Annotated in this window: 70 protein-coding genes, 1 tRNA gene and 2 pseudogenes; 36 read left to right on the forward strand and 37 right to left on the reverse strand. The window is 41.9% G+C overall.

Annotated elements, in window-relative coordinates:
* The 6 genes from V7K61_RS02855 to V7K61_RS02880 form a co-directional block, all read left to right on the forward strand.
* The coding region (locus V7K61_RS02855) for a hypothetical protein (RefSeq protein WP_335050779.1) at nt 1–233 on the forward strand (233 nt) is incomplete at its 5' end.
* A gap of 55 nt (nt 234–288) precedes the next feature.
* Complete coding sequence (locus V7K61_RS02860) at nt 289–1,125, forward strand: S1C family serine protease (RefSeq protein WP_335050781.1); 837 nt, start codon at nt 289–291, stop codon at nt 1,123–1,125.
* Nucleotides 1,122–1,754, forward strand: coding sequence for a response regulator transcription factor (locus V7K61_RS02865; RefSeq protein ID WP_335050783.1), 633 nt, complete (start codon nt 1,122–1,124; stop codon nt 1,752–1,754). Before V7K61_RS02860 ends, V7K61_RS02865 begins: the two co-directional genes overlap by 4 nt.
* A gap of 351 nt (nt 1,755–2,105) precedes the next feature.
* Nucleotides 2,106–8,072: a hybrid sensor histidine kinase/response regulator gene (locus V7K61_RS02870; RefSeq protein WP_335050785.1), complete on the forward strand. Its 5,967-nt coding sequence runs from the start codon at nt 2,106–2,108 to the stop codon at nt 8,070–8,072.
* Nucleotides 8,072–9,628, forward strand: coding sequence for a hybrid sensor histidine kinase/response regulator (locus V7K61_RS02875; protein WP_335050787.1), 1,557 nt, complete (start codon nt 8,072–8,074; stop codon nt 9,626–9,628). The genes V7K61_RS02870 and V7K61_RS02875 overlap by 1 nt, the downstream gene beginning before the upstream one ends.
* A 25-nt stretch (nt 9,629–9,653) precedes the next feature.
* Entirely contained in the window at nt 9,654–10,871 is a 1,218-nt protein-coding gene (locus V7K61_RS02880; RefSeq protein WP_335050789.1) for a glycosyltransferase family 4 protein, read from the forward strand.
* 296 nt (nt 10,872–11,167) lie between these two features.
* Here V7K61_RS02880 and V7K61_RS02885 read toward each other — a convergent pair whose 3' ends face one another.
* The 6 genes and pseudogenes from V7K61_RS02885 to V7K61_RS02910 all read right to left on the reverse strand — a co-directional run bounded on the left by V7K61_RS02885 (nt 11,168) and on the right by V7K61_RS02910 (nt 15,921).
* Complete coding sequence (locus tag V7K61_RS02885; RefSeq protein ID WP_335050791.1) at nt 11,168–11,449, reverse strand: hypothetical protein; 282 nt, start codon at nt 11,447–11,449, stop codon at nt 11,168–11,170.
* Nucleotides 11,442–11,675, reverse strand: a complete 234-nt coding sequence (locus V7K61_RS02890) for a hypothetical protein (protein WP_335050793.1) — start codon at nt 11,673–11,675, stop codon at nt 11,442–11,444. Before V7K61_RS02890 ends, V7K61_RS02885 begins: the two co-directional genes overlap by 8 nt.
* Nucleotides 11,676–12,035: 360 nt before the next feature.
* Nucleotides 12,036–12,488: pseudogene (locus tag V7K61_RS02895) on the reverse strand (ChaB family protein); the annotation flags it as partial.
* A 188-nt stretch (nt 12,489–12,676) separates the two neighbouring features.
* Nucleotides 12,677–13,216: a Dps family protein gene (locus V7K61_RS02900; RefSeq protein WP_335050795.1), complete on the reverse strand. Its 540-nt coding sequence runs from the start codon at nt 13,214–13,216 to the stop codon at nt 12,677–12,679.
* Between the two features lie 692 nt (nt 13,217–13,908).
* Nucleotides 13,909–14,265: a hypothetical protein gene (locus tag V7K61_RS02905; RefSeq protein WP_335050797.1), complete on the reverse strand. Its 357-nt coding sequence runs from the start codon at nt 14,263–14,265 to the stop codon at nt 13,909–13,911.
* 555 nt (nt 14,266–14,820) lie between these two features.
* Nucleotides 14,821–15,921 carry a glutamate-cysteine ligase family protein gene (locus V7K61_RS02910; protein ID WP_335050799.1) on the reverse strand — a complete coding sequence of 367 codons (1,101 nt, stop codon included), beginning with the start codon at nt 15,919–15,921 and terminating at the stop codon, nt 14,821–14,823.
* Nucleotides 15,922–16,473: 552 nt separating this feature from the next.
* Here V7K61_RS02910 and V7K61_RS02915 point away from each other — a divergent pair.
* The 10 genes from V7K61_RS02915 to V7K61_RS02960 all read left to right on the forward strand — a co-directional run bounded on the left by V7K61_RS02915 (nt 16,474) and on the right by V7K61_RS02960 (nt 29,789).
* Nucleotides 16,474–17,151 carry a Mo-dependent nitrogenase C-terminal domain-containing protein gene (locus V7K61_RS02915; protein ID WP_335050801.1) on the forward strand — a complete coding sequence of 226 codons (678 nt, stop codon included), beginning with the start codon at nt 16,474–16,476 and terminating at the stop codon, nt 17,149–17,151.
* 258 nt (nt 17,152–17,409) lie between these two features.
* Nucleotides 17,410–18,159, forward strand: a complete 750-nt coding sequence (locus V7K61_RS02920; RefSeq protein ID WP_335050804.1) for a DUF928 domain-containing protein — start codon at nt 17,410–17,412, stop codon at nt 18,157–18,159.
* Nucleotides 18,160–18,359: 200 nt separating this feature from the next.
* The gene (locus V7K61_RS02925; protein WP_335050805.1) at nt 18,360–20,579 is read left to right on the forward strand and encodes a CHASE2 domain-containing protein; all 2,220 of its coding nucleotides are present in this window, start codon (nt 18,360–18,362) and stop codon (nt 20,577–20,579) included.
* A 286-nt stretch (nt 20,580–20,865) separates the two neighbouring features.
* On the forward strand, nt 20,866–21,171 hold the full coding sequence (locus tag V7K61_RS02930; protein ID WP_094352832.1) for a hypothetical protein: 306 nt from the start codon (nt 20,866–20,868) through the stop codon (nt 21,169–21,171).
* Between the two features lie 436 nt (nt 21,172–21,607).
* Nucleotides 21,608–22,189 (forward strand): tetratricopeptide repeat protein, encoded by a 582-nt coding sequence (locus tag V7K61_RS02935; RefSeq protein WP_335050806.1) that lies wholly within the window; start codon nt 21,608–21,610, stop codon nt 22,187–22,189.
* A 390-nt stretch (nt 22,190–22,579) separates the two neighbouring features.
* Nucleotides 22,580–24,862, forward strand: coding sequence for an EAL domain-containing protein (locus tag V7K61_RS02940; RefSeq protein WP_335050807.1), 2,283 nt, complete (start codon nt 22,580–22,582; stop codon nt 24,860–24,862).
* A 1,272-nt stretch (nt 24,863–26,134) separates the two neighbouring features.
* Nucleotides 26,135–28,360 (forward strand): FdhF/YdeP family oxidoreductase, encoded by a 2,226-nt coding sequence (locus V7K61_RS02945; RefSeq protein ID WP_335050808.1) that lies wholly within the window; start codon nt 26,135–26,137, stop codon nt 28,358–28,360.
* Between the two features lie 56 nt (nt 28,361–28,416).
* Nucleotides 28,417–29,136: a Uma2 family endonuclease gene (locus tag V7K61_RS02950; RefSeq protein WP_335050810.1), complete on the forward strand. Its 720-nt coding sequence runs from the start codon at nt 28,417–28,419 to the stop codon at nt 29,134–29,136.
* Nucleotides 29,137–29,161: 25 nt separating this feature from the next.
* Nucleotides 29,162–29,500 (forward strand): type II toxin-antitoxin system RelE/ParE family toxin, encoded by a 339-nt coding sequence (locus V7K61_RS02955; protein WP_335050812.1) that lies wholly within the window; start codon nt 29,162–29,164, stop codon nt 29,498–29,500.
* Entirely contained in the window at nt 29,493–29,789 is a 297-nt protein-coding gene (locus V7K61_RS02960; RefSeq protein WP_335050902.1) for a helix-turn-helix domain-containing transcriptional regulator, read from the forward strand. The genes V7K61_RS02955 and V7K61_RS02960 overlap by 8 nt, the downstream gene beginning before the upstream one ends.
* A gap of 181 nt (nt 29,790–29,970) precedes the next feature.
* On the opposite strand, the gene V7K61_RS02965 is transcribed toward V7K61_RS02960, so the two are convergent.
* Nucleotides 29,971–31,152, reverse strand: coding sequence for a serine hydrolase domain-containing protein (locus V7K61_RS02965; protein ID WP_335050814.1), 1,182 nt, complete (start codon nt 31,150–31,152; stop codon nt 29,971–29,973).
* Between the two features lie 143 nt (nt 31,153–31,295).
* On the opposite strand from V7K61_RS02965, the gene fdhD reads away from it, so the two are divergent.
* Together fdhD and V7K61_RS02975 are read left to right on the forward strand one after the other, a co-directional pair.
* A complete protein-coding gene (gene fdhD, locus V7K61_RS02970; protein WP_335050816.1) occupies nt 31,296–32,135 on the forward strand; it encodes a formate dehydrogenase accessory sulfurtransferase FdhD in 840 nt (279 codons plus the stop codon).
* A 310-nt stretch (nt 32,136–32,445) separates the two neighbouring features.
* Nucleotides 32,446–33,069, forward strand: a complete 624-nt coding sequence (locus tag V7K61_RS02975) for a hypothetical protein (protein ID WP_335050818.1) — start codon at nt 32,446–32,448, stop codon at nt 33,067–33,069.
* Nucleotides 33,070–33,141: 72 nt separating this feature from the next.
* Here V7K61_RS02975 and pnuC read toward each other — a convergent pair whose 3' ends face one another.
* The 3 genes from pnuC to glmM all read right to left on the reverse strand — a co-directional run bounded on the left by pnuC (nt 33,142) and on the right by glmM (nt 36,505).
* Nucleotides 33,142–33,735 carry a nicotinamide riboside transporter PnuC gene (gene pnuC / locus V7K61_RS02980; RefSeq protein WP_094352942.1) on the reverse strand — a complete coding sequence of 198 codons (594 nt, stop codon included), beginning with the start codon at nt 33,733–33,735 and terminating at the stop codon, nt 33,142–33,144.
* Nucleotides 33,736–33,800: 65 nt separating this feature from the next.
* Nucleotides 33,801–34,829, reverse strand: coding sequence for an AAA family ATPase (locus V7K61_RS02985; protein ID WP_335050820.1), 1,029 nt, complete (start codon nt 34,827–34,829; stop codon nt 33,801–33,803).
* 203 nt (nt 34,830–35,032) lie between these two features.
* Nucleotides 35,033–36,505, reverse strand: a complete 1,473-nt coding sequence (gene glmM / locus V7K61_RS02990) for a phosphoglucosamine mutase (RefSeq protein ID WP_335050822.1) — start codon at nt 36,503–36,505, stop codon at nt 35,033–35,035.
* Nucleotides 36,506–37,077: 572 nt separating this feature from the next.
* Between glmM and V7K61_RS02995 the strand changes: the two genes are divergently transcribed.
* Entirely contained in the window at nt 37,078–37,794 is a 717-nt protein-coding gene (locus tag V7K61_RS02995; RefSeq protein WP_335050824.1) for a biliverdin-producing heme oxygenase, read from the forward strand.
* Between the two features lie 779 nt (nt 37,795–38,573).
* Here the strand turns inward: V7K61_RS02995 and V7K61_RS03000 are convergent.
* Nucleotides 38,574–40,592, reverse strand: a complete 2,019-nt coding sequence (locus V7K61_RS03000) for a LysR family transcriptional regulator (protein ID WP_335050826.1) — start codon at nt 40,590–40,592, stop codon at nt 38,574–38,576.
* A 23-nt stretch (nt 40,593–40,615) separates the two neighbouring features.
* Nucleotides 40,616–41,665 (reverse strand): LLM class flavin-dependent oxidoreductase, encoded by a 1,050-nt coding sequence (locus tag V7K61_RS03005; RefSeq protein WP_335050828.1) that lies wholly within the window; start codon nt 41,663–41,665, stop codon nt 40,616–40,618.
* Between the two features lie 570 nt (nt 41,666–42,235).
* Between V7K61_RS03005 and sfnG the strand changes: the two genes are divergently transcribed.
* Together sfnG and V7K61_RS03015 are read left to right on the forward strand one after the other, a co-directional pair.
* Nucleotides 42,236–43,333, forward strand: coding sequence for a dimethylsulfone monooxygenase SfnG (sfnG, locus tag V7K61_RS03010; protein WP_335050830.1), 1,098 nt, complete (start codon nt 42,236–42,238; stop codon nt 43,331–43,333).
* Nucleotides 43,334–43,487: 154 nt separating this feature from the next.
* Nucleotides 43,488–44,696: an SfnB family sulfur acquisition oxidoreductase gene (locus V7K61_RS03015; protein ID WP_335050832.1), complete on the forward strand. Its 1,209-nt coding sequence runs from the start codon at nt 43,488–43,490 to the stop codon at nt 44,694–44,696.
* 251 nt (nt 44,697–44,947) lie between these two features.
* On the opposite strand, the gene V7K61_RS34050 is transcribed toward V7K61_RS03015, so the two are convergent.
* Together V7K61_RS34050 and V7K61_RS34055 are read right to left on the reverse strand one after the other, a co-directional pair.
* A complete protein-coding gene (locus tag V7K61_RS34050; RefSeq protein WP_442936288.1) occupies nt 44,948–45,433 on the reverse strand; it encodes an iron uptake porin in 486 nt (161 codons plus the stop codon).
* An 11-nt stretch (nt 45,434–45,444) separates the two neighbouring features.
* A pseudogene (locus V7K61_RS34055) lies at nt 45,445–45,968 on the reverse strand (iron uptake porin); the annotation flags it as partial.
* A gap of 652 nt (nt 45,969–46,620) precedes the next feature.
* Here V7K61_RS34055 and V7K61_RS03025 point away from each other — a divergent pair.
* From V7K61_RS03025 to V7K61_RS03035, 3 genes are all read left to right on the forward strand, one after another.
* Nucleotides 46,621–47,805, forward strand: coding sequence for an acyl-CoA dehydrogenase family protein (locus tag V7K61_RS03025; RefSeq protein WP_335050834.1), 1,185 nt, complete (start codon nt 46,621–46,623; stop codon nt 47,803–47,805).
* 176 nt (nt 47,806–47,981) lie between these two features.
* Nucleotides 47,982–49,022, forward strand: a complete 1,041-nt coding sequence (gene cobW, locus V7K61_RS03030; protein ID WP_335050836.1) for a cobalamin biosynthesis protein CobW — start codon at nt 47,982–47,984, stop codon at nt 49,020–49,022.
* Nucleotides 49,023–49,356: 334 nt separating this feature from the next.
* Nucleotides 49,357–49,827 (forward strand): ABA4-like family protein, encoded by a 471-nt coding sequence (locus V7K61_RS03035; protein ID WP_335050838.1) that lies wholly within the window; start codon nt 49,357–49,359, stop codon nt 49,825–49,827.
* 67 nt (nt 49,828–49,894) lie between these two features.
* On the opposite strand, the gene V7K61_RS03040 is transcribed toward V7K61_RS03035, so the two are convergent.
* From V7K61_RS03040 to V7K61_RS03050, 3 genes are all read right to left on the reverse strand, one after another.
* On the reverse strand, nt 49,895–50,110 hold the full coding sequence (locus V7K61_RS03040) for an acetyltransferase (RefSeq protein ID WP_289799594.1): 216 nt from the start codon (nt 50,108–50,110) through the stop codon (nt 49,895–49,897).
* Between the two features lie 280 nt (nt 50,111–50,390).
* Nucleotides 50,391–50,699 (reverse strand): DUF3181 family protein, encoded by a 309-nt coding sequence (locus V7K61_RS03045; protein ID WP_334898708.1) that lies wholly within the window; start codon nt 50,697–50,699, stop codon nt 50,391–50,393.
* A gap of 119 nt (nt 50,700–50,818) precedes the next feature.
* Nucleotides 50,819–51,076: a hypothetical protein gene (locus V7K61_RS03050; protein WP_289799596.1), complete on the reverse strand. Its 258-nt coding sequence runs from the start codon at nt 51,074–51,076 to the stop codon at nt 50,819–50,821.
* A 124-nt stretch (nt 51,077–51,200) separates the two neighbouring features.
* Between V7K61_RS03050 and V7K61_RS03055 the strand changes: the two genes are divergently transcribed.
* Entirely contained in the window at nt 51,201–51,914 is a 714-nt protein-coding gene (locus tag V7K61_RS03055; RefSeq protein WP_335050842.1) for a Uma2 family endonuclease, read from the forward strand.
* Nucleotides 51,915–52,092: 178 nt separating this feature from the next.
* Here the strand turns inward: V7K61_RS03055 and moaC are convergent, their stop codons facing one another.
* Nucleotides 52,093–52,599, reverse strand: coding sequence for a cyclic pyranopterin monophosphate synthase MoaC (gene moaC / locus V7K61_RS03060; protein WP_335050845.1), 507 nt, complete (start codon nt 52,597–52,599; stop codon nt 52,093–52,095).
* A 34-nt stretch (nt 52,600–52,633) separates the two neighbouring features.
* On the opposite strand from moaC, the gene V7K61_RS03065 reads away from it, so the two are divergent.
* Nucleotides 52,634–52,707: transfer RNA gene (locus V7K61_RS03065), tRNA-Arg, on the forward strand.
* Nucleotides 52,708–52,745: 38 nt separating this feature from the next.
* Here V7K61_RS03065 and V7K61_RS03070 read toward each other — a convergent pair.
* The 3 genes from V7K61_RS03070 to V7K61_RS03080 form a co-directional block, all read right to left on the reverse strand.
* Nucleotides 52,746–54,020 carry an MFS transporter gene (locus V7K61_RS03070; protein WP_335050847.1) on the reverse strand — a complete coding sequence of 425 codons (1,275 nt, stop codon included), beginning with the start codon at nt 54,018–54,020 and terminating at the stop codon, nt 52,746–52,748.
* Between the two features lie 185 nt (nt 54,021–54,205).
* A complete protein-coding gene (locus V7K61_RS03075) occupies nt 54,206–55,219 on the reverse strand; it encodes a glycosyltransferase family 2 protein (RefSeq protein ID WP_335050849.1) in 1,014 nt (337 codons plus the stop codon).
* Nucleotides 55,220–55,233: 14 nt separating this feature from the next.
* The gene (locus V7K61_RS03080) at nt 55,234–55,938 is read right to left on the reverse strand and encodes a C40 family peptidase (RefSeq protein WP_335050851.1); all 705 of its coding nucleotides are present in this window, start codon (nt 55,936–55,938) and stop codon (nt 55,234–55,236) included.
* A gap of 9 nt (nt 55,939–55,947) precedes the next feature.
* On the opposite strand from V7K61_RS03080, the gene V7K61_RS03085 reads away from it, so the two are divergent.
* A complete protein-coding gene (locus tag V7K61_RS03085) occupies nt 55,948–56,880 on the forward strand; it encodes a serine hydrolase (protein WP_335050853.1) in 933 nt (310 codons plus the stop codon).
* Between the two features lie 553 nt (nt 56,881–57,433).
* Here V7K61_RS03085 and V7K61_RS03090 read toward each other — a convergent pair.
* Nucleotides 57,434–59,074, reverse strand: coding sequence for a metallophosphoesterase family protein (locus tag V7K61_RS03090; RefSeq protein ID WP_335050855.1), 1,641 nt, complete (start codon nt 59,072–59,074; stop codon nt 57,434–57,436).
* 938 nt (nt 59,075–60,012) lie between these two features.
* Here V7K61_RS03090 and V7K61_RS03095 point away from each other — a divergent pair.
* From V7K61_RS03095 to V7K61_RS03110, 4 genes are all read left to right on the forward strand, one after another.
* Entirely contained in the window at nt 60,013–61,776 is a 1,764-nt protein-coding gene (locus V7K61_RS03095; RefSeq protein ID WP_335050857.1) for a Rieske (2Fe-2S) protein, read from the forward strand.
* A gap of 948 nt (nt 61,777–62,724) precedes the next feature.
* A complete protein-coding gene (locus tag V7K61_RS03100) occupies nt 62,725–62,982 on the forward strand; it encodes a DUF433 domain-containing protein (RefSeq protein ID WP_442936289.1) in 258 nt (85 codons plus the stop codon).
* Nucleotides 62,983–62,991: 9 nt separating this feature from the next.
* The gene (locus V7K61_RS03105) at nt 62,992–63,354 is read left to right on the forward strand and encodes a DUF5615 family PIN-like protein (RefSeq protein ID WP_335050859.1); all 363 of its coding nucleotides are present in this window, start codon (nt 62,992–62,994) and stop codon (nt 63,352–63,354) included.
* Between the two features lie 277 nt (nt 63,355–63,631).
* Nucleotides 63,632–63,931 carry a type II toxin-antitoxin system HicB family antitoxin gene (locus V7K61_RS03110; protein WP_335050861.1) on the forward strand — a complete coding sequence of 100 codons (300 nt, stop codon included), beginning with the start codon at nt 63,632–63,634 and terminating at the stop codon, nt 63,929–63,931.
* Between the two features lie 163 nt (nt 63,932–64,094).
* Here V7K61_RS03110 and V7K61_RS03115 read toward each other — a convergent pair whose 3' ends face one another.
* Both V7K61_RS03115 and V7K61_RS03120 read right to left on the reverse strand, forming a co-directional pair.
* Nucleotides 64,095–66,161 carry a tetratricopeptide repeat protein gene (locus V7K61_RS03115; protein ID WP_335050863.1) on the reverse strand — a complete coding sequence of 689 codons (2,067 nt, stop codon included), beginning with the start codon at nt 66,159–66,161 and terminating at the stop codon, nt 64,095–64,097.
* A gap of 78 nt (nt 66,162–66,239) precedes the next feature.
* Nucleotides 66,240–66,686, reverse strand: coding sequence for a hypothetical protein (locus V7K61_RS03120; protein ID WP_335050866.1), 447 nt, complete (start codon nt 66,684–66,686; stop codon nt 66,240–66,242).
* A gap of 412 nt (nt 66,687–67,098) precedes the next feature.
* On the opposite strand from V7K61_RS03120, the gene V7K61_RS03125 reads away from it, so the two are divergent.
* Entirely contained in the window at nt 67,099–67,791 is a 693-nt protein-coding gene (locus V7K61_RS03125) for a PD-(D/E)XK nuclease family protein (RefSeq protein ID WP_335050868.1), read from the forward strand.
* A gap of 79 nt (nt 67,792–67,870) precedes the next feature.
* On the opposite strand, the gene V7K61_RS03130 is transcribed toward V7K61_RS03125, so the two are convergent.
* From V7K61_RS03130 to V7K61_RS03145, 4 genes are read right to left on the reverse strand one after another with little or no spacing between them, the layout of a single operon-like run.
* Nucleotides 67,871–68,323 carry a type II toxin-antitoxin system VapC family toxin gene (locus V7K61_RS03130; RefSeq protein ID WP_335050871.1) on the reverse strand — a complete coding sequence of 151 codons (453 nt, stop codon included), beginning with the start codon at nt 68,321–68,323 and terminating at the stop codon, nt 67,871–67,873.
* Nucleotides 68,304–68,546 (reverse strand): hypothetical protein, encoded by a 243-nt coding sequence (locus tag V7K61_RS03135; protein ID WP_335050873.1) that lies wholly within the window; start codon nt 68,544–68,546, stop codon nt 68,304–68,306. The genes V7K61_RS03130 and V7K61_RS03135 overlap by 20 nt, the downstream gene beginning before the upstream one ends.
* Nucleotides 68,547–68,562: 16 nt before the next feature.
* A complete protein-coding gene (locus tag V7K61_RS03140) occupies nt 68,563–69,777 on the reverse strand; it encodes a DUF790 family protein (RefSeq protein WP_335050875.1) in 1,215 nt (404 codons plus the stop codon).
* Nucleotides 69,707–71,338: a DEAD/DEAH box helicase gene (locus V7K61_RS03145; protein ID WP_335050877.1), complete on the reverse strand. Its 1,632-nt coding sequence runs from the start codon at nt 71,336–71,338 to the stop codon at nt 69,707–69,709. The genes V7K61_RS03140 and V7K61_RS03145 overlap by 71 nt, the downstream gene beginning before the upstream one ends.
* 197 nt (nt 71,339–71,535) lie before the next feature.
* Here V7K61_RS03145 and V7K61_RS03150 point away from each other — a divergent pair, with 197 nt between their 5' ends.
* Entirely contained in the window at nt 71,536–72,837 is a 1,302-nt protein-coding gene (locus tag V7K61_RS03150; RefSeq protein ID WP_335050879.1) for an adenylate/guanylate cyclase domain-containing protein, read from the forward strand.
* 198 nt (nt 72,838–73,035) lie between these two features.
* On the forward strand, nt 73,036–75,720 hold the full coding sequence (locus V7K61_RS03155) for a PAS domain S-box protein (protein WP_335050881.1): 2,685 nt from the start codon (nt 73,036–73,038) through the stop codon (nt 75,718–75,720).
* 101 nt (nt 75,721–75,821) lie between these two features.
* Here the strand turns inward: V7K61_RS03155 and V7K61_RS03160 are convergent, their stop codons facing one another.
* From V7K61_RS03160 to trxA, 6 genes are all read right to left on the reverse strand, one after another.
* Nucleotides 75,822–76,709, reverse strand: coding sequence for an NAD(P)-dependent oxidoreductase (locus V7K61_RS03160; protein WP_335050883.1), 888 nt, complete (start codon nt 76,707–76,709; stop codon nt 75,822–75,824).
* A 144-nt stretch (nt 76,710–76,853) separates the two neighbouring features.
* Nucleotides 76,854–78,143 (reverse strand): MFS transporter, encoded by a 1,290-nt coding sequence (locus tag V7K61_RS03165; protein ID WP_335050885.1) that lies wholly within the window; start codon nt 78,141–78,143, stop codon nt 76,854–76,856.
* 143 nt (nt 78,144–78,286) lie between these two features.
* Nucleotides 78,287–78,952 carry a nitroreductase family protein gene (locus V7K61_RS03170; protein ID WP_335050887.1) on the reverse strand — a complete coding sequence of 222 codons (666 nt, stop codon included), beginning with the start codon at nt 78,950–78,952 and terminating at the stop codon, nt 78,287–78,289.
* Nucleotides 78,953–79,077: 125 nt separating this feature from the next.
* Nucleotides 79,078–80,190, reverse strand: a complete 1,113-nt coding sequence (locus V7K61_RS03175) for an alkene reductase (protein WP_335050889.1) — start codon at nt 80,188–80,190, stop codon at nt 79,078–79,080.
* Between the two features lie 201 nt (nt 80,191–80,391).
* Nucleotides 80,392–81,186, reverse strand: a complete 795-nt coding sequence (locus V7K61_RS03180) for an SDR family NAD(P)-dependent oxidoreductase (RefSeq protein WP_335050892.1) — start codon at nt 81,184–81,186, stop codon at nt 80,392–80,394.
* A 182-nt stretch (nt 81,187–81,368) separates the two neighbouring features.
* The gene (gene trxA, locus V7K61_RS03185; protein WP_012412473.1) at nt 81,369–81,692 is read right to left on the reverse strand and encodes a thioredoxin; all 324 of its coding nucleotides are present in this window, start codon (nt 81,690–81,692) and stop codon (nt 81,369–81,371) included.
* 80 nt (nt 81,693–81,772) lie between these two features.
* Between trxA and V7K61_RS03190 the strand changes: the two genes are divergently transcribed.
* A complete protein-coding gene (locus tag V7K61_RS03190) occupies nt 81,773–82,123 on the forward strand; it encodes an ArsR/SmtB family transcription factor (RefSeq protein ID WP_335050895.1) in 351 nt (116 codons plus the stop codon).
* A gap of 245 nt (nt 82,124–82,368) precedes the next feature.
* Here V7K61_RS03190 and V7K61_RS03195 read toward each other — a convergent pair whose 3' ends face one another.
* The 3 genes from V7K61_RS03195 to V7K61_RS03205 all read right to left on the reverse strand — a co-directional run bounded on the left by V7K61_RS03195 (nt 82,369) and on the right by V7K61_RS03205 (nt 84,130).
* Entirely contained in the window at nt 82,369–82,620 is a 252-nt protein-coding gene (locus V7K61_RS03195; RefSeq protein WP_335050905.1) for a nucleotidyl transferase AbiEii/AbiGii toxin family protein, read from the reverse strand.
* The gene (locus V7K61_RS03200; protein ID WP_335050897.1) at nt 82,593–82,787 is read right to left on the reverse strand and encodes a hypothetical protein; all 195 of its coding nucleotides are present in this window, start codon (nt 82,785–82,787) and stop codon (nt 82,593–82,595) included. Before V7K61_RS03200 ends, V7K61_RS03195 begins: the two co-directional genes overlap by 28 nt.
* Nucleotides 82,788–82,906: 119 nt before the next feature.
* Nucleotides 82,907–84,130, reverse strand: coding sequence for a glycosyltransferase (locus tag V7K61_RS03205; RefSeq protein ID WP_335050899.1), 1,224 nt, complete (start codon nt 84,128–84,130; stop codon nt 82,907–82,909).
* Between the two features lie 160 nt (nt 84,131–84,290).
* On the opposite strand from V7K61_RS03205, the gene shc reads away from it, so the two are divergent.
* The gene (gene shc / locus V7K61_RS03210; protein ID WP_335050900.1) at nt 84,291–86,207 is read left to right on the forward strand and encodes a squalene--hopene cyclase; all 1,917 of its coding nucleotides are present in this window, start codon (nt 84,291–84,293) and stop codon (nt 86,205–86,207) included.
* Nucleotides 86,208–86,397 lie beyond the last annotated feature (190 nt).

Here is an 86,397-nt window from a genome sequence, read left to right on the forward strand (position 1 = left end):
CTTTTTGCTCGGACGTTGAGCCTTTGAACTCGGAAGTTGCACCTTTTTGCTCGGACGTTGAGCCTTTGAACTCGGAAGTTGCACCTTTTTGCTCGAACGTTGAGCCTTTGAACTCGGAAGTTGCACCTTTTTGCTCGGACGTTGAGCTACTTGATTACTTATTAAACCCGAAGAACCCCACCCCGCCAAAGCTGCGCTTTGTCTCCCCTCCCCGCAGGCGGGGAGGGGATTAAGGGGTGGGGTGCAATGACTATGGAATCATAACTAATTACCCAAACATGACATAACATGGCAAACACAACATTAACTAACGTCGCTGCGGAACTGACAGAAGTCGCTGCTAAACTACGCGATCGCACTGTCAAAGTAAAAAGCGGCTCTTTGGGAGTCGGTTCTGGTGTAATTTGGCAACCTGACGGACTAATTATCACTAATGCCCATGTGGCAACTAGCAATCGCGCAACTGTGGAATTGGCAGACGGAAGAGTATTTGATGCGGTGCGTACCCAATTCGATCCACAGCAGGATTTAGCAGCCCTGAAAATTGTTGCCACTGATTTAACTGCTGCAACTATCGGCAATTCTGAAGCGCTACGTGTGGGTGAATTAGTCTTAGCGGTGGGTAATCCCTTTGCTGACAGTGGCGCTGTGACAACTGGAATTATCTATGCAAATAATCCACGAGCAGTTATGGCTGATTTGCAGCTGTATCCTGGAAACTCTGGGGGGCCACTTGCCGATTGTCTCGGTAGAGTTGTGGGAATTAACACCATGATTGTTAATGGTTTGGCTGTGGCAGTTCCCAGCAACACCGTTGAGCGTTTTTTACAGGGAAATAGTCGTCCGCAGCTGGGAGTTACACTGCAACCTGTGCTTTTAAGTAGGCGTAGCTTGGGTTTATTGGTGTTGTCAATTCTACCTAACAGTGCGGCAGAAAATGCTGGTGTGCAAATCGGCGATGTTTTAATTGGAGTTTCGGGGCGATTATTCACTAGCATGAATGACTTAACTAAATATCTCCATGAAAGTAAAGGATCTGTGCCGCTACAACTCCTACGGGGTGGGAAGCAATTCGTGATTTATGTTGCTGTGCAGTCCGATAAAACTGCTGTGGAGGCGACATGATCCGGGTGATGGTGGTTGCTACTTCCCCTGTGGTGCGGGCAGGGTTATCAGCTGTGGTGACAACCAATCCTCGGTTGACGGTTGTGGGGAGTGCATCTGATTTGGATGTATTGGCGAGTGAAGTTGGGCAATTACAGCCGGATGTGGTGCTGGTAGATTTGAGCGGTAATTTTCAACAAGCGGTGTGGGAAAAATTGTTGGTTATTCAAGAACAGCAATATCCATTAGGAATAATCGTCATTGTTGAAGAACTCGACAGCATCGACTTAGAGACAGCGTTACGTTCTGGTATCCGGGGAATATTGCCCAGTACTAGTACAGAGTCAGAAATTGTTGCGGCTGTGGAAGCGATCGCTTTTGGTTTACTGGTGCTGCACCCGGATGCTGTAGAATTACTCTCTATCCGCGAAAAAGTAGTAACGAATCCTGTACAAAGCTTGACACCACGGGAGATAGAGGTTTTAGGAATGCTTGGGTCAGGATTGGGAAATAAAGCGATCGCTAAACGCCTGCATATTTCTGAGCATACCGTCAAATTTCATCTCTCATCCATTTTTCAAAAGCTCAGTGTCTCTAGCCGCACCGAGGCTGTTGCTGTGGGTGTGCGACTGGGTTTGATTATGCTTTGATCTTTAAACTTTTTGGCATTGTGGGGAAAAGGGTAAGGGGTAAAGGGGAATGGCACTAAGAAAAGATACAGCCCTTGCTCTGACTGGTTCCCTATTCTGACCGAAAAGCAGAGAGCGCAGTGTCTATACAGTTCAGAATGGGCGACAAAACCCTCATGTAGAGACGCGATTTATCGCGTCTTGAAAGACCAATAACTATATTTCCAAATGTTGAGCTTTATTTAGCCTTAGAGAAATATTGGGCTGGCTGGGAATGCTAAAGAAAGCACCTGATTGTCCTTTTATTTGACAGTTGTGGATAACGTTCATTAGCATCATGCCCAGTTCATCGTACTACTCAGCCCTAGAAAAATGATACCTATCCTTCCCGGTTACAACTTTATTGAAGCTCTGCATGAAGGTGTGAATACCGTTATTTATCGCGCTTCTAAGCAGTCAGATCAAAGCCTTGCGATCGTTAAAGCCCTGAAAGCTGAGTATCCCAGCCTCGAAGAACTAACCCGACTCAGACATGAATATAAAATCTCACAGACGCTAGTAGATATAGAAGGAATTGTCAAGTCTCTAGCGTTAGAAAATCATCATAACGGTTTAGCCCTAATTTTGGCAGACTTTGGTGCAGAATCTCTAAAAAAGTATATTAGCGATCGCCAATTATCACTAACCGAATTTCTCACAATCGCCATTCAGCTAGCATCCACTCTCACTCAACTGCATCAAGCCAAGATTATTCATAAAGATATTAAACCTGACAATATCGTTATTAACCCAAAAACCGGGCAAGTTAAAATTATCGACTTCAGTATTGCATCGCGGTTAGAAAAAGAAAATCAAAGCATTAGCAATCCTAATTTATTAGAAGGCACTCTCGCCTATATGTCACCGGAGCAAACCGGACGAATGAATCGGTCAATTGATTACCGTACCGACTTCTATTCTTTAGGCGTTACCTTTTATGAAATGCTGACAGGTTCGCTGCCTTTTAATGCCGCTGACTCTCTGGAATTTGTTCATTGCCATATTGCCAAAACACCAATAACGCCTCAAGAGTTCAATCCCAAAATTCCTTCAGCGGTTTCTGATATTGTCATGAAATTGTTAGCTAAAACCGCTGAAGATAGATATCAAAGTTCTCTCGGACTAAAAGCCGATTTAGAAACCTGTCTGACTCAGTTGCAGACGGATGGCGAGATTTCCCACTTTATTGTCGGTCAACTAGATTCATACAGCCAATTTTCCATCCCGCAAAAACTCTACGGACGGGAAACAGAAGTTGCTACTTTGTTAGAAGCATTCGATCGCGTCAGTTCTGGTACTACAGAAATGATGTTAGTTTCTGGTTACTCAGGCATCGGTAAATCATGCTTAGTTGCCGAAGTTCACAAACCGATTGTGCGCCAGCGGGGTTATTTTATCTCCGGTAAATTTGACCAGTTCAAGCGGAATATTCCTTTTGCTTCTCTAATTCAAGCATTCCAAGATTTGATGCGGCAATTACTAACAGAAACCGATGACCAAATAGCCGTTTGGAAATCAAAACTAATAAATGCTATTGGCGACAATGCTCAAGTGATTATAGACGTTATTCCCGAATTAGAACGGATTATTGGCCCGCAGCTAGTAGTTCCTCAATTAGGATCGTCAGAATCACAAAACCGATTTAATCGGGTGTTTCAACAATTCATTCATGTATTTAGTCAACCCGAACACCCGTTAGTTTTGTTTCTGGATGATTTACAGTGGGCAGATTCAGCTTCCCTCAAGCTTATCCAGTTAATTATAACCGACCCAGATAGCCAGTATCTATTGCTAATTGGTGCATATCGAGATAACGAAGTAAGTCCCACTCATCCCTTGATTCAGACCTTGGAGGAGATTCAAAAGACTGGTGCGATCGTCAATAACATTATCCTCCAGCTTTTGGATATCCCTCACATCAACCAGTTAGTAGCCGATACTCTTCGTAGTGAGATTTTAAAAGTAAAGCCGCTAGCTGAGTTAGTTTTTACAAAAACCCAAGGCAACCCCTTTTTCTTAACTCAGTTACTCAAATCTCTTTATCAGGATAACTTGTTATCATTTGACTTTGAGCGCGGTTTTTGGCAATGGAATATTGAGTTTCTTCAAGGAGTTAATATAACTGATAATGTCGTTGAATTGATGGTCAGCCAAATTCAAAAGCTATCTGAGAAAACACAGAATGTATTAAAGTTTGCCGCCTGTATTGGAGACAAATTTACTTTAGATATGTTAGCGATTATTAATAAAACATCTCAGTCAGAAACAGCAGCCGATTTGTGGGAAGCTCTGCAATCAGGTTTAGTTTTACCTCTCAACAATTCCTACAAAACACCGCTCGTTTTTGACTCAGAACAAATGGAGACTGAGAATAGGCGATCGCCCATTAACCAGCCCCTATCACCCATTACCTATAAGTTCTTACACGACCGGGTACAGCAAGCGTCTTATTCTCTCATTCCAGATGACCAGAAAAAACAGACTCACCTAAAAATCGGTGAGTTGCTACTAATACATACCTCGGAAACGGACATTGAAGAAAACATTTTTGAAATTGTCAACCAACTGAATGTTGGTGCTGAATTCATTACCCAACAACCTCAAAAAGATAGACTGGCTCAACTCAACCTTATAGCTGGACAGAAAGCAAAAGCAGCAACAGCGTATGAATCATCTGTTAAATATTTAAATGTCGGTTTGGAACTTCTTGCAGCAGATAGTTGGCAGTGTCAGTATGACATGACACTCAATCTCTATGTAGAAACAGCAGCAGTAGAATTTCTCAACACTAACTTCGAGCGAGCAGAAATACTTTCTGATGTAGTTTTGTCACAAGCAAAAAACCTGCTCGATCGAGTCCAGGTATATGAGACAAAAATGCAGTTTTATATTGCTAAAAACCAAATGCAAGCTGCGTTAAATACCGGACTGCAAGTACTAAAAATGCTAGGGTTGCCTTTATCAGAAAAACCTCCAATGAGATTGACTAGATTGAATTTAGGAGGGAAACGAATTGAGGATTTAACAGAATTGCCAGAAATGACTGATGTTTATAAATTAGCTGCACTGCGAGTCTTGAGCAATCTGATTCCTCCGGTTTATATTGCAGCTCCCGAACTTTATCCCCAGGTCGTTTTTAAAATGACCAATCTCTGTCTCAAATATGGGAACTCTCCACTGTCAGCTTATACCTATGCACTTTATGGAATGCTACTATGTGGCGCTTTTGAAGACATGGATTCTGGTTATCAATTCGGTCAGCTAGGCTTAAAGCTGTTAAATCAATTCAATGCTAAGGAAATGACGGCGAAAATCTATGAAACATTTAATTATTTTATCAGGCATTGGAAAGAACCAGCTATTAATACTATAGAACCGTTAATTGAGGGTGTCCAAAGAGGGCTAGAAACAGGAGATTTAGAATATGCTTCTTATTCGGCTTGTTTTTATTGTACGCATCTGTTTTTTATCGGTGAAAATCTAGAAATAGTTCTCCAAAAACAGGCGCATTATATTGCTTTAATGCAAAGAACCAAACAAGAATTTCAAATTATCTATGCTCAGATAGTCCGACAAACTGGTTTGAATTTAATTAAAAAGACGGCGGAGCCATATCGATTAATTGGCGAAAGTTTTGATGAAAATAAAATGTTGCCAATTCTGATAAATAGTAGTAATTATATGGCTATTTATCCGATCTATGTTTCTAAACTGATTCTGGGTTATTTATTTAAAAATTACGATCGCGCTGCTGAGGATGCCTTGCTGGCAGAAAAATACGAACAAGGTGGACGAGGGTTGATGTACAGAGCCGAACATAAGTTCTACTCCTCTCTGACTCTCCTAGCTTTGTATCCCAGTGCATCCAAAAGCAATCGCCAACAATATTTCAGCCAAGTGATAGCGCAGCAGAAAAAAATGAAGCAATGGGCGTTGCATTCTCCTGCCAACTATCAGCATAAATACGATCTCGTGGAAGCAGAAAAAGCACGAGTATTGCAACAAGATGCCAAAGCGATCGCGTTTTACGATCGAGCAATAACTGGAGCCAGAGAACATGGATATATTCAAGAAGAAGCCCTAGCCTCGGAACTAGCAGCAGAGTTCTATTTTGCTTGTGGCAGAGAGAAAGTTGCTAATACTTATCTCAACGATGCCTACTATGGATATAGTTGCTGGGGAGCGAATGCAAAAGTCAAAGACTTGGAAAAAAGATATCCTCAGCTATTTCGGATATCAAAGCGAGAAACAGTTAGTACGGACGTAACTCGGATAATTAGCTCTACGGATGAAAATGCTTCAGACTCGCTGGATTTAGCCACAGTTATGAAAGCATCTCAAGCCCTTTCTGGTGAAATAGTTTTGGGCAAGTTGTTAACTAAATTAATGACAATTGTACTAGAGAATGCTGGCGCTCAAACAGGCTACCTAATTTTAGAAAAATCAGGAGACTTGCTAATAGAAGCATCAGGAGCAGTAGACAAAAACGATGTAACTGTGCTACAAGGAATTGCAGTATCAACCAGTCAGCAGCTACCAATTTCACTGATTAACTATGTAGCCCGAACTAAAGAAAATGTTGTCCTTAGCAATGCAACTCGTGAAGGAACATTTACCACAGATACATACATCGCCACCCATCAACCCAAATCGGTTTTATGTACACCGCTTATCCATCAAGGAAAACTTAGTGGCATCCTTTATTTAGAAAATAATCTCACCATTGGTGCATTTACATCAGATCGCTTAAAAGTATTACAACTGTTATCCTCTCAAGCGGCGATTTCCATTGAAAATGCTCGTCTTTATAAAGACTTAAAATTAGCCAACACTGGTTTAGAAGCTAAAGTACAAGAGCGAACTTTAGAGTTACAAGAAAAAAATGTGCATCTGCAAAAAGCAGAAGAAATCGCCCAATCAGCCAACCGTGCTAAAAGCGATTTTCTTGCCAACATGAGCCATGAACTGAGAACACCACTTAATGGCATTTTGGGTTACGCCCAAATCCTTAAACGAGACAAAAGTTTAACTAACTCACAAAAAGATAGTATAGGCATTATTCATCAGTGTGGCGACCATCTCTTAAACCTGATCAATGACATTTTAGACCTCTCTAAAATTGAAGCGAGAAAAATGGAACTCCACCTAACAGATTTTCATTTTCCAGAATTTCTCGAAGGCATTGCCGAAATCTGCCGTATCCGTGCCGAACAAAAAGGTATTTGCTTAATTTTTGAACAGATTACTCAACTTCCTATAGGTGTCAAAGCTGATGAAAAACGGTTGCGGCAAGCTTTGATTAACTTACTTGGTAATGCCGTTAAGTTTACTGAAACTGGAGGTGTGGCTTTCAAAGTCGGCTATCAGGAAGGTAAAATTCGGTTTCAAGTGGAAGATACAGGAATTGGCATGGCACCAGAACAATTAGAAGAGATATTTTTGCCGTTCCAGCAGGTAGGAGATCACAATCACAAAGCAGAAGGAACGGGATTGGGACTGGCAATTACTCGCCAATTAGTTCAGATGATGGGTGGCGAAATCCAGGTAAAGAGTAACTTAGGAAAAGGGAGCGTTTTCTTCTTTGATTTAGATTTGCCCGAAGTTTCTAAATACGCTGATGTTATCAAAAAAGAGCAACGAAATATCCAAAGTTTTAAAGGCGAGAAGCGGAAAATTATCGTGGCAGATGACAGACCAGAAAATCGGGCAATTTTGGTTAAGATGCTATCGCCTTTAGAATTTGAAATGATCGAAGCAGTAGATGGTCAAGATTGTCTCAATAAGGCATTTGAATTAAATCCAGATTGTATTTTAATGGACTTGATGATGCCTCAAATGAATGGCTTTGAAACTACACGTCGCATTAGGCGATCGCCTGAACTAAAGAATGTAATAATAATTGGCACTTCTGCCAGCGTTTTTGATTTCGATCTCAACAAAAGTAGAGAGGCAGGTTGCAATGATTTTCTACCTAAGCCCATCCGCATCACAGAACTTTTAGAAAAGTTACGGTATCACTTAGAACTGGAATGGATTTATGATGATGGGGAAACTCAAGTATCTAAAGGTAATCAAGCAGAAAATTCTCAGCAATCATTAGTAGCTCCCTCAGCAGACGAAATAGCCACTTTATTGAATTTAGCAATGAAAGGCGATCTCAAAGGGATTGTGGAGCGAGTTACTGACTTAGAGGAATTGGATGTTAAATATGCACCTTTTTCTTTAGAGTTGCGTCAATTAGCTAAAGGTTTTCAAGTTAAAAAAATTCGTGAAGTTTTAAAAAATGTAGGGGTAAATTAATGAGTATTTTAAACATCGAAAATGGCATTATCTTAATCGTTGATGACAACCCGACAAATTTAGGAGTATTATTCGATTTCTTGGCTGATTCTGGCTTCCAAGTGTTGGTGGCGCAGGATGGCGAAGATGCAATTGAACAGGTCGAATATGCTCTCCCCGATCTAATTTTGTTAGATGTACTCATGCCTGGTATGGATGGGTTTGAAACTTGCCAGCATTTGAAAGCTCAAGAATCGACTAAAGAGATCCCCGTAATCTTTATGACGGCGCTTTCTGAGACGGTGGATAAGGTCAGAGGGTTGAGTCTTGGGGCGGTGGATTACATCACTAAGCCGCTTCAGCATGAAGAGGTTTTAGCCCGTGTAAAAATCCATTTAAGCATCCGAAATCTGACTAAAAGACTGCAAGAGCAAAATGTGCATCTAGAGCAGGAGATTCAAGAGCGAGCTAAGGCAGAGAACGCCCTGTTAAAACTCACGTCTGAGTTAGAAGAACGGGTGGAAGAAAGAACGGCTGCACTTGGAGAATCTAATCAGCTGCTGCAACAGGAAATCCAAGAGCGTATTTGTACAGAACAAGCATTGCAAGAATCAGAAGCACGCTATCGAGAACAAGCCAATCGGCTAGAACTTGCCTTTCGCCAACTTCAAGAAACTCAAAGCCAACTGGTTCATAGTGAAAAAATGTCCAGTCTGGGACAATTGGTGGCGGGTGTCGCCCATGAGATTAACAATCCTGTCAACTTTATCTATGGGAATTTGATTCACGCCTATGAATATACCCAAGGCTTGCTCGACCTCTTGAACCTCTATGCTAAGTACACTCCCTCACCGCTACCTGAAATTCAACAACTGGCTGAGGCGATAGATTTAGAATTTCTCAGTGAAGACCTACCTAAATTGCTGAGTTCGATGAAGGTTGGGGCTGACCGCATCCGCGAAATCATTCAGTCGTTACGGATTTTTTCACACGTGGATGAAGCCCAAATGAAGCCGGTGGATATTCACGCTGGGCTAGATAGCACGCTGCTGATTTTGCACAATCGGTTTAAAGCCAGTTCTAACCAACTAGGTATTCAACTCGTTAAAGACTATGGCGACCTACCGCTTGTGGAGTGTTATGCAGGACAACTCAACCAAGTGTTTATGAATCTACTGGCGAATGCAATTGATGCTTTAGAGGAGTACGATAAAGAGCGATCGCCCCAAGAAATTTACTTTTGCCGCAGCACAATTTGGATTTGTACTGAAGTAACTGACAATGAGTTTGTGACTATTAGGATTAGGGATACTGGCCCCGGTATAACAGAGGAAGTACGCGATCGCCTATTTGACCCCTTCTTTACGACAAAACCCTTAGGTAGAGGTACGGGTTTAGGCTTGTCGATTAGCCAGGAAATTATTGTCTCCAAACATGGTGGTCAAATAACGTGTATCTCAGCACCCGCACAGGGAACAGAGTTTATGATTAAAATTCCGATGCGATGGCGTAACCGCCCGCCGGAGGCATCGCACCCTTTAGAATTGACTGTGGCTGCACCGTCCTATTTTGCCTAAACCAAAAACTTTTGAAAACGCTTATATGAACATTTTAATGCTATCTTCTACCTTTCCCTACCCACCAACGCGCGGAGGCACCCAAGTTAGAACATTTAATTTACTTAAGTACTTAAGTCAACGTCATACTGTCACCCTCGCGACTCAACGCGAGAGTGATGTTACAGACGCAGAAGTAGCAGGATTACGCGATTGTGTAGATCGTCTAGTTATTTTTGAACGCCCGCCAGATTCTCGAACCACCGGAATATTCAAGAAAATACAGCGATTTGGCAGATTTTTGCAGCAGGGAACACCGCCAAGTGTACTTAACCGCTACTCAGTTGAGATGCAAACATGGGTTAATAACTGGGTGGAAGCGGGAAAATGTGATGTTATTACCTGCGAACATAGCGTCAATGAAATTTATGTGCAGCCACATTTTCAGAAACAGCTAAAAACCATCGTTAATGTTCATAGTTCTGTTTACGCTAGCTGTCAGAACCAATTAGCAACAGGCATTTCCGAAAATTCACTCCGAGACAAAATTAATCTGCCACTTTTGCGGCGTTATGAGCAAAACTACTGCGCTAAATTTTCGGCAATTGTGGCGACAACAGAAGAAGATAAAATTCAACTACAACAATTTAACCCCAATAGTGAAATTACAGTTATTCCCAATGGCGTAGATTTAGTTTCTTTCCCTAACCGTACCACCGATCCCGGAGGACATCGCCTAATTTTTATTGGTGCAATGGATAATTTAGCAAATATTGATTCTGTCTGTTTTTTCAGCAACGAAGTCTTGCCAGAAATTCAAAAATTCTATCCCGATACAACTTTCGATATTGTCGGTTCTCACCCAGTGGCAGAAGTTTTAGCACTTGATAAAAAACCAGGAATTAATGTGCTGGGGCGTGTACCTTCGATGGCAGAATATTTACATCAAGCCACCATCTGCGTTGTACCGATGCGGACTGGGTTTGGTATTAAAAATAAAACTTTAGAGGCAATGGCAGCTGGTATACCTGTAGTAGCCAGCGATCGCGGCTTAGAGGGATTAGCTGTAGATGTTGCTAGTCATCCATTACGGGCATTACGAGCCAATAAACCATCAGAGTACGTCACCGCTATTAGTCAACTATTCGATCGTCCACATCTGCGTTCAGAATTGTCTCACAATGGCAGAGAACTGGTAGAAAAAGAATTCACTTGGGATATTGCCGGTAAAAGCTATGAACAAGTTTGTTTTGGGAAAGAGTAATACTAATTCGTAATTCGTAATTCGTAATGGGCTTCTCTACGTTCGCGCAGCGTGTCGCAGACAGACGCTAAAAGCGAACGCCCCGCTACGCTAACGTAATTCGTAATTAGCACATATTAAAAATGCTTGTCTTCAAAAATATCTCATTACTAACTCTAGATAATTTATAATTGTTCTTTCTTGTCTCTGTGGGATAAATATGTGTAGAGACGTTGCAATACAACGTCTCTACATCGGTCGTACAAATGATCTTATCTAAATCGTATTGGTTTTTAGTTAGTTCATGAATCAGCACATCAATTATTGTCAAATCTAGTCGAACAACCTAACACAAGTAATTTCTTCTGCTTACGCTTATTCTTAATCTTGAGAGTAATCAAATAATTATCAACGTAGCGAAAAGCAGCTGCACCGTCGTAATCAGCAATGGCTATAGCTTGTAAGAAAACCTTTGAGGGAATTTCAAACCCTAAAAATTTTTCTGTTAAGATTAATAAATCTTCATCTGTAGCAGGAAAAGTAGTTTCTTCTGTATCTTCTGAATCAGAAAATATATCATCGATTAATGCTTTATACACTTTGTACCTCCCCAAAAGCATAAGATGCAAAGCCTGTAATGAAGTTTAGCTGCTGCTCGCGAGTTTGTAAGTTAACAGGGAGTTCAGTACCAGCACATCCGATTTCCCGTAAAATTTCCAAACAATAAGCACCGAGTTGAGTGTATGGAGCTTGCTCCAATTCTTGAGCTACTTCTAGAGCCATCTCCAGATTGACTTGGATAACCGTCTTTACAGGGTTGGTCATAAATCCGCCCTAATAAACTGGATGCTCTAAGTTTTGATCGCAAACACAAATAGCGTAACGGTGTTTTTGCGGAATTTATGAAGAGGGGAAATTAAAGTATCAGCGCATTTGCGGTAATGTACCCAAAGTTATGCAAACTAGTCCCAGAGTAGGCAATTTCTATCTAAGTGCGATCGCCTGTCATAATACGTATAAAATGTACAAATATTTCAATATTATTGCCAATATACTTACTTTTGTGGGGTAAGCCGAAAAGCCTACCCCACAATATTGAATAATTTATTTGTTATAAATCCCTGATATAGCAATCCGATAGCGAAGCGGTAGCGAGTCAGACGCTCCTGCGTCGCTAACGCTGCGCTATCGAGCGTCTTTGATTTCTGAATCACTCGTAGAGGTAAGGGACTGGGGACTGGGGACTGGGGACTGGGGACTGGGGACTGGGGACTGGGAAGAAGGAATAAAGGTGAACTCGTCACTTGTTTCATTGAGTACAGCATTATAGCGCTCAATAAATGTACTCTGAGCTTGATCGGAAAGATGAGCGCGAACTTCAGGCGACAAGTCTGCTGGACTGTTGCACTGTCCAGAACAAGAACGAGCCAGAGTTTTCTCAATCGTGTGAATTTCTTCGCCACCAGCACTTTCGAGCAGTAATTGAAACTCGCCAGTGCGATCGCTCGACACTTCTGCCATCACGAAAAATTCGCCAGCTTGTAAGCGAGTTTGGTAGATAGCCGCTTTATCTTCTGGCATCCCCAAAGTAGTCAGAACTGATACTAGATCGGCACTTGCACTACCTGCGATGAACCCCACCCCGCCAAAGCTACGCTTTGTCTCCCCTCCCCGGCTTGCGGGGAGGGGTTGGGGGTGGGGTGTAATGACTGTGGTTAGCATAACTAATTATGCGGACATGATGATATCACACCACTTAAAAGCAGGGTTGATTCCTGCTTTTAACTAGTTTCAGAGATAGTCATCCTCAATTCAGAGGTTATCAGCTATACACCTACGGGAGTCTTAGCCCCTGCTGCTGGCTTTCTACCATCTGAGTCTATTGCCTCGCCTTCAATAAATGAACGCAGCATCCAAGCTATCTCTTCATGCTGTTCGAGTAGTCCAGTTAAAAAGTCAGCAGTTCCCTGATCGTGGAACTTTTCACCAGACTGATCCACATGGTCTCTCAAATTACGAATAACCTGCTCGTGATCGTCCACTAAATTAGCTACCATTCCTGTTGCAGTGGGAACATTACCAGCGTGTTCCTTGAGGGTAGCAAGCTTGAGAAATCCCTCCAATGTGCCAACTGGATAACCACCCAAAGCACGAGTCCGCTCTGCCAAAGCATCAATATTTAGAGTCAGCGTTTGGTAGTGTTCTTCCCAAAGCTGGTGCAAAGAGCGGAACTGAGGGCCAACGACATCCCAGTGGTACTTTTTGGTTTTCACCAACAGTAAATAGGCATCTGCCAAATCTTGATTCAACAGATTAATTACACCTTCACGCTGTTCTTCGGTCAAACCAATGTTTATCGCACGCATTATTTTCCATCCCTAAGCAAACTTATCTATTAATTTGCCAAATTTTCCACATAATTCACATCAACCAAAGGAAATATTATGAGTTTAGATTAATTCTTACATTACATAGTTATACCTATGCCTTAATAGGTAGTACTATTCTGTCGATAGATAATTTATCAATATCAATTAGCTATATATAGGAATCATTTTTGATTTCTGAAAAAATCTCGGTAGTCAAGTAATGGACTGTCATGGCTAAAATGATTGCAAAAAAATTGTAGCTTGGGTGGAGCGGAGCGCAACCCAACATATATCAGGATGTTGGATTACGCAAAGCCTCCACCCAACCTACTAGTACAGCTTGGCGGAATTCGTAATTCGTAATACTTCGGCTACGCTCAGTACAAGTTCGTAATTCGTAATTACCATTACGTAAGTGTTTTAGACATTTCAAATGGGTGGCTTATTTCCGCCGTGCTGTACTATAGGATTACTATTTGATTTTTGAACAACACGTAGGGTGTGTTATCGCGAAGCGTAACGCACCATTTTCAAGGGTTTGCTGCGTTATGACTTTAGTCTAACGCACCCTACAAATACTTAATTTTTTTCAGAAATCAAACCGGATTCCTATAGAATAAATAATAATGGGCGATCGCGTAAAAGCAATCGCCCATTATTAATGAAAAATTACTAAGGTATTAACTCTGTTACTTACCTGTAATTTTTTCCAACAAATTCTTTGCTTTTTCTTCCACTGAGGTTGCACCCTGAGAATTTTCAGGACTCTTTTGCTTGTCAATATCAGCCGCTCCTTGAACCTCATTGAGTCCTTTATTGGACTCCTTTTGAACCTTTTTCAATCCCGCTGGTGGTTCTTTAGCGGCTTCGTCAGTTTTGCGCTGAATGTCAAGCAGTTGTGTAGTACCTTCGGTGGGGTTACTTTGGTAACTATCAATTGCAAAAGCAGGAAAAGCATTAGAGAATAATACTAGGGCGCAAGTAAAAGCCACTACTAGAAAACGTACTGGACGGAAAATAGATAAAACAGAAGCAATTGTCTTCATTTGAAATCCTCGATAACAGCTTTAACAACGCAGAACTTTACACTAAAAGAGCGAAGCATATACCTTTACTTAACAATTTTAAGCAAAAATAAAACTGGCAAGCTCCGCTTCAATTTAGAAGTTCTTGAAAAACGAACCTGACGAAGAAATTTCTTTTGTCTTTCTGCATTGGATTAGTAAGGGATAATAAGCAAATACCACCTTAATTCTTTAGCAAAATCATTAGATTTCACAAAATCATTAGATTTCATAATTGAAATTCTTCGTTTCAGGTTCCCTATTTACACTTTTACTTTGAAAAAGCTAACGTCTGCATCAATCTCTAGAATGAAGTTTACTGCATCTTTAGTTGCAATAAAATCAGCCTCTAGGTATATCGACTTAATCTAGTTTTGGCTGAGTAATGGCTCTACTATTTATGTTCAGTTAGCTCGACTTTATCCAATTCCAAGGATTTTCAGTAATATGCACCTGAGAGGACATTTGTAAAGTAGCAATTTACATACAGATTCTCCTCGATCCCCTTTCATAAAAGGAGAAAAATAAATCTTTTCTTTAAACTTGATAAGTCTGCCTTATTACCTCTTCTATTGAACTTACCCGATGGAACATTTCTATTAATTCATGGGATCTTGTTTTTCGCTTTGCCAGTAGCACTTTTAATGGTGTCAAATAATGAACATCTGGATCGTTTCCCAAAGCAACTTCGGCTGCTTGCAAGACTTTTGTGGCATTCTCAAAAATATCTTCGTTGTCAAATGCTTCTTTTGCGGAAAGTTGGTGTAAGGCTGCATCGGGTACAGTTGCTCTACCTGGCAAGGTTTTATCTAATACCAAACCTTTCAATAATGTCAGCAAAGCTGCGTAGATGAAAAAATCATCACAGCTATCACAAGCCTTAAATTCGATGCGTCCCACTTCCGCCGGAATGCGGGCGATTTTTGTTAAGGCAGGTATGCTATTAATCAGTTGTTCTTCTTTTTGAACAAAAACCAGAGTAGCTGGTCTTTTTCCAGTTCTGATAAATGTTCGTACCGATAGTCCATCCCATAAACCTCCATTATAAAAGGGAGAGCTATAACTAAAAGGAACGATATAGGGACTGTAATAAGTTAACTTTCTGCCAATATCAATCACATCTTCATTTGACAAATCTGCCACTGAAATATTTAAATCTGGCCCATAAGATACCATGTGAATATTAGCAGTTTGTTCGTCAGGATAAGCTTCTAACTGTTTGATTTCATAATTGTTTAATGGGGGTTGAGGCTCAAAAGCTGGATTGTAGGGATTGAAACTAACCAAAACTGGTGATAAGCCAAAGTCAGCGGCAACCTTACGTAGCAAGTCAAAACTTTCTGATAATTCAGTAATAGCGCCTTGAATATTAGAATGGATAGTTGTTCTAATTTCAATACCTTTAACATGACAATCTATCACTTCATCAGAATCCGCAAATCTTTCAAATCCCTCAATGTACCATCTCTTCATCTTAATACCCGCATCGCCGACGCGGAGTTGAGGATAGTCACTGGGGTATGTAGGTAGCCTTGCAATAATTTGATTGAAATCAGCAAATTTTGTGTGTGAAAAATCAGCAAACTTTCCCTCATTGTTCAAGAAAGCAACTTCATGTTCAATGCCAAAGAAAAACATTATATATACCTTAATTTTTTAGAGTTAACCTAATTTAACTGTAAGAATTCAGCACCCAGGTGGTCGCCGAGCGTAGTCGAGGTGAGTCAGGAGTCAGAATTTATCAGGAATCTAGAATGATTGGTATATTTATTCATCAAATGCTCTGCTGATTCTTTAACTATTCTGAATCCTGAGTTCTGACTCCTGAATTCTTACATTTAACTAATGCCAAGCGATCGCAATCCCATAGAGAAGGAAGTAACATCAGTAAACGATTCATTAGAGAAAAGCGACAAGTCTATTTAGCTGGCAGGTTCGCATACTTAGAAAACTCCATCACTCTGTAGCACGAATCACAGTCTTGAACCTTATAAATATTTGAGATAGTCCAATCGAATTCACTTTAAGTATAAAAATTCTCAATAACGGTACAAATGGATTTTACCTTAAGACCGACTGTTGCGATTTGAAAACTTCTCTGATTTATTTTTCTGTGTTGCTTCTACTATCTTCATAGTCACTGGTTAGGGTAGCGTAGTAGTGACTGAGGAAAGCTTGAGACGTGAGTTTATGACAAGTACCGTTCAATCCCCCTACAGCAGCGAACAGATTGCCGCTTGGTTGCGTGGACTGCTTACTATTGCTTGGGCTGATGGTAATTTTGATGACCAAGAACAGGAATTAATTGCCAGCATCACCGAAAAGGAATTAGCTCCTAAGATTAAATTCGATTCACTAGAGGTAATTACCCCAGAGGAATTAGCCGCAGCGTTGGGTAAAGGTACACCAGCCGCAGAAAATTTCTTAAGGACAGCGATAATGGTAGCGATCGCAGATGGTACTTATTCTCCTAGCGAAGATGAGGTTCTGCAACATTTCTGTCAAACTTTGGAACAGCCAGAGAAGTTACTCGAAGCCCTTCGCCATACTCTGGAACACCCACAGCAAATTACCCCCACTATTGCCAGCACTGGGTTGACAAAGCGTCAAATTAATGCCCTACACCCTCTGCAAGACTGGCTCGATGGGCTAGATATCCAAGACCCAAGAGTAGCCCGCTTTTTGTGTAAAATGATTCCCGCCCAGTGTCCCTTTGAGCGGGATGTCACCCTATTTGGACGCAAGATTGTGCATATACCACCGATGTGTAAAATCAACCCGTTATATGAGCAACTGGTAGGCTTACGTTTCCGCGCCCTCTCCTATTTAGCAGATAAATGCGGTGAAGATGTTTCACCATATATTTGAGTAGGGAATGGGGAGTGGGGAGCAGGGGAGCAGGGGAGCAGGGGAGCAGGGGAGAAGTTACAGTAAATTTTCCCCTCTGCGCCTCTGCGCCTCTGCCCCTCCGCCCCTCTGCCCCTCCGCCCCTCCGCCCCTCTGCCCCTCTGCCTCTTATCCTCAATGCCCAATAAATAGTTCTGTAGTTGAGTGAAAAATCTGACTCTGCTTTTGGGAATACTTGATTTATTCACCTGACTAATCTAGAACTCAGGCATTATCAATATGAAAGGGATTAAACCATCTCTATATTTTGTACCCTTTTCCTTACCTTTGTATTTGCTTTCTGCTTTAACAGCACAGGTACAGGCTCAGTCGTACCATGCCAATAAAACTTGGCAAATTAGTCAAACATTTAAGCCACCACAGCGGGGAAAACCTCCTGCAAGTGCTGGTGGTTCTACCCGTGGTAGCTCTTGCCTAAAAGGCAAACAACTAATAACTCCCTTAATACCCTCAGATAAATTAGGGCTGACATTTGCTCAACATCCAACATTTTTCTGGTATATACCTCCATCTCAACTCAAAACAGCCAAGTTTTTGCTCTTGACTGAAGACCAGAATATATTTTATGAAACCTCTTTTACACTTCCAAATAAACCGGGAATTATTAGCTTTAAACTTCCTGACAATGCCCCTGCACTCGCTGTAGGTAAAACTTATCATTGGTATCTAACAATTGCTTGTAATACTCAAGACTCTAGTGAAAATCCGACTGTAGATGGTTGGGTGGAACGCACTCAGCCAGCAGCAACCTTGTCGCAAGCGTTAGCAAAGGCAAATTTGTACAAGTTGCCTACTATCTATGCAGAAGCTGGGATTTGGCATGAAGCGCTGACTAGTTTGGTGCAGCTACGCCAGACTGAGCCAAATAATTTCAAAGCAAGGCTGGATTGGAGACAATTTTTCAAGTCTGTAGGTTTGAATGCGATCGCTTCCGAACCATTGATTGATTGTTGCACATCTAAGAATTAACCACAAAATTAAAAAAGGGTATTTGGCATTGGGAAAACTCCAAACTCCAAACTCCAAACTCCAAACTCCAAACTCCTAACTCCAAACTCCAAACTCCAAACTCCTAACTCCAAACTCCAAACTCCAAACTCCTAACTCCAAACTCCAAACTCCTAACTCCTAACTCAGCACTCAGCACTCAGCACTCAGCACTAAATATTATGTGGGCAAAGCTGAAACCGCACATCTGGCAATGGCGGGGTGTTTTACTTGCTGTTCCCAATATTACAGCCCTGGTGATTGCAATACGCTTGACTGGATTACTGCAATTGTTGGAATTGGCAGCACTAGATCAATTTTTTCTCCTCCGTCCACAAGAGCCGGCTGATACCCGCATTGTCATAGTTGAGATTAATGAGGCAGATGTCCGCAAGCAGGGACAATGGCCTATGCCTGATGGAAAACTTGCTAGTTTGTTAGAGAAAATCAAACAGCAAAAACCTAGAGCGATTGGTTTAGATATTTATCGTGATTTACCCGTCAATCCCGGTTATCAAGATTTACTTAAGGTTTTCAAATCTACTCCTAATTTGATTGGAGTCCAAAAAGTCTCTGACACGATTGATAGTTCGGCGGTTGATTCATCTCCAGAACTGAAGAAACTTAATCAAATTGGGTCGAATGATTTACCCATAGATGGAGATGGCAAAATTCGGCGAGCATTATTGTACGTAAATTTAAATAATGACGGGATTCTGGAAAGCTTTGGCTTAAAACTGGCATTGTTGTACTTGAAACCTGAAGGTATTACTGCCAAGCCATCAGCAACTAACTCTAATTACTTGCAGTTAAATCGGGGTGTTTTCCCAATTTTTGAAGCTAATGATGGGGGTTATGTCCGAGCCGATGCTGGGAGTTATCAAGTGCTGTTGAATTACCGAGGACGGATACAGCAGTTTACTAAAGTCTCTCTTACCGAAGTGCAAGAAAACCGCATCCCACGAGATTTAATGCGAGATAAGGTGGTATTGATTGGTGCTACCGCTGAGAGTTTGAAAGATTTATTTTATACGCCTTATAGCAGTAATGTCTTGACTGACCCGGAACGAATGGCGGGTGTAACAATTCATGCTAATTTGATTAGTCAAATTTTAAGTGCGGCAATGGAAGGTCGTCCGCAGATCAAATGTTTACCTGACCCAGTAGAATGGCTCTTAATTTTGATCTGGTCAATTATTGGTGCTAGCTTGTGTTGGCTGCAACGCCACAGTAGCCACCAGAAAACCCTCATGGCTGTTAGTGTTTTGTTGGCAGGTGGCGGTTTAATTGGTGGTAGTTTTCTGGCGTTTTTGGCTGGTTGGTGGATTCCCGTTATCCCTTCAATGCTGGCTTTTGTCGGTTCTGCGATCGCACTTACTCAGTATATTGCCCAAAGTGCTACCGAGATGCGAAAAACCCTCGGTCGCTATTTAACTGATGAAATCGTCGCCAATATCCTCGAAACTCCTTCTGGGTTAAAGCTAGGAGGAGAACGCCGAAAAGTTACGGTTCTCGTGTCTGATTTAAGAGGATTCTCGGCTATTTCCGAACAATTGCCCCCAGAAGAAGTAGTAAAGATTTTGAATCTTTATTTGGGAACAATGACAGATGTGATTAACCAGTATAAAGGCACGATTAATGAGTTTATGGGTGATGGGATTTTTGTGATTTTTGGTGCGCCAATTAGTCGCAAAGATGATTCTGAACGAGCGATCGCTTGTGCTATTGCCATGCAATTGGCAATGGAGCAAGTGAACAAACAAAATCAGCAAATGAATTTCCCAATCCTGGAAATGGGAATTGGGATTAATACAGGCGAGGCTGTGGCGGGAAATGTTGGTTCTCAAAAGCGCGCTCAATATACAGTTATTGGCAGTCATGTTAATTTGGCTGCTCGAATTGAATCTTATACAGTGGGAGGACAAATTTTAATTTCCGAAAATACCTGTAAGGATGCCAATATTGACCTACAAATTGCTGGGCAATTACAAATAGAACCCAAGGGTATAAAATACCCTGTGACAATTTGTGAAATTCGTGGCATTGGCGGTAAATATAATTTATTCTTGCCTAAATATGATGAAGAAACGATCGTTCTCACTCAAAAAGTGCCTATAGAATACTCCATTTTGCAGGGGAAACATACAGTAGGAACAGTATTTATGGGGGAATTGATTAGCCTCTCAGAAAAAGGAGCGCAGCTGCGATCGCCACATTCTTTAGAACTCTTGAGTAATCTCAAACTCAAGTTATTGATTGAAGCAGAAATGGCTACAGAAGAAGATATCTATGCCAAGGTGATCGAACAGTCTAATGTTGATGAGCATCTTTTTCTGCTTCGGTTTACAGCAGTTCCCCCAAAAGCGATCGCAATTCTCAATGCACTGCGTCATCTGGGGTGAGATTAAGGCATAAATCTTGAAATGTTAACAAAGGGAGGTGTATGTAAATAGAGTAAACCGAAAAATTAGGTAGTCTAGCTTTTTCTAAAACAGTAACAATTGTTGCTGATAGAACCAGGCGATCGCGGTAAGATTTTGAACTTAAGCCCGATCCAACTCCAATAACTCATAATTTTCAACGAATAATTAATAATTCGTAATTTCTGCTATGAAGCAACTCACTTGAGTTCTGGAGTTAAAAATATGATTTCTTCTAAAACTGAGATTCAATTACATCCAAGGACAAATGACAAACGGAAACAAATTTCAAAGATTAGTAGAACTTGCAAATGATTATGGAATTATTTGCGAACCAACACCAGAAGAATGTTTGATTGCATCCTTGCCTGGAGACGATGATTTCTTATTAGCTTTTACTTGGTCTGGTACTGTTGAGGGAGAGCCGCCAGAGCATGAGTTAATTGCAATTAGTGTACAAGATATAGTCAAAGAAGTTACCGTTGCAGCTTGGCAGATTCCTTTTTATTTATTCGGAAACGTTTTAAGGCAGGCTCAGATGCTTGTAGCTGCTCATAAAGATTTTGTTAGCTAAGAGACAAGCAATATCTCAAAACTGCTATCCCTGTCAACTATCTGTGGCAGGGATTTTTATTTCAACTACTGCTTTAAAGATTTATAAAATATTATCTGTTGAAAGAAAAAGAAGAAACAATTAATCTCTTCTTTTATTACTTATATAGAACGATACATAGCAGTTAGCCCACCGTAAACAAAGTTAAAGTATTATAAGATTTTTAACTATTTGTAATTAACTCAAACTTTATATACTCAAAATTATACATCTCAATGATAGGCCTTAAGGGCAAGTAGATAACTGTATGCTATGTCAATTAAGCGCTGATCGTAACAGTTTGGGATAAGCAAAATTTATCAACGCTGCAAATCCCTTTCAGAGAAGAATATCCTTCTCTTGCCTCCAGCCTGAAGAAGCTAGCAGTCTACTTACTATTATTAGGGAAGCTATGACCATGACCGAGCATAATCGAGGAGTGCTTTTTCTGCAAGCTTTAGGACAGAGAAAACGGCTTCTGGAAGTAAAACATCCTTTTGTCACCACCAGCCTAAAGGAGCTAGCAAGACTCTACTATTATCAAGGACGCCATGACCAAGCCGAAGAATTGTTAGTGGAAGCTTTAGAACAGAAAAAACGGCTGCTGAAAAAAAAACATCGTTTTGTCACCACCAGCCTGAAAAAGCTAGCAGTCTATTATTCTCAAGGACGCTATGACCAGGAAGAAGAGTTGTTAGTGGAAGCTTTAGGACAGAGAAAACGGCTGCTGGGACAAGAACATCTTTCTATCGTCGCCAGCCTGAACAACCTAGCAGTCTACTATTCTCAAGGACGCTATGACCAGGAGGAAGAGTTATTAGTGGAAGCTTTAGGAGAGAAAAAACGGCTGCTGGGAGAAGAACATCCTTCTATCGTCACCAGCCTGAACAACCTAGCTTCACTTTATGATTTTCAAGGACGCTACGACGAAGCCGAGCTGCTGTATCTGCAAGCTTTAGCAGTGTTTAAACACCTCCTGGAGACTTATCCAGAATGTTAATTTAGTCTGAAGTTCCCGAAATGGAAAGATAGAGAAAACTTCTAATCCATGCAGGGGACTAGTACCGCAAGGCGGAATTAAAAGTTAAAAGTTAAAAGTTAAAAATGAATACAGCATAAGGGTTTCGTTGATTTGGAATGATTGGTTTATTTCCACCGTGTTGTACTAGTCAAGCGGTATAGTCAGGTTCAGCCCCAATACTTCTCGGTTAAGCATTTTTAATTCGGAATCGGGTTTTGGGAAAAGGTTACTGGGTTTGGGGTAAAGGTTTTTTATTGCCCCTCGCCCCTTATCCCCAGAGGGGGCCCCACTTTCCCCTTCACCTTTTTCCCTTAACCGAGCAGTATTAGGTTCAGCCCTCTCTCTTCATACTTTTTTTGGGCAAAGATATTGGCTTATAAACATTGGCTAAGTAGTTGGCTCAAAGCCATTACTGCTTTAAGAACACTGTACACAGATATTGCGTTGAGAGAGCTGATACTAAAGGCACTTACTCTCTTCAGTTCTGCACGACTGGCGGCAGCCAACCGAAAACTGGAGCGGGAAATCAGCGATGTCTACGACGAGCAACTCTTGAAGACGCTATGCGATCGCTTACTCAAGCAGGAAGAAATTGCGAGCAAACAAAGCGAGATTTGCTACCGTGCCATTGTAGAAGATCAGACTGAAATGATTGCCCGATATTTACCAGACGGCAGACTCACGTTTTTCAACAAAGCTTTTGCGCTTTATTTTGGGCGATCGCCAGAGGAACTGCTCGGCAGCGGCGATCAACCGATTATCTTGGAGGCAGATCGGGAGCGAGTTGCTGAATTTGTAGCTTTAATTAGTGCTGATAATCCTGTTGTGATTATTGAGAATCGCGTGGTTGTGGCAGGTGAGGTGCGTTGGACTAAGTGGCATAACCGAATGATATTTGACGAGCAAGGATGCTTTCTGGAATTTCAATCGGTGGGATACAATATCACAGAATTCAAGCAAATTGAAGAAACACTTTTTCAAGAAAAAGAATTAGCCGAGGTGACGTTGCAATCGATCGGAGATGCAGTTCTGACCACAGATGCGTTTGGCAGGATTAAATACCTCAATCCGGTTGCAAAATCTCTGCTTGGATGTAGTGAAATATCCGCAGAAGGGTTGCTGTTAGAAGAAGTCTTTGGAATTGTGCATGAAGCGACACGGGAGACAGTTGAGAACCCAATTCAGCAAGCGTTAAAGGAAAATCAAACTGTGAGTTTAGCAAACCATACCGTCTTAATTAATCGGAATAATCAAGAAATTGCGATTCAAGATTCAGCCGCGCCCATTCGCGATCGTGAGGGACAAATTATTGGCGCGGTTATGGTGTTTCGTGACGTGACTCAGAACCGCAAGCTTTCGCGTCAGCTATCCTGGCAGGCAAGTCATGATTCCTTAACCGGATTGGTGAATCGCCACGAGTTTGAGCAGCAGATTGAACAAGCATTGTGCTTTGCCAAATTAGACTGCCAGGTTCATGCGTTGTGCTATTTGGATCTCGATCACTTCAAAATTGTAAATGATACCTGTGGTCATCTGGCTGGAGACGAATTACTGCGTCAAATTACTGTCCTATTGCAGGAGAAGATTCGGAAAACTGACACACTGGCACGGTTAGGCGGCGATGAATTTGGCGTATTGCTCAGTCAGTGTCTGCCGGAGCAAGCTTTACGAGTTGCCAACGATCTACTTGAATGTGTTCAAGAGTTTCGGTTTATTTGGCAAGAGCAGGCATTCTCAATTGGAACAAGTATCGGCTTGGTGGGTATTGACATGAATAGCGAGAGCCTTGCAGAGATTATCAGCATGGCTGACGCAGCTTGCTATACCGCCAAAAACCGGGGGCGCAATCGTGTGTACGTTGCTCAGACTGACGACCAGGAGCGACTGCAACAGCGCGGGGAGATGCAGTGGGCCAGCCGCATTTCTCATGCCTTGAAAAGTGATTGGTTTTGTCTCTATGTTCAACGCATCGCCTCTATCACTTCGGTAGCTCAAAACGGCGACTATTATGAAGTGCTGCTGCGGCTCCATGATGAGCAGGGAAATTTAGTGCTGCCGATGACGTTTATTCCAGCAGCAGAACGTTACGACTTGATGCACCTGATCGATCGATGGGTAATTCAGACTCTGTTCAGGAATTGGATAAGGGTTGTTGGCGATAAACAAAGCATTTATGCAATTAACCTTTCTGGCTCTAGCATCAACGATGATGAGTTTATTGATTTTCTGTATAAGCAGTTTACCCTACACTCCATCTCACCCCAGTGCATTTGCTTTGAAATTACCGAGACTGTGGCGATCGCCAACTTGAGCAAAGCCAGAAAGTTCATTCAGTCACTTCAACAGATGGGCTGTCGCTTTGCGTTAGACGATTTTGGCGTGGGGATGTCGTCGTTTGCTTATCTCAAGTCTCTGCCTGTAGATTACCTCAAAATTGACGGGAGCTTTATTCGTAACATTATCGAGAATCCTGTGGATAATGCGATCGTGACAGCAATCACACACATTAGCAGTGTGATGGGTATTAAGACGATTGCTGAATTTGTAGAGAATGACGCAATTTTAGAGCGAATCACGGCACTAGGAATTGATTACGCACAGGGATATGGCATTGGAATGCCTCGCCCATTGGGGTCAATACTTGTCGGTTAAGGGGAAAAGGGGAAGGTGGGGCCCCCGCTGGGGATAAGGGGCGAGGGGAAAGAAAAAACCTTTAATACCAATTCATATCATGTCCGCTAGATTACTTATTAAACCTGAAGAACCCCACCCCGCCAAAGCTATGCTTTGTCTCCCTGCCCCTAATCCCCAGAGGGGGCCCCGAGTTCCCCGCAGGCGGGGAGGGGTGCAATGACTGTGGAAATCATAACTAATTATACGGACATGATATAGGACTCATATTTGATTTTTGAAAAAAATTCGGTACACCAAAATCTTCTGAAATCCTCTTGCCTATTGCCTATTGCCTACTAAGCCAAGTGATTTCAGGAATCAAACCGGATTCCTATAGGATTCATATTTGATTTTTGAACGAATACGTAGGGTGTGTTGTCGCCAAGCGCCGCACCAAAGCCCAGAATACGGTGCGTTACACTTCGTGGTAACACACCCTACATATACTTAGATTTTTTCAGAAATCAAATCGGATTCCTATATATCAATTAATGATTACAACACATCCTTGGGTAAAGACGCGATGAATCGCGTCTCTACAAGTAGTAACTACAACTCTTTCTGTGTTAACTACAAAAGAAGCTGTAGTTAATAACGTTTCTAGTTTTATAAGTAATGCTTAAGTTGTTGTAACTACAGCTTAAACAGTATTTATCAATGCTCAAGGTGTTATAACTAATCCTTAAGTCGTTGTTATTACAGTTTAAGCTGTTGTTATGAATGTTTAAGTTGTAATTAATAACTTTCCTCGTTTGATAAGTAACGCTTAATACCAATTTAATGTGAAGTTGCAGATATCTTGATCCCCCTAAATCCCCCTTAAAAAGGGGGACTTTGATAGACGTTTTTCCGGTTCCCCCCTTTTTAAGGGCTACGGTGTATACACAAGTTATCGAATCACAACCAGTTAGTCGAATTACCCCACCCTAACCCTCCCCTTGGAAAGGGGAGGGAACTAGATTTCTTGTTTCCCCCCTTTCCAAGGGGGGATTAAGGGGGGTAATTTAACTTGTGTGTACACCGGAGCCTTTTTAAGGGGGGCTAGGGGGGATCGAATTCTATGCAGCTTCATAAAGAATTGGTATAAGTTGTTGTTATTACGCCTGAAGTTGTGCTTAGAAACATTCAAGTTATCGTTAATTCACAAAAACACGATCGTAAATTAATTTTCCCAGTTTTTAACTGGCTGCTACTCAATTGCTATTCAAAACGGTAGCCTAAGAGAATCCAGCAACTCACACACATTTCATCATGTTACCTAAACCCAAAAAGCACTGGACTCCTTCAAATTGGGCAAGTTGGAAGCCTTTTGGCATTGGCGAACAGTACCCCAACAACTACTGGGAGGTATTTCGCGCGATTTGGCTGTCTCGTGACAAACTACCTTATGCGTGGAATATTCTCGATAAAGGTGTCTGTGATGGTTGCGCTCTCGGAACAACCGGGATGAAGGATTGGACTTTAGATGGTATTCATCTCTGCAATGTGCGGTTGCGGCTGTTGCGGATGAATACGATGCCAGCTTTTGACCCTGTGCTATTGGAGGATGTCTCGCAGTTGCAAAAGCAAAAAAGTGCCCAATTACGGGACTTAGGACGACTTCCTTATCCGATGATTCGTCAACGTGGGGAAAAAGGCTTTCGCCGTGTGAGTTGGGATGAAGCTTTAGAGGTAATTAGCGATCGCATCCGCACTACTACACCAGATCGTCTCAGTTTTTATGTTACCAGTCGCGGGACTGTCAACGAAACTTATTATGCTACCCAAAAAGCTGTGCGGTCAATGGGAAGCAATAATATTGATAACGCTGCCCGCATTTGCCATTCTCCCAGCACGGCGGGTTTAAAAGCTGCTCTTGGTGCTGGGGCTACGACTTGTTCTTATAAAGACTGGATTGGAACTGATTTATTAGTCTTTATTGGCTCCAATGTTGCTAACAATCAGCCTGTCACCGTCAAATATCTCCATTATGCTAAAAAAGCTGGCACTAGAATTGTAGTTATTAATACTTACCGCGAACCAGGAATGGAGCGCTATTGGGTTCCCTCAATTGTCGAAAGTGCTGTTTTCGGTACAAAGTTTGCCGAAGACTTCTTCTTAATCAACATGGGCGGGGATATAGCATTTTTGAATGGCACTATTAAACATATAATTGCTAACAACTGGGTAGACCAGTCATTTATAGATTTATACACAGATGGCTTTGCTGAACTCAAAGCATCTTTAGAAAGCCAATCTTGGGAAGAATTAGAGCGGCTTTCTGGAACATCCCGCGAGTCAATGTCCGCTTTTGCCAAAATGGTCAAAGAAGCGAATAAAGCCGTATTTGTTTGGAGTATGGGTATTACTCAGCATGAATGCGGTGAAGATAACGTGCGAAGTATCATTAATCTAGCTCTCACCAAAGGTTTTGTCGGTCGGGAAGGCTGCGGTTTAATGCCAATTCGCGGTCACTCTGGGGTACAGGGTGGTGCAGAGATGGGATGTTACGCGACAGTTTTTCCTGGTGGTAAACCTATCACTCCAGAAAATGCTACCCAATTGAGTCAACATTGGGGCTTTGAAGTGCCAGCAAGTAAAGGTTTAATTGCTCCAGAAATGATTAGCGCCGCCCATCAGGGAGATTTGGATGTGTTGGTTTCCGTGGGTGGAAATTTTTTAGAAGTGCTGCCAGAACCAGATTATGTGGAAGCAGCGCTGAAGAAAATACCGTTGCGGGTACATATAGATATTGTTCTCTCCAGCCAAATGTTGGTGGAACCTGCTGATACTGTGGTGCTGTTACCTGCGACGACTCGCTACGAAATACCAGGAGGAGTCACAGAAACGAACACCGAACGCCGGGTAATTTTCAGTCCAGAAATTCCGGGGCCGCGCATTGGGGAAGCGCGTCCAGAGTGGGAAGTGTTTTTAGAATTGGCAAGGCGGGTAAAACCAGATTTGGCAGATAAGCTGGCTTTTGCTGACACAGCTGCTATCCGTCAAGAAATTGCTCAAGTTGTCCCGCAATATGCCGGTATTCAACACTTACAGCAAGCTGGCGATCAATTTCAATATGGTGGCTCACATTTGTGCTTTGGTTGGAATTTTCCCACAGCCGATGGGAAAGCACACTTTGGCGTATTATTACCACGCCAAAGAGAATTACCAGAGGGTTATTTTTTATTAGCAACGCGCCGAGGCAAACAATTTAATAGTATGGTGCAGGAACGCAAGGATGCAATTACTGGGGCGATGCGAGAGGCGGTGCTAATGAATGCTAGTGATGCAGCACAGTTGGGTTTAAAAGATCGCGATCGCGTTATTCTTAAGAATGATTTAGGCGAGTTGTTCTGTCAAGTTTACATTGCGCCAATTCAGTCAGGTAACTTGCAAGTACATTGGCCAGAAGGGAATGTGTTACTAGATAAAGGTAAGCGATCGCTTGAAGGTGTACCTGATTATAATGCAGTAGTACGCTTAGAAAAGCAAACCTAATATTAACGCTTGACCACTGCTACCCTCAACTTAACATCACTCCAAAACTTGCAGCCATGTCTGTCGCCAAAGATTTTGAAACCCCAGAAGATGTTATATTTCCACCAGGGGATTTAGAAAGTAACGAACCACCATTGGAAACATATCTACATTTGCAGCAAATGCTGCTATTGAAAAAATGTCTTGATTGGTGGTGGCGAGACTTCAATCGTATTAATGACTACTTTGCTGCGGGGAATATTAGCATTCATTACAGTCCACGCCAGCATAAATCCGAAGACTTTCGGGGGCCAGATTTCTTTGTAGTTTTAAATACTGAACGTAAACTCCGTGATAGTTGGGTTGTTTGGGAAGAGGACGGCAAATATCCGAATTTGATTATAGAACTGCTTTCAAAGTCAACCGCAGCGATTGACAAGGGCTTAAAAAAACAAATTTACCAAGATATCTTTCGCACTCCTGAATATTTCTGGTTTGACCCCAAGAATCTAGAATTTGCTGGGTTTATTTTGGTGGGTGGTACGTATCAACCTATAGAACCCAACCCACAAGGATTGTTGTGGAGTCAGCAGCTAAGTTTGTACTTGGGCGTTCATGAAAATCAATTACGCTATTTCAATGCGGAAGGACAGGTAATACCTACACCTGAAGAAATTGCCCAGTGGGAAGCGGAACACGCCCAACAAGAAAGACAACGTGCTGAACAAGAAAGACAACGTGCTGAACGGCTAGCAGCAAAACTGCGAGAATTGGGTGTTGACCCAGATACGATTTAAAGTATGTAAACTTGCTCTAAAAATCATGGAACCTCAACCAAAGGAGATCAGAAATTACCTAACACATAACGGGATAAATCCTTTTTTTGAGTGGTTTGACTCTTTGCGAGATAGAAAAGCAAAAGCTAAAATCAGAGCAAGGCTTGACCGAGTAGAAGCAGGTAATTTTGGTGATTGTAAATCAGTGGGAGATGGAGTTTTTGAACTAAGAATAGATTACAGTTCTGGCTATCGTGTTTACTTTGGGCAAGAAGGGTCAGCAATTATTATTCTTTTGTGCGGTGGTGATAAAAGTACTCAAGAAAAAGATATTAATAAAGCAAAAGAATATTGGGAAGATTATCGGAGTAGAGATGATGTCTAAAAGTGCAAGCTATCATGAAAAACTGATTGAAGACCTCAAAGATCCATTAGAAGCAGCAGCTTATATCGAAGTTGTTTTAGAAGAAGGCGACCCGAAAATGTTAAGTAAGGCGCTAAAAAATGTGATTGAGGCACAAGGTGGAATTGATAAACTTTCTGTACAAGTTAAGGAAGTTTATGACAAACTCGAACAGATATTAGCCGAGAAAGAAGAAATAGAATTTTATTGTCTGAGTGCTTTGCTGGATGCATTAGGGTTGCATTTGGCGGTAACAGTTAAGTTAAGCTGAAACCTACAAACATAATTACAAATAATTACTATAGGATTACTATTTGATTTTTGAACAACACGTAGGGTGTGTTATCGCGAAGCGTAACGCACCATTTTCAAGGGTTTGGTGCGTTAGACTAAAGTCATAACGCACCCTACAAATACTTAATTTTTTTCAGAAATCAAACCGGATTCCTATCTCATTTATTCTCAACAACTTCCAGACCTGTCCTAGCTACTGATTTAAGATCAACATTCTGATTGTTTAGCAGCACTACTATAGTGGTATTTTCATTGGGTAAATATGCAAGCAATGTTGCGAAGCCATAAGCTATACCACTATGCCCAATTGCTTTTGCTAAAGGAGATGAAAACCGTTCTACACCCAAGCCATAGCTATAGTCTGCACCATTATCTTTAAATTTCAGCATTTCTTTCATCATCTTTGACGAAAGTAAAGTTTTTTTGACAAATAACGCTTTGGCGAACTTGGCTAAATCCTCTGCTGTTGAAACCAATCCCCCATCTCCCAAACCATTGCCATCATTGACTTGGGCGTAACTATCTAGCTTACCATCCTGATTGCGATCGCCATAACCTGTAGCTACTTCGCCAATTGTCGGTTCGCGCAATTCTGTGAAGGTATGTTTTAATCCCAATGGTTTTAAAATCTGACTGCGGATTGCTTGGGCGAGAGTTTCCCTAGTCATATTTTCAACAATCAGTTCCAAAAGAATATAGTTGCAATCAGTATAAATAAATTTTTCTCCGGGATTTGCCTTTGGTTCTTCTTGATACATATACTGAATAGCTTCTCTGGCTGTCCAAGGCTGTGAGCGACTTCTTTTCGCTGTAGCTTGAATAAACTCTTTTGTATCTAGGTATTCAGCAACACCACTGGTGTGGTTGAGGAGTTGACGAACTGTAATTTTTTCGCTGTTGACAATATGAGGACTAATATCTCTTGGTAAGTAGGTTGCGATCGCCCGATCTAATTGTACTTTCCCTTGTTCCACTAATTTCAGCACAACCACGGCCATAAAAGTTTTACTCATGCTGGCAATAGAAAAGCCATCTGTGGGTTTCATCCTGGTTTTAGTTGACAAATTATTGACACCAGATGCTCCCAGCCAAGAACCTTTAGGTGTAGTAATATACATTACCGCACCAGGGATTTTCTGTTCTACAACTATCTCGTTTAAAAGTTTCTGTAGTTGAGAACTTTTTCCTACGGTGGAAGTAGATATCACTTGTTTAGCAAGAGATTTTTCAATTACTCTCTGACTAATGTTATTAGCTACTAAATATCCTGTAAAACCAAGGGAAATTACAAAGATTATTGCAAATAAAATTTTGCTGAAAGCCAAAAGTTTTAGGTTCATTTTACTTACTAAACAGAAACCGAGGCAATCTAGCTCAACTGCACAAAGTAGTTGGTGAGCATCAACCTGACATCTAATATACAAATAGCATTACTTTGTTCCCAGATTAGGATCAAAATTTAAAGTCAGCAACTCTCATAAATATGAAAATGCCAACTCAAAGCAAAACCAAAGCCACTGTCTGGGTTGTGGAAAATGGTAAAATGCGATCGCGTTTAGACCAACTCACCACCGAAGAACCTTTAGAAATTCGCCTCGTCCCTCTCCAGAAGACGGTGGCTGTAACAATGCGAACACCAGGAGCAGATTTTGAACTAGCTGCTGGTTTCCTCTACAGTGAAGGAGTCGTTAGCCGCAGAGAAGATATTCGACGTATTAGTTACTGCGTAGATGAATTAGTAGATGGTGAGCAGCGCCATAATATTGTAAATGTAGAACTGCGGGATGGGTTGATTCCAGACTTACAGCCTTTGGAGCGCCATTTCTACACTAGTAGCGCCTGTGGGGTGTGTGGTAAAGCTAGCCTTGAAGCTTTACGTCTGCGGGGATGTCCAGTGATTCCTTCTGGGCCAACGGTAACACCTGCGATCGTATACAGCCTACCAGATAAACTCCGGGCTGCTCAAGGTATTTTCACCGCTACAGGGGGTTTGCACGCTGCGGCTATCTTCGATGCTCAAGGACAACTGTTAAACCTGTGGGAGGATGTTGGACGACACAATGCTTTGGATAAATTGATTGGTACAGCTTTGCTCAGTGACGAATTGCCTTTAAATAATTGTATTATTCTGGTTAGCGGGCGCTCTAGTTTTGAGATTTTGCAAAAGTCTACAACTGCTGGGGTTCCTATCGTCTGTTCTGTTTCTGCTCCTAGTAGTTTGGCGGTGTCTGTTGCCGAAGAATTTGGGATTACCTTAATTGGATTCCTGCGCGGTGAACGGTTCAATATTTACACTGGTTTGCAAAGAATAAATGCTGTTTAAGAACACTTTCGTAGTGGCGTGGCGAGGCTAAATTGTTGCAAAAAAATTTGTAGGTTGGGTTGAGTAACGAAACCCAACACTCCGTCCGATCAATGTCGGGTTTTGTGTTGCTCAACCTAAGCTACATCTAATGCACTATTTTAGCTGTGCCACGCCAGTAGGGTGTGTTACCGCGAAGCGTAACGCACTGAAAGTATTGGGATTGCGCGTTAGCCAAAGACATAACGCACCCTACAAAACTGAAGTTTTACAACGATCTATTTAGTGTTGCTGTATATTGGTGATAGTTTGGTAGCTCTATCATAAATGTATGAATCCTGAAATAAAAACAAACGAACAAAGGGAAAATGAAACTAACGAGATTTATAGTGCGATAGGAGAATTTATTGTCGAATTTGAACATATATGTTTTGCGATTCAAACAAGTTCTATATTTATACTTCAAAAACTTGGTTTAAAAAATCAAGATGTAGCACGATTATTTGTCAACAAACTAACAGCAGGACAACTTAAAGATAAATTTAAAGATTTAGTATTTTTATCAAAAATATTTGATACTGAAGAATTAGAAATGATTAAAAATATTTTAGATAGATTTCAAAATTTAATAGAAAGACGAAATGAAATTATACATAGTACGTGGTTTATTGGTTATCCTAATTCTGAAACAAATGATTATACAACTGCTGATAATATAAAACTTTACAAAGAAAAAGATGGATTTGTAGCTAAAGCTTTTACAAATAAAGTTTCTGATTTTAGAAAATTAACACAAGAAGCAAGAACACTCAGCCCAATTTTCTCTGTAATTAGTTTACCTTGTATTGTTGAAGTGGAATCATTTAGCATAAAGAATTTACTTATTGTGAAGGACGGATTGATATCCTTAAAAGAAGGTATTCGTTTTGAAAGACCTTACACCGACAATCCCTAAATCACAGTATTATTAATAAAATATTATTAGTATTAGTTAATCTTGGGCTTCCTTAAAGATATATAGGAGTTGTCAATCCTGTATTTTAGCTGTCTTGAGCCAAGATATTGAGCCGTTAATTGCGATGAACAAAAAAATTACATAAAGAAAAGCAACAAATTTAACTTCTTTAACGTAATACAACCAAATACCAATAACATCAACAATAATCCAGTAATACCAACTTTCAATCCTTTTTTGTACCATGAGCCACATAGCAGTAAAACTCATGATTGTTGTAAGTGCATCTAAATAAGGAAAAGAAGCTTTCTCTAGAAATATTGCAGGGAGTAACAGATGAATTTTACTCATCAAAGCTCCCGTTGCGAATGAAACTGCTATTGTAATTGCTGCAATCAAAACAATTTTACGCGGTGGACTATATCGAACCTGTAAAACTTTACCAGTATCAGGTTCAGGTGTAATCCATCTCCACCAACCATACACACTAATAACTAAGTAATAGACTTGTTCTAACATATCCGCATACAAACGGATTTGATAAAAAAGTACCATGTATAGCAAGACGCTGACTATTCCAACAGGCCAAGTCAGAATCTTTCTCTGAGAAATTAGCCACACCGACCATAGAGAAAAAATCGTTCCCAAGAATTCTACATAACTCATGGGATATCCCATAAGATTGAAGGCGATAGTATTTATACTCCAAAATTCAATCATTTTAATACACTTTATAAAATAATTTTTTTGAAAAATAAATCACCTAAATTGCTATACTTTTGGTAGGATAAAACTACCTTTTTAACCAGACTAATACGCGCATTTATATCGCCATAAATGCGAAAAAATGGAACTTTTCTAATAATTAAGTCGCTCTGAATCTGTTTTTGAAATATACTACGATTTGCCTCTCCAGAACGATCCCAGGTATCATCGTAAGGGATATCTGAATCACAAAGAAATACTAAATCATAGCGCGACATGGCTTGATGGGCAAGTTCTGCTAACTCTGGAGCAACAGTTTTGTGGTAATACAAGGAGAATTGATAGGTTGTCAATGCATTAGTATCTGTAAATAAATACTGGTTTGCTTGCAATAATAAGGCTTCTTCACGTTCTAAATGCCCTTTGGCAATCTCCACAAGTTGCGAGAGCGAAAGTTGCCTATTAATTTGATATTTTTCCCAATACTCGCGCCCATACTCTGGCATCCATACAGTGTTAAACTCTTTAGCTAATTGTGATGCAATGGTGGTTTTACCAGTCGAAGGAGCGCCCAGAAAAACAATATTGGCGATCAGATCGCGGTACACATCAGGATGTAAATACTCTCGAAATGCGTAAGCGTCTCTTCTTACTTGCGTTCCAGAAATTGGAAAAGTTTGGCGATCGCAATCTACGAGCCGATTAACTGCCCCCAACGCCTGACTTACGTGTTCACCGTAAAATTCACTACAGTAAAAGTGGGTAATTTTTTTGGATTTTAATTGTTTCAGGATGTAATCTTCGTGCTTTTGCTTAATCTCAGGAGTATCACCAACCTCAGTTGGGCCATCCCACGCTTCAATCACCTGAATTTGTGGATAAATTTGACGCAGCCAATTCGCTCGAACTGTTAAAGGAATAGCAGTCACTTCTGGACACTCATAAATCATCACAAGTACCTCATCCATCTCTGCTAAGGCTGTTTCAATCACCAATTGATGCCCTTTATGGAGAGGCGCGTATTTACCTAGTGTGAGTCCGCATTTACTAGTCATAATTTTGACTTTTTATAGATACCTATTACTCTAAAAAAGAAGTCGCCGTGTTGTACTAGCTAAATCTTAGTTAAGGCAAGAGACGCGATAAAAACGCCGTCCCTACAATAATTGGTCTTTTGTAGAGACGGCGATTTATCGCGTCTTTGTGATGATTTATCGCATCTTTAGCGATCTAGAATTCAGATGAGATATTAGCTAACTTAGTCCATTAGATGCTGCTGTACTTGTGAAACTAGTTCATTTGTCCAGTAGTTGGTGAGTTCGGCATTGGCTGCCTCCACCATTACTCTAATGACTGGTTCTGTGCCAGAGGCGCGAACCAAAATTCTACCGGAATCGCCCATTGCAGCTTCAGCAAGAGCGATCGCTTTTTGTACTGGTTGGCAATCTTGCCATCCCAAACGGCGATCGCGATCGACAACGCGCACGTTGCGCAATAATTGCGGATAGGTTTGGAAGCTTCGATCTACTAATTCGCTCAAGGGAACACCCGCCTCTCTCACCAAAGATGCTATGTGTAATGCAGTTAACAAACCATCTCCAGTTACGGCATAATGACGGCAAAGAATATGACCTGATTGTTCGCCACCTAACATTGCTCCAGTGCGCTGCATTTCGGCTTGCACGTATTGGTCGCCAACTGCGGTACGAATTAAGTTACCACCAATTTGCTGCCAAGCTTTCTCAAAGCCTAAGTTGGCCATGACTGTAGATACAATCAGGTTGTCTGGCAATTGTTGGTTTTGTTGTAAGTGCCGTCCCCACAGATAGAGAATGTAATCGCCGTTAACTTGCCTGCCGGTATTGTCGACTGCTAAGACGCGATCGGCATCGCCATCGAAGCCAAAGCCGATATCGGCGTTGTGTTCTTGTACCGTTGCTGCCAGAATGTCTAGGTGGGTGGAACCGCAGTTAACATTGATGCGATCGCCATCAGCTTCGTTATGCAAGCAGATTACCTCCGCCCCCATTTCTGTAAATACTGATGGTGCTAACCCAACTGCGGCTCCCCATGCCAAGTCTAAAACAATCTTCATTCCCTGAAGATTTAGGGCACCATTCAAGGGTTTTTTCAACGCCGAACTATAATCTTCCACTAACTCGAAACGTGAGTAATGCCGTCCGCAATTACTGACTCTAGCGATCGGTGATATCTTGCCACGCAGTCCCGCTTCAATTTCTGTCTGCAATATTTGCGGTAACTTCCCACCATTGCCACCAAAAACCTTAATCCCATTGTCTTCAGGGGGATTGTGGCTGGCAGAAATCATCACTCCGCCGATAGCATCACTGATACTGGTGAGATAGGCAACGCAAGGAGTGGGACATAATCCCAAATACCAAACTTCTAACCCCGCTGCTGTTAACCCTGCACTCAAAGCCATTGCCAGCATATCGCTGGAGTTTCTAGAATCCTGTCCCAGAATCACTGGCCCTACTTGAGTAGCATGGTTACGTAAAACAATCCCCGTCCAAAAACCAACTTGCAATGCTAGAGGCGCACTCAGTAATTCTCCCACTCGCCCGCGAATCCCATCTGTGCCAAATAAGGGATTTGCTGGTAGTGGGATTAAATTCAGTCCAAAACTGCTCTCAATCCCTTTACCCAATCCCTCAACTTCAGAAGTAGAACCCCCAGAAATGCCCGATGTCCGAGTTATAGATGAAACCATATTTTTAAACACTCCACACAATCACACTGAAAAATAAATAGCACTTAAGGCTTTATTCAGCAATTTTGACATGCTTTTTCTCTTTATAAATTCATTCTAGATCGAGCTATCTTTACGTAATAATACTGAATTTTTCTTTCTAAGATTGTAAATCTTTGATAAAGTCAGTATTGGTTTTTACGTTATTAGTAAAGTCTCCACATCTTAGCTAATTATTCCTTTTATGCCGACAATTTTCGTTTTGATTTTTATCTGTATTAGTTCACACTTTACAATGCTATTATTAAGTAAGCGTGTAACAAATATTACTTTTTATCCATCACAAAGATTTTCACCCAATCTGAGAATGAAAGCAAGATTCAGCTAATAACAACAAAAAATCAAAATACTGAAATCTAAAATTCTGTTCTCTTAGCCTTGTTGCTGTGTAAAAAATAACAGAATAATTGCAGCTTAAAAAATTTTAATATAAATTCTCATCAAATAGTTTTAAGGTAACGTTTTAATGGCTTTTTTAGCCGTTAGTGAATCAAAACTCCGGCAGTTAACTTTTTAAAGTTGAGAAATTTAGCATGAGCAGCAATTTAGCAACCAAATTACGTGTAGGCACTAAGAAAGCCCACACGATGGCAGAGAATGTAGGTTTTGTCAAGTGCTTTTTAAAAGGAGTAGTGGAAAAAAACTCTTACCGGAAACTTGTTGCTAACTTCTACTTCGTCTACTCAGCGATGGAAGAGGAAATAGAAAAGCACCGCCAGCACCCAATAGTTTCTAAAATTAACTTTCCTCAGCTAAACCGCAAGCATAGCTTAGAAGAAGACCTGAGTTATTACTTTGGTGCAAACTGGAGAGAGCAAATCAAACTATCTCCCGCAGGTGACGCTTATGTACAACGCATCCGAGAAATATCTGCTACAGAACCGGAATTGTTAATCGCCCATTCATACACTCGTTACATAGGTGACTTATCCGGGGGACAAATTCTCAAAAATATTGCTGTTACAGCGATGAATTTGTCTGAAGGACAAGGAACAGCCTTTTATGAGTTTCCAGAAATTCCTGATGAGAAGGCATTCAAAGCCAAATATCGGCAAACTTTGGATGAATTACCCCTTGACGAGGCGGCAACCGATCGCATCGTTGATGAAGCTAACGCCGCCTTTGGCACGAACATGAAGCTGTTCCAGGAATTGGAAGGTAATTTGATCAAGGCGATCGGTGTGATGCTATACAACAGCCTCACACGGCGTCGTACACGTGGTAGTACTGAACTCGTCACAGCTGAGTAATCGGGTTGAGATTGCGGAGTATGGTGTGTGGAGTCATAAGTCCAGATAGCCTGATGAAGGATAATTCATAGGTGTTTCTGGCGAAAGAGCGAAAAACGCTCAAAATATTTAGGGGCAATAGCCTTGTGACTGCTTTTGATATGTGAAAGCAAGCATGGGGAGATTGCCCCTCAATTATGATTGAAGGAGTTAAGGGACTTCCAAATAAAAAAATATACTATCGTTTTGAGGGCAGGGAGCAGGGGAACCTACGGTGTACACACAAGTCGAAATTACCCCCCTTAATCCCCCCTTATAAAGTGGGGAAACCGGAAAATCTAGTTCCCTCCCCTTTATAAGGGGAGGGTTAGGGTGGGGTAAAAGCGTGATTTCTGAGCTATTTCAGACTTGTGTGTACACTGTAGGCAGGGAGACAGGGAACAGGGAGCAGAGGGACAGAGGGAAAGAAACTCGTTTTGATTTGGTTAAATTGGATAATTTATTTCTTGGAAGTCCCTAATACCAATTTCAAAAAAGAATGTGACAGATACAAGCCTAGAAATCTAGATAAAATTTAGCTTTCTGAATTTTTAATTTTTAATTGGTATAACTACTCCAAGCTAAATCATTAGAATACTCCAAGTAAAAAAATGCCCAATTGTCATTGCGAGTGAAGCGAAGCAATCGCAATGACTGGGCTTGCTTCGCTTCGTACCCAACTCTTGGAGAGGCTGCGCCAACGGGAACGCCAAGGGCGAACGCAATGACGGGTTTTGGATCATTTATTTTTTGGAACACTCTTAGAGAACTTTTATGTGTCGGCTAAACTGTTCCTCAACAAAATAGCTACTAGAAAATTCACTTGCAAAAGAAACTTGATGAAAGTGATAATCTAGATTCAGCAAATTATAGACAAGTCTTAAAAAATAATCATCTATCCAGAAATCTACATCAAATAGTGAAATACCATATTTCCCTTCCAACCTGCGATTTAAAGTTTTCAGTAACCAAGACCATTGAGGTTTGAGAGTCGGATCGATGCGATTCCCAAATACAGGATTAAAAAACTGATTGACTTGAGTTGTTCTCACATCAATCACTTTAGTTAATAAATCTGCTGCCTTGATTGGAGATGAATTAAACCAATAGTTAGCGACTACTAAATCATGTAAATAAGCAACTACGATTTTAGGGTTTTCTTTAATGAACTGCGAACGACAAACAATTCCTCTGATTGATGGAATTCTTAAACTAATTGTTTGAGATAAAGGTAGTTTTCTGACAAAAGCATAAGCTTCTAAAATTGAGGCAAAAGTGTGACAACATACGTAAGCATCTATAGTTTTATTTGCTAAACTCTTACTTGCTCTACGAGGATCTTCATTGACTAATCTGCAATCTTTACTGACATCCATATCATAGAGGTCAAAAAGAGTAATGATGAACCTATGGGCATTTGAACCAAATAAAGTAGAAATTCGTTTACCTTTTAGATCCTGGATAGTGTTTATAGAAGAATCTTTATGCAAAACAATATTTATATCTTGACCCAAAAGATTATATGAAGCCATCCCAATTAATTTAGAACCAAAACTTAAATCATCAAAGAATTGGCTACCATTATTCAAGAGAGAAATATCATCTAAAATACAAATATCTAGTTCTCCCCGCTTCATCTGTCGGTTCATTTGTTCCCCAGAAGCAAAGGGCAGAATTTGTAACTCAAAATCTCGATTAATTTCAATATTTTTGAAAATAGCCTGTTCAAGTGATGATGCTCTCTGTAAATCAGAAATATACTTAGTTCCATATCCAGCAATAAACTGTCCTATGGAATCTCTCTGAATACCTATCCTCAGAATATTTTCTTCTTTGGGAGAACAGCTACCTAAAAATAGATTTACGTTGGGCAAACTTTCTAAGTTATCCGCATCTAGCCTAAAACTTCTTACCAAACTCTCTGCGGATATTAACAATTCACTAAAGCGAGGAACATGAAGATAAATTCCATATTCATTAACATCTTGAATCGGAAAAGTTAAAACTTGGTATTGAGATATGATATCAGCTTGGCAAAAGTCAGGTAAAATCGTTAGCTTTTGATTTTTTTCGGCGTAGTTTAGTACATCTTGATAACTTTGTAGCACTTGTACGCCACTTAATTTGTTCATCAAAAATTCATTTTTAGATAGTTCCTGATGAACCTCATCTAAAAGCACAACATCAGCCAGATCGATATCATTTATTTTAACTAAGCTATGCTCATTGAGATATTTACTTGCCCTAAAGGAAACCAACAGCATTTTATGAGTTTTTAATCTAGTGCAGTGGTGTTCTTCTTTATATCCAGGGCAACTGTTGAGCAAGAGATCCATTTCTATGAGTTGAGAATTTGAAAAAAAGCTGCTATCTTTAACTGCAATTTCTTTAATATTTCTACCTGGGAAACAAAGCTGGAATCGCTGCAAATATTGTTTGAGCCAGACTTCTAAAATTAAACTAGTAGCCCCCAATATCAAATCTTCGCCTTCAGCGCTAAATGTTGCCTGAAATTCTTCTTGCAGATTTTCTACAGTTTCTACGACATTAAGTGTCTGGGAAATCAATTTCCTGCCTTTATTAGTCAAGCATATAGAGCCAGGTGAGCGATTTAGGAGAATTACTCCGAAACAATCCTCTATTTGTTTGACTTTTTTACTAATTAGTGCCTGACTATATCCTAGCTTTTGGGCGGCTTTTGAGAAGCTACCACAGTCATCTACTGCTTTTAATATTTTGAGGTGATTTAGGGTGATATCTTCGAGTTTAATCTTATTCATGCTAGGTAAGGCAAGATTTTTAATTACCTTGTAATTAAGCTACTCTGCTGTCTATATTCGGAAATAACTAGTTTGTGGAAGCGAATAGTATCTTCCAACATAGATTCAAATTTCAGTACTATTAAGTCAACGCCAACAGCTTCGTATTCTTTCAGACGTTGAATAACAGTATAGCGATCGCCAACTAGTTGAGCAGATAAACCGAGATTGGCTTCAATGGTTTGACTGATATCTAGTTTGTTGTGGGCAACTACATTCGGATCGATTTGCTCTTGAAAGTACTTAATCTGCTCCTGATCGGCAGAACGATAAATCGCTTCTAGTCTGGCTTCCGCCTGGGCAGTATGTTCGCCAACGATCGCAAAGGCACTCATTGCTACTTTAATCTGACGACCGTAGCGATCGCTAGCCAATGTTTTCACTTTCTGCACCAATGCTGCCGTTTTTTCAGGTTCATCAGCATTGATAAATAGATAATCTCCCAGACGAGCCGCTAGGTTAATTGCCCGATCTGATTCCCCAGCAATGAAAATGGGTGGTGTTGGTGTCGGCCGATCTGCGAGAATACCACCCTTAATGGTGTAGTATTTGCCAACATAATTAAAGTCTTCGACTGTCCACAGCCCCTTAATTACCTCAATATACTCTTCTAATCGGGCGTAGCGATCGCTGTGAGGTAGCCAGATATCTCCATAGCTTTCTACTTCTAATTTCCACCAACCTGCAATCCCACTGAGAGCAAATCTGCCTTTACTCAGTTGATTTTGAATGTTTGCACTCAAATTGGCAACTACCGCAGGCAATTTAAAACCAGGTTGTACAGCCGCAACAATCTTGATATTCTTGGTGTTCAAACTTGCTAAAGCTGCTGTAATCCAAGCGTCAGCGACATTATATTTAGGCCCATGAACTGCATTTAAGTAATGTTCAGGAATGTAATAGAAGTCATAACCTAACTCGTCTGCCTGAACTGCCAGTTTTACCAAATCTTCTGTGGATAAATTAGCTTCATGGTTGACAACGCGCAACCATCCACCACAGACCGGCGACCAAATTCCAAACTGAAGTGGCATAAATGTTTTTCCTGTGCTTTTTTTTACGAGGCATTAAGTAAACTACGGTAGCTACATATTTTTACCGTAATTTAGTAGTTCACACTACCATATTTATTTCTGCTATGTATAGTTGCAGATGATAGATGAGAAGCATTTATTTATCACGATATGGAATAGTATCGATACTTTGTCGAGTCTGATTCCTGATTGCTCTGACTGAATCAGGATAATAGCCAGCAAGTATAAAAAATAATTAAATACTCAGGAAAATTGGGCAGTATTCCAAAATGGAATATGGAAATGGAATTTAAGTATATCGAGTCACGACATTAGAAAAATCGTTGTGATAAAGTCTGATTCATTAAAAACTACGGTAGCACAGTCGAGTTATGGTATATTATTGCCATCAAAGAATTGTCTACTTGTAAACTCAAAGCAGTTTGCAACCAATCTCAAGCTTTCGATTTTGACTAAAATTTTGCCTTATCAAGTTTTAGCTTATTTGTTAGTGATGAAAAATTCGGCTTTGTTGCATCACTTGCAAACTTAGACAAATAAACAAGCAATTTCAATTACAAACGCACAATTATGGTAGATATTAAGTTCGCATACTGGATTCCCAACGTCAGCGGTGGGTTAGTTGTTAGTAAAATTCCCCAACGCACAGATTGGACTTACGAATATAATGCTCAACTAGCTCAGACGGCTGAAGAAGTTGGATTTGAATATGCTCTAGCACAAGCCAGATTTATCGCTAGTTATGGTGCTGAGTACCAGCTAGAGGCACTTACAACTGTGTCAGCGCTGGCTCCTGTCACCAAGAAATTGAAATTGATTGCAGCAGTTCACCCTGGATTGTGGCATCCCGGAGTAGTTGCCAAAATGGGTGCCAGCATTGATTTTCTCTCTAACGGACGGTTCGCTCTGAATGTAGTTAGCGGTTGGTTCAAAGATGAATTCACTATATATGGTGAACATTGGTTAGATCATGACGAACGCTATCGTCGTTCAGAAGAATTTATCCGCGTTCTCAAGGGTTTGTGGACTGAGGATGAGTTTCACTTTAAGGGTGACTTTTACCGTATTAACGGCGGTTGGGTGAAGCCTAAACCAGTTAATCAGAATCCCCACCCGGAGATATTCCAAGGTGGTAACTCCAAGGCTGCACGGCGCATGGCTGGCCGCGTCTCTGATTGGTATTTCATGAATGGCAACACCATAGAAGGCGTGAAAGAGCAGATTGCAGAGGTGTCTGAATTAGCTCGTCAAGAAGGACGCACAATTAAGTTTGGTCTGAATTCCTTTATCATCGTGCGAGATACGGAAGCAGAAGCCCATGAAGTATTGCGCGATATTATTGCCCAAGCTGATGTGGAAGCTGTCAAAGGATTTGGCGAAGCGGTGAAACAGGCGGGAGCTTCTACTCGCGAACGTCAGGGAATGTGGGCGAATTCCAATTTTGAAGACTTAGTGCAGTATAACGATGGCTTCCGATCGGGCTTAATTGGTACGGCTGAACAAGTAGCTGAAAAGATTCGCCAGTTCCATGAAGCGGGAGTTGATTTAATTCTTGGTGGCTTCTTACACTACACAGATGATTTGCCAGCATTTGGTAAAACAGTAATACCAATTGTGCGCGAACTTAAAGCTAATCGTCGGACAGCTGATGAGTTGGTTGGAGTGTAGAAGATTAACAACAACATACTCTGTAAGAGCGGGTTTTGTGGATTGAAACTGTTGTAGATAACAGCTATATCCGAATGGCACTAAGAAAAATTCAAAGGCTGTCTCATAGTAGTGACGATTATCAGTCACTCAATCACAATCAAGGAGTTTCACCATGACATCAGTAATTAATACTGACCAGAAGGCGCATATTATTCGGGATGACAAAGAAGCGATCGCGATCGCTCACGAATTAGCAGCAGAGTTTGCCAAGGGAGACTCAGAACGCGACCAAAATCGGCGTTTACCTGCCCAAGAGGTAGAAAAGTTCTCCCAAAGTGGATTGTGGGGAATTACAGTCCCGAAAGAGTATGGCGGTGCTTTTGTATCAAGTGCCACCCTCGCGGAAGTAATTAAAATCATCTCTGAAGCTGACTCTAGCCTCGGTCAAATTCCTCAAAACCATCTCTACATGGTGGAAGCAGTCCGGTTGGATGGTACAGATGAGCAGAAGAAGTTCTTCTTTGATTTGGTTCTACAAGGTAAGCGCTTTGGTAACGCCTTCTCGGAAATTGGCACTAAGTCTGTGAACGATGTGCAGACAAAATTAACACCAGATGGATCTGACTTCGTACTCAACGGACGCAAATACTACTCTGCTGGCGCACTATTGGCACATTGGGTTCCCGTCATTGCCAGTAATCCAGATGGTAAAACAGTAGTGGCATTTGTCGAAAGAGATGCCGAAGGATTAACCCTACTCGATGATTGGACAAGCTTCGGACAGCGTACCACTGCTAGCGGTACTACCATTATTGAAAATGTGAAAGTCAAGGCAGAACACGTGATTCCGCACTACTTGGCTTTTGAGAGGGCTACTCCAATGGGTGCGATCGCGCAAATCATCCAAGCCGCCGTAGACGTAGGAATTGCCAAAGCCGCAGTTCGTGACACCATCCACTTTGTCCGCAACTATACCCGTCCTTGGGTTGACAGTAATTTAGAAAAAGGCTACGAAGACCCTCTGACACTGTACAACTTAGGTAATGTCCAAATTCAGGTTCACGCTTCTGAAGCATTGCTGCGTCGTGCAGGCGAATTTCTTGACGTTGCCAACGAGTCAGGTTTAGAAGAACCCAAAGTAGTTGAAGCATCAATTGCAGTTGCCGAAGCCAAAGCCTTAGCCACGGAAGCAGCATTACTAGCTACCAACAAATTGTTTGAACTAGCAGGTACTAAGTCCACATTGGAGGAATTCAACTACAATCGCCACTGGCGAAATGCCCGCGCTCACACACTCCACGATCCCGTGCGTTGGAAATACTACGCTGTTGGTAACTACTTCCTCAATGGTGTCTATCCCCCGCGCCATCCTTGGTTGTAATTGCAGCATTCTCTACTGGGGTGACTCAATTTTGGATTTTAGATTTTGGATTGGGAAATTTTTCAATCTAAAAGACGCTCATAGATTCGTTCGGCTTAACTAAGCGATCGCCAATCTAAAATTGAAAAATCTTTTGAAGTTTTGGGTTTTGAATTATTCAATTCCATTATCCAAAATTTAAAATCTAACCCAACCTACATTTATTTTTCTCCTCCCACAATGACATCAGAGGGATAAGTTGCTGAGATGATTCAAAAGGTGAAGGTTGTCCTGACAGTGCCAATTACTGCATCCTGATTATCATTGTTTTGAGCAGGAGCCGTAATCCAAATTACGCCAGGGGTGATGGCAATGTTATCTGTAAGCTGATACTTGTAAAAGCCTTCAATATGTAAGGATAAATCGTTTGCAGGTGCAGGATTACCACCCCGATAAGGTTCTGCACCTACAAGAACGCCACCAAGGTTGCCTTGTTTCCCTAAATCTGGGAATGCCAATCCTAAAGCATAGTACCAAATATCTGCACTACCACTACCTGCCAGATTCTTGGCGTTAGTGTAGCCAAAGAACCCATTGACTGCAAATCGAGGACTAAATTTATAGAAAGCTTCGACTCCATAGGAGTTGGTAATCATCCGCTCAAATGGAGTATTGGCTTGTTCTGTTCCGACCAGTGTAAAACTACTACCCAGGTCAAATATTGCTCCTCGATTTTGGTAGGCATTTATGTATGTCAAACCAATGCCATAGCTTCTAAATTATCAACGCGACCCCGTAAAGTTGCTAGTTCAACAGCAAATTCTTCTTGCAATCTTTGTACGGTAGTTAAGTCTTGTTTGGTAACTAAGTCAGATGTAGCTGTTGCAATTAACTCGTTGATCCGAGATAAACAAGCATTTAAGCCTGCTGCAAATTCATAGCGAGTGATGGCGCGGCTTCCCTGATAAGTACTATTTGGATAGCCTGCAATACATCCATAGCGCTCAACTAAAGACTGGAGTGCGCCAAATGCCCAATCAGTTGGCTGCACATCTGAAAACTGAGATACAGATGTTACCTGAGACATACTGTTTATCTGTTGGACATTTGCATTAGTATTAATTGCAGGAATTTTAGGGGTTTGGGCGATGGTTGTTACCGAGGAATTTTCCCAAAATTGCCAGTCCTAGCCAATAAATTCCTGTCTTCAGCATGGGCTGATGTGCTGGCTAGCAAAGTAGCCCCCAAAACCATCGATTCTATGAACAAATTATGAAATGAACGATTGAACATTTCCACCACACCTCATATTTTTGGTTTTAAAAATTTAGTGAAAGCCATCAGGCATTTCAGTGACTTGTCAAGCTAAAAAAATCATGACTAGCCCTGATAATGTTGAATCAATTTAACACTCTAAATTTTTCACTAATATTGCTACACTTCGAGATATAACCAGATATATAAGTTAATTTCTGGTATTTTTATCTGCATATTTCAGTGTAGAAAAGACTTGCTTTCAAACAAATAGAGTCTTGGCAACAGCTAATCTATTTGCCAAGAGAATATCTATCTGTAAAAACATTGCAGTTTTACAGATGATTATATAGGCAATTAGCTACAAGCTACTATATAGCTATCAGGTTTAAGTAGATTCTCGTCTTTGAATTAATAATATTGCATATATATTCTAGAAATACAAGTAGACTATAAAATTTTTCGTCAAACTTTTATTCGACTTTCTTCTCAATTGAATGTTTTTTATGTCGCACTAGCAAATTATATAATTTAGCAAAATTTATTTTATTTTAGCTTGCCTTTTCAGTTGGTATATGCAATACTATTTTTATGTAGAGAATAGTTTTATAAAGCTATTTAAAATCTAAAATTATTCCAACCAAATTTATAGTTACTTCTCACAATAAGGTGACAGGAGAAGTGGTAAATTATGCAACTAATCGAAACGAAAGAGTCTCAAAATTATCTCGATCTAGCTAAGTTTTTAGTACAGGAATTTGCCCAGACTGCTGTCGAGCGGGATGCTAAAGGGGGAACGCCAAAGCATGAGCGCGATCGCTTGCGCCAAAGTAACTTGCTGAAACTAATCGTACCCACAGAGTACGGCGGTTTAGGGCAAAGCTGGATTACCGTTCTGCAAATTACCCGCGAGTTTGCCAAGGTTGATAGTTCTATTGCTCACGTCTTTTCTTACCACCATCTAGGTGTAGTAATTCCTCACATCTTTGGTTCGGCAGAGCAAAAACAGCGATATTACTCAGAAACTATTCAGAATAATTGGTTTTGGTGCAATGCCCTCAACCCTTTAGATAAAAGAGCTACTCTGACACCAGAAAATGATTATTTCCGTCTGAATGGGATTAAAAGCTTTTGCTCTGGCTCTCAAGACTCAGATATATTGCCAATCGGTGCTATTCATCAAGAAACTGGTGAATTGAATATTTTGATAATTCCTACTCAACGGCAAGGCGTTACTGTTCGTGATGATTGGGATAATATCGGGCAACGCCAAACAGATAGTGGTAGTGTTACTTTTGAGAATGTGTTGGTGTACCCTGACGAAATTCTTGGTAATAGAGACAAACTCAGTCAACCCTTCAACACTATTCGCGCCTGCTTAACTCAATTGAATCTTGCTAATATCTACCTGGGAATTGCCCAAGGAGCATTTGAAGCTGCTAAAACATATACTGCCACTAATACAAAACCTTGGCTGACATCGGGTGTAGAAAGTGCAACCCAAGATCCTCACATCCTCCAGCACTATGGCAAAATCTGGGTTGAACTCCAAGCAGCTAAGAGCTTGACTGAGCAAGCTGGAGAATTACTACAAGCGGCTTGGGAAAAAGAATGGTTACTCACCGCCGAACAACGTGGGGAATGTGCGCTTTGCGTCGCTACTGCCAAAGTTGCAGCGACTAAAGTCGGTTTAGACATTACTAACCGCATTTTTGAAGTTATGGGCGCACGCGCTACTACGGCAAAGTATGGCTTTGATCGCTATTGGCGTAATCTCCGCACGTTCACTCTCCACGATCCGGTAGATTACAAAATTCAAGAGATCGGAAATTGGGCGTTAAATGATGAACTGCCAAAACCTAACTTTTATTCATAGATAATCGGTCTTTCAAGACGCGATCAATCGCGTCTCTAGCAATAACGGCAATATTTTCAGGTTTACCATAGACTTTCAGCTTAAAATAACTAAGTCAATCTTCAAACCAAGCTTAATCTCAGTATTTAAGTTTGTAACCCGTAAAACTTACCATACTGGGTAAATCAGGCAAAAATATGGCTACGAAAATTCCTGTCACAGTGATTACAGGCTTCTTAGGTAGTGGAAAAACCAGCCTAATTCGCCACCTGCTACAAAACAACCAAGGACGCCGCATTGCCGTTGTAGTCAATGAATTTGGCGAACTCGGTATTGATGGCGAATTATTAAAATCTTGTCAAATTTGCCCGGAAGATGGTGAGGGTGACACTAATATCTTTGAATTGACCAACGGTTGCTTATGCTGCACTGTGCAGGAAGAGTTTTACCCGATGATGCAAGAGTTAATCAAGCGGCGAGATAGCATCGACTGCATTTTGATTGAAACCTCTGGTTTAGCCTTGCCAAAACCACTGGTGAAGGCTTTTCGCTGGCAAGAAATTCGCAATGCCGCCACTGTGGATGCTGTAATTACCGTGGTGGATTGTGCAGCGGTAGCAGCCGGGACATTTGCTAGCGATCCAGATGCGATCGCAGCCCAGCGCCAAGCAGATGATAATCTAGAACACGAAACACCCTTGCAAGAACTGTTTGAAGACCAACTTGCTTGTGCAGACTTGGTGGTGTTAAATAAAATTGACTTGGTAGATGCCGAGACAAAAGCCAGAGTTGAGGAATTGATTAAGCAAGAATTGCCCAGAGTGGTGAAAATTGTCGAGAGCGACCGTTCTCAACTAGACGCATCTATATTATTAGGATTCCAAGCCGCAGTTGAAGACAATTTAGATTCTCGTCCTAGTCATCATGATACTGAAGAAGACCACAATCACGACGAAGAAATTACTTCAGCTAATTTAATTTTGGATCGTACCTTTGATCCAGAAAAGCTGCAACAGCAGTTGCAAACATTGGTACAACAACAAGAAATTTACCGGATAAAAGGCTTTGTCGCAGTGCCAAATAAATCCATGCGCTTAGTGATGCAAGGTGTGGGAAACCGATTTGATAAATTTTACGATCGCCCCTGGAAACCAGAAGAGGCTAGGCAAACACGCTTAGTTTTCATCGGTCGTGATTTGAATTCTTCTGAAATCGAATCACAACTTGTAGCTTTATAAGTATATCCAGATCCCTGACTTCTTTAAGAAGTCGGGGATCTTTCTCCTGAGAGTTACTAGTTATGAATAATATGATATCCGCTTGATTGCTTATTAAACCCGAAGAACCCCACCCCCGCCAAAGCTACGCTTTGTCTCCCCTCCCCGCTTGCGGGGAGGGGATTAAGGGGAGCCAGCGCGGTCTTGGGGGTTTGCCCCATGAGCGACTGGCGTGTGGGGTGCAATGACTGTGGGAATCATAACTAATTATGCGAACATGATATTATGAATAACTAGTTAATTCAAAACAAAAAACAATAATATAATAACTGAAAATTCTTCACTTTGCAAAAATATGACAATATCTCAACTATTTAACATTGCCAACCTTTTCGTATTACCATTTTGGGCGTTGATGATTTTATTGCCGAACTGGAAAGTTACACGTCAGATAATGTCATCATATCTACCCTTTGTGCTTTTAGCAGGAACATATTTATATTTGTTTATTAACAGCATTACGCCAGAAAATGCTCAAGCTTTATCGAATCCTCAATTAGCTGATATTGCGAGATTTTTTACAGATGAAACAGCTGCGGCAACAGGTTGGATTCATTTTTTAGTGATGGATTTATTCGTCGGCCGCTGGATTTATTGGGAAGGGCAAAAAACAGGTGTTTGGACAATTCACTCTCTGGCTTTATCTTTGTTTGCTGGGCCTTTGGGATTACTGTCTCACATTTTAACTGACTGGATTACTAAGACATTTTTCCCAAAGTTTCAGCAGAATGAAGGGGTGACGGTAGGAGAAAAAGCTGCGTCATAATATGGCACATAATAGGGTAACACCGCTGTGCTACCCTACTATTACCAATTACCTGATTTTAAAATCATTAACTGTTGTCATGTCTATAGTTAGCATCTAACCAACAGCGTGGTAGAACTTCACCAGAAGGAAAAACAAGATTTTCTTTTTTGAAGGTATCAGGTGGCTGTTCTTCTTCACCTTCTTGTTCTCTTGCGTGAACGACATCATTATTCGGGTCAAGCAATTCTTGAATTTCCAGAATTTTTACCAATTCGCCAGAATCTTTGATTTGTAAAAGCATAGAAATTGCCTCAATAAGTTTCCATGAAAGTTAGGAGTGAGTCTCAAGATATACTCACTCGCGTCTCAACCAATTTAGAAGGTCGAGATTCCTTAATTGTTAAAGGAAATTTTTACCAGATATACATAAATAAATTACACAAAATTTATCTATGTGTCTCTGTGGTTTTTATCTTTATAAAATTGATACGACAAATTAATCCTCAATCGAGTATTTCAAATCAAATCAGAAAATACTGACCGAGAAAATTGTCTAATTCAAATAATCTTGGTTGTAGATATTAGATTTCGCGTTGATATTTTTCTAAAATATCAACTAATGTTACTTGGCTTTGCACTGGTAGTAAATCACTTAAAGGAAGTTCGCTTCTACCGCCGCCAATTTTGACTGTAATTGATTTCAAGACTTTTAAAACTTGATCTTCACTTACATTGTTGGAAGTAATTAACGGATACAATTGTTCCGCAACTAGGGTGTGCAGTTTGGCATTAGATAAATAAAGATGCCATTTGGCAATGTCTATGTAGACATTTTCGCCAATTTCAGCTGCTAGGGCTTCCAGTAGTTCTGTGGTGTTAGTCTTTGCCATAAAAATAACCCTACGTTAAGAAAGAGTGCGAAATCTCAGGCTTTTTCACATTATCGCTCAATTAATAGGCTGATTCTACTACCACAGGTTACAATCGCCCCAGCATCAACAGTCCGTCTTCAGGTGGATTTAGGTGGAGTTTCGCTGTAATTAGCGATCGCACTAATATAAATCAGATGCACTAATACTATGCCTGTCCAACTTGCAGTAAATAACGGCAGCCAGTCCCAGGTAGTGTTTTTCAAAATGTGAAAAAACCATAAGCCAGAATTAATCGTAGCAGCGATCGCTACATGGACAGCAAAATTCATCCGGTCATCAATCTTGCGGTAATCAGGGTCTTTGCGATCGGGTTTGCGAGGCCAACGAGGAGGCATAAATATTTGTTACAGATTTAAATACACCCTACTCATTCTAAGGTTTTTAGTACAGTCGTTGCGATTAGACTTCTAGAACCAGTCATAATTGAATTGAAAGTCAAGAGCCTGTGGGTTAAATCCGATGACGATCTTTGAGCAAATAGACCCCGATCTCCTCTATCCAGATAGCGACGGCAAACCAATGGCAGACAATACGGAGCAATATCGTTGGATTGTCCTGATTAAGGAGAATTTAGAGATTCTGTTTGCTAATAATGACAATGTTTTGATTGCAGGAGATTTGCTCTGGTATCCTGTCCGTTCTCGGCTGATTACACCGACTGCACCTGATGTGATGGTTGTCTTCGGTAGATCAAAAGGCAAACGTCGTTCCTATCGTCAGTGGCAAGAAGATAATATCCCGCCGCAAGTAGTCTTTGAGATTCTTTCTTATAGTAATGATACCAAGGAGATGGAGCGCAAGCTGGAGTTTTACGATACATACAGTGTTGAAGAATACTATTTATACGACCCTGAAAGTTTTCAACTAGATGGCTGGTTGCGGCAAAACAACCATTTGAATAAGCTATGGCAAATGGATGGTTGGCTCAGTCCCCACTTAGGAATTAGATTTCAAACCGGGGAAGGGGAGTTAGTAATTTACCGTCCAGATGGACAGAGATTTTTGAATTCCCTGGAACTCAATCAACGGGCTGAACAGGCTGAGTTATTGGTAGAACAAGAACGTCAACGCGCTGAACAAGAACGTCAACGCGCTGAACAAGAACGCCAACGCGCTGAACAGTTAGCAGCATATTTGCGTAATCTCGGCATTGATCCTGATAATCTGCCGTGAGTGGGGAGTGGGGAGATGAGGGGAGCAGGGGAGCAGGGGAGCAGGGGAGCAGGGGAGCAGGGGAGCAGGGGAGCAGGGGAGCAGAGGAGAAGTTGCAGTAAGTTTTTCCCTCTGCCCCTCTGCCCCTCTGCCCCTCTGCCCCTCTGCCTCTTGCGCCCAATGCCCAATAGCTAACTTATTACTCTGCCAACGAATAATCTCCAGATTTACCGCCACTCTTACTTATTAAACGAATTGATTCAATTTGAATCGACTTTTCTAAAGCTTTTGCCATATCGTATAAAGTCAGCGCAGCTACAGAAACGGCAGTTAAGGCTTCCATCTCTACACCGGTTTCAGCTTTGGTTTTGACTGTGGCTTGAATTTGATAACCCGGTAGTTGGGGATCGGGTGTGATTTCGACTGCGATTTTTTGCAAAGGCAACGGATGACACAGAGGAATTAAAGTGGCTGTTTGCTTGGCTGCCATAATTCCAGCCAATCTTGCAGTTGCCAACACATCGCCTTTTGGCACATTTCCGGCTTGAATCGCAGCGAAGGTGGCTGGCAGCATCCGCACATTGGCAGCTGCTACTGCTTGGCGAATGGTGGGTGCTTTATCAGACACATCAACCATCTGTGCCTGTCCTTTGGGATCTAGATGGGTTAAGTTGGCAAAATTAGCTGGAAAATTATCTTGCGCCATTTGGTTAGAACGTGTTAATATGAATTGTCGGTAAGGGCGTGTAGCTCAGTGGACCAGAGCACGTGGCTACGGACCACGGTGTCGGGGGTTCGAATCCCTCCTCGCCCGTTTTAAAAAGCTAAGAGTTGAAAGTTAGGAGTGATGAGTTAAATTTCATCACTCCTAACTTTTAAGTTTTTCAAGGCGTAGGCATCTGGAGCTAGACCTAGTGCAAAGCGCAGTGAGTTGGGTAAGTTTTTGCTCGAACGGGTGAGGAAGAGGACAAGTGCTAGAGAAGTCATCGCAGCACCGTAGCCAAACATATCGCGGTAGCCTACAAGTTCTGCGATGATACCCAAAAGAGGAGCAGCGATCGCAATTCCCAAATCGAGTCCAGCTATACAGATAGCAAAAATTTTCCCCCGTTCTTGCGGCAGTGAACGGTCTGCCATCATCGTAATCATCATCGAGATCAGTGTACCACCACCAGCGCCTTCAGCGATCGCAGCCAGTAAGAAAACGATCGGGCTGTAAGCTTGCCACAGCAGTATTAACGCCAAAACGTAGCAAAAAATCCCAAAGGTAATAAACAAACCCCGTCCGAAGCGATCGCTTGCTTTACCAGCAAATATCCTGATACTAAAACTAGAAATTGCCGCAGCTGTAAAAAACAGTCCGCCATTGAAGTCCACCTCAGTGGATTTGAGGAACAACGACACAAAGGTATGTACAGCACCAAGGGATAAACCAACCAGCAACATAACTATAGTTGGAACTCTCACCCGTGGGCTGGCCAAAATTTGCCAAAATTTGCGTAGGCGTAGCCCGTCGTAGACATCTTCTCCCTCTGTCTGCTCATACGTTTGCACTGGCGGATTCGTAACTTGTAAAATCCCTAAGAGGGCAACAAAACCTAATTCGGCGGATAAGAGAAATAATATCCCGTAACCACTTGTAGCTTCTAAATACCCTCCCAAGGCAGGGCCAATTGCTAAACCAATGGGAGTTGCTAGGGTCATGTACCCAATGATTTCACCACGAGTTTCAGCTGGAGCGAAATCTGCGACTAAGGCACTGTAGCCAGTGGTAAAAGCAGCAACACTAATGCCGTGAAAAATCCGCACCAGGATTAATAGCCCAAGAGATTGGGTTGCCAAATAACCAAAGGGTGCGATCGCAGCTACGATCGTACCAATCAACAAGACAATTTTGCGATCGCGTTCATCGGCTAATCGTCCCAGCATTGGGCGAGATAGCAATAGCCCAATGGCGAAACTGCCCATCACAAGGCCAATTTCTTGCTTGCTTGCGCCCACATCATCGATGTAAAGCGGTAGAGTTGGCAAGAGCGAAGACAGGCTCGACCAGAATAATAAACCTGCCGTGAATAAAATCAGCAGGTTGCGCCGCAGTTGGGCGTCAAAGGTATTAAATGCTTTCAAGGTAGATGCAATTTAACTAGTTTTTTGTCATTTGTCCTTTGTCATTTGTCATTTGTCATTTGTCCTTTGTCATTTGTCATTTGTCCTTTGTCTAGAGTCAACCAATATTTACTCTTAATTATTTGCTAATGACCAATGACTAATGACCAATGACTAATGACTAATGACCAATGACTATTGTTACCTTACTTAACATTTTTTGCTACTACTTCTCGCACGCGATAGATAGGCCGTCCTTGGGATTCGTGGTATGTACGCATGAGCAATTCTGCTAAAAGTCCGAAGCAAAATAGCTGCACTCCCGTTAGTAGCAGCAGAACTGCTAAAATCAGCAGGGGGCGATTGCCAATCATCTCACCTAAAGCTAATTTCACGAAAGTTAAGTAAATTCCGATCGCAGTGCCCGAAAACATTGAAATCAAGCCCAACAGCCCAAAAACGTGCATTGGGCGGGTGAGGAATTTTTTCATAAATAGAATGGTTAACAAATCCATCAATACCCGGAATGTCCGCCAAATTCCATATTTACTACGACCAAAGCGACGGGCGTGATGACGTACAGGTATTTCAGTAATTCTAGCTCCTTCGATGTACGCCAAAGCGGGTAAAAATCGGTGTAATTCTCCGTAGAGGTTCATATCTGCCAAAAGTTCTGCACGATAGGCTTTCAGCGAACAGCCATAGTCATGAATATTCACGCTAGTGGTACGCCGAATTAGCCAATTGGCAATTTTGGAAGGAAGTAACCGATTTACAGCCCCATCTTGGCGTTTTTGCCGCCAACCACTCACCAAATCGTAACCATCATCCAGCTTTGCTAATAACATCGGGATATCAGCCGGATCGTTCTGGAGATCGGCATCTAAAGTCACGATCGCTTTACCAACTGCATAATAAAATCCAGCAGCCATCGCCGCAGTTTGTCCGTAGTTGCGACGCAAAATCACCGCTTTTAAATCAGTGCGGATTTGCGCCTGTTCTTTGAGAAAATCCCCAGAACCATCTGTAGAACCATCATCTACACAAATGATTTCATAATTTACCTGACTAGAAGATAAAGTAGAGGCGATCGCTTCTAGTAAAAGTGGCAAACTCTCCACCTCGTCATGTATTGGTACTACCACCGAAACATCTGGAACAATTGCTGAAATCGCCCCATTTTCCTCACTACTCCTTTCGGAAACCAATCCACTCCTCATAAGTCTGTGCGCCCTCAGCGTCTCTGTGGTTCGTAACTCTTAAAAACTCTACCAGCACCTCGCAGCTGCTGATAGTACGACTGACTAACCGCATCTCCCTGTTCCGAGAGAATATCAATGCCGATCCCATTCCGTCCCTGTTCTTTCCCAGAACTATGGATATAATAACCATCCGCCAAATAAAGCCCGACATGGGTGGCTTTTTGGCTAGTTCCAAAAAACACCAGATCCCCGGCTGCTAATTCTGCAATTGTAATTGGTTGAGTGAATCCTTCCTGTTGATAGGCGTCTCTAGGTAGCCAAATACCCACCGAAGCAAACGCCGCTTGCATTAACCCAGAACAGTCATAATTTGGCCCAACCGTACCACCCCAAAGGTAATAATTTGATTGTTGCATCGCTTTTTGGGTAAAGGCGATAATTTCTGCTAGGAGTTTTTTAATCTCCGATTCAGAAAATGTTGCAGCCTGATAAGGTACAGTAGCAGATTGTAATGAATCAAAATCTGAAACAGATACCCATCCCGGATAGTCATCTTCACATAAATACACCTCAACCACCGAATTTTGATGATTTGATGTTACCCACAAATGTCTCCCAGATGCAGCTTGAGTTGCTAAACGCGTACATTCAGGAGAATCATATAAATTCAGGTCAGCTAAACACTGATACTCCCCTGATTGTGGATTTTGGACTTTTGATTTTAGATTAAAGGACATTATTAGAGAATGATTTTTTTTAATAAAGACGAACAACTCGAAAATCTTGGTAATGGCATTTTAGATGCAACTTGGGCAGCATTTCCGACCTTAGCACGTAACCAAATTGCCTTGACTTGGGTTGTTTACGATCCACCAGTGCGAGTAAATACTGGTGGGGCGCTGACTCCCAACGCTTTTTGGGATCACCCAGTTCGTGGTTTCACTTATCGGGGTGTTGAGCGGATTTATCCTGCTAGTATAGTCAAGCTATTTTACTTAGTGGCGGTAAATGAATGGCTAGAAAAAGGTATGAGTCAAACCTCCAAGGAGTTGGAGCGAGCTTTGCGGGATATGATTGTCGATTCTAGTAACGATGCTACCAGCTTGGTTGTGGATATTTTGAGTGGTACCACATCAGGGCCACAATTACCAACCGGGCCCTTTGAAACCTGGAAATATCAGCGTAATATTGTTAACCGCTATTACCAATCTTTGGGTTGGGAAGAAATGGAGACGATTAACGTCTGTCAAAAAACTTGGAGTGAGGGCCCTTATGGACGAGAACGGGCATTTGTGGGGGAGTTACTAGAAAATCGCAATATGTTGACCACAAATGCGATCGCTAGGTTACTGCATAGTATTGTAGGTGGAGTGGCGGTTTCAAGTGCGCGATCGCAAACAATGATGGCTTTACTCAAACGTCCTCTCAACGATTTGCCCACTGACAGAGACGAAGATCAGGTAACAGGTTTTTTAGGCGGTGGACTCCCTAAAAATGCTCAAATTTGGTCAAAGGCAGGTTGGACAAGTCAAGTTCACCATGATGCCGCGTATATTGAATTACCAGAACAGCGCCCTTACCTCTTAGTGGTATTTACTGAAGGTAAAGCCCAAGCTAAGAGTCGGGATATTTTGCCCTTTGTTTCTAAATTAGTTGCCGAAGCGATCGCTAGTCTATAATCTTAGAACTTACGCAGAAGAGATCCCCCGTTTTTTACTTGTGTTATCCATATTTTTGTAACAGTCAAAGTATTACGCTCAACCGATATCCCGCCCAGAACTGAAGTTCTGCGCTGATAGCTAAAGTCCACTCAAGTGGACTGAAATTCTCCATTTTAGATATGATAGCCATCTACATGGCTAAAAATTTGACGTTGCCCAATTGCGGTATGAATCCAGATGTAGAGACGTTGCATTACAACGTCTCTACAAGGATTTTGATATCATGCAGAATCATTTTCATACATGAAATCAGTAACGCCAAAAATTTTGTATTTATACCATTTCTTTATGAGGCTGCGCCAAACCCTTTTGACTTCTTTCTTTCTTCCTTTGTGTCCTTCTCTGACGAGACGCTGCGCGAATGCGTCCTTTGCGGTTCGTTTTTCTTTCTTCTTTCTTGTACTTAAATATGGTTTAGCGCATCTTCATACAGAATTGGTATTAGTCCTCTTGAGAGGACTTTAGCTATAAGCAAGAGGAATTTATTCCCAGGCGGTAATGGTAAGGATGACTATTTCAACTTAAATTCGTCAAACTTCAAGACTTCCGAATCAGGCTTGCGAGTATCAAAACGATAACTGCTTATCGTACCAGTTCCAGTATCAAAGATACTAAAAACTGTAATATCATTACTCGCAATATAAGGCATCGGCTTTCCATCTTCACCCAGCAAGGGGGCAATTGTTGGCACTATCGGTTCTAACCCATTGGGATCGCCAAGCTTAACATAATCCTCTTGATATCCAATTGGTACTTCTCGCTTTCTATCACCCCAAGCAGCGCCGTAACTATTACCTACATTAGATGTTTCTAGAAAGTGCATTCCACTGGGACTAACAAAGCGGTTCCACAAATGGGAATGCCCATAAAATACCAATTGCACATTAGCTGCTTCAAGTATTGGGACAACATCGCGGATAATATAATCTGCGTCTTTGGGATACTCGTAACGCACTGCTTTGATATTGTCGCCATCCCGTTCAATTATCTGTACTGGCTCTGTATAAGCAGGAACTATATTATCACCCAAAGTATGGGGTGGGTGATGGAACATCACAACTTTGTATTTTGCTTGTTGAAACTCAGGGCTGTTAAGTTCCGACTCTAGCCAATTATATTGCTTGCTGCCTTTAGCAATTGGCTCATAAATCACCTGTCCATAACCCCAATTTTCAGGATTATTTAAATCCTTTTCAGCTTCTAGATATCTACCCTTATGCTTTGCATTTAATTTGGGAGTTCGCCACATATTCGTAGCGTACAGTACCACCAAACGTGTATCACCAAAACTAACTGCATAATATCTTTTTCCACCCTCTTGACTTTTTGGTAAAGAGAAAATCTCTTCGTAGGTATTAGTATTAAAAGAATTATCGATTAAAGATTTATCTGGGTAAATTTTTTGAGCAACGACACGGGGGATTGTATCATCAAATTCATCATTTAAACTTCCCGTCCTGGCAAAGCGCCCCATCACTTCATGATTGCCAATACAAGTAAACATGGGTGCGTGTTGAATTATTTGTCCACCAGTGTAGGTTGTTTTAACACCATCGTGCGTCATTTCATATTTAGCACGACCTTGCAAACCAGGAAACAAAGCACCACCACCATTATCATCAAACCATTCTGAGGCGCGATCGCTAACATTGACCAAATCACCGGCAAACCACACGCCATCAACTCGCCCCACTGTTTCTACCACCTTTTGCAGATTTGCCGCTGTCATCGGCTTTAATTGATGATCTGAGGTCAGTAGAATTTTTAGTGGTGTATCTGATTTGGGAGTAGCTGCAAGGCTGAAAACATCACTGTCAACACTTTTGCCGTCTTCTTGCACACTCGTGACATGATAGTTAACCCGCACACCAGGAGTTAACCCAGTTACCTCAGCCTCATGTCGCCAAATGTCCCGTTGGACAGGCTTTTGATAAACTTGTCCGTCTTCGGTTTGGTTTGCAACTCTTGATTGTTGGTCTTCACGTGTGCGACTGAGTTTGGTAGTACTTGCCCTTGCAGTTTGTTTGAGATTTTCGCCGTAGGTTACTGTGTGATTAACACCAGCAAATTCAGTAAACCAGACTACTTGCACTGAAGTTACAGTTGGTAATTGCAAAAATGGGTCGGTGAGTAGTTGGGGTGCTGATGTCATAATTGTTTGCCCAAAGGAACGCACACTTACCAGAGTAAAGCATATAACAAGCACAAGCATAGTTACTGAGGAAATTTTTCGGCTGCGTAAGCGTCTGAGCATGAGTAACATACCAAATTTTAGGGTATTCACCGACTGAACGCATTTTATTATAAGAAATGTGCTGAAAACCCTTGAGAGGATGTCTGATATCATGTTCGGGTAATTAGTTGTGATTCCCATAGTCATTGCACCCGACCCCCAGCCCCTCCCCGCCGGCTACGGTATACACACAAGTCTGAAATAGCTTATTAACCAAAGTTTTACCCCACCCTAACCCTCCCCTTATAAAGGGGAGGGAACTAGATTTCTTGTTTCCCCCCTTTATAAGGGGGGATTAAGGGGGGTAATTCGACTTGTGTGTACACCGAGCCTTTTTGAAGGGGGGTTAGGGGCAGGGCTGTTTCATTCCCCAAAGAGCTTTAAAAATCAAGGGTTCTAGCAATTTTAAATTGGTTATTTTGTTACCAGCGTGTCGATAAAACGAACTATTTTACTGATATTTAAGTGCTTAAATGTTCATCTCATCGTCACCCTTACTGACAATTTTCTTGCTAACCATCTTGACAAATCCTGTTTGAAATGGAATGAAACAGCCCTGGGGTTAGGGGGGATCAAGAAATATTTGATACTTCTCAGACATTCTCTGAGGAATAGCGACTTATAGCGGTTCTCAGTTGAGTGAGGTACAAGAACCCCACCCCCAACCCCCTCCTCGCTTGCGAGGAGGGGACTATGATGTACCTCATGTGATTAGTAAACGCTATATACCAATGCAAAACATAAACATTTTTTGCATTGGTATAAGTTCACAAAAATTAGAATGCATAAATGCTCAAATTTGAAAAACTTTGCCAGAGTAGAAATAAGGGTTTTAACATTTACCTACGTGCAATTAGATGACTCAAATATTTGAAGGTGCGACGAAAACAGACAATTATATCCGTGTTGCTCAACTTGCAGAAGTTCAGGCAGCAGGCAGTTTGTTAGTCCATAAGGAAAAACATACGATTGCTTTGTTTTACTCAAATAATACAGTTTACGCAATTGATAACCGTTGTCCTCACATGGGCTTTCCCTTACAAGGAAGCACTTGCAAAGATGGTATTGTTACCTGTCCTTGGCATTATGCCCGTTTTGACCTTGCTAGCGGTGGAACCTTTGACTCGTGGGCAGATGATGTTCCTTGTTTCCCGGTAGAAATCCGTGATGGCGAAGTTTGGGTAAATTTAGCACCACCAGTTAACCCTTATACCCACCATCGCCAACGTCTGCAAGACGGTTTAGAGCAGAATATTTCTTTAGTGATTGCAAAATCAACGATCGCACTTTTAGATATAGGAGTAAACCCGACAGAACCATTTCTCATGGGGCTAGAATTTGGCACTCGTTATAACAAAGCGGGTTGGAGTACAGGTTTGACTATCCACACCTGTATGATGAATTTACTACCTTATCTTGATGTAGAAGACAAACCTCGTGCTTTATTTCACGGACTTTCGGCAGTAGCTAATGATAGTGCAGGGGCGCCACCAGAGTTTGTTGTTCACCCATTACCCAACTCGAAAGTAGATTTGGCGACTCTTAAAAGCTGGTTTCGCCAATTTATTCAGGTACGGGATGCGGAAGCGGCACAAAGATGTTTAGTATCTGCTGTTCGTTCAGGAGCTAATTCAAAGCAAATAGCAGATATGCTTTTCTGTGCTGCTACGGATCGTCGCTATCTTGATGTTGGGCATACAGTTGATTTTATCAATAAAGCGTTAGAAGCACTTGATACTATAGCTTGGCAAGCAGCAGAATCAATTCTGGCTAGCCTAGTTTCGGGTTTAGCCAATGCCTCTCGGATGGAAGAATCCAACTCTTGGCGTTACCCTGTAGATTTGGTGGCAATATTAGAGTCAGCATTTGAGCAATTACCGACTGTATTAAGTGTGGGAAAATCTCGACAAGGAAGTTGGTTACAAGCAGATGAACTAATACCAATTTTATTAGGTGAAGACCCACAAGCGATCGCAGACTCGCTATTGAATGCACTGAAAGCAGGTTGTACTGAAGAACAATTGGCTGGCGTAGTTACTTATACAGCAGCATTACGAGTAGCTCGTTTCCACACTAATAATGATTTTGGAGATTGGAATTCAGCGCACCATCCATTTACGTTTGCAAATGCTGTACATCAAGCTTTACGAAGAGTACCAACAGTCGAACTACTAAGAGGTGTGTTTGATGCGGCAATGAGTGTATATTTAAATCGTTTTTTGAATGTTCCACCAGCACGGCTGCCAGAACCTAAAGAAATCGGGGAAAATCCCGAACAATTACTCCAGCAGCTACCAGATTTATTAAACCGTCAGCAGCAAGTAAATCAGACAGGGCAATTAGTTGCTAACTATTTATATAGTGGTGGTAGTGCTGAAAGACTGATGGCAAAACTGGGGAAATTAATGCTGCGAGAAAACCGTGATTTTCATGTTATTCAAGAAATGGAAGCCGCTTTTCGTCAGTATTCTTTCCTCGGTCAAACTTCGGCTGGAATTCATATACTAGTGGCTGCATCTCGATATTTAGCTGCTCATTCTCCGACAATGCGATCTCAAGGACAAACTTATCAAATTGCGGAACGTTTACATCAAGGCGCTCGCTTATTTGAGGAATCGTGACCGCCATTACACTTTTAAGACGCGATAAATCGCGTCTCTACATGAGGGTTTTGTTGCTGATTCTGAACTGTATTGAGATATAAAGCGTGTTTTAAGTATAACGGCGTAAATATTTGTAGTTGGGATGAGGCAGGAGGACAGCAACTTTTGACAGAAAGCTGAAAAACGAAAAAGGATTTGATTTATTTGAGTAATGCTCATTTCTAAACTAAGCGATCGCTTATCGATTTACACTTATTTTCTAGAGCGATGTCTCCGACGGGCTACGCCTAAGCCAGCTTTCGGGTCAAGGATATACCAAAATGAATGGGTGAATTACTCAAATGAGAAAGCAAACTGAGGTTTGAGAAAGTAAAAGCTGCTTTTGCTTGCGTAAAATACTAAAATGAGAAGGTAAAAGCTGCTTTTGTTTGTGGAAAACACTCAAATGCGAGATTAAAAGCTGCTTTTGAAGAAGTAAAAGCTGCTTTTGTTTGTGGAAAACACTCAAATGCGAGATTAAAAGCTGCTTTTAAAGAAGTAAAAGCTGCTTTTGTTTGTGGAAAACACTCAAATGCAAGATTAAAAGCTGCTTTTAAAGAAGTAAAAGCTGCTTTTGCATAAGTAATCAGGCATTTTTACTTAATTCAAGATGAATTTTAGTGTAGGCGATACCTTTCCTTGGGAACACTACGCGAACGCTAACGCGCTTTTCAGTTTTATTACGGTACGCTTTGCACAAAACTAGCTTATTCAGGATTTGGGGGGAGGCGATGCCTACGGTGGTCACTGAACGGCTGGTGAACGGAGTCGAACCATGCCGAAGTGCGGGCTAAGTCTACGCGTAGATTCGCACTCTACACAACAACACTGATGCGCTCAGGATTTTTCTAAAAGGCGATCGCTTATGGGTTTACAATCAAAAATAGAGCGCTAGGCTTTACAATATCATCATTGCACCTCAGAGCGATGAAAAAGATTTTGGAGCGATCGTTTATGTTAGGTCTGGAGAGAATTACATTTGACCCTAGCATTATGGCTGGACAAGCTTGCATTCGCGGGATGCGGATTCCGGTTTCTTTAGTGGTAAATTTGGTAGCTCATGGAAAGCCTAGAGAAGAAATTTTAGAAGAATATCCTGATTTAGAAGCAGAAGATATTCGTCAATCTCTTCTTTATGCAGCATGGTTGACTCAAGAACGGGTTTATCCCTTCAAAAGTGCTTAACAAGTAATAATGAAGTTTTTGGCAGATATGGGAATTTCACTACGCACTGTAACTTGGTTGCGTGGTGCTGGTTATGATGTAGTGCATTTGCGCGATGAAGGTTTGCAAAGACTACCAGATAATGAGATTTTAATTAAAACCCGTGCAGAAGGAAGAATTTTATTAACTATAGATTTAGATTTTGCCCAACTTTTAGCCGTGAGTGGGGATAGTTTACCCAGTGTGATTTTGTTTAGGTTGGGGAACGAAAATTATGATGCAATTAATGAACGATTGACTCAAGTTTTGAGTGAATGCCAGGAAGATTTAGAGTTAGGGGCAATTATTTCTGTAAGTAATGAAACTTTTCGAGTGAGGCGATTGCCTATATAAATCAATACGCTTGGGTTAAGGCTAAAAACTAAAACTGGCGTAGGTTGGGGAACCTCATTCTACCTCAGAGTTCAGAACAGGAAAAGCCGAGTTAAAGCGATACCTTTCCTACGGAACGCTACGCGAACGGTAAGCTCCGCTAACGCACTTTTCAGTTTTATTACGGTACGCTTTGCACAAAACTAGCTTATTCTGGATTTGGAGGGAGGCGATCGCTTATGGGTTTACAATCAATTTTTTAACGTAAGATTAAACTGGTAGCACAACGCGAGATTTCATGGCGATAAGATTTATTCTGAGCGACTATGTTGACCGAGCGATGTCTGACGACAAGCCGCTCTGCGTCTACGCCCAGGCAATTTATGACAAGTTAGAAGATGGTACATTTACAGGTAGAATTCCTGTTTGCAAAGGAGTGATAGCCTTTGCATCGACTTTGCGCGAGTGTGAAGATGAATTACGCTCAACGCTGGAAGACTGGATATTACTTGGGTTAAAGCTGGGACATTCTCTACCAGTAATTGATAATATTGACCTCAACAAGGAGCCGAGCCTTGAGCCGATGGATACCGTGTAAGCGTCGGGATTTTGTGAATAAATTACGACGGATTGGCTTTGAGGGGACTTATTCTGGAACAAGACATCAGTTTATGGTTTATGGCCAACATCGTCTAACTATTTCCTCTAATGATGAGTATTCTGTACCGCAATTGCGGATAGTGAGCGTAGGATCAATGATATTATGCCTGCCTCAAGGAAATTGCATAATTATAATTGCTACGAATTACGACTGTTGAGGGATGACCTGCCCCTAAGCTCTGCTCACAAATCTTTAAGGCCTGCTCTAATAGAAGTTCGGCTTCTTTATAACGTCCTTGTAACATATACAGAAATGCCAGATTGCTGAGGCTAATAGCAAAGTTAGGATGCTCCTGTCCCAAAAGGCGTTTTCCTATTTCTAAGGCTTGCTGTAATAGAGTTTCAGCTTCTGTGTAACGCCCTTGGTATTTGTAGAGTTCGGATAGATTGTTGAGACTTTGAACAACATCAGGATGCTCCTGTCCTAGCAGACGTTGCCTCAGTTCTAAAGCTTGCAAAAATAGCGGTTCGGCTTCCATGTAACATTTTTGGCAAAAGTAGAGTGTTGCCAGATTGTTGAGACTAGTAGCAATTAACGGATTTTCTTGTCCCAGCAAGCTTTGGTACATTTCTAAAGCTTCATTATAGAGAGGTTCGGCTTCTGTGTAACGTCCTTGTAATTTGTAGAGTTCTGCCAGATTATTGAGACTAGTCGCAACTAATGAATGCTTTTGTCTCAGCAGGCGTTGCCTCATTTCTAAAGCTTGCAAAAATAGCGGTTGGGCTTCTGTGTAACGTCCTTGTAATTTGTAGAGTTCTGCCAGATTGTTGAGACTAGTCGCAACTAATAAATCTTCATGTCCTAATAGGCATTGTGTAAGTTTCAAAGCTTGCAGACAAAAAGGTTCAGCTTTTATGTAATATCCTTGAAATTTATATATTAACGCCAGATTATTTAGACTTTGAGCAACAGATAGATGTTCTAAGCCAAAGCGGTTTTGAGTAATAATTCGGCACTGCTCATACCAAAGTTCTGCTTGCTTATACAACCCCTGATATTCATAGAATTCACCTAAGCTCGTGAAAGGTCTAGCTATATCTTCATTACTGAGATATGTAGCAAGATTGTTCGCTACCTCTGCCACATGAGGTATGGCGTTAGAGACATCGGTGATTTGTTTAAGGGTAGAGTATTCAGGAATTTCCTTGGCAACTGCTAGCATTACTTTGCAAAGCGATCGCTTAAATTCCTCTACCTGATTGAACTCAGCCTGCTTAAGTTGAAAAAATTCTCGAATGAGTTGATGTAGTTGGTAGCTGTCCTCACCTTGAAGCAGATGCAAACTCTCTAACTCAACTCTGCTATCCTCCAACTGTTCAGCATCTTTCCCCGTTTCTACACTTTCTACCAGTCTCCAAGGAATAGGAGCTAAAGCAAATAAACTCAGTAAAACACCTAACTCTTTGGCATCATTACTTAATTCTTCCCAACTTAACTCAAAAGCTGCAATCACACCCCGCTTAACATTTAATGTGCAAGTGCGATCTTTTTCATCCAGTGCCAAAGCCTGATGACTTAACGCTTTCCCCTTTGCGTCTAATCGTTGCACCATTTCCGCCAGAGATATTCTCCGCTTTTTAATGTACCTTCCTACCAAGTTCAAAGCCAAAGGTAAATAACCTAAACGTTCACAGAGTTTTTTTGCTGCTGTTGCTGATTCCTCTGTTACCTTTTCTCTCACCCAGAGTTGTAAAAGTTCCACGCCTGCGGATTCACCCAAAACATTTAAAGTAAAAGACTGGGGAAGGTCTAACTGTAATCGCGTCGTAATCAGCACTTTAAAACGGGGTAGTTGCGGTGGTAGATATGTCTCAACCTTAGAGTAATCATTGAGATCATCCAGTACTACCAGTACATCACCTTCACGCCAGTGCTGCCAGCAGTATTTCACTTGACTGGGTAAGTCTCCATCCAGATATTGTGGTGGGTTTAAGTCAAGGTGAATTCTAGCAAACTGCACAACTTGAATGCCCACATCCCCAGTCCTTGACTGCAACCAGCAAATTCCACCCTTGTAAATTTCACGGTGAGCATTTGCATATTGTAAGGCCAGTTCTGTTTTACCCAGTCCACCCATGCCAGCAACAGCCGCAATTACCACCTGATTATTTTCCTGCAACATCTCATGTAGATTTTGCAATTCAGCTTCACGTCCAACAAACTTCACTACCCCACTCAGGGGTAAATTTTGCGGTGTTTCAGTAGAGGGATTTAACTTTACCCGTTCCCCAACAGGCGACTGTAGTCAGTTGTAAGTGTTGTGCTGTTGCTCAATTATCACTTGTTGGGCAACTGTTGATCCTTTCTCTACTTTGATCTGATCTGCTAACTTAGCAAAGTTGTTGACAACTGATGGTTGCGACTCAATTTGTTTTGCTAATTTTTGAATTTCCTCAGCACTCTCAGACTGGTCATTGTTAGCAGCTGCTTCCACTTCTCGCACAGATTGAGCAATTTCGGTATCTGCATCTGCTGCTGCTTTTAACTCCAGCACTGCTTTGCCATAATCTAACGGCTGCTGTGTTGCATTTGCTAGCAAAGGCAACTTATTTTTATGATGTAGCTGTTCGATTAACTCACGACTTTTGTCTAATGCAGCTTCTCCAAGCTTTTCGCCAGTTTTTTCTAGAGCTTTAGTTAAAACTATAGTAGCGATCGCAGTTGCAACAGCTGTTAATGTTACAGGTTCCATAATTAATAAGATACGACATCGCACTGGGAGATACAAATGTAGTTCTGTTTATTTTGGAAATATATCACACATATTTAGCAGTTAACCCTATATCCCGCCTTACAATAAATTGCAAGGCTAATAGCCTAATTCCACTCAAGTGGACTAAAACCCTTTCTCAGTCTTCTTTAGAAGACTTTAGCTATTAGCCATAGGTTTCTAACCTATGGCGGGTAATGCAACAGACGCAATATCTCAGACTTACGGACTTGAGTTTAATAGATTTTAAGTGGCGGATGATTTGAAAGAATAAGCAGTAAAAGTGACATTTTGCACTGCGACAAACCCTTATCTACAGCCCCATTCCTTACAATGGAAAGAGATTTTATTCACTTTCCTTCTTGAGGGAATCTCAAAGTCAACACACCAACTGATGCAATTTGATACCCAACTACTACCACGCATTAATGCCACAGGCAAAAGAGAAAATGGTAAACAATATTATGTAGATGCCAACGGAAATCGCTTTCCCAGCGTGACTACAATACTTAATGCCACCAAATCACAAGCAGACAGAGACAGATTATTAAACTGGAAAGCGCGTGTTGGTACAGAAGAAGCTACCCGCATTACTACATCTGCTAGTCGTCGGGGAACCCAAACACACAAGCAAATTGAGCGCTACCTCCTTGGACAAAACCCTGTTTGTCCCGAAGCGAGTCGCCCTTATTGGGAGAGTATCCAGCCAGTTTTACAAAAAATCGACACAGTTAGACTCGTGGAAGGCTCTGTTTTTCATCATGATTTGGATTATTCTGGCAAAGTTGATTGTATTGCCAGCTATCAAGGTATTCCCTGTATTTGCGAGTGGAAAACAGCAGACAAACCCAAAGGTTCAATTGAGCATTTATATGAACATCCACTGCAACTTACGGCATACATAGGAGCAGCTAACGAATATTATCAAGATTATGGCATTCAGCTAAAGCACGCTCTTTTGGTAGTAGCGATTCCAGAAATGCCAGCAGAGGTATTTTGGTTTGAATCAGCAGTCATTAAAGATTACTGGGAACAGTGGGAAAAAAGAGTCGCTGAATATTGGGAACGCAGAAGCGTTTGGGGTTAATCGGTGGGATTGGACAATTACCAAAAGATTGGATTTCGTAACGTGAAGTAAATTTTCACGAGTAGTAATAACAAGCAATCTAACCTTGTAACGGCAAGACAGTAATTAACCGAGAAAATCTTGCAAAATCGCCTATGTTGTGAGTAAGTAATTGAGGAATATCATAAACTAGCATTGTAGCGACGATATTTGCATCATGAACTTGCTTACCACCGCTAGGAATTTCCTCCATAAGTGCCAGCAACCTTTCTGTCACCTGAAAACTATCTTCAGCTACCCGAAAGCGGTTATATAAATAGCGGAGATCCTGAATTACTATTGCAATGGGTAGTGGGTTGGTAAATTGTTGCGGACGGGTAAGGGTAGCCAAATATTCCCGCAACACTTGTCGGCTAATCCACAAGTCAACCCCTGCATCATAAAAACCTTGGATAGTCTCCATAGCAGCTTGGTGAAATGGAGACTGAATCTGACTAGCGTACACCAGTATATTTGTGTCTAGAAAAACAGGATCACCGCCCCCAATCACCATACATATCCTCACGTCTTAAAGAAAGATTTTCAGGCCAAGGGCCATAATTATGTACAGGAAAGTTTAGAGGAGGACGCTTTTGTTTCCTCTCTGCTTCCTCAGCCAAAGGCTTTTCATCAATTACTATTACCACCTGATGCTCGCCCTCTGGAATATCCAATGGTAATTGCGCTGTAATCTTACCATCTTTGCTAACTGTGGCAATTGTTTCTATACTTTTCATCTCATTTCCTCCTTAATCAATCCATTACAGCTAACACGGCTTTCGGCAACAACTTATCTTTAAACCAAACAATTCTGGCGGGGACATCATTTAATTTTACTCCCGCCTTTTCTAAATTAAGTCGCTCGGAAATTGCTAAAATCAAATCATCACGTCCAGCCCGCCGCACCTGAGAAAACTTCTTTTGTAAATATTCAGGTCGCCAATAACCAACAATTTCTAATAAAAAGGTGCGTCCATCAGCATGAACTAAGCGAAAATCGGGAATCATCACACTACCGGGAATTGGTATCAAATCAACTTCTCGCTCTAACGCCCAACCACTTTTCAACGCATCCCATTTATCAGCAAAAGATGCTTCTAGCATACTATCGTAGGGCTTACCTGGTGGATAATGGGATACCAAACCACATTCAGAATTGAGAGTAAAACGTCCAGTTTTCCAGGCATTTGTATAAGCATCGCGGGTTTGGAGAATCGAAGAAAGACTCCATTTGGTAACGTGAAGTAAAGCCGGAATCATTTTAGCGATCGCTAACCCATATCGCGTACTAGGATTAAACAAACTCGTCGGCCCATCAATGGTAATTGTAAACCCGTGGTCAGCATCACCCTCAATATAAGCCATCAATTGAAATAACTTTAAATAGCGAAACAATAGCTTATATTCTCCCGGAACATTGCGATGAGCATTTAACACCAGTTTACTGGCCTTATAAAACACACCCTGCACCTGAGATAAGTTATATCGATTTAACACATCTGGCGCTGTTGGTGCATCAAAAACAGTCAAAATTTTATTCTCAGATAAATCAGCATATAATCCATTCCGAACCTGTTCTAATAAAACTTCCCGCTCAAGTTCTTGAGTTAACTCATCAGCAATTTTACTCAGAGTAACTTGTGTAGATTCTCGACTAGAAACAGACTTTGCAGCCAACGAAAACACCCGTTCTCTTAACATCTGTGGTTCCAAAGGACTAACCACCTCAAAAGTACAAAAACTACTTTTGAGAATATAAGCTAACCCCCGCTTCACCCGATAATCTGTAGAATCTCCTTCAAAATCAGTCAGTTGTCGCTCAAGCACACCTTGAGTCTTTCCCACTGCTGATTGAAAATAATTAATTAACTCAATCGCCAACTCCGAAGTTTTATTGTCAATCTTCAGTCTCTTCGGGATGATCTCCTCCCCGTTTTGGCGATGCATCAGTAAGTCTGTCGGTAACATCTGCTGAATTTTGGATTTTAGATACTTCGACTTCGCTCAGTACAAGTTTTGGATTTTGGACTGAATAATTAATCTCTAACTGTTCCGCCGCCTTCAAACTCCGTTCCTTCCCACTCCCATAGACAACCTGTAACTTCCCTTTCCTCTCTTTTTCTCCCCCTGCTTCCCCTGCCTCCCCTGCTCCCCCTGCTCTCCTCTCCCCTCTCCGCCTAGCCGAAGTCCCCTCTTCACTCGTATCCTCCGCCACCACCTCATACAAAATCGCCTGTTTATTCTCAATATTCCCCTTCCGTAAAATCCTCCCCAAGCGCTGAGTATACTCCCTAGCCGAACCCGTTCCCGATAAAATAATCGCCACAGAAGCCGCAGGTACATCAACCCCTTCATTCAACACATGAGAAGCAACCAAAGTATTATATTTACCTTCTCGAAACTTTGTTAATATCTCATGCCGTTCCTTCACAGGAGTTTGATGAGTAATTGCCGGAATTAGCAACTCTTGAGAAATGCGATAAACCGTTGCATTATCAGCAGTAAAAATCAAAATTCTTGCCGGATAATGTTCTGCCAATAAATTAATCAAAATTCGCAACTTTCCATCAGTACCCAAAGCGATATCTTTCGCTTCTCGGTGCGCTAACATCGCCCTCCGTCCAGATTGCGATCGCGCGCTCATTTGGACGAACATTTGCCAACCTTGCAGACTCCCCAAAGAAATTTTCGATTGCTTCAAAAAGTCATTGCGGGTTTGAATTAACTGGTTGTATCTTTCCCGTTCCAGTTGCGATAACTTTACCTTAATTTGGACAATTTCATGCTCTGCTAACGCCTTCCCTGCCAAATCTTCAGCGCGTTTGCGATATACTTCTTGACCAATGAGGATATTTAAGTCAGCGTGTTTACCATCGGTACGTTCCGGTGTTGCGGAGAGTCCCAAGCGATAAGGTGCGATCGCATATTCGGCAATTACCCGATTAAAATCTGTCGGTAAATGATGACATTCATCAAAAACAATCAACGCATACTGATTTCCCAACGTCTCAGCGTGAATTGCGGCACTATCATAAGTTGCAACTAAGATAGCCGTTCTATCCCGCGAACCACCTCCCAGCAATCCCACCTCAGCATCGGGGAAAGCCGCTACTAAATGTGCATACCACTGATGCATTAAATCCAAAGTTGGCACTACAATCAGCGTCGTGCGTGGCGTTGATTGCATCGCCATTTGCGCCAAATAAGTCTTTCCCGCCGCCGTGGGAAGCACAACGACTCCTTGTCTACCCGCCAGTTTCCAAGCCGCTAGGGCCTCAGTTTGGTGAGGATAGGGTTCCATTTCCAGAGTGGGAACCAAATCTACCGGATAAAATTGCTTGGCCTCATCGATAAAATTCACATCTTCCGCTTGTAGTGCTTCCACTAGCGATCGGTATCTAATTGCTGGGATGCGGAATTTTTCAACTCTATCATCCCACGTAGCATAATCCATCCAACCTTTACCGCGTGGTGGTGGATGCAAAATTAATGTGCCACGATCAAAATTTAATGTAGGGGTACGAGCCATTTGAGAGTGCTGAGTGCTGAGTGCTGAGTGCTGAGTGAGGAGTTAAGAGTTAAGAGTTAGGAGTTAGGAGTTAGGAGTTAGGAGTTAGGAGTTATTTCTCCCCTGCTTCCCCTGCTTCCCCTGCTTCCCCTGCCTCCCCTGCTTCCTTATCTCCCTCATCCCCCCACTCCCTTGATTACTAATAACGTAAAAAGTGCATGATTAATCCAACTAACTCCGACAAAACCCAACTAGATGCGCTCATTAGTCACGGAATGTCCTATCGGCAAACCAACAATAACCTGTCCGAATCTTACAAAGAACAGCGACAGAGCTTTTTGCTGAAACGGCTGCAATTGCAGGCGCAGATTATATTAATAGCTGGCTTGACTTTAATTGCTTTTTTTCTTTGGGTAAATTCACAATTAGAAGGCAAGATATACGCCTTTAAAATTGGGCTTGTAGTAGAATTATTCACTCTTATTTGTTGGGGTTTATGCAAAACTCCTATCGGTCGCCGCTATCCTGATTTAATTTTTTTGAGTTTATGCTGGTCTGTAACTTGTGCTGTCCAAATTGATATAGCTTTGCTGTTTAATAATTTAGAACCAAGAAGCAATATTTGGACTTTGATGTTTCTTACTCAAGCTACAATCATTCCAGTCCAATGGTGGATGCATTTAATATCTCAACTCGGAACAATACTTTGCTATTTAACTTTATATATCTTCTATAGCCCCGTCTTGAAAAATCCGTCAGCGTTTTATATTGAGCAAGGATTATATTTCTTTTGGACTTGCATAATTTGTGTTTTTTCTGTCTATTTATACGAACGCTTACGAAAAAAAGAATTTTACGCTCGTAAGGCAATGGAACTAGCGCAGCACAAATCAGAACGGCTGCTACTAAATATTTTGCCAGAGATGATTGCAGAACAATTAAAACAACAGCCGGCAACTATTGCCGATAACTTTCTGGAAGTTACGGTGCTATTTGCTGATATTGTTGGCTTTACAGAGCTTTCATCTCACACCTCACCCGCAGAATTAGTCGAGTTATTAAATACAATATTCTGTCTGTTTGACCAATTAGCAGAACGTCATGGGGTAGAGAAAATTAAAACCATTGGCGATGCGTATATGGCTGTTGCTGGGTTGCCAAATCAGTCTAACAATCATGCTCCAGCAATAGCTAATATGGCTTTGGATATGCAAAATGCTGTAGCTACTTTTAACAAAGAAAATAACCAATCCTTTAGCATTCGGATTGGCATTAGTACAGGGCCAGTAGTAGCAGGGGTGATTGGTCTGAAAAAGTTTGCCTACGATCTCTGGGGAGATACAGTCAATATAGCTAGTAGAATGGAATCGCATGGTATTGCAGGTAGTATCCAGGTTTGTGAAGCAAGTTATCAGATTTTAAAGGATAAATACTTATTGGAGAAACGAGGTTTAATTCAAGTGAAAGGTAAAGGTGAAATGATGACTTATATACTCAAGGGAATTAATTTAAAAACTTAATAAATAGGAGTCAGAATGGGCTGCGCCCCGCTGCGCTAACAGAATTCAGAATCCAGAATAATTTACCCATAAAGTTAGTATGTATTTTTCCGATGCATTATTTGGTGTTGAGCGATGTCTATGACGAGCTACGCCTACATATTTTCTAGCTGATTTTGGGAATAATCCTTTAGCTAGCTGCATAAAGGAGAAGCCACATTGAAAGGAACACGTTCCCTTCTAGCGCCTTATGCTGTGGCACTATTGGCTGTTGGTAGCGTATTGCTACTAACACTATTGCTACAGCCACTACTGAAACAAACGATTTTCCTGCTGTTTTTTGCTGCCGTGGCGGTTAGTGCCTGGTATGGGGGCATGGAAGCAGGATTACTGGCTACTGCTTTGTCTACTTTAGCCGTCAGCTACTTTTTCTTAGAATCAGTATTTTCGCTCTTGGTTGCGAGTCTAGACAACATACTGGGCTTAGGCTTGTTTGTGCTGGTGACAACAATTATTAACTTGCTGAACTCAGAGTTACGCACTGCCAAACAACATCTTCAAACGAGTTTGCAGAAGCTACAGGTAAGTGAAGCAAGGTTTAAAAAGTTGGTAGAGTCCAACATCATTGGTGTAATTGTAACCAATATGGACGGGGCGATGCCTACGGCGGGCTACGCCTACGCAGAGGCTAATGATGCTTTTTTACAAATGGTAGGTTATTCGCAAGAGGATTTGCTCGCAGGGCTTCGATGGCGCGACATGATACCACCAGAATATATTGAAACTAATAACAGTGCGAACGCAGAACTCACAACTAAAGGCGTGTGTCAGCCTTTTGAGAACGAATACATCCGCAAAGATGAAAGCCGCGTTCCCATCCTGTTAGGTTCTGCTTTGTTAGAAAATAACCAAGATGATATTATCTCTTTTGTGATTGATTTAAGTAAACACAAACAAGCAGAACTTGCCCTTTCCAAAAGCGAAGAACGCTACCGCGCTTTTTTAGAGCATAGTTCAGAAGGTATTTGGTGCATCGAACTGGAAGTACCAATTTCAGTAGATTGTCCAGAAGATGAACAAATTCAACATTTTTACCAATATGTTTACCTGGCAGAATGCAACAATGTTATGGCGCAGATGTATGGCTGTTCTCGTGCCGAAGAAATTCTCGGCGTCAGACTAGGAGACTTTCTTGTTGCCTCCGATCCACATAATATTGCCTACCTGCGTAATTTTATCCGTTCTAACTACCGACTAATCGATGCCGAGTCCCATGAAATAGATAAGCAAGGTAATTCCAAATATTTTTTGAATAATCTGGTGGGAATTGTCGAAAATGGCTTTTTAGTGAGAGCGTGGGGAACTCAACGCGACATTACAGAACACAAACAAGCAGAAGCAGCACTCCGTCAACGAGAAGATGAACTGCGTCTAATTACCAATGCTGTGCCCGCCAAGATTTCTTATGTTGATAGTCAGCAGCGTTATCGCTTTAATAATAAAGAATATGAAGACTGGTTTGGGCTTTCTGCTTCCGAAATTTCTGGTAAACATATTAGAGAAATTTTGGGAGAGTCAGTTTATCAGTCAATTCTTCCTTATGTAGAAGCAGTACTCTCAGGAGAACAAGTAACTTACGAAACCCAATTACTTAATAAAGATGGCATAAACCATTACGTGAATGTGACTTACATTCCCCAGTTCAGTCAGGAGGGGAAAGTTGCAGGATTTGTTGCTCTAATCACAGATATTACACTTCACAAGTTAGCCGAAGCAGCTCTCAAACAAAGCGAGAAACGGTTAAAGACGCTAACTGAAAAAGTCCGCGTGATTCCTTGGGAGGTAAATGCCAATACTGGGAATTTTACTTATGTAGGGCCACAAACTGTTGAGATTCTAGGCTATCCATTGTCAGACTGGTACACCGATAATTTTTGGGCAAAACATATACATCCAGAAGATCGGGAGTGGGCTATTCAGTATTGCCAAGAATCTTCTCTATCACTGAATAATTACGAATTTGAATACAGAATGTTGGCTGCTGATGGCAGAGTTGTCTGGCTATATGACATTGTAAATGTGGTGCGGGATGAAAATGGGCCGCAGCTACTACATGGATTCATGATTGATATTAGCGATCGCAAGCAAGCAGAGCAAGAACGCGAACAACTGCTTAAACGCGAACAAGCAGCACGCGCCGATGCCGAAACCGCCAACCGGATGAAGGATGAGTTTCTTGCCACACTCTCCCACGAACTCCGTACACCCCTAAATGCTATACTTGGCTGGGCGCAGCTACTTAGAACGCGCAAGTTCGATCAAACTACTACTGGCCGGGCACTAGAGACAATTGAACGTAATGCTAGATCCTTGACACAACTGATTGAAGATGTTCTTGATGTGTCACGGATTATTAGAGGCACACTCCATTTAAGTAGGGAGCGGGTTGAACTTGGATCGCTTGTAGAGGCGGCAATCGATACTGTGTACCCAGCAGCCCAAGCTAAAGAGATTAATATCAAGTGTAAATTCGACCCCAAATTAGAGGTAGTTGTGGGTGATGCCAATCGCTTGCAACAGGTTGTGTGGAATTTGCTTTCCAACGCCGTCAAGTTTACACCCAAGGGCGGCAGAGTTGATGTGCAATTAGAGTGCATTGAGTCTTACGTGCAAATTCGGGTGAGTGATACGGGAGGGGGAATTGCTGCCGAATTCCTACCTCATGTATTTGAACGCTTTCGTCAAGCTGACAGTTCCAGCACGCGATCGCATGGCGGATTAGGATTAGGGTTAGCGATCGTCCGTCACTTGGTAGAATTACACGGTGGCACAGTCTCGGCTGAAAGCCCAGGAATTGGACAGGGGGCGACTTTCGTTGTCAGTCTGCCAATGAAAGCTATTTAGGGGGCAGGGGGGCAGAGGGGCAGAGGGGCAGAGGGGCGGAGGGGCGGAGGGGAAAACTTACTGCAACTTCTCCCCTACTCCCCATTGATAAATACTCAAGATTAGGTATCGGAAATTGCTTCATTGGAGAGGATTGTAATGATTTCATCCAAGGGGCGATCGCGATTAGACTCTTCTGGTGTTTCTTTACCCAAGGAGGTGTCTTTCACCAAACGGTAAACGTCAGCGGCTCCGTCAAAAATGCGCTCAGTTAGACCCAATTCTTTAAAGGTTTCTGCAATCTCTTCCATTTCTCCTACCCAACGATGGGCTTTCGGTGTCATCGATGGAATAGAACGGGTTAAAATGCTAGCAAGTTCTTTTTGACTACTAGACACTTCATCCCATAATTCTTTATCCAAACCTAAGCGATGGGCTGCAATTAGTAATTCTGTGCCGATTGCTGTAAGTCCTTTTGTCAGGGCTGCGTAAGACATTTTCAACCCGGAAGCCTGACCAATTTCCTCACCAATCACCCGCACATCCAAGCCATAATCTCGCAGTTGTAGGAGTTGATTTGCTTGTTTTCCTGAAGTGTAAATCCGGGTGCGATTGGGAACTCGCGGCGGTGGGCCAATAATTGATGCATCTACGAATGTTCCGCCAACTGATTCAATGAGTTGAGCGATATTTATAACTTTTTGGGGTGCGATCGCATTACAGTCAACGTAAAGAATAGATTTACCCACATTGCTAATCGCCTCAGCTACTTGCTTCGCTGCTTGGGTAGCCGCTGCGGGAACAAGAACTGACAACACCACATCAGATTCAATTACCAGTTGTGTGAGAGAACCCACATCTTGAATGTTGGCTGCTGCTGCTAATTGCCGAGTCCGTTCGCTGCGATCGTTTAGGGCAGCAATAGTTTTCAATTCATGTTGATTGAGAACAGCTGCGATCGCTTGTCCCATATCACCCGGACTTAAAATACCAATAGTTTGGATAGGCATGGAAAGTTTTATATTTATTTCGTGGCTGACAAGTTAATTCAGGTAATTGAGTCGTCAATAAACTACTTTAACTCGATAGAGCTAACGTACTATATCAAACCACGGATAAGCTTAACAAGCAAGTTATAAAGACTTACGCACACTCTACAAATTCTTCTCTACAAGATAATTACTTTTAGTGGGAGTTTGACCAATTTGCAGTACACAAATTGCGGCAATTAAACAGAGAACGCCTGATAAAATAAACGCTTGTAAATAACTTCCCGTCCAAGTTCTCAACACTCCGGCTCCGAATGCTGCTGTGGCTGCACCAATCTGGTGTCCGGCGACAATCCAACCGAACATCACGCCGACATTTTCTTTACCGAAGATGTTAGCAACAAGACGGACTGTCGGTGGTACGGTAGCAATCCAATCAAGTCCATAGAAGACGGCGAAAATGGAAAGTCCGTAGAAGGAAAAGTTAAAACTGAAGGGCAAGAAAATCAAAGATATACCCCGCAATCCGTAGTACCAGAACAATAAGTAGCGATTGTTCCAACGGTCAGATAGCCAACCAGACATAGTGGTTCCAAAAAAATCGAATAGTCCCATGATTGCCAAAAGTCCAGCAGCCTTGACTTCCGGGATACCGTGGTCAATACAAGCGGGAATTAGATGAGTTCCAATTAACCCATTTGTGCTGGCACCACAGATAAAAAAGCTACCAAATAATAGCCAGAAGTCTCGATTACGCATTCCCAGCCAGAGAGCGTTAAGAGTGGAGGCGATGGAATTGACTTTGGGCTGCAACACTTCCACAGTTTCGCTATTGTCGCCAAAGGCTCGCAAACCGACATCCGCCGGACGATCGCGCATAAAGACTGCGATCGCTGGAATAATTAGAAGTGCTGCACCAGTCAGAGCCAGAGCCGCAGTTCGCCACCCAAAGCGATCGGCTATTGAGGCCAAAATGGGCAGAAACACTAGTTGTCCCGTGGCTGTACTGGCGGTTAAGATGCCCAGAACTAGACCCCGCTTTTCCAAAAACCAGCGATTGACGACAATAGCACCTAAAACTAGGGCGATAACTCCGCTACCACAACCGACAACTACACCCCACAGCAAAACTAGTTGCCAGGAAGCTGACATTAAAGTGGTTAAACCGACACCCAGCGCAATGATGGCAAGTGAGAATACCATCATCCGACGAATGCCGATTCGCTCCATAACTGTGGCAGCAAAAGGGCCAATTAATCCGTAGAGTACTAAGTTAATGGAGATTGCCAAAGATATAGTTGCTCTACTCCAGCCAAACTCTTGTTCGAGAGGCACTATAAAAACTCCAGGAGCAGAGCGGATTCCGGCTGCTACCAGCAAGGCTAGGAATGTTAAACCAGCTACGATCCAGCCATAGTGGAACGAACGACGTGCTAGGAAGGAGGCTAGAGACATGAGTGGGGACTGGGGATTGGGGATTGGGGATTGGGGAATAGTAGTCTGTCAATAAATAATTGATAAATAAATTCCTTGTAGAGACGGCGATTTATCGCGTCTCTCTAACTATTGCCCAATGCCCCATAACAATTTAGGAAAAGTTACCCTGCATAAGCATTACCGATTCTATCCACAGAGACGTTAGAGGAGAATGGCAAACGACCGGGATTTAAGCGTGGTTCTGCTGCATAGCCAACAGGAACTAAAACAGCGATCGCTAAATCTGGATTATCTCTTGCACCAATCACTTGTTTTACCTGATCCTCAATCCAACCATTCATAAAACAAGTGGATAATCCCAAACTTTCTGCTGCTAACACCAAATGGGTAGCAGCGATAATGGCATCTTTGATCGCATACTCCCGTTGTTTGTCTCCCAGTGTTTCTTGAAATTGCGGAATAGCAGTTTTAAAATAATTAGCTGTGCTTTCATTCCATGCCCCAGTTGCAAGAGCCTGTTCAATTATCGGGTTCAAGTTTTTTTCAGATGCAGTTGCATCAGCAGCAAACACAAAGGTAACTGGTGCTTGAACAATTTGCTGTTGATTAAAAGATGCTGCTGATAGTGCGGCCTTTTGTGCTTCATCTTGCACAAGAATAATTTGCCAGTCCTGGATATTATAGCTGCTGGGTGCAGCCACGGTTAGCTCTACTAGTTGCTTGAGTAGTTCTGGGGTGATGGGGTCTGTTTTAAAAGTTTTGATAGAACGACGTTGAGCGATCGCACTGGGTACATCTAAAGGTTGGGTTTGGATGATGGAACTCATGAGATTCTCCTGATAGTTGGATTATGACCAAATAATTCGTAATTAGCATACAAGCGAATTTATTTATTCATGAAACAAAAACAAAAATTATTCGCAAGGGACAATTACAAATTACGGATTACGAATTACGCATTAGCTACTGCTTCACTAGCAGGCGACCAAAATGGATAGTCTGTATATCCTTTTTCACCGCCGCCATAAAAGCTTGCTTGATTTGGTTCATTTAGTGGTGCATTCAAAGCCAAGCGTCGGGGTAAATCGGGATTTGATATAAATAATGTGCCAAAGGCAACTAAATCTGCTGCTTTATTTGCCAGTACTGCATCGCCTTTTTCACGAGTATAACCACCATTGACGATGAGAGTACCTGTAAAGCGATCGCGTATATGACTAGTGGGTACTATTATCCCGCCATGTCTAATATCTGCCTCTGTTGCCTCATAAATATGCAGATATGCCAAATTAAACTGGTTCAACGCTTGAGCTGCATAACCGAATGTCTCCAGAGGATTGGAGTCACCGATATCGTTAAAAGTCCCACTGGGAGAAAAACGTACCCCAACTCGGTTAGAATCCCACACACTAGTTACCGCCTCTGTCACCTCCAACAGGAATCGGGTACGATTCTCAATAGAACCTCCATATTTATCTGTACGTTGATTGGTGCGATCGCGGAGAAACTGATCTATTAAATAACCATTAGCTGCGTGAATTTCCACGCCATCAAACCCAGCCGCTAGGGCATTTGCGGCTCCCTGACGGTACTGTTCGACTATCTGTGGTATTTCCGAAGTTTCTAAAGCACGAGGCGTAACAAAGGGTTTTGGCCCCTCATAAGTTGCAGCCTCACCTTTAGGAGTAATGGCAGAAGGTGCTACAGGTAAAACTCCATTCGGTTGTAAATCAGGGTGAGAAATCCTGCCTACGTGCCATAGTTGCAGAAAAATTCTGCCTCCGTGCTGATGTACGGCATCGGTTACTAACTTCCATCCTTCCACCTGTTCTAGTGAATGAATTCCTGGTGTCGCGGGATAGCCTTGTCCTTCAGGAGTTACCTGTGTTGCTTCAGAAATAATCAGTCCGGCGGAAGCACGTTGAGTGTAGTAGGTAGCATTCAGTTGGTGTGGCACGTTTCCCTCACCTGCCCGGTTTCGGGTTAAGGGAGCCATTACTATCCGGTTAGGTAGTTCCAGATTTCCTAATTGGTAAGGAGAAAATAAGTTGATATCAGTAGTCACGGTCGCTTCGCTCCAATTCAAAATTCAAAACTTGTACTGAGCTTGTCGTTGGCGTAGCCTCTCCGCCAGGAGAAGTATTCAAAATTTGGAACCCCGCATCTGCGAGGGAGAATAAGGAAAGAGTTTTCCTCATACCCAATTTTGCGTGCAGCGCATTACAGCTATTTCAAGTAAATAGACTATGCGGTTGTGGTTCAAATACTAAACAATCGACCGAATAACGCCACCATCTACCCGCAAAGCTGCACCATTAGTTGCCGATGCTACGGGACTAGAAAGGTAAACTACGATCGCTGCTACTTCTTCATTAGTTGCAAAGCGTTTAATCAAGGAACTTGGACGCACATTTTCAAAAAACTCCGCCTCAACTCGATCGGGACTAATACCACGTTCCTGTGCCAGGTTGGTGATAAACTCTTCAACTCCTTCTGAACGAGTTGGCCCTGGTAGGACAGAGTTTACTGTAACTCCAGTGCCCACAGTCATTTCTGCTAGACCTCTGGCAATAGCTAGCTGCGCCGTCTTAGTTGTGCCGTAGTGAATCATTTCCACTGGGATCTGAATAGCAGATTCGCTGGAGATAAAAATTATCCGCCCCCAGTTTTGCTCTAGCTGCTTTTGCAGATATTGCCGACTCAAACGGACTCCACTGAGGACGTTCACCTCAAATATCTTTAACCAGTCTTCATCAGTAATATCAAAGAAGGTTTTTGGCTCATAAATACCCACATTGTTTATGAGTATATCAACGTGAGGAACCTCTTGAATGAGTTTCTCTACCCCTGATGCAGTGCCTGCGTCAGCAACAACACCAGAAACTTTCGCGTCGGGTGTAGAATCCTTAATTTTAGCGATCGCTTGAGCTACTCTTTCTTCAGACCGACCGTTGACAATTACTGATGCACCCTCTTGAGCTAACCCAAGAGCGATCGCCAAACCAATGCCTGCGGTTGAACCACTTACTAGGGCGGATTTACCATGCAATTTCAAGTCCATTTCGCTCTTTCCCCATTAGTTGAAACAAAATGAGCAGGGCACTGGGGACTAGGAAGTAGAGGAGATGAGGGAGATGAGGGGGATAAATAAAACTCCTCACTCCTCACTCCTAACTCCTAACTCCTAACTCCTAACTCCTAACTCACCACTCACCACTCCTAACTCAGCACTCAGCACTCAAATTAAAGATGCTGTGCTAAGGTCTTATTCAAGGTAGTTTTTGGAACCGCCCCTACGACAGTATCGACCTGGCGACCTCCTTTAAAAACCATCAATGTCGGAATGCTGCGAATTCCATAGTGGCTAGCGACAGTAGGATTTTGATCTGTGTTCAACTTCACAAATTTCACCTGTCCTTCGTATTCAGCAGCAACTTCATCGACGACTGGGCCGACCATCCGGCAAGGGCCGCACCACGGTGCCCAAAAGTCCACTAATACCGGAATTTCACTTTCCAAGACTTCTTGCTTGAATGTGGCTTCTGTGACGTTTGTAATGGATGACATAAATTGCCTTCCTACTTAATTCTATAATTCGATAATATCGAATAATAAAAATATATGCCACCTGATGAGATAATGCAACTATGAGATTCCTTTATCATCCAGATAGAAAAAATATTTCTTTACCAGGCGTGTTGTATGCATTGGGCGATCCCGTGCGGCTAGAAATTGTGCGGCTGTTGGCGACTGAGGGGGAACAATGCTGTGCGAGGTTTGATTTTGCGATCGCTAAGTCTACGATGTCCAACCACTTCAAGATTTTGCGGGAGTCGGGGATAGTCTTTACACGCAAAGAAGGAACACACCATATAAACATTTTGCGGCGTGAAGATTTAGAGGTGCTGTTTCCAGGGTTGCTGGATGCAGTATTGAAAGCCGCTCAACCATTACCTGTTGAACCCGCCAGTACTAAACAAACAGCTTCAAGGATTTAGGGGTATTGGGCATGATCTGTTTAAGAATCTGCTCGTTTTTCAATTTGTGTTTCTAAATCAGCAAAGATATCATGTTGTTCTTGAAAAGTCCTTGGAGTGTGAGATAAACCTAAATCTGTAGAGAGTAAATCAATACCATCGATAATCTTGGGTATCTGAGATCGATCGACTTGCAGACCGAGAAAGCATTTTTCCCTGTAATCTGGTCTTTCCTGAAAGAGTGCGATGTCTACGACGGGCTACGCCTACGCTCTTTCCAAAGGGCGCATAACCTGATATGCTTTTTCAGCCTTCTCAATTGATACTTGAGGGATTGGCGATCGCAGCCTAAGAATTGCTAGATCGATTAAATCTCTTGCCTCAACGCTGTCATCGGCGTAACGGTCAGAACTTGACAGCAGCTTAGAGGTAAAACAGTCATTAAAGCTTAAGCAGGGAACGAGTGACCACTTTAGATATCTTGGTGGGTCTAGTTGAAAACGAGTTTCGGCAATAATTTCCGTGCTAAGTGTTTAGGGTTGAAGTTTTTAATTTTAGTAAATTTGTAATAAATATCAATAAAATCAGATAAAGGTTTTGTCCCTTCTACAGTTGATGAATAATAGTCTAAATAATCTGAAAATTCCTTAAAATCAATATCCATTTGAATTTCATCTAACACCATAGCTGTTTTTCACCTTTGATAACTGGGATTTTTCACTACTGATTAAGGTTTTGAGAACGGATTCTAGAGTTTGGATTGATTGTCTGTTTTGATAACTATTTTAAATAACCACTTTTGGCTTATTTGGATTTTACGGGATAAACTCTTCCTTTCCAAGCACCGCCGCGCCCTTGCCAGTGACGTAGGGCTGAGTCTAGAGTCATCAGGGTATAGAGAAAAGCGATCGCAGGTAAACTAAAAGCGAACCAGACAGAACATTTATAAAAACGGATCGTTGGGTAGTAAGCGAAAGTCATTAACAACCATCCTAATAAACCCGTAAATGCGATCGCCCAATTGCTCCAAACTGCACCCAGAATCACACATATAGGAGGAGCTAAATAAATCAGAGGCATTCCTACCAAAGTTCCCAATAGTAGTAATGGCGAATAATTCAATTGGGTATAAGCACTACGAGCAACCATATCCCAAATTGTCGCTAGCGAGTCATAAGGACGCAAACTACGAGTCAAGCTACTCAATCCTAGCCAGATACGTCCAATGGGGATTGGGTACTGGGTATTGGGTACTGGGGATTGGGAAAACTCTTCCCTAGTCCCTCTCTTAACAGCCTGAGCCAACGCGCAATCGTCTATTAAAGCTTGGCGAATGACTTGAATACCGCCGATTCGCTCTAAAGCTTCACGGGCAATTAAAATAGATCCCCCAGCGGCTGCTGCTGTGGGATTGTTGGGATTATTCACCCAGCGAAAAGGATAAAGTTTTTGGAAGAAAAAGACGAAGGCTGGAATCAAAAGTTTTTCCCAAAAGCTTTCACATCTGAGTCGCACCATTACCGAAACCATATCTAAATCTTCCTGCACAGCTTTAGCAACGAGTCGGCGGAGATTACCAGGATCGTGTTCGATATCTGCGTCGGTTAGCAAAAAATAATCGGGTGCAAATTTACTAGCGCTCTTTATACCTTGCTCAACTGCCCAAAGTTTCCCCGACCAACCAGCAGGCAGTGATTCACCTGAGATAATATGCAATTGCTGGGGTTTCCCAACAGCGTGTGCAACCCCTTCGGCAAAATTTGCTGTCCGGTCTGTGCTGCGATCGTCTACCAAAAACACGTTGAAAGAACCAGGATAATCTTGAAGTAGGAGCGATCGCAAACTAGTTGGTATTAACTCAGCTTCATTACGGGCTGGAACGACGGCACAAACCACAGGTAACGATTGTAGCTGAGTTTCTGTAACCTCTAATTGCTGGTCTGTCCGCCAAAACTGTCCCCAAAAACACAGTAATCCTAACCAAATTGTCAAGGATAACAGCATCAATCCTAATACAATTACATCCATGACCGTCGCTTCGCTCCAATTCAAAATTCAAAAAAAGAATGACCTATTGCAAATTTTCAGTGACTCAGACACAATACTATGTCTACTGATATAGGAAAAATTTTTTATCGGATTGCCGGATTCAAAACTAGTGTTGGGTGTTGAGGTTAGATAGTATTTGATGCAAACACAAGACAGGGTAAAAGTCAATCAAGTCGCAGAAGCGATCGCAGCTAGCCAAGAATATCTGCTTTCGATTCAAAATCCGGCAGGTTACTGGTGGGCAGAGTTAGAATCTAATGTCACCATCACTGCTGAAGTCGTTCTCCTGCATAAAATTTGGGGAACAGACCAAACCAGACCTTTGGACAAAGTTGAAGCATATTTGCGTCAAGAGCAACGGCAGCATGGCGGCTGGGAACTTTTCTACGGTGACGGCGGAGAAATTAGCACCTCGGTTGAAGCCTACATGGCGCTGAGGCTGTTAGGTGTGCCAGCAACCGATCCGGCGATGGTTCGAGCGAAAACTTTTATTCTGCAACGAGGTGGAATCAGCAAAACTCGGATTTTTACCAAGTTGCACTTAGCTTTGATTGGCTGCTACAACTGGCGCGGTATTCCCTCGCTACCACCTTGGGTAATGCTGTTGCCAAAAGCTTTCCCTGTGAATATCTACGAGATGTCTAGCTGGGCACGTTCTAGTACAGTACCGTTGTTGATTGTATGCGATCGCAAACCTGTTTTTCTCACCAACTCAGCGATCAACCTAGATGAGCTATATGCTGAAGGTATCGATCGAGTCCAGTGGGAATTACCCCAAAGTGGCGATTGGACAGATTTATTCCTTACCCTCGATCGAGGATTCAAGTTGGCAGAAAGCCTTAATTTAGTACCCTTCCGCCAAGAAGGTATCAAAGCCGCCGAAAAATGGATTTTAGAGCGCCAAGAAGCTACAGGCGATTGTGGCGGCATTATTCCGGCAATGTTGAATTCAATGCTAGCTTTGCGGTGTCTGGATTATGACCGAAACGATCCCATTGTGGAACGAGGTTTGCAAGCAATTGATAACTTTGCCATTGAAACCGAGAATAGTTACCGGGTACAGCCTTGTGTTTCACCCGTCTGGGATACAGCTTGGGTGATGCGTGCTTTGGTAGAATCTGGTTTTGCACCAGATCATCCAGCTGTAGTAAAGGCTGGAGAATGGTTGCTGCAAAAACAAATTTTGGATTACGGTGATTGGGCTGTCAAAAATCGCCAAGGAAAACCAGGGGCTTGGGCATTTGAGTTTGAGAATCGCTTTTATCCCGATGTAGATGACTCGGCGGTGGTGGTGATGGCATTACATTTGGCGAAACTCCCTAATGAAAAAATTAAGCAAGCTGCGATCGCTCGTGCCTTAAACTGGATTGCATCTATGCAATGTAAAGCAGGCGGGTGGGCTGCTTTTGATTTGGATAACGATCAAGATTGGCTTAACTCCATCCCATACGGCGACTTGAAAGCGATGATCGATCCAAACACCGCAGATGTTACCGCTAGGGTACTAGAAATGCTTGGTGCTTGTGATTTGTCAATTGATAGTGATAATTTGGAGCGATCGCTTACTTATCTTCTGCGCGAACAAGAAACCGAAGGCTGTTGGTTTGGTCGTTGGGGTGTAAATTATATTTACGGAACCAGTGGCGTTTTATCAGCTTTGGCGTTAATTGATCCTCAAAGGCATAAAAAAAGTATAGAACGAGGAGCAGCTTGGTTAGTTGGATGCCAAAACCCAGATGGTGGTTGGGGCGAGACTTGCCGCAGCTACGACGATCCTAGTCTCAAAGGCAAAGGAAATAGTACTGCATCTCAAACTGCTTGGGCTTTAATTGGCCTTTTGGCCGCAGGTGAAGCAACAGGTAAATTAGCTCTTGATGCGATCGAGCGGGGAATTGACTATTTGGTGACAACTCAACAGCCCGATGGTACTTGGTTTGAGGCAGACTTTACAGGTACTGGCTTCCCTTGCCATTTTTATCTCAAGTATCATCTGTATCAACAATACTTTCCTTTAATCGCACTAGGTCGCTATCAAACAGCGATTAAAGAAGGTTAATATTCGTTTTTAGTAAGGTAGCACACCTATGCTACCTTAAAGGATATTTGAAAAGTTTTCTTCTCGGTAACAAAATGTTCTAGATCCCCCTAAATCCCCCTTAAAAAGCTATCCATTATAAACATCTTTCTTAATCAGAAAATTGACAAAAAAGAGAAGTTGTGTATAAGGGTGGAAGTCAAAAAATCAC

It is taken from the genome of Nostoc sp., from assembly GCF_036918015.1.
GTDB lineage: Bacteria > Cyanobacteriota > Cyanobacteriia > Cyanobacteriales > Nostocaceae > Nostoc.

Coding starts and splice junctions, on each gene's coding strand:
- V7K61_RS02860 (WP_335050781.1), top strand. CDS start 289: ATGGCAAACACAACATTAACTAACGTCGCTGCGGAACTGACAGAAGTC.
- V7K61_RS02865 (WP_335050783.1), top strand. CDS start 1,122: ATGATCCGGGTGATGGTGGTTGCTACTTCCCCTGTGGTGCGGGCAGGG.
- V7K61_RS02870 (WP_335050785.1), top strand. CDS start 2,106: ATGATACCTATCCTTCCCGGTTACAACTTTATTGAAGCTCTGCATGAA.
- V7K61_RS02875 (WP_335050787.1), top strand. CDS start 8,072: ATGAGTATTTTAAACATCGAAAATGGCATTATCTTAATCGTTGATGAC.
- V7K61_RS02880 (WP_335050789.1), top strand. CDS start 9,654: ATGAACATTTTAATGCTATCTTCTACCTTTCCCTACCCACCAACGCGC.
- V7K61_RS02890 (WP_335050793.1), bottom strand. CDS start 11,675: ATGACCAACCCTGTAAAGACGGTTATCCAAGTCAATCTGGAGATGGCT.
- V7K61_RS02900 (WP_335050795.1), bottom strand. CDS start 13,216: ATGCGTGCGATAAACATTGGTTTGACCGAAGAACAGCGTGAAGGTGTA.
- V7K61_RS02905 (WP_335050797.1), bottom strand. CDS start 14,265: ATGAAGACAATTGCTTCTGTTTTATCTATTTTCCGTCCAGTACGTTTT.
- V7K61_RS02910 (WP_335050799.1), bottom strand. CDS start 15,921: ATGTTTTTCTTTGGCATTGAACATGAAGTTGCTTTCTTGAACAATGAG.
- V7K61_RS02915 (WP_335050801.1), top strand. CDS start 16,474: ATGACAAGTACCGTTCAATCCCCCTACAGCAGCGAACAGATTGCCGCT.
- V7K61_RS02920 (WP_335050804.1), top strand. CDS start 17,410: ATGAAAGGGATTAAACCATCTCTATATTTTGTACCCTTTTCCTTACCT.
- V7K61_RS02925 (WP_335050805.1), top strand. CDS start 18,360: ATGTGGGCAAAGCTGAAACCGCACATCTGGCAATGGCGGGGTGTTTTA.
- V7K61_RS02930 (WP_094352832.1), top strand. CDS start 20,866: ATGACAAACGGAAACAAATTTCAAAGATTAGTAGAACTTGCAAATGAT.
- V7K61_RS02935 (WP_335050806.1), top strand. CDS start 21,608: ATGACCGAGCATAATCGAGGAGTGCTTTTTCTGCAAGCTTTAGGACAG.
- V7K61_RS02945 (WP_335050808.1), top strand. CDS start 26,135: ATGTTACCTAAACCCAAAAAGCACTGGACTCCTTCAAATTGGGCAAGT.
- V7K61_RS02950 (WP_335050810.1), top strand. CDS start 28,417: ATGTCTGTCGCCAAAGATTTTGAAACCCCAGAAGATGTTATATTTCCA.
- V7K61_RS02955 (WP_335050812.1), top strand. CDS start 29,162: ATGGAACCTCAACCAAAGGAGATCAGAAATTACCTAACACATAACGGG.
- V7K61_RS02960 (WP_335050902.1), top strand. CDS start 29,493: ATGTCTAAAAGTGCAAGCTATCATGAAAAACTGATTGAAGACCTCAAA.
- V7K61_RS02965 (WP_335050814.1), bottom strand. CDS start 31,152: ATGAACCTAAAACTTTTGGCTTTCAGCAAAATTTTATTTGCAATAATC.
- fdhD (WP_335050816.1), top strand. CDS start 31,296: ATGAAAATGCCAACTCAAAGCAAAACCAAAGCCACTGTCTGGGTTGTG.
- V7K61_RS02975 (WP_335050818.1), top strand. CDS start 32,446: ATGAATCCTGAAATAAAAACAAACGAACAAAGGGAAAATGAAACTAAC.
- pnuC (WP_094352942.1), bottom strand. CDS start 33,735: ATGAGTTATGTAGAATTCTTGGGAACGATTTTTTCTCTATGGTCGGTG.
- V7K61_RS02985 (WP_335050820.1), bottom strand. CDS start 34,829: ATGACTAGTAAATGCGGACTCACACTAGGTAAATACGCGCCTCTCCAT.
- glmM (WP_335050822.1), bottom strand. CDS start 36,505: ATGGTTTCATCTATAACTCGGACATCGGGCATTTCTGGGGGTTCTACT.
- V7K61_RS02995 (WP_335050824.1), top strand. CDS start 37,078: ATGAGCAGCAATTTAGCAACCAAATTACGTGTAGGCACTAAGAAAGCC.
- V7K61_RS03000 (WP_335050826.1), bottom strand. CDS start 40,592: ATGAATAAGATTAAACTCGAAGATATCACCCTAAATCACCTCAAAATA.
- V7K61_RS03005 (WP_335050828.1), bottom strand. CDS start 41,665: ATGCCACTTCAGTTTGGAATTTGGTCGCCGGTCTGTGGTGGATGGTTG.
- sfnG (WP_335050830.1), top strand. CDS start 42,236: ATGGTAGATATTAAGTTCGCATACTGGATTCCCAACGTCAGCGGTGGG.
- V7K61_RS03015 (WP_335050832.1), top strand. CDS start 43,488: ATGACATCAGTAATTAATACTGACCAGAAGGCGCATATTATTCGGGAT.
- V7K61_RS03025 (WP_335050834.1), top strand. CDS start 46,621: ATGCAACTAATCGAAACGAAAGAGTCTCAAAATTATCTCGATCTAGCT.
- cobW (WP_335050836.1), top strand. CDS start 47,982: ATGGCTACGAAAATTCCTGTCACAGTGATTACAGGCTTCTTAGGTAGT.
- V7K61_RS03035 (WP_335050838.1), top strand. CDS start 49,357: ATGACAATATCTCAACTATTTAACATTGCCAACCTTTTCGTATTACCA.
- V7K61_RS03040 (WP_289799594.1), bottom strand. CDS start 50,110: ATGCTTTTACAAATCAAAGATTCTGGCGAATTGGTAAAAATTCTGGAA.
- V7K61_RS03045 (WP_334898708.1), bottom strand. CDS start 50,699: ATGGCAAAGACTAACACCACAGAACTACTGGAAGCCCTAGCAGCTGAA.
- V7K61_RS03050 (WP_289799596.1), bottom strand. CDS start 51,076: ATGCCTCCTCGTTGGCCTCGCAAACCCGATCGCAAAGACCCTGATTAC.
- V7K61_RS03055 (WP_335050842.1), top strand. CDS start 51,201: ATGACGATCTTTGAGCAAATAGACCCCGATCTCCTCTATCCAGATAGC.
- moaC (WP_335050845.1), bottom strand. CDS start 52,599: ATGGCGCAAGATAATTTTCCAGCTAATTTTGCCAACTTAACCCATCTA.
- V7K61_RS03075 (WP_335050849.1), bottom strand. CDS start 55,219: ATGAGGAGTGGATTGGTTTCCGAAAGGAGTAGTGAGGAAAATGGGGCG.
- V7K61_RS03080 (WP_335050851.1), bottom strand. CDS start 55,938: ATGTCCTTTAATCTAAAATCAAAAGTCCAAAATCCACAATCAGGGGAG.
- V7K61_RS03085 (WP_335050853.1), top strand. CDS start 55,948: ATGATTTTTTTTAATAAAGACGAACAACTCGAAAATCTTGGTAATGGC.
- V7K61_RS03090 (WP_335050855.1), bottom strand. CDS start 59,074: ATGACATCAGCACCCCAACTACTCACCGACCCATTTTTGCAATTACCA.
- V7K61_RS03095 (WP_335050857.1), top strand. CDS start 60,013: ATGACTCAAATATTTGAAGGTGCGACGAAAACAGACAATTATATCCGT.
- V7K61_RS03100 (WP_442936289.1), top strand. CDS start 62,725: ATGAAAAAGATTTTGGAGCGATCGTTTATGTTAGGTCTGGAGAGAATT.
- V7K61_RS03105 (WP_335050859.1), top strand. CDS start 62,992: ATGAAGTTTTTGGCAGATATGGGAATTTCACTACGCACTGTAACTTGG.
- V7K61_RS03110 (WP_335050861.1), top strand. CDS start 63,632: ATGGCGATAAGATTTATTCTGAGCGACTATGTTGACCGAGCGATGTCT.
- V7K61_RS03120 (WP_335050866.1), bottom strand. CDS start 66,686: ATGGAACCTGTAACATTAACAGCTGTTGCAACTGCGATCGCTACTATA.
- V7K61_RS03125 (WP_335050868.1), top strand. CDS start 67,099: ATGCAATTTGATACCCAACTACTACCACGCATTAATGCCACAGGCAAA.
- V7K61_RS03130 (WP_335050871.1), bottom strand. CDS start 68,323: ATGGTGATTGGGGGCGGTGATCCTGTTTTTCTAGACACAAATATACTG.
- V7K61_RS03135 (WP_335050873.1), bottom strand. CDS start 68,546: ATGAAAAGTATAGAAACAATTGCCACAGTTAGCAAAGATGGTAAGATT.
- V7K61_RS03140 (WP_335050875.1), bottom strand. CDS start 69,777: ATGTTACCGACAGACTTACTGATGCATCGCCAAAACGGGGAGGAGATC.
- V7K61_RS03145 (WP_335050877.1), bottom strand. CDS start 71,338: ATGGCTCGTACCCCTACATTAAATTTTGATCGTGGCACATTAATTTTG.
- V7K61_RS03150 (WP_335050879.1), top strand. CDS start 71,536: ATGATTAATCCAACTAACTCCGACAAAACCCAACTAGATGCGCTCATT.
- V7K61_RS03160 (WP_335050883.1), bottom strand. CDS start 76,709: ATGCCTATCCAAACTATTGGTATTTTAAGTCCGGGTGATATGGGACAA.
- V7K61_RS03165 (WP_335050885.1), bottom strand. CDS start 78,143: ATGTCTCTAGCCTCCTTCCTAGCACGTCGTTCGTTCCACTATGGCTGG.
- V7K61_RS03170 (WP_335050887.1), bottom strand. CDS start 78,952: ATGAGTTCCATCATCCAAACCCAACCTTTAGATGTACCCAGTGCGATC.
- V7K61_RS03180 (WP_335050892.1), bottom strand. CDS start 81,186: ATGGACTTGAAATTGCATGGTAAATCCGCCCTAGTAAGTGGTTCAACC.
- trxA (WP_012412473.1), bottom strand. CDS start 81,692: ATGTCATCCATTACAAACGTCACAGAAGCCACATTCAAGCAAGAAGTC.
- V7K61_RS03190 (WP_335050895.1), top strand. CDS start 81,773: ATGAGATTCCTTTATCATCCAGATAGAAAAAATATTTCTTTACCAGGC.
- V7K61_RS03200 (WP_335050897.1), bottom strand. CDS start 82,787: ATGGTGTTAGATGAAATTCAAATGGATATTGATTTTAAGGAATTTTCA.
- V7K61_RS03205 (WP_335050899.1), bottom strand. CDS start 84,130: ATGGATGTAATTGTATTAGGATTGATGCTGTTATCCTTGACAATTTGG.
- shc (WP_335050900.1), top strand. CDS start 84,291: ATGCAAACACAAGACAGGGTAAAAGTCAATCAAGTCGCAGAAGCGATC.